Consider the following 91,633-nt stretch of genomic DNA (forward strand, 5'->3'; position numbering starts at 1 on the left):
GGCGCTTGCGGCCGTTGATCTTCTTGCCGCCGTCGTACCCACGCGGTCCGCCCATCTCAGAGGTTTTCACTGATTGGCTGTCGATGATCGCTGCACTCGGCTGAGGATTGCGGCCGGTCTGACAGCGATAACTCTCGCGCAGAACCTGGGTCACGTACTCCCAGGTGCCATCCTCGCGCCACTGGGCATAGTGGTAGAAGACAGCACCGCGCGGCGGATACTCGTGCGGCAGCAGCCGCCACTGCGCTCCGGTGCGCAGCAGATAGAAGATCGCATCGCCAATGCGGCGTAAGGGATAGGTCTGCCGCCGCCCTGCTGGATGGCTCCGTTGCAGCAGCGGGGCCAGCACCCTCCATTCCCCGTCGCTCAGATCGCTGACATAAAGGCAAGTATCCATGGCTGACCCTCCAAGCTGTCGCAACAGCCCGCTTCCGCATCGGCGGCCCAGCACAAAACCTATTCTGAATCAGTCACTTACCTCGAGCAATAAAATTGCTCACCAGCCTCTAGTGGACAAACTCATGCGGAAGAGTCCGACTTTGGCTCATCTGGAGACCGCTCAGGCCAGCGGGCTAGGGTGTTGGCAAGGATGGCAGCCAGTTGGTCCTGAATGCCGAAAAGCTCGACGTTGTAGGCAAGCTTCACCCCGTCCTCTGGGTTGCGCTTCGCCGCAGCCATCCAGTCACAGACCATCTCAACGAGATCGAACAGGTCCATGCCCGCGATGCCTTGTGGGCCATAGTGCTCGGGATGATGAGAATTGCAGCGGTAGTGATGGTCGAAAGCCGGTGCGAGACGCTCTAACACCTTGGCGTATTCGGTCGAGCCATAGGAGACGCCTTGCAGCAGGGGGATGGCTTCGTCGAAGGCCGGCTTTTCTGCCGGGTCGAACTTGCTAGCGTCATGGATACGCCCGCGCCTCAGCATCTCGGTGACAAAGACATCGACATAGGCACGGACCTGAAGGATGTGGTCCAAGATGTCGGCGCGGCTATCGAAGGTATCAGCCATAGCGATGCCCTCACAACAAGAGGCAGCGCCATCGTAGTGGATGTCTAACAAGGGTACCAAATGTCAGATTCGATCCACCAGGTCGGACCGGCCGAGATGTGACGAACCCGGCCAGAGCCTATCCGAAGGAGGCGGCGCCGCCGGGTCGAAGACGTGCGCCGAGAGCGAGATCGTTGAAGCCCGGACCGAGACCGAATATTAGGTTCTGTTCGCAACCAAAGAACGGGACGGAACGGTAGCCAGTAAAGCTGCGTTGGAGAGCAGAGCTTAACCTAGGTTAAGGGAGGCTACTCATGCGCCTCGTATCAAGAGAGCTTCTGCTGACCGCGATTGTCATGGCTGGCGGGACCGCCGGCACGATGCCCCTGGCCCAAGCACAGGGCCAGCCTCAGACCTCCGAGACGCTAAAATCCGAGAGCACCGGACCCCAGGATCCCCGCTCCACCGGCTCGGTGGGCAGTTCCAGTGCACCGCTCAGCGAGAAGCTGAATCGCACCGATGGCGTAATCCGCCCGCCCGCCAACCTCGCCCCCGATATGAGCGTCCGCCCACCGGTTCCTGATCCCGGCACCACGCCCGTCATTCCGCCCCCAGGATCGCCAGGTGGCGACCAAAGTATCGAGCCAAAGTGACAGCAGCCCCAGGAGCCACTTGGAGGCACCATGCCGTTAGCGGCTGACGCTGCCCCGCTCGACCAGATTGTCGAACTGGCTCACAAGATCATCGACGAGTGCCCCTCCTGTGCGGGCACGGCCTCGGAGATCGCGATGTGGGCCAGTGAAATCCGGGAACGCCGGCCCGGCCGTGAGGAACTGGCAGCTCTGGTCGATGCCACCTGCCCGGGTCTGCCCGCGGATCAGCGGACGCAGCTGATCGACAGCTTGCGGGCCTTTGTCCGTTTTGCCGAGAGCTGAACCGTCGTCACGGGGCCGGGGAGCCGCGGGCGGCGTGGAGAGAACAGTCAATCGGATTCCTCAGTAGCAGAGTTACCGCATCCATTCCCTCGATGGCAGGAGCCATTTCATGCTCGACCTGGGCTCATGGTACGACATCATCCTCCTCGGGGGCGCGGTGCTCATCATGGTGGTGATCTGCAGCCTTGAGGGATGGATGCGATAGCTGAAGCTACGGGTGTCTGATCCTCCGCGCTGCGGAGACACGCGCCTAGGGAAGCTCTGCGACGTAGAGTCGGTCGAACTCAGCCGGGACATGCTGCAGCCCATCGGCATCGGTGATGAGGATGTCGGTGACACCGTCGATATCCAGCTGATGAGCCTTCTCCGAGGCTGTGGCGGGGCTGTCGCAGGTGACGGCCACCACCCCGTTCTGTCCGTTTCCGGTCACGACAAAGAACATGCTGCCTCCACTCGATTGCCGTTTGACTTGGGATGACTGGCGCCGATTGAGCACGATGCTATCGCTTACCGCAGCCGTAGGGTCGTTTGGAGGAGGCAGGCTCGCCCCGCCTCCCTGCCCCACCCGGTTAGGCTGCCGCGTGGAACAGATAGAAGCCATTGGCTCCCGTGGAGGTTTCCGCTGCCGCGGCATCAAACCCTGACAGGGTCTCAAGGTCGAGTGAACAGGCGTACTCCCACGCCTCCGGAGTAACAAAATTTGGCACGGGAACATCCTCGGGCACGGCGCAGAATAGGTCGGCCGCATCCTTCCGCCGGAACAGATTGTAAGCGCGCATTGATCGGTCTCCTCGCTCTTACCCGGGTTGCTGGCCCTCATAGCGGCTCAGTGCGGCGGGAGTGTGGATCTGAGAGGAAGCTAAGCCCCCTGGGCGTTTGAACCCGGAACGGGCCAGACCTCAACGCGTTGATCGGGAAAAGGTTTTCACAGGAGCGACGTGATGGACAGAGATCGGATTGAGGGCGGCGCCAAGACCTTGGGCGGCCGGGTCAAGGAGTTCTTCGGGCGCATATTGGGCGACACCAAGCTGCGAACCGAGGGCAGGATGGATCAGGTTGAGGGCAAAATCCAGAATACCGTCGGCGGCATCAAGGATAGTCTCCGCGACGACGGCAGACGCGGTCCATGATGGCTTGGGGCCGAGTTGTCCTTATCGCGACCCTCGGATAGCGTCGCATCCTGTCACTGACCGCTTCCTTTGTTCTCGTTGGATGACAGGCCGCATGCGACGGCGACCGCTTGAGCGAAATCCCCTTGGCTGAACGGCTTTTGGAGTGTCTGACAGTCCCGGAAGCCGTCCCGCAGACCATGCGGGCCATAGCCGGTTGCAAACACGACCGGGATCCCGCGTTGCCGAACGACCTCGGCGATGGGGTAACTGAGTGTCCCGCCCAGGTTGAGGTCGAGAACGGCGAGATCGAACTCTCCCTCGCGGGCGAATGCCAGGGCGGGATCGAATTGTGCCATTGGCCCGATGATCTCGCATCCACAATCCAGCACCATGTCCTCGAGAAGCATGCTGACCATTGCCTCGTCCTCGACCACGAGAATACGATGTTTCAACTCGTCGGCTGACATGGAAGCGTCTCCAGGGCTGGGTCGCGCTGTTCCCGCAGGGTCCTGAGCACAAGGCGAGGCGAATAAGGTTAATATTGTCTTAACATTTCCCTAAACAGGCAGCCTTGCATTCACATAGGTTGGCCAACGGCCCAGATGGCGAATGCCCTTCCGGGCCGGGTCGAGCTTCGGGACGAACGTCCCGTCTTCAGGACCACACCTTGCCGCTGTCCGGATCTGTCATCATTTCGCACTGCACAAATTTGTCGCGGCCTTCCTGGGTCGAACGCGGCACCAGATGCGTTAGCTTTGTGCCGACCAATCGCAATCGCTGGAGAAAGGAAGAGCCAAATGGGTCAGAGGGTCTGTCCACAATGTTCCTGCGATGCAGCATCGGTACTGAGCTTCGCCATGGATGATGGGGGCTTCGCGGCCGCGGTTCAGTGCCACGTCTGCGGCTTCGAGCAGCCCACCGAGCGTGGTTTTGATGACGAGCGGACCGCCCGCGAGGCCGCCATCCATGCTTGGCTGGATGGAACGGAGCCCTTCCCCTCATCCCCTCGTCTCGCGCGGGCGTGACAAGATCCGCTCCTTATTGCTCCTCTCTTAAGCCACTGTGAATGCCTCTCGGGCAGCCGGCAGTCTCCCAAGGCGGGAACAAGATCTGCTGCTCTTGTTCTGACCGCATAGGACGATGGTGCGCCCTCTTTACGGAGCGGGGTCAGTCACAGGTTGCTCCTTCTCCTGGTCGAGGATCAGGGTTCTGATGTCGGTGAGCACCAGGTCTGGGTCGAGGAAATCCAGACTGTAGATGTTGCGGATCCGACCCGAGGCATCGATCAGGAAGGCGCGGAAGATGTGGTACAGCGGTCCGCCTGCCGCGCCGGGATCGGGCTTCGCACTGATCATCTGGCCATATGCGGCAAGAACAGGCGCGAGGGCATTGCGGTCGCGGGCCGTCAGGAAGACCCAGTCGGGTGCGCCGGGTTCATCTGAGCGCCAGTCCGCCGCATACTCGGCAAGAACCGCCGGTGTGTCATGCTCCGGATCAAAGCTCAGCGAAACCAGATGCGTGCGCCGAGCCACCTGCTCGTCCTTAGCTGCGAGATCCTGCAGCAGCGACAGCTGCAATGTCGCAGTCGGGCAGATATCTCCGCAGCGCGTGTACATGAAGGCCAGGACGGTGATCCGACCCTGAAGGATATCAGTCAGATCATGTCCTTGCCCATGCTCATCCAGGACACGCCCTCCGGCGGCGGGGCGGATGGCCGGAAGCCGATAGCTGCCGGGCTCCGGCAGAGCAAAGGCGTAGCCGGTGCTCGGGCTGGTCGCCTGCCCCGTGTTCGGTTTGCGCTCGTGCAGATCATGGGCCGATGCTGCCAACGATACCCCACAGAGCACGGTGGCCAGAACCAGACGGGCGACGGCAAGGCTCGGCATGGGACCCCTCCCCTGGCAAGGGCAGGGCGGGAGCCCAAGGGCTCCCGCTCGCAGTGCGTCAGCTCGCGTAGAGCTTCGAGGAGCCAAACGACATCATGTGCGGACGCCCGAGCCCCTCGCGCATGAAATCCACCTCGAACCGTGGCGCCAACTCCATTCCGTCCCAGGTATAGGCTTTCAGGAACTGCGCGCCGTCGGTACCCGCCTTGTCCCAGTTCGAGAGCAGAGAGCTGGTGTAGTAGAGCCGCTTTCCGTCCCAGCTCTGCGAGACCATGTTGACCTGACCGCCAACCTTCCTCTCGTAGATCTGCTTCGGCCTGTGCGGGTCGGAGACGTCGAAGACCCGGGTCATGCCGTCCATGAAGCTGTCGACGAACAGCGTCCGGTCGTCGGCGCTCAGGCTGATGTCGACCGGAACCGGCAGCTTGGCCGGATCGCCCACGTCCGCCACGGCCTCAGCCTTCCAGTCGTCGTCCGCATCCTCGTACACAAGCCACAGCTTCGAGGTGAGAGCCGTCGAGGTGAAGGCGTAGTTGTTGTAGGGTCCCCAGGCCCAGCGGATCTCCAATGGCGCGCCCGGAACGTTGAACACCTTCTTCGGCGTGCGCGCATGGAAGTCCCATAGGACCATGGTCTGGCCGAAGTGCTTCATCGCCTCTTCGTCCTTTATGACCTCGCCGAGTGGGCGCATGTAGTTGCTGAAGCCCGTGAAGGACGAGGTGAGCATGACGTTCTTGCGCGGCAAGACGCGAGCATCGTAGCCGTAGCCGTCGGCAACCTTCTCGACGGCCGCGCCTTGGGTATTTTCGGCGGTCGGCAGCCAGTGCGTGGTGATGTACTGCCCGTCATTGGTGTACTCGACCAGGCCGGTGCGCCCGTCGTGGTTTTTGTTCGACAGCCCTGGGATCAGCATGCGGCCCGGCAGGGCATAGGCGCCATGCGCGCCGACCACGCCGCCGCTCTTTTCGACGAAATCGTCGATCGTCTTGACCAGCTTCGGATTGGCCGGATTCGTCGCCACGTCGAAGATGTGAATCTTGCTGTCGGCCAGGCCTGCGACCCAGAAGTAGCGGCGGTCGTCCGTCAGGCCGCCGTGGTGGGCCTCGCCGCGCCCGCCAACCGAGTCCGCGTCGATCACCTTACCGAAGGTCGGCGAGTCCTTGCGGACATCGATGGTGACCACCTTGTCCTGCCCGTCGCCGATCCCCTCGACCCCGAGGGTCCAGACATAGACGAACTCCTCCTCGCCGGTAATCTTGGCCATGTAGGGAGACTGGCAGGTCTCGTCGGCTTGAACCGGCTGCCCGGCGAGCCCTGCATAAACGAGGGCGGCCGTACTCAGCAGAACCCGACGCATCCGGTTTCGCCGGATGGATAATGGTAACGACAGAACCGAGATTCTCGTCATCGCTCCCTCCTCTGTAGCGTCAGTTGCACGCACAGGGTCGTGTGGCCCCCGGCGCGAAGGCCGGCGAGCAGGCCGTATCGTGCCGCTCATTAGAATATTGCGCGTGAAATGGTCGAACATTGAGGCGGGCCGCGACGTGCCCCGGCATTCGGACCCGCAGGGCCCTGACGGGACATCCTGATGGGCGGAAGCGACACAGCCAACTGAACCGCGCCGGGATTCCCGGAGGCTGATTGGCTTTGATTTTACGCGGCCATCGGCGTGACCTCAAGCTGAGCGTAGTAAGCGGCTTCCGCCTCGGCGGGCGGAATGCTGCCGATGGACCCGAGCAGGCGCCGGTTGTTGTACCAGTCGACCCATTCGAGCGTGGCGAACTCGACGGCCTCAAACGAGCGCCACGGACCACGCCGATGGATCACCTCGGTCTTGAACAGCCCGATGACGGTTTCCGCCAGAGCATTGTCGTACGCGTCGCCAACACTGCCGACCGATGGCTCAATCCCAGCCTCGGCGAGGCGTTCAGTGTATTTAATCGCCACGTATTGAACTCCCCTGTCCGAATGATGAATGAGGCTGGATCGCCGCAGAGGCTGCCGCTCGTGGAGAGCCTGCTCCAGAGCATCGAGCACGAACTCGGCCCGGGCCGAGCATGACACCCGCCAGCCCACGATCCGGCGGGCGAAGGCATCGATCACGAAGGCCACATAGACGAAGCCCGACCAGGTCGCCACAGAGGTGAAGTCGCTCACCCACAAGGCGTTCGGCCGCGGCGCCTTGAACTGCCGGTTGACCCGGTCGCGCGGGCATGGGGCTGCGGCGTCACTGACGGTCGTCCGGATGCTCTTGCCGCGCACCACGCCTTTGAGGCCCATCTGCCGCATCAGCCGGGCGACCGTGCAGCGCGCCACCGCGATCCCCTCGCGCTGCATCTGGCGCCAGACCTTGCGCACCCCATAGACGCCGAAGTTGGCCGCGAAGACCCGGCGGATCTCCCGGCTCAGGTCGGCATCCCGACGCTCGCGGGCCGGTCTGCGCTCCGGATCGGCCTTGCGAGCGGCGTGCTCGTAGTAGGTCGACGGGGCGATCGGCAGCACGCGGCAGATCGGCTCGACCCCGTAGACCTCACGATGCTCGTCGATGAACGCCTTCATGGCTTGAAGCGGCGGTCGAGCTCCGCCTGGGCAAAATAGGCGCTGGCCTTGCGCAGGATCTCGTTGGCCTGGCGCAGTTCCCGCACCTCCCGCTCGAGGGCCTTGATCGTCTCCTGCTCCTGGCTCGTCGGGCCGGGGCGAAGGCCCTGGTCGCGCTCGGCCTGCCGCACCCAGTGGCGCAGGGTCTCACGCGAGCAGCCGATCTTGGCCGCAATCGACAGGATCGCCTCATCCTGGGAGGCGTACTCGTTGCGGTGCTCGAAAACCATCCGGACCGCCCGCTCGCGGACCTCTGGTGAATAGGGGGGTGTTCGCTTTGTCATGGCTCCATCCTGTCAGGAGTTGGAGCCTCCGGGAATCCCGGTGCGGTTCAAACCATGCTCACGGTTGGGCCAAGACTGGACACCCTGCCCGGCTCACCGCAGAATCCAATCCGGAGTGGCATCGAGGATCTCATGGGGTCGCAGAAGCACAGGGTCGAGCGGCGACTGGCGGCGATCTTCGCTGCCGACGTGGCAGGCTACTCGCGCTTGACGGAGCAGGATGAGGTCGGGACCCTCCACACCTTAGCCGCCTGCCGTGCGATCATGGACCGGCTCATTGGTGAGCACGGAGGGCGGATCGCCAACACGGCTGGGGACAGCGTCCTAGCCGAGTTCCCAAGTGCGGTCGAGGCCGTCGCGTGCGCCGTTGAGGTCCAACAGGCGCTGTCCCAAGCGACCCAAGACACGCCTCCGGACTAGCGTCTACTGTTCAGGATCGGGGTGCATGTAGGCGACGTCATCGTCCAAGGCGGCGACCTGCTGGGCGACGGCGTAAACATCGCCGCGCGACTGGAGAGCCTGGCGAGCCAGGCGGCGTCTCCATTTCTGCCGCCACCCACGCATCGGTTCACCGGGTGCTCGCCCTCGGCTTCGATAATTTCGGACCTCAGAAGGTCAAGAACATCGCCGAGTAGTTGCCAGGCATGGCAGTAACGGAGCGTCGGTGATTGTAACGTCTACTTGATCAACTTTCCCGCCCGAGGGTAGGGCGAGGCTTCTCGACTGAGGAACCCTCAGCGACGCTGGAGCGGCTGTACTGGGTTACGCGCCAGATTGCCAAACTCTTCGGAAGGTATGACCTGCCATCGACACCTGCCTTGGCCAGTCTTCCGGTGACGCATGGAGAATTTCACTCCTGACGATTGGAGGTCAATCTATAGGTTCTGGCAGCCCGCCTCGGTGTTGGCCGCTACCTGCGATATAGCCCTCTCCTGCGGCCAGCCGGCCCTTGCATTGGAGATCCGACGTGACTCCTGTTGGCGTACAGGCGGGCGACCGGTTCGGGCAGGAGGCGACCCTCGTCCCGTTTTCCGTTCAGATGGAGCAAGCTTGCTCTTGGAACCATAGCCTGCCAGAAACGGTCGCTCAGCCTGGCTGACACCTGATTCCTCAAGGGCTAAGGTCACGTGATCTCTTCCAAGACCTTTGGGACGGCGGCCAAGGGCAACCCGAAGTGCTTCGCCACTTGACCGGGAGCTACACCAGCCAGAAGAGCCGCTCGTGCTGCCTTGCGCTGCCCCTCCTGCAGCGGAGCTGACGTCTTACCAGATCTGAGAGGCTTGTTCTGGCGTATAGAGCCGGAAATGAGGCGATTGAGGATCACGCTGGCTTCTCGTGCCGCAGCCTCCAACTCCGGCCGTCTTCCCCTCCTCTTCAGTCGACGCTGCATCTCCTCAAGATGTTGGCCGAGGTCCTGGGCCAGCTGAATGTCAGACAAACTTGCAAGCGCCGCCGGCTTGGCCGGAGCGAAAGCCGGCTCAGACTGAGGCGTCGGGATGGTGAGCGTAACCTCGAACAGATCGAGGGTGTGGGGCGGAGATCCCTTGTGCGACATGGACTTTATATGGGCATTCCGCCGCTCTGATCCAAGTAGATCTGGTATCCTTGGGATACACAGGAGGCACGCGATGACACGTGCCCAAGCTTTGGAAGCCCTGGTCCTGCTTGCCCGGAGCGAGCGACAGGTCTGCATGGCCACGGCAGATTGCCTGATCGCCGCCGGCCTCAAGGTCATTGAGGTTGCCAGGACCGACGAGGCTCTCAGCTATCTTGAATGCCGCGCCGACATTCACCTCGTGATCACGGAGATCGATATGCCCGGCGGCCTCGGCGGGCTCGACCTCGCACGCTTCGTCATACGACGCTGGCCGCACATCGGCATCATTGTTTTGGGATGGCCCACCCATCCCACACCGAGCCTGCCACAGGCTGTGACCTTCCTAGCTCAGCCGTGTCCAAGCAATTCGCTGGCAGAGCAAGCACGTGCCCAGTTGGCAGCGTTCCCTCGACCAGCCGGGGAGACGCAGCTGCGTTAGAGGCCTGCGATCAACTTGGCTTGTCGAAGACCATCACCTTGGACACGTAGGCCAGCACGTCGTGGGTGTGGGTCAGACCACACGCTCTGGACATTGCCCCAAAGTCTTCCTCGATGTACCCGGCATAGTACGGCTCATGATAGTTCTGCGGGAACAGTTCAAGGAGGCCGTCATACTCCGGCCTATCGCCACGCTGCAGCGAGTCCACCAGAACCAAGCGGCCGCCCGGCTTCAGAACCCGGGCAAACTCACGTAGGACGGCTCGACGGACGTGAGGCGGCAGCTCATGGAACATGAAAATGCTCGTCACCGCATCCTGGCTGGCGTCCGGCAGCGGAATGGCCTCCCCGTTGGCTACGGCGAGGCTCAGCCAGGACCAGCGCTTCAGGTGATGCTTGGCCTCCCGGACGTAAGCCTCCGACAGATCGATCCCGAGACTGGGGAGGCGCGGCCAAGCCTGCTTGGCGCAATCGAGAAAACGGCCGGTGCCGCAGCCGACATCGAGCAAGCGCAGCTGGCGCTGATCTCGGGGGGCGAAAACCTGATGCAGCGGCGGCAGCGCCTGCCGCCGCATGGCATTGGCAGTGCCGCTGAAGAGCACCTCAACTTGGGTGTCGTAGCGCTGAGCCGAGTCCTCGGACATCCAGCCGCCGGTCTGGAAGTGGAAGTTCTGGAGATAATAGCGCGGCCGCTTGCCTCGGTTTTCCTCGGTGAGAACCTCGCTGTGCCCGCCGCTCTCGCGCCGGCGATGAACGTTTGGCAGATCTTCGAAGAACAGGTTAGAGCGGCGAAGACGCGTCAGCAGGGAGCCATCATGATCGGCCGGAAGAGGGTAAATCCCCGCCTCGACATTGGCGAGATCCTGCCGAAACAAAGCCGCCATATCCTCATAGAGGCGGTTGCGGTCCGGCACGGGCGCTGCGGTGTGGGCTCGAGGACGCTTGCTCTCCCCCTCCTCGTCCCGGGCTTTCTCCGCCAGGCGGCTGACGGCAGCCGCATGGGCTGCATACCAGGCAAACCGGGGCAACTGTCTGGCATGGTATGCGGCACGGGTGGCAAAGCGGGTAAGGGGACCGGTCATTCTTCCCTCCGCGTGAGAGCTGGAAAGGGTGATCTCCTCAACCCGGATCCGCAAGAGGCCATCCGGGGTGCGCACTTCATTCGTGTCATTCGGCGATGCCTGTTCTCGCTGACTTGCCTCCGAAGGGCAAGTATCAGGCGAGACACCAGCTAGCTCACCAGGGGCGGTAGAGGTAAGTCTCGGGCAGGCCGAGGCGGCGGCAGGATTGGATGGCTGGGGATGACCGCAGGATGAGGCGGTCACTCGCTAGCGCCAAGGCACACACCAGAATTCGCTCTGTTGAGCGTAGGGTCCACTGAGATCTTAGCCCGAGACGTTCCCGCAGCCAGTTGGGCAGGATCTCGGCCGCTGCCTTGAGAAGCACCCGCTGAACCGATCCTGCCGGTACCGGCAGGATCGGGACGTGCTCCATAATCTCAAGAAACTCGAAAATGATTGGCGAAGCGACGAGCTTGGGCCGCATCACCTCAAACAAGGCGTCGAGTTCATCTTGTGAGGCGGGCGCGCCGGTGGCGCCGTAAAGCCGCGCGCTTGGCAGTCCTTCGGCGAAAAGGGCCAATCTCTCGTCGGCTGTCAAGCTGCGCACATAGGCGTGGTAGGCCTCCGTGAAGCCGAAGCTCGCCGTCGCCTGCACCCAGTCAAGCAGCACTGGGTCGTTGGCGCGATAAGGCTCGCCCGCGCTGGTCCAACCCGTCACTCGCTCATGCCGCCTGACCACCCCCGCAATCATCGCTTCAGCCTGACTGCGGGGGCCGTAGACGCTAACCATGACGGCCAGACCCGTTCGCCGCAGGCGCGTGAGTGGATCAGTCCTAAAGCGGCTGTGCTGCCAGACACCATCGCGCACGCGCGGCTCGGCAAATTCGAGCAGAACAGCCGCTACGCCGCCAATGAACACGGCAACGGGGTTCTTGAACATGCGCCAGGAGATGGAATCGGGCGGGATCAGCGCCGGTTCTTCCTTTGGCCTAGAAAAGTCGATGGTCTGCTGCGGCTGCAGGAAGGCTTGCGCCAGCTGATCAATCTGGCGCTGGAGCGGGCGAGGCACGATGATCGCGCCCGAACTGGCAATCACGGCGCTATCTCCGATCCTTAAATGGCGCTTGAGCGTAAATGGTTGCACCGATTTCGCCAACCTCTGGGGCTGAGCGTCGCCTTAGGGTCAACCTGAGCTCTCGAGCGGGATCACGTGAAGGTCGCTTCGCAGTCCCATTGCAGAAACACGGCTAAGGTCCGCCCGCGTTAGAAGCCAAACCTCCCGGCTTGCAGGTTCATTTCGCGGGAGCGCCTTTTTACAACAGGCGGTGCTCCATCCGATGACCACTTGATCCTGAGCCGCCAAAAGTGGCTCAAATGCCGCTCAGGTCAGAGCTGGGCAATGGTCAGCGCGACCGGTGCCGTGGGCAGGTGTTCGACGCCGCCGAACCCCGCTCCGTGCAGCGCCGCCTCCAGCGCGCTGTCGGTCCATGGGTGCCCACCACTGAGCACGGTGCGCAAGGCACCGACCGCTGCCGGCAGGTGCTCCGCAGGGGCGGCGTAGCGCGCGAGGGCCAGCCAGCCGCCCAGCACCAAGGCCGCGCGGTTGCGCTCAAGCGCCGCCAGCGCCACTGGCTCAGGCAGGAAGGGCAAGGGCAGCCACGCCACGGTGAAGACTTGCATATCTTCCAGCATGGTGACGTCCTGCCGCCGGAGCTCCACGCGCGCCTCGAGGCCGAGTTCGGCGACGTTCTTCCGGGCCAGCGCCAGCGCAGGCTCGTGGATGTCGATGCCGACGACGCGCAACGCCGGCCACACCCGAGCCGCTTCGATCGCCAGCCAGGCTGCGCCGGTTCCGACATCGAGAAAAGCGCCATTCTCCCGCCGCAAGGCAGTCCTCAGCTCGAGCCGGTCAGCGGATGCCGCCTCCAGGTCATGTACGATCTTGCGCGAGGCCCGGCCGATGGAGTCGATCAACACCGGATCCTCGTGCCGCCATCCGGGTGTCTGGGCCGGGTCGGCGAAGAGGGCCGCGGCCTCGCTCAACCCGTAGCCGATCGCAGCCACCATCGCCTCCTCCTGGGCCGACCCAAGCCCGTCTGGAAGCACGGGATGGATCGCCCGCGCCGCCTCCTGAAGCCGCGGGCGAAGCACCGGGTCGCCCGCGCGTCGCTCCTGCCGGAGCCGGAGTTCCGCGCCGAGCGCGGCAATCGCCTGGATGGAGAGAAGATGCCGCCAGATCTCGGCGATTGGATCATCCTGGCTCATGGTGCGCGTCCTCCACCAAGATCTTTCGCACGGTCGCTCGTCCGAGGCCCGGCCGCCAATCAACTTACACCGAAGGGTTGGGCGATTGGCCGAGAGCTACCCGTCCTTCGGATCTTGGCCGCAGTTTTTCAGACGAGCCTCTATGGAATCAGATCGAACGTTATTCCAAAGATCACTCAGGTCGGAATACGCCCGATCGTGACAACAAAGGCCTCGCGGGAGCAAAAGTCAGGGTCATCGAGCACGCCGTCCGGATCGGCCGCGGCAGCCCGCAGCGCCTCACGGTCTGCCGGAGGCACGTCGAGCTCGGCTGCAAGCCCGGCCCCATAGCGCAGCCCCATCGCGACGAACTCGCGGGTGGCGGGCGACGGTGGCGCCCAGCGCTCCACCAGCCAGCCCTTGCGCACAATATCGGTCAGCCCCGCTTGGCGGAAGAACCGGGCGAGCGAGGATCCGCACCAGGAGCCCAGCAGCCCGGTACCCGCCGCCTTGGCCCGGCGGGCCGCAACCCGCCGGGCGAAGATGGCTGGATCCAGCGGCAGAACTTGCAGGAGCGTCCCATCAGAGTCCTTCACGGCGACAAGCCCGCCCGGTTTGGCCACGCGGCGGAACCCGCCCATGACCTGGGTGAATTCCGCCTCCGTCAGGTACTGGGCGACATTGGCGCACCAGACACAATCGAAGGTGGCATCAGCAAAGGGCAGGTCCAGCACGCTGCCGACTCGGACCTCCGTTGGGGCGGCGCAGTGTCCCTCCTGGACGAGGCGCTCGACGTCGGCGACGTTCTCAGGCGCGAGATCAAGGGCGTGAACCTGACCCGCAGGCCCGACAAGCTCGCCTAGGAGCGGGATGTACCCGCCCGAGCCGCAGCCGGCATCGAGCACCGTCCATCCCGGTGCGATGCCGACGAACCGGAGCGCCTCCTCATATTCGGCACGGCAGGCCTGGAAGTGGAGATCCAGCCATGGTGCATCGCTCACCGCATGGCCTGTCGATGTCATCCTCGCATCGTTCACGGGACACCTCCCGGCTGACTGGCATGACCTCGGCCGCAACATTGCCGACCCATGGTTTGGGTTCCGCATGTGTCATGGCTGCCTATCCATATTGCCGCGACAAGCGATACTTTACCCGAACCCTACCTGGACGCGAACCACAAACATCCGATCCGGGTCCAGACAGGCCTAAAAGCCCATCTGCCGGAAGATTGGCTTCGCCTGGAAGTTCAGATGCTCGCTCTCATGAGGCCGCGGGTCGGCTCCGACTTTGGCGGTGCGTCGAGACGCGGCCCCTCGATTGAGGCTACCGAAGGTCTCTGCGGTTGCGGATGTCTGATGGTGTCACGTTGTAGAGCCGTCTGAACGCCCGATTGAAGTACGACAGGTCGCCAAATCCCGCATCGTAGGCGATGGAGGTAATGCTGCGCCTGACGAGCCGCGCATCAGAGAGCATGCGGTAGGCCCGCTCGAGACGATGTCGAAGGACGAACTGCGAAAAGGTCGTTCCCTCGCTCTCGAACAGCTTGTGCACATAGCGGGTTGTCACCCCCTGGCGAGCCGCTACCCCAATGAGGCTCAATGAGGCATCTCCGAGGCTGGCCATGACCTCGGCCTTGATCGCCTGTAGCCGCGCCGCGCGCACGCTGCTGTCGGCCCTGACAGCCGCCTCCCGATCCGCTTCGACGCTCAGTCCGATCAGATCATACATATGGTTGACCACGGCGTGACACATCTGGGGTGAGTTCTCGACCTCAATCGTCCCAAGGGCATTCAGGTACGCAGTCAAAAGCCTGACGGCGCCCGCTCCCTTCCGGATCAGTTCGCCTACGCGATCGTCGAGGCCGTTCACGAGTGGCGCGATGGCTGTTCGGGGCACCCGCACACCCAGGAACTGGGCTGGCGTTGGACGGACGATCGCAAAGCGACCTTCGGCACAGCCCAGGAGGATCGCGTCACCCTGCCTCAACACCATCTCCCGCTCTTTCTGGAATGCGACGCTGCACCCTGAAAGGTTCACCCCCAAGAAAAGATCGTCGTTGTAGCCGATTCCTGGTGGACGTCCCTCCTGGCGCAGCCCGTTCAACCTCCCGGAGAGGACACCCATCCCTGGTACGGCGAATTTGGTGATCTGAAGGGATGGCAGGGCATCCGGCAACGGCTCGATCGGAAGAACGCCACGCTCACGCAGCCGGAGGATGGCATCGCGGCGGTCGCAGGCCGGGATCTCCGCGGTGGAAAAGCGGAATGACATAGGCTTCGCCAGCGTCTGGAGCATTTCCATTGCTCCTCGGTCAAGCCCTCCGGGGTGGCAGAGGGACGATAGCATGAGTTCGCTTCTGTCCCAACGCAGGTTCTGTCCTGTCCAAGCGCCGCATCAGGTTCGCGGCGAGAATGTCCGGCGCTGGCGTATCCTCTCCGGTGAGGGGATGCCGCCAGAGGATCAGGCTTCGCCAGTGGAGACACAACATGTCGGGACGTGCACGTATCCTGATCGTCGGCGGCGGGATTGCCGGTCTTGGTTTGCGGGTTGCCCTGCGACAGCGCGGGTTTCGGCCCGATCTCATCGAGCGTGAGACGCACTGGCAGCCGCCCGGTACGGGCATCGCGGTACAGCCCAATGCCATGCGGGTGCTTGTGGGGCTCGGGCTTAACACGGCCATGGAGCGTGCAGGGACCACGATCCGCCGTTGGCAATTCCGTGACCAGACCGGCGCGGTGCTTTGCGACATTCCGCTGGAACCATTGTGGAGCAGGGTCGGCCCGTTTATCGGCATCGAACGTGCCAAACTGCACGCGATCCTCCGCTCAGACGGCGCCCGGTGGCGGCTCGGAACCTGGATCGTTGCCATGGACCAGGACAGCAGGCGGGTTCAGGTCACTTTCAACGATGGCTCAACTGGCGACTATGATCTTGTCGTGGGCGCCGACGGGCTCTACTCGGGAACACGCCGGCTGGCGCTTGGCCCGTCCGAGCCGATCTATGGTGGACAGATGGTGTGGCGCAGCCTGTCTCCGCTCCCTCTTCCGGAGCCTGACAGTGTGCAGTTCTGGCTCGGTGACGGATGTTTCTTCGGCTTGTGCCCCGTGGGCAGCGGTACGTACGGCTTTGCCAATATCACAGGGCCACGAGGGTACGATCAGGTTGAGGGACGCCTTGAACGGCTCCGTGCCCGGTTTGACGGCTTTGGTGCAGCCGTTCAAGACTTCCTGACCTCGTTAGAGCGCGACGACCAGATCCATTGCGGGCCAATCGAGTGGGTGGAAGCTGAGCAGTGGTGCCGCGGCCGGGTGGCCCTCATCGGCGACGCCGCTCATGCAGGTTCGCCGATGATGGGGCAAGGAGGCTCGATGGCGCTGGAAGATGCGCTGGTGCTCGCCGAGTGCTTGCAGGCCGCGCCCGAGGTCGAGGTGGCTCTGTCCACGTTCGTCGCCCGGCGCAAGCCTCGGGTCGGCTGGGTGCGGCAGCAGAGATTGGCTGTAGGGGAAACGCTTCGGCTGCCACCCGCGGTGCGCAACGCGTCCCTTCGCGAACGGGGTTGGAGCACCTTCTATGATCGGTTCAAGCTGCTGACGGCACCGCCGTAGCCTTAGCTCTTCTGGGATCCCAACACCCGAAAGGTCCGTTGCGGGTAAACCAGAGCCATTGAGCCCTTGTCCACGAAGGTCAGCTCACCCCGCCAATGCGGAACTTCGGCTACGGTTCGTCGGTGTTACGAGGCGACATTCTTACCGGATGCAGTGGCCTACACTGTGATTCAGCGGCGAATATGTACCCTCGAGCCGACTGGCGTTACGGGCATGACATTAATGGAGAATTCGTCGCGCCAGCGGGGTCATCATCAGCGCCGACCGTGACCCCACCGGATTTCCATTTTGCGTCGGTAATCCCAGGCTTTGCGCTCCTCGAGAGAGGGGTCAGTTGTTCAATGCTGATTCACACTCACACCTTGTTCACTTGCGTGGAAGCTCAGTGATCTGAGAAGTCCGGATCGCGCGACGAGAGCCTTCGGACCGGGAGATCCGCTACCGGTTCCCTGGTCTGCTCGCCTGTGGTCACAGAAGCCCAAGCGCGCGGGTTGGCTGGCGACTGGCGCGACAGATACGTGTGGCCCGTCTGCGACGTAGTTCGCAAAGTATCCGTCAGGCTGTTGAGAACATAGTCGCCCTGGTCGGTGATCGCAGTCAGGACCAGATGCCACTCGCCCTGTGGCGTGAGCGCTGCCGTCAACAGCAGCGCCGAGGACGGCCAGCCGCGCTCGATCAACAGCTTGCGCTTCACGAGCGCATAATCCTCGCAGTCCCCGCGGCCTGTCGCAGGCAAGCTCCAGACGTCTTCCTGTCCCCATTGCTCGTGGTCGGACATTTCTTCGACCGACCTATTGACGGTAAGGTTGATCTGCTGAAGTTCGCTCATGCGCGGGGCCGTCACAGCAACCTGCCTGACGGAGGGACCGGTCAGCCTGCATTCGGATGGGTGGCGGCGGCAGAAATCATGAAAGCCATGGAGCGGTTCCTGGCCGTTTTTGGCGAGCGTTGCACTTGCTAACGAGCACAACGAGAGAGCGGCAAAGACCGAGAACATGCGGCCACGCAACATCGCCAAGTTCCCTGAACCATTCATCGAAAAAGCTAACCCGCACGCATGCGGCCTGGCGTTCCCTTCCTGACAGGAAGGCGGGCGGAGGCCCCTCTCTCCGCCCGCGCGTCTCTACCTGGCGTGAGGACCATCCGGCTCATGAGACTGCACAGAGCCGTCCTATCCGCCTCGTCGCGATCGGGAGACGCAAGTCCATCAGCGGGTTTCCTTCAAGGCTTTGTTGGCACCGGAGTGAAGCTTGCCGTTCGTCCCGGTCGCGGCACCGCTTGCGCCAAGAGTCGAGTTGGTCGTGCCGGTGGCACTCCTGTTGGCGGGCGGAAGCACTGTACCGGTCGTATCCGACTTGGCCCCGTTCAGAGCCTTGTTGGCGCCAGAATGCAGGGCGCCATTGGTCCCAGTCGCGGCTCCGCTCGATCCAAGGGTGGAGTTGGTTGTCCCATGAGCACTCTGGGCTAACGCGGCGGAGACTATCCCGCAGGCGAAACCAGCGGCAATCACACCGACACCGATCTGCTTCTTCAACACTAGCGGTCTCCTTATCTCGGTCTCTACTCACGACTTGCGATCGCTTTCACGACCACGTTAACAGCGAGCCTCCCCTCAAGGATGTCGAGCGAGAGGTTCCAATCCGGAGGCACAGCCAGATGCGCCGCACCTCGGAGGGATTAACTCATCAGAGGTAGGAGAGGTTTCAGCTTTGCTGGGGGAAAGGGACAAGATGGACATTGTAGGAATGACCAGGTCCAACTGGCGATGCCGGTAGGCCGCAAAGATGCGGATCACGACGCAGGCGATACTGATCCAAGGAAGGCAGGAGCGAGTGCTCGCAGGCAACACAGCAGAATGGACGTGCCGGCCGTCAACCACTCAAGGCTTGCGGAACGGCACCACATTGGCGGGCTCGCAGGCTGGCGTGACGAGGGACGCAATCGCATGTTCCAACTCATCGCGCCGGAAGGGCTTGGTCAGTCGCGGGAGAGCAAGCCCGGCCCGTTCCGGCAGCTCCGCATGGCCGCTGGCCAGCAGGATCGGCATAGAGGGCCACTCCGCCCGGATCCGCTCCGCCAGCTCCAACCCTGTCATGCCCGGCATGGCATGATCGGTCACCACCAGATCAATGGACGTGTTTTCCCGGAGGACCCTCAGGGCTGCCTCGGCGGAAGAGGCCTCCACCACCGTATGGCCGAGATCGTCCAACGTGGCAGCCGTCCCAGTCATGACCAGCGGATCGTCCTCGACCAGCAGCACCGTGCAGGTGCGATGCTCCGGAGGCGCTTGCTGGTCGCCAGCAGACGCCTCCGTCACCGCCTCGCCCTGAGGCAGCCAGATCTCGGCCGTCGTGCCCTTGCCCACCTGACTGATCAGGGTCAGGGTGCCGCCGGACTGGACGGCGAGCCCATGGATCATCGACAGACCCAGCCCCGTTCCCTTGCCAACCCCCTTGGTCGTGAAGAAGGGCTCAATAGCGCGGGCCAGGGTAGCCGCATCCATGCCCATGCCGGTGTCACTCACCGACACGCAGACATAGGCTCCCGGCTGAAGGCCGTGCCCGTTGCCTCCAGCGACCTCTTCTGCGTGCGCCGAGATGGTGATCGTGCCGCTGGCCGGCATGGCGTCGCGGGCGTTCACCGCCAGGTTGAGCAGCGCCATCTCCAGTTGGTTCGGATCGACCTTGACCGGCGGCAGGCCAGCCGGGAAGCGGGTCACGATCTCGATGCTCGGGCCCAAGGCACGCGCCAGCAGGTCGGTCATGCCGGCGACGAGTTGCGGCACGTCGACGGCCTGTGGCGTGAGATCCTGACGGCGCGAGAAGGCCAGCAGCCGCTGGGTCAGGGCAGCCCCACGCTGGGCGCCCTGGATGGCGCCCTCCAGCAGCCGCCTGGCCCGGTCTTCGTCCTTGATGCGCTTGCGGAGCAGATCGAGGTTGCCGAGGATCACCGCCAGCAGGTTGTTGAAGTCATGGGCGATGCCGCCCGTGAGCTGGCCGATGCTCTCCATCTTCTGCGCCTGCAACAGCCGCTGCTCGGCCGCATGACGCTGCTCGCTCTCATGCCGAAGCTGGATGAGGGCCTCCTGCTCGGCCTGGGCGCGCCGCAGGGCCAGCCAGGAGACCAGCCACAGGATCAGGGCGGACAGAGCCGCCACCCCGCCATAGACCGCCAGATTGCGGTGCCAGTGTCCCAGCACGACCGCGGCATCGATGCCGAAGGCGACATAAACCGGATAGGCACCCACATGGCGGAAGGCATAGTACCGCTCGCGCTGGTCGGTCGAAGAGGTTCCAAACAACACGCCTCCATCGGACTGCGCCGCGATGCTGCGCATGAGGATATTGTCCGGCCCGAGGCGGCTGTAGGCCACCTGCGCGGGCGACCGGGCCAGGAGCGAACCGTCTTCCCGTATCAGGGCAGCCGCATGGGGTCCGGGCGGAGCCGCCTCTCGGAAGAAGCGGCTGAAGTACTCAGGGCTGAGCGCCACATGGATGATGCCGTCGAAGTGACCATCAGGGCTCGAGCGACGGCGGCTGACCGCGAACGACGCCCTGCCGGTGGCCTTGCCCTGGAACACCGCGCTGATGTAGGTGCCGGCATCGCGGCCGCGCTGGGCCTGAAAGAACTCGCGCTCGTCAATGGTGACATTGGGGTCCCACGGCTGGCTGCCCGCCCGGACATGTCCGGTGGCATCCGTGATCCAGATCGAGACCGCCTGCTCCAGGGGAGCCTTGAGCCTTTGGAGGAAGACGCTGGTCTCAGGGGCTGCGATCTCGTCCCAGGACATGCCATGGGTGCGGTCCTCGACCCGTCCGATCACGAGCTCGACCGTGTCGAACACCTTGCGGGCGTGCTCGTGCAGGATCGCTGTCGTGCGGGTGATGGTTTCCCCGTTGTCGCGCAGAACCTCGGCCCGGTTCCAGGCTGCGGCAGCCGCGAACACGACGGCCGGCACGAGCAGCGCGGCGACCAGCAGCAGCCGGTGCAGGCGGAGAGAGGGCATCGACACAGCGGGTTCCGAGCTGAGTTCAGGCGGGAAGCGATAAGGCATCGGTAGATCCTGCTGATGCCAGGTAGAGGCATTGCACGGGTTCTGGGCAGAGGCAAGGCAACTCTCGGAGCCCTCTGCTCCTTTCATGAGACCCTTGGGTGAAGTGCACCGGGACACCTTCAGATGCAGCGCAACGCGGCCTCAGGCGGCGCTGTAGCCGTCGCGTGTCGAATCCCAGATAATCGTGCGGCCCCGTCCCGGCTCGTCGACCAGCACCTGGACCCTCCGGCCGTAAGCTGCCGTGCGCGAGGCGACCTGGACAGCGGCCTTGATGGCCTCGGGAACGGTCGGGCACCGGGCCACGATGATCTCGCTGCTGACGACCGCCCACAGGCCGCCGATTGGCTGAATTACGAAGTAGTCGTCCACTGCCCTGCCCCAGCAAGACGAGCTGAGATATCGCGGCCGTCTGACTGATCAAGACCTGCTGAAGCGGGCCACAGTGGCATGCGACCCGATGGCCAATGTATTGCGGCCTTAAGTCGAAGATTTCCGCAGGTGGCGCGACCCAGACGCTCAGGCTTCTTGCGCGTTTGACAGGAGCCGATGAAAGCAGTTGCCCTACCATGCATGAATCGGCTTGTTGGGCGTTTCCGTGAGGACGCCTTCGGAGGAATCGGCATCCGTGTAGTAGTAGGTGTCGAAATCGACCACAGCGTTGGCATTGATCCTGCGCACGGCGCGGCGGGCCTGCTCCAAAGATTGGCCATGGGGCGGCCGTAACTTGATGGCCCGTGGGCTAAGGCTCCCCTCGTCTGAGCCTGGACGCGGAAACCCCGTGCTTTCAGCTTCGTAAGATCGGCATCGGTCAGCCCTGAGGCAACAAGGGTGTACTTCGCCCGCTGTGGGTTGACCCGCATGTCGCGTGCCTTCGCCGAGGCTGTCGGGCGAGCCCCTGCACCGGTCGGTGAGGAACCCGCGCGGCGAGCGGTCCCATGACCCTGAGCAGAGCCTGTGCCCTTGTGGCTGATGTCTCCTCCGCCAGGGTTGGCGTTCTTATCCGCATTGCCTGCATTACGCCCGGAAGGACCATGTCCGCTGCGGCTGGCACCTCCACCATTACCGTTGCTGTTTCCTCCGCCGTGATCGCCGGCGCTGCCCCTGGCACTTTCGCCACGGCCGTTTGCACCACCGCCATGGTTGCCAGCCCCGCGCCCTCCGGCGTTTCCGTCATTGCCGGATTTCGCGACAGCGAAAGAACCCTCAAGATGAGGCAGGAAGGCGTGACTGACATGAAAATGGACGACTGTCGGACAAAACACGGCGCCCACGGCAGCCGCGACCAGAACGGCCGTCTGTCGGCGCGACAAGGTCGCTATCTCACTTTGGCGCTAATACGACTCCGCCACTGATCCGCGCCAACAGGAAGGATGGCGCCCCGCCACATAGGTGGGCACTGCTGTATCTGTTGTGGTTCGCACATGTCCTGCCCCGTCCAATTCAACGTCTTTGAGCTTAGGATGAAGAACGAACGGGGTGTGAGTTTATTCCCTCAGGAGGTGACACCCCTCTGGTTTTCTGCGCACTGAAGCATCCTGTCGGGAGGGCCGCATCACGCGGCCCTTCACGATGCCTATGCGGCTCCGGGCCTAGCGAGGGCCATGTGCCGGCGCACCGGCCCCTGTGAGAACCAGCTTGTTCAGTTGAACCGGGTCCATGCCCAGGCGCCCCGCCCACTCCTCCAGGGCTGAGGCGTACAGGTGGGAGAGGAACGGAGTTGGCCTTTCTGCCGCGCCCTTGAGCCGGGCGAGCTCGGACACGGCCTCCTTCAGCAGGGTCAGATCACGATTGCCGATCATGGCGTCTCCCATGGCTGTTCCAGGAAGCTGGATCGCCCAGAACGAGTGGCAAGAGGCATAAACGCCGGCCGACATGGCACCGCGGGACGGATCCGGCCGTGGCCCATCACCTGTCATCCAGCGGTCAAACCTGAGACAATGTCTTCGTGTTCACCGCAGTTTTGCGGGACTTGCGTGAGCTTGCTCCAAACCGTGCCTCGAGAATGCACCGGATGCGCTCGAGTTCCTCTTGGACGGTGTCAAGCCGGTTCAACAACTCAGCGTCTGCGATTGCAGGCGAGGCGTCCTCGCGCTGACACGGCTCAGGACGAAGGATGCTGTGGATCGTCTCCAGAGTGGAGGGACCGATGTCAGGCATTGCCAACCACTGTCGATCGGAGATTTCGGAGACCTCCTGAACCGTGGGCCAGCGCCCTTGGAATTCCCTCAAAAGTGCTCGGCGTACTCGGAGCGGAACGGCGTCCAGAGGAAAAAACTCATTCTGCTGCATCTGACATCACTCGAACTCAAGATGTCAGACCAACACAAGAGACCAATCTCGGCCGTGCAGTGGCGAGATGGAGACATTTTTTAGCTTTTCACGCGAATATACCTTTGATAACTCCGCCCAAGACCAACCCGTCACAGTGCAAGAGCAACTGGGCAAGCCTCCGGCGCAGGAAACCACATGGGTTGACTAGGCCTATATTGAACAGAGAACGACAATATGCCTAAAGCGAGAAGCCGCTGGGATGCAGTCAGCTTTGCGATGTACGGCGGATTGCTTGGCATGCTCCTGGCGATGATGGAGCAGTTCTGTCATGCCTTCTGCCCCGCGTCATGGTCCTACACCCCGGAAGGCGACTTGCTCGCGCACGTCCTCGTCGAAGTGGTTGCCTCTGCGGCGGCTGGGGCAGCCTTGCTGGCAGGCATTGCGACGATCCGGAACTGGCTCAACCGCGGGACCTGAGCCCAGATGACACCTTCAAGGAATGCAACATGGGTATGATCGCGGCCTGCCTCAACATCGCTGAGCGGTCGCCGACCTGCCAAAGCGTGCTGCCTGCGCGCACCCATAAAGCAGTGCTCACAGCAGCACAGGGGCCGAACCCGGCGTCGGATCGAGGCCGGATTATTGACTGCTGTTACGGCTGCCTCCTCCGGCCTCAATCGAGCAGACCAGGATAAAGAGGCTGAGCACCGCCGCCTGGGAAGCCAGAGTTTCAACAAAGGCCGGCATGCTGTCGCGGAACGGGCCGCTGGCAAGAACCGAGAGTACCAGGATGGGAATGGCCGCCCAGATCACCATGCGCACCTCCACTAACCAAGACGGTTCTGTCTAGTGAAGGCTTCCTGAACCGCACCTGTATGGCTCAAGTGGCGTCCTGCGAACGCTGGTTAGCCACGGGCGCTGATCCTTAATACACCGAGGACCGCCGACACTGAGTTCTTCGTGCAGGCCATCCGATGCCGCCCGGGACCAGAGACCTGCCACCTCCACAGGTGCCGCGCCTGCTAGAGATCGAACGGCAGAAGGTCATCGCATTCCTTGTGCCGCAGCTCTGAACGGCCATGGCGCAATCGTGCAACTGTGCCGAGCCACGATGGCCCTGCTCCAGGTGCCCGAGCTAATGGAGCGGCGTGGTCAACGAGATGGACAGCAGCACCCGCCCGGAAGCATCGACTATGCTGAGTTGCCAGCCTGCCCACAGGTCGTCGGGATCGCCATCCTCCTGGCGGAGTTCCTGGATCGCCTTGCGGGCTTCCGCCTCGGCACTGTCCAAATTGTCCACCTCAACCCCGGTGTCGTCGAGGATCACATCGTGACAGTTCACGAGATGAAAGTAGCAGCGCATCCGCAGCCTGTTCACGCAAGACAACGGCAGCGCTTCTTACTCTACCTCTTAGGAAGTAGCCAGATCCTAACCAGGGACAAGCTTCGGCTCAAGCAAATTAGGCGCAAAGCTGCGTCATCAGCGCAAGCCCAAGCTCAGGGCTGCGCGGCCCCGAGGTCGATCAGCACATTCACCGCTCCAACGAGTTGGTCCTCGGCATCGTGCAAAGGTGTTGGGAACGGCATGAAGTGAACCCGGGTGCCTTCGGGCCGCTCGGCCTCGGCCAGCACCCGGAGGTGGCCTTCTTGGTGCTGTCCGACGGGGCTTGCCATGAGCTGCGCACCTTATGATCTGTATGATGACAATCGGTGGTGAGCCGGAGCCTTTCCATTGTGCTGACGTGAGCGGATCGTACAGGCAAAGAAAAGCGCCCCCGTCAGGGGCGCTGAAGGAACGGCCCGTGGGGGCAGATCAAGGCCGGACCGCAAACTTGGTCATGGTTGAATTGATTTGCCAACCCGGTCCCAAAGCTCTCCAGATGTACCTCTTAAGGGATAGGGAGTTGCCGATTGCGGCGGTCACGGCAAATCGGATACCGCTAAGCCTCCCGTGGGGGCACGGCGGACCGAGGCCGCGACCAGGAACCAGCACACGAGTTCAGGCGCGGCCCTTCCTTGCATCAAGAGGGCCGGTGACCCTTGGGAGACAGGCCATGGCTGAGTGGGAAGAGAAGGTTCGGGTGCGTGCCTACGAGATCTGGGAGCGCCAGGGCCGCATGGGTAATCCGTTCGACCATTGGCACCAGGCCGAGCGGGAGATCAAGGACGAGGAGGCAGCGGGAACCTCCACGGATCGCCCTGAGGCGACGGTCGAGGAGGCTACGCCCGTTGAAGCCGTCAAAGCGGAACAAGCCGCCACACCCGCCTCCTCAGACAACAAGGATTCGTCCAGCTCATAGCGCCCACACCCGGCTGAATCGCTGCGCCGTGTGATCAATCGCGATGGCAACAGCGTCCGGGGCGAGGTGATGGATCATGTGGCCGAGCCCGGGAAGCGCAATGTACTCGCTGTGCGGTAACTCCCGGCGCAGGCGTGCGGACTCTGAACAGTGTTCCTGATACCGCTTCCGTCGGTGGAGCACGATTGGCATGTCGTTCACCGTTATCCCTGGCTGAGCCACCGGTCCGCTGCGTTGCGGCCTGCATCGCGGAGCGCCAGCAGGAAGTTCCAGTCCAGGTTGAGCGCGCTGGCCTCACCTAAGGCCGGGTACTCCGCCTCCGCCGCAATGTGATGAAGCCGCAGCTTTTGCAGCTTGCGGGCCAGACGGGAGCCCTGATCATGATGACCGGCAAGCTGCTTCATGGCGGCCAACGCATCGATGTCCCGCGCCAGCGAGCTGGCAAAGGTGATCTGCTCGATGCGTTTCCTGATCTCCGACGCGGTCGTCGGCATCTCTGCCCCAACGGACGGCATGATCTGCACCACCAGTGCCTCCTCGACCCGTGAAGCGGAGACGAGCGGGAGCACGGGCGGATTGGCCGAGTACCCGCCATCCCAGTACGCCTCGCCCTCGATGGACACCGCATGATGCAGGACAGGCAGGCAGGTCGAGGCCAGGATCACATCGAGCGTCACGGCCTTCTCGCGGAAGACTCGCAGGCGTCCATCGCGCACCCGCGTTGTCGCGATCAGCAGCTTGAGCTTTGGATGCCGCCGCAAGGCCTCGAAGTCGATCTCCTCGTCCAGGAGCGTCTTCAGCGGATGCAGGTTGAACGGGTTGAACTGGTACGGCGACAGATGGCGGGCCGCAACCTCGACGGCGAGGCCAGCGTGGGCTCGAGGAGCCGCTTCGCTGGCGCGCTTCCAGAAACGCTTGAGGCCTGCTCTCGCGGCGCTTGGCCCGCCCTGCGCCAGCCCGGAGGCAAGCAGAACCGCGTTCACGGCACCGGCGCTGGCTCCGCTCACGGCATCGAACGTGATGGTCTCGTCCTCGAGCAGGCGGTCGAGCACGCCCCACGTGAAGGCTCCGAACGATCCGCCGCCTTGCAGTGCGAGGGACACCTGTCTCTTCCTTGTGACAGCCCTGCGCCGGGATGGCTGGCGGGCTGGAGAATGAACCTCGACCTCGTGATGAAGAGGAAAGAAGGCAAGGTAGTCGTCGGGGGCAAACTTCATGGATCCTCATTGTGCAGCGCACCATTCCGGTGTCGGGCATCAACGAAGGCGCGCTCTGGTTGTTGCAAAGCTCAGAGCAGAGCAGGTCTGTCCTCATGGAAACCCCTGCCCAGGAACCATTCAGAATGAGCAGTCCGCAGGCGTTTCGCCTTTGTCCAAGCTGGACTACACGTCCTTTCCACGCGTCCGGAGGATCTCGGCCACGAGCGGGCCCGGGAGAGCCGGCTTCCGGAGCACCACCAGTTCGGGATGCCAGGCTCTGACCTTCTCCGGCAAATCGCCGCCGCCGACCACGGTGGGGGCTTGGCGCGCATGAAGCGCCTTCAGAACCGGCGTGACGTCGCCGTCGGGCAGATGAAGATCCAGCACCGCCGCGTAGAAGGTGAGCCGCCTGATCAGCTCGCGGTTTCATTGACGGTGCGGGCCACGCTCACAACCTCGCCTCCGGCATTCTCTACTGCGTCTGACAGCGCCGCGGCGACTAAGGCTTCATCCTCGACAATCAGGACCCGAATGCCGCTGAGCATGATGAAGGCCCCTCGTGATGTTTCCCGAGTCAAACGCACCGGCTATGCGCGCTTGCACGCCTGAGACCCAGCGGAACTCTTTCTCAGGTGAGCGCTTCACACCGCATGGCAAGCGGTAATGGCAAGGCTGTCCTGCGACGGGCATTCAGGCAGCTGGAACACGAGGTGCCCGGCAAGGTGGCGCGTGTGCTTCGAAACCTACGGCATCCAGACGCCCGCTGGATCCGCATTCCGGCCGGGGTGCTCCTTGTGTTGGGCGGTATCTTCTCGATCCTGCCCTTTCTGGGCATCTGGATGCTGCCGCTCGGGCTCCTGCTGATCGCCTATGACGTGGCCTTCCTGCGGGAGCCGGTCGGCCAGTTTACGATCTGGGGAATCAAGAAATGGCGGTTGCTCCGTCAGCGGTTCTTTCCGAGGCGATCAAGGGAATGAGGGCCGTCCAGGGACACTGACTTCAACCTACGACTGCGGTTGGGGCTGTCGCCGGCGACCAAGCGAGCGGCATTGCCGCATCCGCGGTGATGCCGCTCGCTTGGTCAGTGCCCGGTTGCGGCGTGCGGACGGCGACGGGCTTCGACTCCGGCGAGCCGCGCTCGCGCAGATAGATCCCGAGCACCAGGAGCACGGCGATGGACAGGAACTCGCTCTGCCAGTTCTGGAAGCTCTCGTACCAGAACTGCGGATCCGCGAGTGTCTCGATCATGGTCTGGGAGGGCTGGTGGTGCTGGAGCGCCTCCTCATTCATCCGACGCGTGCTGCCCGCCAGATGCAGCCAGAAGGAGGCGAGAAAGAGGGTCACGAGTGCGAGGCTGAGCGAGTGCGAGTAGAGCTTCAGCAGCAAGCCGCCGCGGTGGACCGGACCCGGTGCCTCCGGGTCGCGGCGCCTCGTTGCCGGAGCTTCATCCTCGGGATTGGCCTCGTCCGGGTTCTTGGACTCGGGCGATCCCTTCTGGAACAGGAACACCGTCAGCAGCACGTACGTCGCCATCTGGAGGAACTCGCTTTCCCAGTTCTAAGGTGGCCGAGATGAAGTGACCGCTGGTCAGGTAGGTGAGAAAGCCGATCTCGGGCAATTCATGTAGGCGGAGTTCCTCGGCATTGGCCTTCCAGCCCGTCAGCGCCTGGCCGATGAAGGAGATCAGGAACAAGGCGAACAAGGTGAGTGACAACCCATTGTTACGCAGGAACCGACGCATACACTGACCTCACGCTCATGAACCGCTACGGTTCGTCAACGCGGAGGCGGATTGTCGGTTTCAGGCTCTGCCTCATCGTCGACCGCCGCGCCATCCGAAGGCTCACGCTCGACGATGGCGCGCTGCTTGCGCAAGGTGACCGGCATCTCGACGGTCTCGGTTTCGATGCTGCGCCGGATATGCAGTTCCTCCTTGAGGACGAGTTGCTTCGTGACAACGAGCACCTCCTCGAGCACCGGCACGATCGTGACGTCGCCGTCGGTCCGGATCTCAGGAGCGGTGTCGACCACCCTGCCGATGGGCACACGGGTGACCTCAACGTCCTCGCGCTGCACGGACGCGTGCGCCAACTCCTCGACGGTATCGGTGACCGTCCGCACCCGCACATGCTCGGTCACGACCTCGCGCTTGCCGATGGTGGCACTTTCCTCGACGACAGGGATGACCTCCTCCGCGATGGTTCGAGGATCGCTCCTCAGGGCGTCATCAAGGACAGGCACCGGCTCCTGGTTGTCCAGACGCGTGCTCGGGTTTGGGATTAGGTCGGCCATCGATCCTCTCACGGTAAGCGACAACCAACGGGCGCTGGCAAGGGCAGTTCCCCGCTCCCCCGCAGGAATAGCCTCCTGCCCGCAAGCTTGGCAGTCGGAACCGTCGCCGTAGTCGCACATTGAGCCCCTACGTGTTTGACATAGAGGAGAAGCACCTTGAGACGCCTCGGCTTTGCAACTCTGGCCGTCCTGTCGGCCTTGACCACGGCGGCGATGGCCCAAACCTCGGCGACCCAGCCGACGAACAACAGTGGCTCGTCGAATCCCGCCGTCACCCACAAGCCGGCCGACAGCCCGCAGACGACGGGCGCGGTCGAGCCGGGCGCCAACAGCTTCACCGAAGCGCAGGCGCGCTCCCGTCTTGAGGCGCAGGGCTTCAGCAACGTCACCGAGCTGCGCAAGGACGATCAGGGCATCTGGCGCGGCAAGGCCCAGCGCGAGGGCAAGTCCGTCAGCGTGGGCATCGACTACAAGGGCACGGTGCAGATCCAGTAAGCCCGATCTCCATCATTCAATCCATCAAGCAATCAGGGTGCCGGCGCACGGCCGCACCCTTTCTCACGAAGTGGAACAGACATGATCAGCAAGACCATCACAGCGTTCTTTGACAGCTACGAGGATGCCTCCGAGGCCGTCCGCCGCCTGGAGGCCGCCGGCGTTTCCCGCGGCGACATCAGCCTGATCGCCAACAATGAGGGTGACCGCTACTCGTCGCACGCCAGCCGCACCTTCGACGGCACCAACCATCATGACGACGATGTCAGCGACGGCGCCGGAACGGGCGCTACCGTGGGCACGCTGGCCGGCGGCGGGGCTGGCCTTCTCGCCGGCCTCGGCATGCTCGCGATCCCGGGGCTTGGTCCTGTGGTGGCGGCCGGATGGCTCGTGTCCACGCTTGTGGGTGCGGGTGCCGGCGCGGCCATTGGCGGACTGACGGGTGCGCTCGTTGACGCCGGCGTCGACGAGAACGATGCCCATGCCTATGCCGAGGGCGTCCGCCGCGGCGGCGCCTTGGTGACGGTGCGTGCCTCCGACACGGAGGTGGACCGGATTGTCGATATCCTCGATGACGAGGGCACGGTGGACTTCGACGAGCGCGAGAACACCTGGCGCTCCGAGGGCTGGACGGGCGCCGGCGCCACGACGGCGAGCACCACCGCGACAGGCGCGACCGGGCTGACGGACCGTGCGTCGTCCACGGCGCGCGACACCGATGAGGTGATCCCAGTCGCCGAGGAAGAGTTGCACGTCGGCAAGCGCGAGGTGAACCGCGGGCGCGTGCGTCTGCACTCGCGGGTGATCGAGCGTCCCGTGCAGGAGCAGGTCACCCTGCGCGAGGAGCGCGTCGCCGTGGAGCGCCGCCCGGTCTCCGGCTCGACGCAGGCTGGCGCGATCAGCGGTGATCCGTTCCAGGAGCGCACGATCGAGGTCGAGGAGCGCGGCGAGGAGGCAGTGGTCTCCAAGGAAGCCCGCGTGGTCGAGGAAGTGGTCGTGCGCAAGGAAGCCGACCAGCGCACCGAGACGATCTCGGACACCGTGCGCAAGACCGAGGTCGATGTCGAGGACGACCGCAACATCCGCAGCACCGGCACCACGGGCAACCCGAGCGACCGCACCCGCTGACGGTAATGGGAAGCCCAGCTCAGCCGGGCTTCCCTCTCCATTCCGGGCCTCCGGTCCGGGGTCATCACATTAGGCCGTGACACGGCGCGAAACAGGAGATTGCGATGGGACTGCTCGACTCGATCCTGGGTAACATGATGGGAGCCGGAGGCACCTCGATGCAGGGGCGCGGCGGCGCGACCTCGCCGATCGTGAAGGCGCTCATGATGCTGCTGGCAGCCAAGGCCTTTCAGCACTACCGCTCCGGTTCGCAGGGTGGCTCGTCGGGCGGAGGACTCGGGGACATCCTGGGGGGCCAGGGGGGCCTTGGCGGCATGCTCGGCGGTCAGGGCGGAGGACTCGGCGGCGGACTGGCGGGTGGTCTCGGTGGCCTGCTGGGTGGTCTGCTCGGTGGGGGCGGTGTGGCTGGCGGCGGCTTGGGCGGCCTGTTCGACCAGTTCCGCCAGAACGGCTACGGCGACCACGTCGACTCCTGGGTGAGCCCGGGCCAGAACCGACGGATTGCGCCGGACGAGCTTTTGCACGCGCTCGGGCCGGACACGCTCGACGAGTTGGAGCAGCAGACCGGGCTACCGCGCCAGCAGCTCCTGTCCGAACTCTCGCAGGAGCTGCCCGACGCGGTCGACCATTTCACCCCGGACGGTCGCCTGCCGACGGAGGAAGAGGCCTCCTCCCGCTGGGTCTGAGCGGCCCGATCCCGCAAGGGCTGAAGTGTCCCGGCCCTTGCGGTGAGCGGAACGTGGGCTTGGCACCAACGTTGATCCGTAGCCCCTGTGGCTGGGATAGGAACATGATGCTCAACAGGCTCCACGCTTCGACGATCGTGACACTCGCTGCGGTGAACGAGGCCCTCGCCCAGGCCACGCCGCCTGCGACGTCCGGCTCGCCTGCCGCGCCCGCAACAACCGATGGCGGCGGCACCTCCTGGCTGTGGATCATCCTTGTCCTGGCGATCATTGCCGGCCTTGTCTGGTACTTCATGCGTGGGCAGTCACGGACCACCACGGCAGGCACGACTGGTACCTCGGCCAGCTCTGGGACGACCACGGGCCGGACCAACGTGTACGACACCGACAGGCGCAAGTAGGTACCCAGCAACTGACCTCACCTCACGCCGTCAACTGTTACGGGTGACGGACGTGGGATCTGGACGTTGGTTTCACGAGGGTCATGTCCCCTGATCTAGCGCTGTCGCAAGGGTGCGGTTCCGTGCGCTGGCGATCCGGTAGCGGTGGCTTGCCTGTCAAAGCATGGCAGCGATCACAGGTTGGCCCTGCCGCTCCAGCTCGGCGGCGAGCAATGCCAGTTCGGACGTGAGGACCTCCTCCTTGCGGGCGAAGTCCTTCAAGGCTTGCTCGGGGATCGACCATCCATCCCCACGTCGGCCGAATTCCCTACCTCGTGCCTCCTTGGGCAAATTGGGCAATAGTGACCTGGGGCAACCACAACGGTCGCAGCATAGGCCCGGCAATGATGGCGCCAATGAGGGCGAAGCAGGCCACGATGAGAGCGATGCAGCCGTAACGCGCAACCCAATTCTCAGGGGCCATCACGAACCCTCCAAGCCAAGCATCACGCACGATAGTGCAACGAACGAACCAAAGACCAGTTTCCACGAACTGAAGATCCCGAATGAGGGGGCTATCGCGAGAGTCCGTCTGATTTGGTCCAGCGGCAATAATTATGGGGTGCGGTTCATGGACTAACCGCCACCCGCTTCGGGAGATGGGACTTCTCAGGCCTGCATTGGCTGATGATGTCCTGGGAGATGCAGTAAGCGTGCTGCTGCATTCCTACAAGATTTTGGACAATCTTGTGCTTCAGAGGCTCAGGAGCACCTGAGGCGATAATCTGGTGGGCGATATCGCTGAGTTCACGAACCAGGGCATTGAGACGCTGAGTAACTTCAAGCACAGAAGCGGCATCGTCAGTAACCTGGATTGCAGGATGCGATGACAATTGTACCAAGTTCGACATCGATAGCCCCACGAGTGGTAGCCGTAGCCAAGAAGAGTTTGGTCCAATGGTAGGAACTAAATCAGATGGCTTGCGTAGGGCTGTTGTGTCGCTTGGGTTGGGCGGTCCACTCGTGAACTCGTCTGATCGGGTATCAGTGCTTAGTTTGAAGGCAGCCTATGGATTGCTCAGGAAGTCTTCGAAGGACTAAATGAAACTTAAAAATCGGGATCTAAGTGAACGAGAGCGCAGGTTAAGGACCGCTGACGCTCGGTTCACTCAAGAAGACAACAAACTTGTACAGGTCGTCTTGCTCGCAACCGTCCTCTTCGGGGTGGGGGTGCTTGCCTGGGTGACCTTGTATCTTCTTGACCTGAGCTGGACGCCGGGGGAACTCAATTGGCAACTCAAGGGTTCGCGTTTCTGGCCGGGCTGAAGGTAGCCATCGTGTCATTGAGACCTATGAGCGGATGCTGCGGTTCTATGAGCGCTAGAGTGACACGCCCAAGCGGCGAAGCTCAGGTCTCAATCTCCATCTCTTGGCCAAGCTGAAACATGTCTCGGCCGGATAAGTTGGACTTGGGAAGGCTGTTCCTGAACTCCAGCCTTCGGCTCCAGAGACGGGCCTCCTTGCCCCCTCCAACCTCCCCGGCAAGGAGGCCTTTCCTTGCCTTTCGTGAAGGTCGCACCCAACCTGTTTCCTAATGAGGTCTATGCAAGATCCGTCGGCGATAGATGCTCGTGCCGCGTGAAGAGGAGTCGGCTCTCGCCTGGCCCATAGACTGTGAGACTGCATCGATTCAATTCGGCCAGCCTGGCTGCCGCAGCGCGGCGCTCCTCAGGAGGCCTGTAGGAGTGAAACGCCTCCTCGACCTCGGCTATTGGCAGCAACAGCATATCTCCAGGGATTAAGCGGGCTAATCTGCTTTGCAGGTCTGTTGCGTTCATCGCGATTGAGAGTCGATTGCCCTTCGAAAAGGCCGTATCAAGTCTGTTCCGTAGCGGGCGCCATGAGCCTGCACTTCCATCTTCACGGCATCAGGACTAGGCCTCGACGAACCTGGCCGCGCTAGCCTGAGATTTTACATGTTGGATGAAGCTCTCAAGCCTCATGCCGTGTACATCGTGATATAGCTGCCAGATTGCCTCGCCCCGCAGGCCAAGGCTCTCAAGGTCCATGAGGATCATGAGCCCACCAAACGGATCTTTCATGATCCGCTCGAGGACGCTGACAGCGCCTACATTGCCGGCCGCTCCGGCTAGTGTGTCAGAGGATTTGAGCATTTTCCGTCAAGCTAATCGTGATTTCGGGGGATGGCGCCTTTCACACTGAGCATTAGACCAAATTGAAGTTGGATCCTTGCTGAATTGAGGATCGTTTACACTGGCATTTGCGAAAGAAATTCTTGCAACGTTGCAAGGACAAGCTCCGTGTAATCTTTTACACACGATTAAATGAGTGACGTAGATCGTGAGATGCGTGAGAAGCTGCAAAAGCTGGAGAGCATTGAGGCCCGGCTGTCGCAGCACGAAAAGGCCACGCGCCTAGGCCTGATTTGGCTCACAATCCTGGCATTCGCCGTGCTCATCCTCTTCGGCTATCACATCACCTATCTGTGACGTCGGGCTCTCAAAGCCGTTTCAGATCCTCTGGCCTCTCGTCCCATACTGCCTTAAACTGGGTTAAGAGTATGTTTGTCTGACTTTGCCGGAGATGTCTCATCTGGAATGGACATCGATGGTTGACGGACACAACGAGGCAGAGGTGAAGCTCAATCATCAGAGACAGGATGCGGCAGACCGCTTGGCTCGGGAGACCCGAGTTGGCCGGCCCACCTTGGCTGCAATTCTCATCCTCATCCTCGCCGGGACAGCGATAGTCTCTTATGTATTAATCGGTACAAGTGGCACCCACTGACGGCTCGTGAGCTAGGACAAGCTCTCGGACGGACCCCAGGCTGAGAGCCAAGTCTCGTCCGGGGAGCCATCTCAATAAAGCCATGTTCCCGAAAGGTTTTAGCGGCTGGATTGGTGGCGATATCCGCGCCGGATTCTTGGCCGTCCAGAGCCTTCAAGGCGGTAAGCCCTACTAAGCGCAGAAGCGAAAGTCACTGAACAGGAAGGCGAGCGGGCCATCGGGACTGTCCGAGTCACGAGTTGGACCCCGACGCAGATCATGCGGGTACTCGGACAGGAAAAAGCCCCGCCGGAATCCCTCTGAACGGGGCTGAGTTTACGGAGGTCATGGGTCTGATCACGCACAGGAGAGTGCAATGGCCCTCCGCGCTATCCCAACTCCCCATTCCTCGGATCGTTGCATCATGGTGCTGTAGCGGTATCGCGCATGGGCGAGAAAAAGCCCCGCTGGGATTGGTCTGAGCGAGGCTCTAGGCGGTGGAGGCTGTGCAGGTGGGGGATTGCACAGGGAATGCGGGAACGCCTCCACATCGGGATAACGGCCGCCCCGATAGAAGGTTGCATTAGAGTGCTGGAGCGTCCGAGCCGATGATCTGCTTGGTAGTTACTATTCTGGTCGAGAAACTGCCCGCAGTGTCCACCGCCCGCTGCCACGTTTTGAGCGAGCCGTCTGCTGTAAGGCAGGGATCTGGGCAGGTCCGCCGAAGGAATGAGTGAGTGGGCGCGACTCGGCGGGGCTCGGGAAACACCAGAGGACAGGGTCACAGCTCCACAGTCCCGCCAGGCGCTTGCGGCGCTCGTAGAGCGGCCGTCGACGCAGATTATCAGAAACGGGGAGGCTCAAAGCCTCCCCGTCGGTACGCATCGATCAAATGATGATGATGTCGCTCAGGCGGAGGCTCGCCTCGTTGTCCAGGTCGGCGAACTTGACCTGTGCTGCACCGCCCGTCCCGTCGCGGTCGTAGTAGAGTGACCCGGTAGCCTGGTCATAGATGATGCGGTCCTCTGCATCTTGCGCGGCCTTTCCGCGGAAGAACGCGTCCGAGTCGATTCGTCCTTGCGGCCCAACACGTGGAACGTTCCGGAAGATCGCACTGTCGAGCTGGATCGTGTCGTCAGCCGAGCGGAAGCCGACGATGACGTCTGCCTCGGCCCCGACGACCCGCGCATCGAAGAGATAGGTGTCGCGGCCAGCCTCACCCCTCAGCACGTCCCTGCCGCGGCCGCCGCTCAGCACGTCATCGCCGTCCCCGCCGCGCAGGTTGTCACGGCCTCCGAGCCCGAAAAGCGTGTCGTCCCCTCCGAGGCCTTCGAGGACGTTGCGTCCGTTGTTGCCAGTAATCGTGTTGCCGATCGAAGAACCAGTTAGGTTGAGGTCCGTGGTCCCGGCAGCATTGGAGGTCGACAGAAACTCGACGTCCGCGGTGGCACCGAGCGCAAAGGTGACGCTGCTCGCCACCGAGTCGGTGCCGCCGCCGCTCGCCTCGGTGACGATGTCGCCGAGGTTCTGGACGAGGTAGCTGTCGTCGCCAAGCCCGCCGGCCAGAGTGTCGACCCCGGTGCCGCCGTTGAGGGTGTCGTTGCCGGTCCCGCCCTCGGCCGAAACCGGGGTTGACGAGCCCGAGGCATCGAAACGGTCGTTGCCGCCGCCGCCGTCGAAGGTCACCAAGGTCACCGCAGTCCCGGTGAGGTTGCCGACCGTGCTCTGGTCGTCGCCCTCGCCGGGGCTCAGGTCGAGTCTCTCGATGTTGGTCATGTTGACGCTGAACGGCACCAGGTTCGTTCGCGTGAACACCGCCACGCCACCGGTCGCCGTGACGTTCGCGATGTCGGCGGCGGCCGCCCCGTTGATCAACTGCCTGTCGTTGCCGGCCTCGCCGTTGTTGGTGTCGGTGTTGTCGCCGTTGTTCCAGATGAAGAGGTCGTCCTCCGTGCCGCCGTTCATGGTGTCGTTGCCGACCCCGCCCACGATGGTGTCATTGCCTGCAAGCCCGTTGAGCGTGTCGATACCGGCCCCGCCCGTGATGACGTTGCCGAGGTTGTTCCCGGTTCCGACAAAGTTGTCCGATCCCGTGCGGGTCAGATTCTCGACCTCTGCGGCCAGAATCAGAGTGGGCGCTCGCGTGAGCACGAGATCTGTTCCGCCGCCGGGTGCCTCGCCAATAGTGTCGAGTGCGTCGACATCGGAGTAGATGTCGTCGCCAGCCTCTCCGAACAAATTATCACCGCCGAACCCGCCGTCGAGTGAGTCCTGGCCGATACCGCCGAACAGAAAGTCTCCGCCATCGCCGCCCAACAGCGTGTCATCGCCAGCACCGCCAGAGATGAAATTGATCGCGTTATCGCCAATGATCAGGTCACGATCATTCAGGCCGGTAAGGTCCGGGGCCGTCCGAACTACAATGGTACCTCTTGCGTCCTGGGATAGAAAAACAGCCATCGAATTTCCCCTTAATTCACTGAATTCTCTAGGAAAACTGACCCGGTACTTGGTTGTGATCACCCGCCCCGCCACGTGTCTGAACAATGGGACCGCGCCGGGCTAGGGAGGTCATGGCCGAGGAATGAGGCTGCGCTTCCTCCAGGCCGCTGTCGACTCACCCGTTGGGATGAGCTTGGGACGGGCCACAAAAGAACTCCCTTCCGGCGAGTCGGGAGGGAGATAGTACAGGGATGAGTTTCAATCCTACGCCGCTCGAGGAGCCGCTGCTTCACCCAAGTCTAACTTGGCCGCAGATGTCAGGCTAATCGCCGACAAAGGCTGTGCCAGTATTCGCGTGTGGGAGGCGAAGAGAGATCGACTTTAGAGCGTGGCGCAATGCCGATAGATGACGCTCAACGGCAAAAGGTGGTGACTGAGACCCGCGCTCAGTTCATCCTCTACATGGCAATCGAGATGATCTACAGGGGCGCTATGGAGGTCTAGCCAAGATTTCGGCAAGTTGATCGAGTGGCGGAAAAGGAGCAGCACTTCCTTGGTAATAAGCGCTAAGGACCGCTCTTGATGCTGTGGACGGCTCCCACCCAGCGGTGAGGTAGAGCATGGTTGCTTCGAGCAGCCAGCGACACAGGAGCATCCCATGAGCACGGTCACCACCATTGGCCTGGACATCGCCAAGTCCGTCTTTCAGGTGCATGGCATCGATCCCGAAGGGGGAGTGATCATCCGACGCCAGGTCAGGCGCGGGCAGGTGCTCAAGTTCTTTGCCAGCCTGCCGCCGTGCCTGATAGGCATTGAGGCGTGTGCCTCGGCTCATCACTGGTCGCGCGAACTCCAGAGCCTTGGCCATGAGGTCAAGCTCATGCCGCCGGCTTACGTCAAGCCGTTTGGATCACAGCCAAACCCGGCAGAGGACGCACGCGCAAAATCCACGATTGCGGCGTGAGCCGCGCCCGTCGCACCGGTCAGCCGGCTCCTGCTACTGCAAGATCCCCTTGGCAGGGAGATCCATGGTGCATTGCAGCCCGCCGGGCTTGAACGACAGCGTCGTGGTGCCCCTGAGCTGGTAGGGCAAGGTCTGCGTCAGCAGCTCGGTCCCGAAGCCGCTGCGCCGGGGCGCGAGCGAGACAACGGGCACCCCCGTCTCCACCCAGTCGATCCTCAGGCGCTGATCCCCATTCCGGTCCTCCAGGCGCCAGGCCACCGCCACGTGCCCCTTCCGGCTCGCCAGCGCCCCATACTTGACCGCATTGGTCGCCAGTTCATGGATTGCCAGCACCAAGGTCTCAGCCGCCTTGGGCGTCAGGCCCACGTCAGGGCCCGACATGCTGAACTGCTCGCCTTCCTTGGTCGCGCAGGTGAGCAGTTCCTCAGCGATCAGGGAGGGCAGATCGATTCCGGCGCTGGGATCGCGCGTTACCGCCGCCTGCACGCGGGCAAAGGCATCGATGCGCCCTTCCAGATGCATGGCGTAGTCTTCCACCGTCTCGCTCGTCTCCGCCGTCTGGCGCGCAATCGAGCGGATCACCGCGAGCGTGTTCCGCACCCGGTGCTGCAATTCGGCCAGCAGCAGCCGCGCCTGGCCCTCGCTCTCGCGCAAGGCCACCTCGGCCCGGACCTGTGCGATGGCCTCCGCCGCCAGACGCGCATAGACGTCGGTGAGCTTGGCATCGAGGTCGGACAGGTGGTGCGGCTGGCGGAAGTGGGTCGAGAGCATGCCGAGCGTCTCGCCCGAGGGGGTGAACAGCGGCGTCGACTGCACCGCCCGGTAGCCGGCCTCCCGCGCCACCTCCAGGCTTGGCGCATAGGCCGGCTCCTGCTCGACATCCTCGATCATCACCCGCTCGCGGCGCGCCAGAGCCATGCCGCAGGCCGAGGCCTCCGCGGCGTCGACCTCGGCAAAGTGGTCGAGGAACGGCGGCTGGAAGCCGCGTTGGGCGGCGATGCGCAGGGTTTGGGTGGCCTCATCGTAAAGCTGGATGTTGCCGAAGTCGGCGCCGTGCAGGTCGATGGTGGCCTCCAGGATCGCATCGAGTACCGCCGGGAGCCCGGCCCCGTTGACCACCTGCCGGCTCACGTCGTGCAGCCGGGTCATTGCCTTCAGCTCACCCGCGAGCGCCTGCTCGGCCTGCTTGCGGGCGGTGATGTCGAGCACGAACTCGAAGAGGATGCCGTCCGGCAGCAGCTTGCCGGCGAACAGCACGCACCAGCGCGAGCCGTCCTTGCGGAAGTACTCCTTCTCGTAGGGTGGGATCTGCCCGGTTGCTGTGAGCTCCGCGAAAGCGTGCTCGGAGACCTCCATCCATTCCGGCGGGGTGAGCGCCTGCCAGGTGAGACGGCCCGCCTCCAGATCGTCGCGGCTGTAGCCGCCCAGGGCCAGGAAGGTATCGTTGGCGTCAATGATCCGCCCGTCCCGGTCGAGGAAGATGGCGCCGACGGTCTCGATCTCCAGCGCCGTACGCAGACGCGCCTCGCTCTCGCCCAACGCCTGCTCGGCCTGCCTGCGCTCGGCTTCGGCCTTGACCTGGTGCGTGGTCTCGCATCCGGCCAAGAGCATGCCGGCCACCGCCCCGCTCTCATCGCGCACGGGGGTGACGTAGGTGGTGAAGAAGGCCCCCTCCGGAGCGCCGTCGCGGGCAGAGGCCCAGGGGCTGTTCGGCAACACGACTGCCTCGCCGGCCCGCACCCGTTCGTAAATCGGCTCGGTCACGTCCCGAACCTCGGCCCAACACGCATGGGTGGGCTGGCCCAGGCTGGCCGGGTGCCTCGCCCCGAAGATCGGGCGGTAGCGGTCATTGTAGATCTGGACGAGGTCCGGCCCCCACAGCAGGTTCATCGGCATCGGCGCGGCGAGCACGAGATCGACCGTGGCCTTCACGCGCTGCGGCCAAGCCTGCAGAGGACCGAGCGAGGTTTGGGTCCAGTCGAAGGCGCGGATCCGCTCGCCCATCTCGCCGCCACCGACGGGCCAGGAAGCCTGATGGAACTCGCCTGTCTGAAGCACGGCGCCCGCCTCCTCGTCCACGTCATGCTCCGCGAGACCATTGGCCCGCAGAGCCGGCTTCGCCGTTACGCGCATCCAGGGCGCGGCCCTCGTGGTCCGCGTGCAGGTAGCTCAGGTTGAACACGGACGCGGTCTCCAACGCCTCCAGGTCGGGAACGGTCAAGTGCTTGCCGTGGAGCTTGATCAGTCCCTTGCCCCGCAACTCCTGGAGGGTGCGATTGACATGAACCGTTGTCAGCCCGGTGGCGTCGGCGAGCTCGGTCTGGGTCACCGGCAACTCGCAGGCGTTGCCCTGCGTCAGGCCCACCGCTTGCAGGCGGATGAACAGCTCGCACAGGAGATGGCCCAGGCGCTCGAAGGCCGAGCGCTGGCCGAGATTGACGGTCCACTCGCGCTGGATCGCCGCTGTCACCAGCGTGTCCCACCAGAGCGCTTCGGTGATCCGTGGGTGGTTGGACATGATGTCCCGCAGCGTCTCGCGGGAGATCTCGGCGAAGGTGATCGGGGTCAGGGCGCCGATGGAGTGGTCCATCGCGCGCAGCACGAACACGTGCAGGTCACACAGGTCGCCCGGGACGAAGAAGGAGATGATCTGGCGCCGCCCGTCCGGCAGAATCTTGTAGCGGCAGGCCCAGCCCTCCAGGATCAGGTTCACGTCCGTGGGCTTGTCGCCCTCCCGGATGAGATCCTCGCGGGCGCCCCGCACCCGTACCCGCCCCTGCGCGACATCGGCCAGCACCTGCTTGTCCTCGGCGGAGAGCCTGGTGAACTGCTCCAGTTTGTTGATGAGGAGGTTGTGCATGGGTCCCTCCTTGGGTCGGCGCCCTTCGGATCCTCTCCGGCAGCACGGCGGCAGAACCTGTGCTACTCTGGTGCGACCGAGACCAGTTTACTCCTGCTGGAAGCCCCTGACGAGGCATAGGTAAGGAGAGAGGAATGATCGCTCCACCGCGTGGCGCTCTGGCGAACCGTCGGGTGCTGGTTGCCGAGGACGAGTACTTCATCGCCCGCGACATCGCCCGGGCGCTGCACGCGCTCGGTGCCGAGGTGGTCGGGCCAGTTCCGACCCTGGATGAGGTGCAGGCACTCTTGGCTACGGGCGAGCGCCTCGATGCCGCCATTCTCGACATCAACCTGAACGGCGAAATGGTATTCCCGATCATGGAGGCCCTCACGGCCCGGGAGATCCCGGTCGTGTTCGCCACCGGGTATGACCGCACCACTGTACCGGCGCAGTACGAGGACATCCCACGCTGGCAGAAGCCGTTTGACCCTCGGGCCGTCGTGAAGGCCCTGCCGGACCTCGTGCGAGACCTGTAGGCCCAAAGCAACACTAACCCCTGAATGTCCGCACCGGGTCAACCCAGGGAATTCCCTGCCCCTCAGGAACGTCCGAGGTTTCCCTCTTGAGGAGACATTCGGTCTGCTTCCGGGCCGTGCCGGATGCTGCTGTCCCCCTAGGACCAGAGCTCGAGGGGTACATCGCCGTCCACCTACTCACTTCGCACCGGATCATCAGATCGCGCCAATCTTCGCGTCTTCTCATAACCTCTCCCGGAGCGAACCTTCGGCATACCGCGGCTTCGTGCTAACGTCAGAGCGGACCTCACGATGAACAGCGATCGGTACGTCGCGGGATGGCTTCGAGTGACGTGCGCCGCAATCAAGGCAGGTGGCCATGAAGGTATCGGGGATGTTTGCGCGCGGCGTGGCCATGATCGGCGGCACAATGGCCCAGGCTCGAGGGAGGCGGGAAGGCTCGCACGAGCCTGCGTTCGGCCGCACTCCCGTGATCCCCGCAGCAAAGCCGCAGGGCAGCCTGATGACGCTCAAGATGCCCGCGGCAAAGGGGTGGGCGGCCGGGCAGACGCCGATCGCGGCCCCGGGCCTCCAGGTCAACGCCTTCGCGACCGACCTCGAGCATCCCAGGTGGATCGACGTCCTGTCGAATGGCGATGTACTCGTCGCCGAGGCGCGAGGCGCGAATGAAACCGTCAAGTCGCTGATCGCCATCGTCATGCACCCGCTCAAGTCGATCTTTACCTACGCGGCACTCAGCACGATGAGACGCGCCGGCGCCGTGGGCGTCAGTGCGAACCGCATCACGCGGCTGCGCGATACGGACGGCGATGGAGTGGCCGACGTCAGGGACGTGTTCCTGGACGGCTTGAACCAGCCCTTCGGAATGGCACTGGTGGCCGGGACGTTCTACGCCGGCAACACCGACGGAGTCGTCGCCTTTCCTTATGGCGCAGGCACGGGGCGCGTCACCGGGCCGGGTCGCAAGCTGGTTGGGTTCAAGACCGGCGGACATTGGACCCGCAGTCTGCTGGCGAGCCCCGATGGCTCGAAGCTCTATGTGGGCGTGGGTTCGCGCGGCAACATCGACGAGGAGGGCATGGCCGCAGAGGAAGGCCGCGCGGCAATATACGAGATCGATCTCGCCAGCAGCACGACCCGCATCTTCGCGACAGGGCTGCGCAACCCCGTTGGCCTCGCCTGGGAGCCCCACTCGGAGTCACTTTGGACGGTGGTCAACGAGCGCGATGGCTTGGGCGACGAGACGCCGCCGGACTACCTGACATCCGTGCGCGACGGGGGCTTCTATGGCTGGCCTTACTGCTATTGGGGGCAGACGGTGGACGATCGCGTGCCGCAGGACCCGACTGCGGTCGGGAGGGCCTTGACCCCTGACTATGCTCTGGGCGGGCACACTGCGTCGCTCGGCCTCTGTTGGCTGCCGGCCGGCACGCTCCCCGGATTCCCCGACGGAATGGTGATCGGCCAACACGGCTCCTGGAACCGCAGCAAGCTCAGCGGCTACAAGGTGATCTTCGTTCCGTTCGAGAACGGCCGCCCGTCCGGCGGCCCACGTGACATCCTGACGGGTTTTCTTGCGCCGGACGAGCAGGAGTCCTATGGGCGACCCGTAGGGGTGGCGATCGGGCGGGATGGCGCTCTGCTGGTAGCAGACGATGTGGGAGACGTGATCTGGCGCGTGACAGGGGTGTGATAGATCGCGGTGAGCCGCTCCCCACGGGACGCCATAGGCGAACTTCGCGATCAGACAGCAATCCATCATTCCGGGAGAGGTCGGACGCCTCCTTGGAGCATCGGGAGTGGGTAGAGTCCGCGCTGGTGGTGGAAATTTGCTGACGCGCCGGGTGTTGGGATGAGGTGGTCATTGGGAGGACCGGCTATGGTGGAGTTGCTCGACTGCACCCCAGCTGAAGGAACCCCAATGACCGACGACAGACTACCACTGGCCGAGCTGATGGCGAAGGCCGATGACGGCGACTTTCTGCGCAGTGTCGCCGAAAGCGTGCTCCAGATCCTGATGGAAGCCGATGTCGAGGGCGTGATCGGCGCCGCCCGCTACGAGCGCAGCGGCGAGCGGGCCACCTACCGCAACGGCTATCGCGAGCGGGCGCTCGACACGCGCCTAGGCACCCTCAACCTCAAGATCCCCAAGCTGCGCACCGGAGCCTACTTCCCGGGCTTCCTCGAGCCGCGGCGCACGGTCGAGAAGGCGCTCGTGGCGGTGATCCAGGAGGCCTGGATTGCCGGCGTCAGCACCCGCCGGGTCGACGATCTGGTCCAAGCCATGGGCCTGAGCGGCATCTCCAAGTCCTCGGTGTCCAAGCTCTGCAAGGACATCGACGAGCGGGTGATGAGCTTCCTGCAGCGCCCGCTCACCGGAGAATGGCCGTATCTCTGGCTCGATGCCACGTACCTCAAAGTGCGGGAGGGCGGCCGCGTCGTCTCGGTGGCCGTCATAGTGGCGGTTGCGGTCACGACCGAGGGCCGGCGCGAGATCATCGGGCTGCACATCGGGCCAAGCGAGGCGGAGATCTTCTGGACCGACTTTCTGCGCGATCTGGTCAAGCGCGGGCTCACCGGCGTGAAGCTGGTGATCTCGGACGCGCATGAAGGCCTCAAGGCCGCCATCCGGCGGGTGCTGGGCGCCACCTGGCAGAGGTGCCGGGTGCATTGGACCCGGAATGCGCTCGCCTATGTGCCGAAGGCGCACCAGACCATGGTGGCGGCTGGGCTGCGCCAGGCCTTCCAGCAGCCCGATCAGGCAGCGGCCCGGGCCAGCCTCTCGCATTTTGCCGACCAGCTCCACAACCGCTGGCCCAAGCTGAAGGTCTTCGTCGACGACAGCCTGGATGACGTGCTGGCCTATATGAGCTTCCCGGCCCAGCATCGGACGAAGCTGCATAGCACGAACCCGCTGGAGCGCCTGAACAAGGAGATCAAACGGCGGGCCGATGTGGTGGGCATCTTCCCGAATGAGGACAGCATCAGGCGTCTGATCGGCGCGGTGCTGCTGGAGGCCAATGACGACTGGCAGCTCCAGCACCGTTACATGCCGATCGAAGGGATGACTGAGCTCGCAACACCGATGATCAACCCGCAGGCACTGGCAATCACCCCACAGGCGAGCTGACCAATGGCCACCTCAAACCGCACCCGAATTTACACTCATTGACGGACGTGACCTCGGAGGTGAAAAGCAGGTCCACGTTTCACGTCCGATGCTCTGGTGCCCATACCTACTGTCAGAGGCGGCTGTCATTCCGGGTCATCGGCATCCTGTGCGACGCTCGAGACCTCGACCAAGAGGACGCCACTCGCGTCGGTGGAGCGTGGTCAGGAGTTCCGATGCCGTCGAATGAGGATAATGGCCATCCCCACCAGCAATGCCAGGAAGAGGCCGACCCCGACAATCTCGAACAGGTGCGCTACCCGCTCAGCTCCGGGAGGAGAGGGTCCGAGATTGTCTTCCCCAATTGCTGCGAACAAGACTGGTGGGCTCTCTGCGAGCACTTCCATTATGTTAACCGCCTCTCCGCCGGAACAAGCGCGACAGCCTCATAGGGTGGCGTGCAGAAACAGGCTGGCCCTCACCAGCCGGTCGGGTCCGAGGTCCTCCAATGAGAGCTCCATCAACTCGGCCAGACGGGTCCGGGCGCGATTGACCCGGCTCTTGATGGTTCCGATATTGGTGCCGCAGATCTGCGCCGCCTCCTCGTACGACACGCCCTCAGCCGCCACCAGCAGGAGTGCCTCCCGCTGCTCGACGCTCAGCTTGGCCAGGGCAGCCTGCATGTCGGCGAAGTCCAGGTGCGCGCCCTGGCCCGGCAGGACGGCCAGGTTCCCGGCCATCAATCCATCCGGATCCTCGACCTCGCGACGTTTCCGGCGACGCTCGGTGTAGAACAGGTTGCGCAGGATGGTGAAGAGCCACGCCTGCATGTTCGTGCCCGGCTGGTACTTGTCGATGTACTCCAGCCCGCGGAGAAGCGCTGTTTGGACGAGATCGTCGGCCTGGGTGACATTGCCGGTGAGCGAGATGGCAAAGGCGCGCAGGTGCGGAATGGCCCCCAGCATCTCCTGCCGCAGGGATCCGTCAATGGCCATCGCCTGCCCTTCCCGTCGGACCCAGGGCTTCAAGGATCCGCAGCAGATCGTCAGGAACGGGTTCATTCATGAGTTGGGCGTAGTGCGCGCGCAGCCGCTCGCCGAGGCAGGCGGCGACACCTGTAAACAGGGTCGGCTCGGGAGGGGGTTCACCTTGAGCTCCTTCGAGCTGGTGCCGCTCACCAGCGGTTGCCTTGCGGACTTCAGGCCATGGGGTCAGCACGTGGGAGTTCCTCCGGGACCATGGGCGATCATCCATGCGTAGAGGACCGGGGCATACCTGCCATTAACCTATGTTCAGCTTGGCGGCACCGGCTTCCGGCGCGCAGGAACCAAACGAGACAACTTCGGCCCGGCTTCATCCCGCTGAAAGGCCGTTGGCCTGCTGAAGCGGGCGGCGGTAGCACGCAACCCAATGGTGTGGCGGCGAGACCGCTGCTAGAAGAACTTGGACGAAAGGACCTGCTGCCGGGGATCAGAAAAGGATCAGCAGATCTGGTGCTCACCCCGGACGGGTGGCTTCAGAACCGCTTGGTTGCGAGGTCGGATGGCAGGGTCGGATCGAAAACCGTGGGCCGCTGATCCCGCGTCTGCTCCATCTTGGCCGTTTGCGGCGATGGGGATGTGAGACAGCAGAAAGCGAGCAAGAGGCTGCTCCTCACCCTTATGATAGGTCAGAACTTCATTTTCGATCTCCCGATCAACCATCGTCATGCGCTCGTGCATCCGCAGGTAGTCGAGCCAGGTCGGGGTCTCGTATCGCTCGATCCAGATCTCCGGATCGGCGGCATCATGGAGAAGCGCCCACCGGCGGGCACCGTTGCGGCGGCGCATGCGTCGCACGCGGCTCGCGGCAGCGAGAAATACGCGAACGTCCTGTTCAGCAATCCGGTACTCCCTACTGGCCACCACCGGACCGCTGTTCGGGTCCAGCAAAGGCAGGCTGCCTTCACCTCTATGCTCCACCGGGACCGGCTCCAAGTTGATCTGGTCTGTCGTGGGCATCGGCAGGAGGCGTCCCAGGAGGGCTGTCGCGACAAGAGCAAGGCTGGCTGCGATCAGGCTCGTTGGCACGCCATAGTTTTCTGCCACGACACCCCAGAGCCAGCCTCCCAGCGACAGGCCGCCGAAGACCCCAGCCTGGTAGATCGCCAGCGCGCGACCGACCACCCAGCGGGGCGTGCGCAATTGGACCGTCACGTTGAACGTGGACAGAACGAGAAGCCACGCCGCGCCCGCGAGGACAGTTGCCACAAGCGTGATCACCAGGAACGGACTGAATGCTGCAATCAGCCCCGCAAGCCCAAAGGCGGCACTGCCGCCTGCGACAATCATCTCATTCGTGAAGCGTTCCCGTATCACCCCTCCGCCCAAGGCCCCGGCCACTGCTCCTCCGCCAAAAGCCGCCAAGAGGAGGCCGTAGGTGATGGCGCCGCCGCTGAGCAGATCCTTCGCGATGAGAGGAATAAGCGCCCACAGTGCGGAGGCAAAGAACCCGAAAGTGGCGCCTCGAACAAGTACGGTCTGGAGGGAGTGCGACAGACGTGCAAACCGGAGACCAGCCACCATGGCCGCCATCATCGTTTCCGGGGGCAATCTCGCTTCCGATGACGGCCGCTTCCACGCGAGCAGGACAGCGATGAGACCGAGATAGGAGATCGCATTGATCCCGAACGCGACCTTGGCGCCAGCCCAGGCCACGATGGCTCCGCCAAGTGCGGGTCCGACCGCGCGGGCGAGGTTGAACGCAACGCTGTTGAGGGCGACTGCTGCCGGCAAGTCACGCAGCGGCACCTGCTCGCGCACGGACGATTGCCACGGCGGCCCATAGAGCGCGGCGCCGGTCCCGAGCAGGAACGTCAGGACGATGAGGAACCAGGACGTGACTTGGCCGAACCAGGCGAGAATGGCAAGAGCGGCCGAAACGATGAGCATACCGCTTTGCGCGGTTAACATGAGGACCCGCCTGTCCCACACGTCTGCTGCGGCCCCCGCTGGCAGCGAAAACAGGACGATCGGCAAGACGGTGGACACTTGGACGAGGGTGACCATGTCGGCCGAGGGCGCGAGGGAGGTCATCAGCCAGGTTGCGCCCACGTTCTGGATCAAACTGCCGAAATTCGACAGCAGGCTTGCCACCCACATGGCCAGGAAGATGCGGGAGCGGAAAGGCGAGAAGGCGGATGGCGCAGTGGTCGCCTGGATCTCGCCTGTGGCAGGATGCCCCGCCTTGAAACCTGACATCGATGAGCCTCGCTGGAAGGTGAGGGTTTGCCGGGTCCGCCGTTGCTGCAGAAGGGCCAGGGCGGCGGTCTTTTCAACGCCGAAGCTCCGTGACCTGTTCAGGCGGATTCACAGACAAGGCGAGGGGCTCAGGATTAAGGTCAATGGTGCACTGCTCGAAGGTGGGCGGACCATCGAACAACTTGAGCAGATCGGTCTGTCCGGCGGCGCCGGTATGCTCCAGGCCGGGAGCGGGCCAAAATGCGCCCATCGGAGCTCGCGCAATGCCGGGCCGCAGGGCCACACGTCAGATCAGCCGATCCAAAGATGGTGTTGCCCAGATGGGGCGTGTTAGGCTTGGCGAAACACTCTCTGCGGTCCAGCGGTTCGCATCGTTGCCCCGGACGCATGAGTTTGCTCCGAACGTCAGTGTGCACGCTTCTTGGGCTTGCGCTGGGATTGCTGATCACTCTCTTCCGAACGGAATGTCCGAGCACGCTTGAGGGCCGCGCTCTTACTGCCGTGCTTGCCCGTAAGCCCGAGGCGATGAGCCTTCCCGATCACGGCATTGCGCGTCACGCCTCCGCCCAGTTTCTCCGCAATCAGACGGGCTGTCTCACCGGACAGCCAAAGGCGCGTCAGCACCGCCATGCGCCGGTCGTCCCAGGATGCCGTCATACTGGCTCCTAACCTTCCCGGTCTCCGGTTCTCACTCGTCGAGCGGGCAACCCGCCGATGCAGTCTCCTTCGCGCCGAACCAGGTCTTGATCTTCGCAAAGAGAGGTGTGTCGGGGACTGAGGTGAGAAGGGTGGCTCTGGTCTGGACAGCTTCCATCCTGGCCTTCACCTCATCCGGTGCAGACCCATCAGCTTGTCGCCCAATCGCCAGCGCTCCCTCAAGGATCTCGATGCCCGCTGGGAACGGCCGCCGCCAGCGCAGGCGGGCGCTGATATAAGCTTCCCGCTCCCGCTCCACCATCGGCGTGTCGGCACAGGCGAGGCGGGCCACGAATGGCAGGAGATGCTGCCGCTCCGCGTCCGAGGCCTCGTCGTTCAGCTGCATGGCCAGCCGGCAGATCGGCCGTGAGAAGCAGGCCGGCATGTCCTCGACTGAACGCACGGGCTGGTAGGGGAAGCCCGCTGCCACAATGGCCGCTTCGTTGATGCAGGTGCCACCGTCTTGGCCAGGAAACGGGTGTGAGCCTTGCTTCAGCTTCCAGTTCAGGATGTGATCGAAGTTATCCATGGTAGCCATCCGTACGGCACACCCCCACTCGGGCATGGTGATCCTCCAGGATCATCTCTGTCAATGGTAGGCCCGCGAGGTCTATGCCAACACGGATCGTGTCGATCACACGCCTTGTCGGAATGGTGGCGCCTTCCGACGCTGCTGCCGTGCCCTGTTGTTGCGGGATGCCTCCCTTCGTGTTCCATCGCTGGAATATCGCCAGCGACCTTGGCGGTTTGCATTCGCGGTTGAGCCGATGCCCACCCGCCCAGCCGCAACAGTTTCGTGCAGGGTCACAGTGTCGGGATGCTCAGCGGCCCCTTAGCATTGCAGAGAATGGCACGCTGCTCAGCAGCGGTCACAAATCCTCTTGGTTGCCTTGTCACTCTGCTCCTGAGCCCGCTGCTCCTTCTCGGTTTCCGGCCCGATGTTGCCGAGGCCGGTCTGATTTCCAGCCGAGCCGGCAGCTCCCGGGCCTTGCCGGGGAGCACTGGAACTGGAGCTGGCTGGATTGCCGCCCGAACCGGTCGTGCTTGGTGGGACAATCGGGGGTGTCACCGCCCCACTGGCCGCTCCGCTTGAGGGCATCCCACCGGTCGACGGCTGGGGTGAGCCAGTAGCCCCCGTTGCAGTATTCGATGGATTGCCGGTTGGTCCACCGGTACCTGCACTTGGCGCACCGCCGCTCGCAGATCCGCCACCACTCGTGCCAGATCCGCTGGCGCCGCTACCGGATCCCCCGCCAGAGCCGCCACCTCCGCCCCCAGACTGAGCAACCGCGAGAGACGCCGAGGCAAACCCCAGGGCCACCACAAGCGCCAAAGATTGCCAGGAACGGGAGATCATCGTGCCCTCCACAGCCTGCTGACATCAGACAGTCTGATCCAACGCTGAGTAACGCGTGAGGTTTCCGCTGGAAGCACGGGTTTGCCGCCGCTTCTCGTCACAGGTCCCTTTTCGCGATGACAAGAGCGTTGGGCCGATCCTAACAAAATCGGCTCTGCAGCGTTGGTATGATCGAGCAATCCCAGAGCCCTTTGCCTGGGTTGGATGCCGCAATCCGAGCAGGAGACATCCCATGGACCGCCGCATTGTCTTGGCAGGCTTGGCTGCCGCAGTCACTGCCCCTGCGCTGGCGCAGACCAGCGGATCCTCCACCCGACAACCAACTGCGGCTTCCGGTGCCACTGGTGCAGCTTCTGGCGCATCCCGCATGAGCAGCCAGCCAATGACACAGGCGGACATGCAACACATGCAGCAGACGATGCAGCTGGGCATGGTGGCCCTTGAGACCAGCCGGATTGCGCAGCAGAAGGCGCAGAATGCTGACCTGAAGCGGTTTGCTACCTTCGAGGTGCAGGAGCAGACCACGCTCTCCGAGGTCCTTCATTCCATGATGGAGCCTGCTGCGACATCCGGCACGGGATCGGCGGCTCAGCCGAGTGCTGGATCAGGGGCCAGCGCCCCAGCCATGCAAATGGATGCTCAAAGCAGGGAGATGATCCAGAAGCTCCAGAATGCGCAACCTGGCGAGGCCTTCGACCGTCAGTACCTTCAGGGGCAAATGGAAGGGCACAGCGGCCTGCTGCAGGTGCAGACGCAGTACCTGCAAAGCAACCCACAGAACCGGGAGCACGCGAACGTCGCGAAACTCGCCCGTGGCATGATCACCGAACACATTGCCTTGCTGGAGGATATTCAGACCAAGATGAAGTGATCCTTCTGGCCCGCGCGGTGAGTGAAGTGCATCCACCGCGCACTGGTCAACTCACTTGACCAGCCTTCGGCAAAGTTCGTCGCGCACGGATTCGCTGACTCCCTGCGCGTGGAGATTAAGCATAACGGGCTTGAGACGGCACCGTTGCAGTAACTTGGAACGGCAGACGAACCCCGTCGATAAGGTCATTCAGGCTGCTAGATCGAAGAGCTGATTAATGAGACGGACTTCCTGATGGTGGCGTTTTCGACCGGCCCTGCCCTCGTGAGCCTGCCCCGGCGCGATGCCGATCTCGCGGTCCGCATCGGCCGTCCGGGCGAGGATGAGCTTCTGGCCCGCAAGGTCGGCGAGATCGCTTCCGAGCCTACGCACCGCGCGAGGCCCGACTGTCGATCAATGACATAGCTGATCTGAAGATGGTGCCGTGGATCGGGTGGGGAGAGGACTTCGCGGCGTTGCCGATTGCCCGGTCCACCCAAGGGCTGTTCGCGCCGGAGCACCAGGTTGCGGCCGCCAGCGCGATGCACCTGCAGGTGATCCTGGCTAAGCAGCTCGGAGTTGCCCTGCTCGCCCCGGACTTCGTCGGAGCCGCCGATCCCGACCTGATCGAACTCCTCGGTGACGTGATCCTGACCCAGCCCTTGTGGCTCGTCACGAGCGCCGAGGTCAGGGGGGCCGCACGCACTGAAGCCCTGACGGCATGGGTGCAGGAGGCGGTGGGGACCTCGTAAACGTGGTTGGCCCATTGGCTTCCGTGCAGCGCTGCGGCTCGGTGCTATGATCCTTTGTGCCCGCGGGTGATGCGCGGCGGGATTTGCCACGTTCCGACCCTCTCAGGCTCTCAGTGTGCACGGCCGAGAACACCTGCCCCACAAGATGCGTTGACGGAGCTTGGAGAAAGGCAGGATGGACCATGGCCACCCGCAAGTGGACGGCAGCCGACGTCCCATCACTGACTGGTCGACTTGCCGTCGTGACCGGATCCACCAGCGGCCTTGGTTACGAGGCGGCCTTGGCTCTGGCCCGTGCGGGCGCACAGGTCGTACTGGCCGCGCGCGACGAAGCCAAGGCGCAGCGTACCATGGCCTCGATACAGCAAGTCCATGCCGGAGCCCAGGTGGAGTTTCGCCAACTTGATACCGCCAGCCTCGCATCGGTTCAGGAATTCGCCGCTTCCTGGCGCGACGGGGGGCCGCCCATCGACATTCTTTTGCTGAACGCCGGCATCTCCGCCGTCCCGCAGCGGGAGGAAACCGAGGATGGCTTCGAGCGGCAGTTCGCAACGAACTATCTGGGTCATTTCGCCCTGACGGGATTGCTTCTTCCAAACGTCAGGCGAGACGCATCCTCGCGCATTGTTGAGGTCGCCAGCATTGCCCATCGGCGGGCTTGGCTCCACCTTGATGATCTGCAGCTCAAAAGCTCCTACCGGCCGATGGCCGCCTACGGGCTGACGAAGCTTGCCATGCTGATGTTCGGCCTGGAGCTCGACCGCAGGCTGAAGGCTGCGGGCTCGCCGGTTCGCTCCATTCCGGCGCATCCCGGGGTGGCGAGCACCGACATCACCCGCCGCGGCGACCGGGCCGGCCCAATCCAATGGTTCCTCGGACAGGCGCTCTTCAACGTCATCGGCCAATCCGCCGCCCAGGGCGCGTTGCCGCTGCTGTTTGCGGCGACAGCTCCGGATGCGAAGGGCGGTGCCTACTACGGTCCGAATGGGTTCCGGGAAATCCACGGCTACCCAGAGGAGGCGGAGATCGCCCCGCACGCCCTGGACCGACTGGCCGCCGAGCGGCTCTGGTCGGCGTCAGAGGAGCTGACGGGCGTGACATACCGGTTCTGACCGGCTTGGGCGTTGCACAGGTGGCGCTCAGGCGACGGCGGTCGGGCGGAGGACGATTTCGTTCACGTCCACTTCGGCAGGTTGGCTGATCGCGAAGGCAATCGCCTGAGCGACCGAGAGCGCCGGGATAGCCATCTCATGCTGCACCCGCGTAGCCGCCGCCGCAGCCTCGTCGGTCACGCTGTCCGGCAGGTCAGTCGCGGTGGGCCCCGGCGAGATGATGGTGCTGCGGATGTTGTAGGCCGTCGCCTCCTGCCGCAGTCCCTCGGAGATGGCCCGCACGGCAAGCTTGGTCGCGGAATACACCGCCATGGTCGGGCGGACCCGCAGGCCTGCGGTCGAGGCGATGTTGATGATGTGGCCGCTCCGCTGGCGCTGCATAATCGGGAGTGCGGCCGCGATGCCATAGAGGACGCCCTTCAGGTTGATGTCGATCATACGCTCCCAGTCCTCGACCCTGGTTTGATCGAGCCGGGACAGGGGCATCAGCCCGGCATTGTTGATCATCACGTCGAGCCGTCCGAACGCAGTTTCGGCGGTCCGGACCAGCGCATCTACCTGCTCGCGCCGGGCGACATCGGCCGCGGTAATCTCAACCCTGCCCCCCTCGGCCCGGATCTCGGCGGCAAGGGCCGCAAGCCGCTCCTGGCGCCGTGCCCCGAGCACCACCTGCGCGCCCATGCCGGCCAGCAGCCTTGCCGTGGCCTCGCCGATGCCGCTGCTGGCCCCTGTGATGACAACAACCTTGCCTGCGATGTTCTGGCTCATGGGCCCTGCTCCAGCCGGTGTCGGCTCGCCTCCCGTCTCACGCGCCCTGCCCCCAGTTCATCTCAAGGCCGCCATCGATGGTGAAGCTCTGGCCGGTCACGTAGTCCGCGTCCTCCGAAACTAGATAAAGGGCAAGCTTGGCAAGCTCCCATGGCTCGCCGGGCCGGTTCCAGGGAATATTCGGCATCTCCTCGCGCCGCTTCTCGGGGTCGTCTGTGCGCTTCATCGTCATGGGCGTCCTGATCAATCCCGGAGCAATGGCATTCACGTTGATCCGCTCCGGCGCCAATTCGAGCGCAAGGCTGCGGGTGAAGGTGAGCAGGCCACCTTTCGCTGCTCCGTAGGCCGCGTTCATCGGGCTGGGGATCGCCTCGTGCACGGACGTGATGTTGAGGATCTTTCCGCCCGGACCCGCAGCCTTGCGGCGGCGGATGAACTCCCGGCAGCAGAAGAACGGACCATAGAGGTCCGTCTTGATCACCTTGTCGAATTCTTCCGTCTTCGTCTCGGCTACCGGCGCGCCGCTGGATCCCATACCGGCATTGTTGACGAGGATGTCCGGGGTTCCGAGTTCCCGCTCCACCGCCTCGAAGAGAGCCGCGACACTGGCCTCGTCACGCACATCGACCTGCTGCACGAGGGCGCGCCGCCCAGCGGCTTCAACCCGCCTGCGGGTCTCTTGAGCTCCGCCCTCGTCCGTGTGGAAGGTGATGGCGACATGGGCCCCCTCCCTGGCGAACTCCTCGGCCATGGCTTGTCCCATGCCTGAGTCGGACCCGGTGATGACCGCGATCTTGTCTTGGAGCCTAGGCATGAAACCCTCGCGTGCGGTTGGTTGAGTTCACCGGAGAAGCAGCCCGAGCCAGAGTTGTTCCCGCTCAGTGCAATCCGGCGCGATGCATGGGGAACATTGGCGATTGCGTGAGCTCAGGTCTGATGTTGCGGTCCTGGCGCCACAGGCAGTCGGCGGTCCTTCTCGACATTCTGGGTCAACAATGCGGCTCATGCGGTGACCGGCGGCAAGCCGATCATATGTAGTAGCTGGAACTTGATCTGACATTTGGCGTCCGAGAGTTGGTCGGGCTCATCTGTCCGATAGTGCGTTCAAGCTGCGATCATCTTCTCCTTCGCTAATGGAATTGCATCCAAGAAGGTTTGCATCGGCGTCTTGCCAAAGCACCACCGGCCCTGGTGCGGCCGCTCCTCATGATAACTCCGAACCCAAGCATCGAGATCAGTCTGGAGTTCGACGATCGAGCCATAGATCTTCTTGCGGAAGGCCACACGGTAGAACTCATCCAGCACCGTTTTGTGGAAGCGCTCGGCGATGCCGTTCGTCTGCGGGCTCTTGGTCTTGGTGCGGGTGTGATCCACGTCCTCGACCGCCAGATAGAGCTCGTACTCATGGTGTTCGGGATTGCCGCAGTACTCGGTGCCGCGGTCAGTGAGCACGCGACACAGCTTCACGTCATGGGCATCGAAGAACGGGAGAACCCGATCGTTGAGCAGGTCGGCGGCCGTGATCGGCGTCTTGCGGTCGTACAGCTTGGCGAACACCACCTTGGTGTAGGTGTCGATGAAGGTCTGCTGGTAGATCCGCCCCACTCCTTTCATGGTGCCAACGTAAAAGGTGTCCTGCGCCCCACAGTAGCCGGGACACTCGCTCTCGAACTCGCCGTGCGCGTCCTTCTCGGCCTTGGCCTTCTCCAGGGCTGCCACCTGGCTCTCGGTCAGGATCAGGCCTTCTTGCGCCACCTTCGCTTCCAGGGCTTTGAGCCGCTTCTTCATCGTCTCGAGATCATGTCGCTGCCACACCCCACGCACGCCGGCCGGCGAGATCGAATGGCCGCGCTTGCGCATCTCGTTGGCAATTCGGATCTGGCCGAAAGCGGGTTGCTCCAGGGACAGCTCAACGATGACGGCCTCCACCTCCGGTGGCGTGCGGTTGGCCAGCAGCGGCTTGCGCCGGGTCAGCTCCTGCAGGGCCAGTTCGCCGCCGGTCTCATAAAGCTCCTTGAAGCGGTAGAAGCTGTCGCGGGAATAGCCCATCATGTGGCAGGCTTGGCTGACATTGCCGAGCTGCTTGGCCAGCTCCAAAAGGCCGAGCTTGGCGCGGATGATCTTCTGCTCGTTGGTCATGGCGGTGCTCCTTGGGAACGCCGAGGCCGGGCGCTGCGCACCCCGACCGCTCCGCGCCCGGCCTCGGCTCACGCCTCAGCCTAACGACACCGTCTGTCAGATTAAGTCCAAACTACTTCAGATAAGTGATAGCTTTGGGCTGCACGGTGGTGTCGACGCTGATCCGCTCCAGACTGGAGGGCCGCACCGCGCCGCTTTCCAGCCCGGCCTGGATCGTGGCGGACAGCAGCTTCTCCAGCCCGTCGGGGCCGAGCCGCTTGCGCCAGCGCGTCAGCGAGCTGGGATCGCACGGCAGCTGATGCTGGAAGTAATCACAGCCACAGAACCACTGGTAATACGGGTTCTCGATCCAGCGCTGCACCACCGCCTCATCGGACAGGTTGAAGGTATGCTGGAGATACGACAGCCCAACCATCAGCCGGGTGGGTTTGGCAGGCCGGCCGAGCGGCCGATAGAAGCGGCCGAACTCCTGATCGAAGCTGTCCCAGTCGATCAAAGCAGCCAGGCGGAACAACGCGTGGCGGGGATCGAGGATCTGGTCGAGGCGGCTGCGGTAGAGATCGCCGGAGCTCGGCATCGTCGGCTTGGGTCCCATGGAAATACACCAGGTTTGAGCGGGTCCGTCCCCAGATGCTGGCATTCTACAATGCTTCGTGACGACGAAGAATCCTTCTGCCTCAATCAGTTGTGGGTTATTCAGGGCCGACTAACTTAGTCAGCTGTGAGGCACAGGAAGCCCATAGCGGACCTGTCCTTGCTGATGAGCGATTGATCATCCTCAAGCCGCAAGTAGCGATAAGACGGTGGCTGCAACGTTGATTGACCCAATGACCAATAGGAGGGCAAAGGACGCAGAAAAGGGCTGCCCTTCAAGCCCGTGAACGTTCTGAAACTGGTGCTCAGGTGCCTTCATGTCATCATCCTCGCATCCGAGAGCGCTATCGATGGCGTATGCTGGCTCAGAGTTCTGTGAAGCGTGTCACACCATCACCGATTATCTGCGGCACATAGCGGACTCGCAGGACACCCAGGATGTCATTGGTATCACGGGAGCCTGTATGACGGGCATAGGCGACCGTGAGGGTATCGCTTAGGTCAACTCACCTGCCACGACTGACGCCTACACAGCGAGAACCAAGCGGGCACCGGGGGGCGTCCTTTGTTGGAGCCCAGGCAGGTCCTGGCACTTCACCGAGCCCACAGTATGCACCCGATGACACGTAGCGTTCGTAGGCTGTGGCGCTTGTGTTGAGAACAATGGAGCCTTGGGACGCGACAAGGCCTTGGGCCTGATTACAAGACATCGCAGTGGTCAGCGGACGGCTTTGCGCAAGTGCCGCTGAACTGATGCTAATGAAGCCGATGGCAGCGCACACCAGTTTCATGTGTTTCATGAACATCTCCATGGATCAGACTGGGCTTACGGTGACGCAATCTGACGATGGATGATGTGAAATGCTTCACACCCACACGCCTTTTGTGAAGCACGGCACCTCATGGAGCCGCCTCTAGACGTTCAGGATCATCGGTAGCTGGGGGAGCCGCACAGTGGGTATGGGTTACAGAGGAGAATACAGGCTGGAGCAACTCAAGGGTTGAGCTTGCAAGAGCCTAAACCGACCAGGGCTTCTGTGAATAACACTGATAAAGCCATTAAAGCGCTTTCGGTCCGGGCCTGGGTGTTCAAGCGCAAGATCTCTGGCGGCACGATGAGCGCCGATGGCCGCCTGGCACGGGATGTGATGCTGGGGCTGTCGAAGACGTGCCGCAAGCTCGGCCTGTTGTTCTTCACCTGTCTCGGGGACCGGCTCGGACTGGACACAGGTCAGCCTAAGGTCCCGCCGCTGGCCGTCCTCGTGGCCCGAGGAGCCTGAGGACGGCCACCCCCAAACTGCCCCGCTTACCATTCATGGCGGGCGGCGGTCGGAAGCGCGACGGAGCGGGGCTGAGGCTGCCATGGTGCATCGGCTCCATCATCAGACTGGGAAGGTTGCTGCCGGTCCGAGTGGGAACTGATGAAGCAGTGGAGGGACAGCTCAAGGCTGGAGAGCCAACCTGCCCAGGCCACGCTCCAAGGCTAAGCCCGGCACCGCATGGCCTGACGGATGAGGCGTTCCAAGGCACCACTCGAACTCTTTTCAAGCGGCACCGTTGATTCTGAGACAGCGCGGGAGTGTGGCATGTCGATCATCGGCTGGCTGGTTCTCGGCCTCATCGCAGGCTTCATCGCAAGCAAAATCGTGAACAAATCGGGCGAGGGCGTTCTCCTCGACATTGTTCTCGGCATCGTCGGAGCCGTGGTTGGCGGCTTCATCTTCAATGCCATCGGGCATGTCGGCGTGACTGGCTTCAATCTCTGGAGCATGGTGGTTGCCATCATCGGAGCGATCGTTGTCCTTGTGATCTACCATGCCGTAGCAGGTCGCAGCCGCTCTTCCGTGTAGGTGTTCGGAGACTAACCGCCTAGCTTCGAGCCGACCTGCTGCATGAAAGCACGATGGGCTTGGACCAGATCGCTGCAACCCGGCCAAGTCGATGCCCAAGCGGCATCTTGGGCTGAGGTAACCGCTGCCGCCATGGGCTTCTGATCGAACAGCCGAGGGAAGGGGAGGCGAACTTGTCGTCCCGCGTGAAGTTGAGGAGTCCCTTTGCCTCGAACCAAGCCTTGGCCGCAGGAATGTGAGCCTCGGATGGTTTGGTCATCAACGAGGAGGAAACAGATCGATGACGTCCAGCATACCCACAGGTTCTTCATTATCCCGAAAAATGGTCACAGCCTTCTTCGACAGCCGCAGCGATGCCGAGGATGCGATCGAGCGTCTGGTGGATGCCGGGGTATCCCGTGACATCATTCGCTTCATGCCTGGTGACGAGCGGGATCCACCGGACGATCCCGCCGCAGCCCGACGCCCCGAGCCAGGAGGGTTCTGGGGCGCTTTGGGCGGGTGGTTTCTGCCGGACGAAGACCGGCACACCTATGCGGAGGGCCTCAGCCGCGGCGGCTATCTGATCTCGGTCGATGCCAGCGATGAGCAGTATGAGCGCGTGCTCGACATCCTCGATGACGAAGGCACCATCGACATGGACGAGCGCGCCGACTCCTGGCGGGCGGCGGGATGGTCGGGTGTGTCGGCCGAGGGTGTCGTCTCCGGATCAGCCACCAACCCGACCACCGGCGAGCGTTCGGCTTCCGGCGGCGAAGAGGGGGCTGCCGGAGTTCCGGAGCAATCTGATGCCGGCCGACGGGATCTCAGCCACGGACGGACCCGGATCCGCTCCTATGTGGTGGAGGCCCCATCGACGAGACGGTGATGCCGCTCCCGCAGCATGCCGGCCAAGCCTGCTCTCAAGGATGCTCCGGGCGACCTCGTCACTCACGAGGTCGCCCGGAAAGGCAATCGCCTCGACTATATGCCGATACAGAACCATGGCATGTTCTTCTGTCACGAGTCTCAGGTCTTGGGATCCCTGACTGGGTTGATCAGGTTGAAGTGTTCGATCCTACGCTGATTGCGCGCCGGCCGAAGGTCATTCCATTCTGAAGGCCGGGACGGCGCCTCTTTCCAACCAACCGCACTGCTTTGTGAGCTTCTCGTGAGCGCGCGGTTTTGGATAGACGAGTTGTCCAACGTCGCTTGAGCAGAGAGCCTCTGACTTTTAAACAGATGATCCTGGGTTCGAGCCCCCTGGGGGCGCCAAAGGTTTCAGGCACTTAGCCCCGCCCGTACGGGGCATTCGCTTTTTCGTTGCCAAAATCGTTGCTTCGAACCTTCATCGCGGCTTGCACAGGTTCGAAGGGTTTTGCTTCAATCCAGGCCATGCGCTGGATCCTAACCCGCCTCAACAAACTCGCTACCCGCTTGCCTGGACGAAAGCCTCGCTCCACAGGCCTCACGGCTGTCGAATACGAGGCGGTGTGCCTTATTGCCTACGAGGGCCGAGAGGCATACGCCCGGGCTTGCGAGCAAGCCGATTATTGCCGCTCGATGGGAAGCACAAGTGGTATGGTGTTCTGGAGCAAGGTAGCGGTTGAGGTCTCACGGCGGACAGGCAAGCTCGCTGGGTCGAGAGCAAACGCGCCACGAAGTTGAACTCGCCCCCATTGTGTCTGTTGTAATGTAGCTGGATCTTCTCTTGGTGGAACCTAACTCTCGGCGTCTGGTTCACCCGAGCGCCCTTATCCAAAGCTATAGACGCCAGACAAAGGAATGTTCGCGCGCGTTCGCAATGGCGTCGCTGTAATGGAGATCCCCATGCGGAAAGCCCTCATACTAGCAGCCGGCCTGGCTCTCCTCGGAACTTCAGCTTGGAGCCAGAACTCCTCGCGAGACCACGATGACTGGCGCGGACGGTGGCATGACAGCCGCGACCGATGGGACAGAGACAGGGGCCGAGACGACGGTGATAGGAGCGATCGCCGCGGGGGAGCGGTGCGTGATGAAGACGATGATGACCGTCCAGCACGTGGTGCCCGCTTCTTCCTGCGCAGTGGCGACACGCAGCTTCGGGCTATCTGTGGCGAGGAGGAGTCCACACAAGCCTGCGTCGATGCGGCTCTGAGAATGTTCGACCGGCTTCAGTCGCAGCCGCGCGGAACAACGAGTTCGACTACTCCTGCGCCAGCATCCCCTACGCCTCAGTAAATCACCCTGGTCGGCGGTAGCCGCACTACCGCCGACCAGCTAGGGTTAATCTTCGCAAACTCGATATCGCCTCACAACTACTTCACCGTAACGGTTCCTTGTTCGGCGGGTCTCGTAATAGCAATCTCGGTCGCGGCCGCGCCATCGAGGACCCCGATCCCAGTCTCTATCGCGGCCCCAGTCTCTATCTTGATCCCGCCAATCGCGGCCATTGTCCCAGTCTCGATCCATGCGCGGTTGCGCGGAAGCACCCCCGGCGAAGCTGCCGGCGAGAATGCATCCTGCAAGGACAATCGTTAAGCGCCTAAGCTTACTCACGGGAACCTCCTATTGCGGCTTTGGGGATGGGCCAACGCTCATGAGACAGCAGCCGTTCCTATGTGGCGCAATGTACAGGTTCAGTTGGAAAAACAAGCTTGTCTCCTAACGGTGGCGGAGTAGCCACAAAGACGGTTCAAAGGGTCGCGAACAAGGTCACAAGACCGGGCGCGACCCTTTTTCATTGCCGCTTCGGTTCCAAGCCTAGACTTGCGCAGAGAGCCAGAGCGATGGTGACCTGTCTCAAATCAGCGAGACGCCGCGGACGCAGTCCTCAAGTGCCAGCGACCGTGGCCCTAACGGCCGCGTCCTGCTAGGCGTCCTACCCACGCCCGGCATTCCAGAACTGCCGTGAAGAGGATTGGGCCGAGAGGCAGCTCCTGGGCACAAACCGAACGTCCGTATCAGACAGGGGACCGGACGCTCCTGAAGGCCAGGGAATTTCGTGGCGTGACCCAAAGCGGCCCTTGGCCTTCTGGCAAGGCTCGGCAGACCCGAGTGCCCGCGGCCAATGTGGGCCCTGAACCTTGATGTCTCCGGACTGGCTTTTCGGCCTCTGGATCATATTTCAGGCTCAAGGACTGCAAGGAGGCATGATCCATGGACGCCAAAACCTTCGTGCTGGTCCATGGCGCCTGCCACGGCGCTTGGTGCTGGAAGGATGTGACTGCACGCCTGCGCTCTGGGGCACCTGGCCTACGCGCCGACGCTGACAGGGCTTGGCGAGCGGTCGCACCTGGTGTCGATCGGCCCGACGCTAGAAACCTTCATTGAAGATGTCGCGCAGGTGATCCGGTATGAGGATCTGGCGGATGTGATCCTGGTCGGCCATAGCTTCGCGGGGTCCGTGCTCTCTGGCGTGGCCGACCGCATGCCCGAGCGGTTGCGGCACCTGGTGTACCTTGATGCGCTCGTTCTGCGGCCCGGGGAGTCGCTGGCCGACAGGGCGCCGGAACGCGTCGAGACCGCCAGGCTTCGAGCCATGGAGACCAGCAACGGCTTGACCTTTCCGCCAGGCCCTCCGGAGTATTTCGGCATCACCGACCCCGCTATGGCGGCTTGGATGGTGGCGAAGCTGACCCCACATCCCCTGCAAACCAACTATGACAAGTTGCAGTTGCAGCACCCCTTGGGCAATGGGGTACCGGCAACCTACATCGCCTGCTCGGATCCCTACTTCGCTAACACAGCGGATTCACGGGAACTGGCGAGGAGCATGCCAGGCTGGAGCTACCGAGAGATCCCCACTGGACACGACGCTATGCTGCTCATGCCGGGCGAACTCACCCAGATCCTGACGTCCATTAGTTGAACTGAACTCCAACTCCCGTTTCATCACGCTGCTCCTTGGAGTGGCCTAGGGATGGGAACCTCTCATGGATTGTTTCTGACCCTCTGAGCTGACCTTCGCCACACTTGCTCTGATACGAGAGGGCTTCTACCATTCCTCTGGAGGGGAGCCTTGTGGGAATGGGCAATGGTGGACCTCAGCACGCTAACACCGGCCGAGCGCGCCCAACAGCTCGGTCATCCCGACGGCGAGATCGGGTTAGCCATCACCGAGCGCCTGAACACGGTCAATCGTAGGGTCAATGAGGCGGTCTTTTTCACCGACTTGACCTCAAGCCAGGGTACCACGTTCTTGAAGTCGGGTTTGGCAATGGCCGCCTGGTGCCGGTTCTGATTGGCCATGACGAGACCATCCGTTACATCGGTATCGACATCTCGGCTGCCATGGTGGAAGAGGCGTTGCGGTTCAACCAAGCCCTCGTGGCAAGCGGCCGAGCCGAGTTTCTTCACGGTTCGGCCGAGGCACTTCCTTTTCCGGAGGGCAGCTTCGACCGAGTCTTCGCCGTGGCTGTGGCGTATTTCTGGCCCGAGCCGGTCAGAGCTCTTACGGAGATCCATCGGGTGCTGCGGCCCAGTGGCATCAGCATCCTCGCCAGCATGTATCCCGAGACGGCCACATCGTTTGAGTTCGCCCGCGCGGAGTTCGGATTCCGTGTCTACGACGCCGATACTCTGGTTACAATGCATCGCGAGGCAGGATTCAGGCATGTTGTCGTGGAGACTTATGATGAGGTGACGACGCAATCGAATGAAAACAACGGACCATTGCGGGTTTACCTCATCGCGGCCGAGGCATGAGACCCCGACCCTCAAGGCGACACCCGGTATCTCAACTGAAGACGAACGGTTTCTGAATGGCCGCTCCTGCCGTTTTTCGGCCGATTGGCATACAGGATGCTGGGCCTGATCTGACAGGCTGGCGCCATTAGTAGATCGACTCAGCACCGCTCGGGAGTTTTTCAACAAAATCTGCCAGGAACGGACCTTTCTCGATCTTAGTCACGACAAGTACCACTGTTACCACTGTGGTTCTGGCGGAGACGGTCAAGAGATTGATGAATTTGCCTGGGGTCACCCCGCTGAACCGTGCCTCATCGAACGTTCATGCCGTGTCTCGGTAACTCCTAGCAGGAGCGATCCCGGCCGCGAGGGCATCGCCGATGGCACCAATCAGGGTTTTCCCCGATCAGTTCTAGGACTGACCCTGATAGCGCGGCGGTCGGGCCTCAAGCGATAATAGAGGCCAGCCAGGACGGCGCTGTGACCATGCCGCGGGCGTACCTGTATGGCACAGGGCTGCATTCCGTTCGCAACTCGTCAGGGGTGCGTCGGCGCTCTCGAAGGGATCATGCCATGAAAGCGATCTCCCTAGCCCTTTCCCTCGTCTCTGCCAGCATCCTGGCCATCTCCGCGGCCCAGGCCCAGCAGATCACCGGCACGCCGGGATCGCCCGACGCCACGACGACGGTCGACGGCCGCTACCTGCCCAATCCGCCACAACCGTTCGGCGGCCAGATCAACCTCAACGCCGCTCAATCGAGACCGTACTGGCCGGCCCGGGTGGCGCCTCCCCAGGGCGCTCCGAACGTCCTGCTGATCATGACCGACGACTGCGGCTTCGGCGCGCCCTCGACCTTCGGCGGCGTCATCCCGACCCCGGCACTCGACCGCATCGCCAATCAGGGCCTGCGCTACACCCAGTTCCATTCCACCGCCCTGTGCTCGCCCACCCGCGCCGCGCTCATCACCGGGCGCAACCACCATGCGGTCGGCTTCGGCGTGATTGCGGAGCAGGCCACGGGCTACCCGGGCTACGACAGCATCATCGACAGGAACTCGGCCACGATCGGTCGGATCCTGAAGGATAATGGATACGCCACCTCCTGGTTCGGCAAGGACCACAACACCCCTGCCTTCCAAGCGAGCCAGGCCGGCCCCTTCGATCAGTGGCCGATCGGCATGGGCTTCGAGTATTTCTATGGCTTCGTCGGCGGCGACACGAGCCAGTGGCAGCCCAATCTGTTCCGCAACACGACGGCGATCTATCCCTATGTCGGGCAGCCAAACTGGAACCTGACCACCGCGATGGCGGATGACGCCATCAGCCACATGAGGATGCTCAACGAGGTCGACCCGGCGAAGCCCTTCTTCGTCTACTACGTTCCGGGCGGGACCCACGCACCGCACCACGCGACACCGGAGTGGATCCAGAAGATCAGCGAAATGCACCTGTTCGACAAGGGCTGGAACGCGTTGCGCGACCAGATCTTCGACAATCAGAAGCGGCTCGGGGTGATCCCGCAGGACGCCAAGCTCACGCCCTGGCCGGACAACCTGCTGAAGACCTGGGACAAGCTGACGGATGACGAGAAGAAGCTCTTCATCCGCCAGGCAAACGTCTACGCTGCGTATCTTGCATACACCGACCACGAGATCGGCCGCGTAATCCAGGAGGTCGAGCGCCAGGGCAAGCTCGACAACACCCTGATCGTCTACATCTCGGGCGACAACGGTTCGAGCGCCGAGGGCTCACCGATCGGCACCCCGAACGAGGTTGCCCAGTTCAACGGCGTCGAAGTGCCGGTGGCGGACCAGTTGAAGTATTTCTACGACGCCTGGGGGTCGGACCGGACCTACAACCACATGGCGGTCGGCTGGACGTGGGCGTTCGACACCCCCTTCCAATGGACCAAGCAGGTCGCCTCGCATTTCGGCGGCACGCGCCAGGGCATGGCGATCTCCTGGCCGGCGAAGATCAAGGACCTCGGCGGCATCCGAAGCCAGTTCCATCATGTGATCGACATCGTCCCGACGCTCCTGGAGGCCACCGGCCTTCCGGCCCCCACCATGGTCGATGGCATCGCCCAGAGACCAATCGAAGGCGTGAGCCTGGCCTATACCTTCGACAAGGCCAACGCGACGGCGCCGACGCGGCACCGGACCCAGTACTTCGAGATGTTCGGAAACCGCGGCATCTACAACGACGGCTGGTACGCCAACACGAAGCCGATTCAGGCGCCCTGGATGCTGGCCTCCACGCCGCCGCAGGACGTGATGAACGGCTACGTGTGGGAGCTCTACGACCTGACCAAGGACTGGACCCAATCCACCGACGTGGCTGCCGCCAATCCCGACAAGCTGAAGGAGATGCAGCAATTGTTCGTGGCCGAGGCCAGCAAGTACCAGGTCTTCCCGCTCGACAACACACTGGCGACGCGGCTGGTGACACCGCGCCCCAGCGTGACAGCGGGCCGCAATGAGTTCACCTATGCTGGTCCACTCACCGGCATCCCGATGGGAGATGCCCCACAGCTCCTCGGCACGTCCTACACGGTGACGGCCGAGGTCGAGGTGCCGCAGGGCGGCGGGGATGGTGTCTTGGCGACGCAGGGCGGCCGCTTCGGCGGCTGGGGCTTCTACCTGCTCAAGGGCAAGCCGGTGTACACCTGGAACCTGCTCGATTTCCAGCGGGTGCGCTGGGAAGGAGCGGATGCCCTCACGCCGGGCAAGCACACACTGACGTTCGACTTCAAGTATGACGGGCTCGGCTTCTCGACCCTGGCCTTTAACAACATGAGCGGTCTCGGCCGCAAGGCGACGGGCGAACTCAAGGTCGACGGCAGGGTAGTCGCGACCCAGACGATGGACCGGACGATCCCGTTGATCCTGCAATGGGACGAGAGCTTCGACATCGCGTCCGACACCGGCACCCCGGTTGATGACCGTGACTACCAGGTGCCGTTCGCTTTTAATGGCAAGCTCGACAAGCTGACGATCAAGATCGACCGGCCGGAGCTGACGGCCGAGGATGAACGCAAGCTCAGGGAAGCGGCGGCTCTCGCCCGCGACAGCATCACTCCGACGACTGGAGCTATCGAAACACGGAGTCCAGCCACCAAGTAGACCTGTGTTGTGTCAGCCAATGCATTCAGCCCGCGCACTGTCTGACGCCCGAGCCGATCAGGCCCCGATCCGTTGAAGGGCATGCCTGAGGTTGGCCGCTCCTGATTGAGCGGCCAACCTCTTGCGTCCCATCGGGAAGACCTGCTTGCTCCGGCAATTGCTTCTACCCGACGCTTGAGCATGCTCCCAGGCCGGGTCACCTTTCAGCGTCAAGGTCTGGAACGGATCAACCTGTGCCATTGAGCTCTTGGCTGTGAAAGTCAGCTCACGCCCCCAATGCGGAATTATGGCTAAGGTCAGCCCAGTGCCATCAACCGACATTCGCAGCATCGTCGCCCTGGATGTGGACGCCATAAGTTCCCCGGTATTGCATCGAAGTCGCGTTGCTCCCTTAGCTGCGGTCCATCTACGCTGGCAGCCCGGCCAAGCGCAGCCCTTCCCGCAGGAGCTCCTCGTCCTCCGCGCGCCGAAGATAGGAGGTGTCGATGAACCAATCGACGTACTCCGGGGCTCCCGCGTTCTGATCGCCGCACCACACGTCCCTGACGCTATCCAGGAACCACCCGGCGCATCGCTGAGCCGGCTCCGCTTGACTCAGCAGGCCAAACGCCGCACTCAGCAGCAACATGTCCCGGCGGTGCCAAGTGGGCTCGCCCGTTATGCGGTATCGAAGCCGAGAAACGACGTCCTCGTAGCGCCGCAGCAAGAACAGCGTCCTGGCCTCATAGAAGTTGTACCACTGCGGATAGCGCGGGTTCAGACGCCGTGCGAGCTCGGCAGCCATCAGGCCCTTCGCCGGGTTCCCCAAGCACGCTTGCGCCCAAGCCCAGAAGATCTGAATCGTCGCGTCGTTCGGGTTCATGGACTGCGCAAGATCGAGGTGACGCTCGGCCCGGTCGAACTCCCGCCAGGTCAGGAACACGTAACCTGCGGTCGATTGCACCCGCGGTTCGGTTGGATCGACCGTCAGGGCCTGCTCGGCCAGCCGGCGTGCCTCGATCCGGTTCGGATCCCGCTCTCGCGGAAGCCCGATGCCCTCCTCGGCGGCCTGGTTGAGATAACTGAACGCAAGCCCGGTGTACGCCCTGGCGAAGGTAGGGTCGAGGTCGCGGGCGCGCTCGAAGAACGCCCGCGCCCGAGCCTGCCCGTCGTCCGTGAAGACGTCGGTGAGGCGATGCCCTTGCAGGAAGAGATCGTAGGCGCGCATGTCCTGCGGCGGCCGGCGGCGCGCCACCGCCTCAGCCTCCTCCTCGATGCGCCGGGCCACGGTTGCGACCACCCTGCGTGCGATCTCGTCCTGGATGGCGAACACGTCCTCGAATGAGCGGTCATACCGTTCGGCCCAGAGATGGGCGCCTGAGGCGGCGTTGATCAACTGTCCGGTGATCCGGACCCGGTCGCCGATCCGGCGCACGCTGCCCTCGACGACGTAGTCTGCATTGAGCACCCGCCCGACCTCCCGCACGTCGACGTCCTTGCCCCGGAACGAGAAGGAGGAGTTCCGGGCAATGACGAGAAGCTCCCGGAAGCGGGCGAGCTCGGTGATGATGTCCTCGGTGATGCCATCGCTGAAGTAGACTTGGTCCGGGTCGCCGCCCATGTTCGTGAACGGCAGCACCGCCACGGCTGGCCGGTCGGCGCGGAGGATTTCCTTGGCGGATAGGGTGCGGATCGGCGTTCCCTGCCCATAGGTTGCTTTGACGGCGAAAGCCCGGACAGGCTCGTCGATGTTTTTGACGGGTTGCGGGCCGAGATCCTCGAAGGTAACGGGCAGGGCCTTGCGCACGTATTCCTGGGCTGTCGCCGACAGGCAGATGCCCCCGGGCCGGGACAGCGCCTGAAGTCGGGCGGCGATGTTGACGCCGTCCCCGAAGAGATCGCCGCCCTTCACCATCACGTCCCCCACATGCACCCCGATCCGGAATTGCAGGCGCCGGGTCTCCGGCAGCTCGTCATTGGCGGACGCGAGCGCCTCCTGGGCTCTCAGCGCACACGTCACCGCATCGACCACGCTGGGGAACTCGGCCAGCACGCTGTCGCCCGCCGTGTTGGCGATCCGCCCCCGGTGTTCGGCAATGAAGCCGTCGAGGATGGCGCGATGGGAGGTCAGCGTCTCAAAGGTCGCAGTCTCATCCATTCCCATGAGGCGGGAGAAGGCTTCCACGTCGGCCGCAAAGAGGGCGGCTAGCCGGCGCTCCATAACCGAGACCTCCGGTCCAATGGCTCACTTTGCTGCTATTGCCCCACGAGGCCGGTCGGGTTCCCTTCTAGCCGCATGTGACTGGGCCGCATGAGCACAACCATTGTGCACCCAAGACCACGAACAGGCCATCCCCTCGTGGGACTACGACGCTTGACCGGATGATCATGGCACGGATATGTGCGCTGTGACGAGATCCGCGGCTTGCCTCCCACATGCGTAACCAACTGGATTGCAATGTCGCCTCAGGGTCAACCTTTCAGGTTCCGGACGCCCAACTTACGTTGGCTCATGACCGCCGAAGCAGACCAAGTGATTTCGTCTCACGACTGCCAAGAGCCGACATTGCAGTCTAAATGCATCGTCGTCCCCTGCCGTCTGCAAGCGGGGCTTGAGGATAGCTGAAGCCTCCCATCTCAAGCCCATACCTCTTGTTGGACCTATAGGGGCAACAAAGTAGCGGATTTCATCATCCCCGCCGACGCTCTCTCGCCTTCCACCCTCTGGACCCAGGGCATGCAACGTACCAAGATGGAGGTGCGCCCCAGGAGTGCACCATGGGCTCGCAGCATCGGGTCGAGCGAAAGCTGGCCGCTATCCTCGCCGCGGACGTCGAGGGCTACTCACGGCTCATGCAGGCCGACGAGGCCGGCACGCTCGAGGCCCTGACGGCCTGCCGCGAGATCATGGATCGGCTGATCGCCGGCCAAAGCGGCCGGATCGCCAACACGGCGGGTGACAGCGTTCTGGCCGAGTTCCCCAGCGTGGTCGACGCGGTGCGGTGCGCCGTCGCCATCCAGGAAGCCCTGGCCGATGCTGAAAGAAGCCTTCCCGAGGGCCGCCGGGTCCGGTTCCGCATCGGGGTGCACATGGGCGACGTGATCGTCCGTGCCGGGGACCTATTTGGGGACGGCGTCAACATCGCGGCACGACTTCAGGCGCTTGCCAGTCCAGGTGGCGTGTGCATTTCCGGTGAGGCGCATCGCTGCGTCCGCCGGATCCTCCCCTTGGCCTACACCGACCTCGGGGATCGAACCGTCAGGAACATCGAGGATCCGATCAGGATCTTCGCAGTCGGGCCAGCGACGGGCGCGAGCATGTTGGTCGATACCTCGCCGCTGTTACTGCCAGACAAGCCCTCGATTGCCGTCCTGCCGTTTGCCGCCATGGGTGGCGGACCCGACCAGGATTACCTTTCGGACGGCATCTGCGAAGAAATCACCACGACCTTGTCCCGGCTGCACGGCTTCTTCGTCATCGCCCGCTCATCAGCGTTCACGTATAAGGGCAAGCCATCCAACGTGCAGCAGGTCAGCCGCGAACTCGGCGTGCGATACGTGCTTGAGGGAAGCGTTCGCAGAGCTGGCGACCGCGTGCGGATTGGCGTCCATCTCGCCGATGCTGTTGTGGGTACTGAAGTCTGGGCTGAGCGATACGAGCGCGCCCTGGTCGATCTCTTCGCACTCCAGGACGAGATCGCGGCCAGCGTTGTGACTGCTGTCGAGCCCCAGCTCTACGCGGCAGAAAGCGCGCGCCTCCAGCAGAAGCCGCCAGGCAGCCTCGATGCTTGGGGCTGCTTCATTCGGGCCCTCCCACACATGTGGCGGTTGCGCCGTGAGGATAACCGCGCTGCCCTCGATCTGTTGGAGGACGCGCTCCGGCTCGATCCGAGCTATGCCCGAGCGCTTGGCCTGTATGCTTGGCTCAGCCTCTGGAATGCTCACACGGGCTGGAGCGCGGGCGGGCTGCAAGGCGTTCTCGCCCCGGCCGCAGAGGCGGCCCTCACAGCAGTGTCCCTGGCCCCCGACGATCCCTGGGCCCGGCTTGCGCTGGGATTTGCTTATATGTTCCAGCGAGCGCATGAGGATGCGGTCGAGGAACTTCACCTATCGCTCGACTTGAACCCGAACTTCTCGCTGGCGCACGCCTGCCTCGGCCTCACGCTTGCCTATGGCGGCAAGGGCACCGCCGCAGTAGCGCATCTCGACACGGCCACGCGCATTAGCCCACGAGATCCTTTCTTCTCGGTCTACGCTGGCGTGTATGCCTTCGCCCACTTTATGGCAGGGAGCTACGGTGCCGGATTGGAGTGGGCGCGCCGCTCCGTCCGGCTCAGTCCTGACTTCCCCGGCCATTGGCGGGCCGTCGCCCTCACAGCAGCAGCCCTAAAGCATCGGACCCAAAAGTGGACTTGCACTTTTGGAATACATTCCGATGCTTTCTTCTTGAATGAGAGCATCGGTCAGAACGGAAAACCGGACCCACTTTTCCGTCCGATGCTCTAGAGCATTGGGAGGAGGCACAATCGGCAGTGGCGGCGGCGCGGCGGCTGCAACCAGGCTATTCAGTCGCGTGGGTCGAGAAAGCTTCTCCGCTCGTGCATGCGTCGGATCGGGAACATTATTGCGCCATACTTCGACCCGTTGGCTTGCCTGAAGAGTGACCGAAGTGGCTGTGGCGCATTGATTAAAGGTCCTCCGCATGCTGTTTAATAGTTGCCAATGTCGGCATCGGGTCTTGGTCGTGTCAAAATGCTTTTGCCGAAGACGGATCACGGCTTTTCCTGCTCCAGAGCCCTTCACCATCACCGGAGCGCGGATTGGCTGATCGTCGATGGAATGGAGCTTCCATTGTCACTGACGCGAGGATCCGGCGTGTCACAGGCTTGATGACACGAGCATAGCCCGGCCCCTAGGCCCTGAGGGCGGCCAGCAGCGGCTGGATGCCCAGGATGTTCAGCACCCGGGTGAGATTGTAGGCCAGCACGTGCAGGGCCATCTCGCTGGCCACCTTCGGCAAGGTCTTCAGCAGGAAGTGGGTGGCGCCCATGCGCAGCTTGATTGTGCCAAAGGGATGCTCGACCACCTCCCGCCGCTGGCGCATGGCCTGCGGGTTCAGATCGAGCCTACGCTGCACCGCCTCCAGCACGTCCTCGTGCTCCCAGCGCACGATCCGCCGCTGTGGAGCTGTGGTGCAGCGGCTCTTGAGCGGGCAGGTGTGACAGGCGGTGGTCCAGTAGCGCCGCAGCGTCAGCCCCCGCTCGACATTGCTGTAGTAGTACTTGAGCTTCTCGCCCGCCGGGCAGCGGTAGGCGTCCTCCTCGGGCAGGTAGACGAAGTCCTGCTTGCCGAACCGGCCATCCGCTTTCGAGCCGGAGGTCATCGGCTTAGGCAAGGTGACCGTCACTCCCGTCTGCTCGCAGGCCAGGATCTCCTCACTGTCCCAGTACCCTCGGTCAGCGACCGCCTCGAGCGTCTGCACCTCCAGGACAGCCTTGGCTTCCTTGCCCATGACGGAGAGTTGAGCGCGGTCGCAACCGTCGTTGGTCACCTCATGCGCCACGATCAGGTGGTGCTGTGTCTCGACCGCCACCTGCACATTGTAGCCCACCACCCCGGAGCCGGGCCCGCTGGTCGCCATCGAGCGGGCATCCGGGTCCGTCAGCGAGATCTGCTGATCGGGAGAGGCCAGCATCTGCTGCTCCAACTCAGCCAGACGCTGCATCTCCTGCTCGAGCCGGGCGATCTTCTCTTTCAGCCGGGTGGTCCTGGCCGCCAGCGCTTCTGTTGGGTCATGCCGGTCAGCGGTGTCGAGCTGCCGGAGATAGCGCGCCACACTCTCCTCGATCTGGGCGCGGCGGCGCTCCACCTTCGCCCGCGTGAAGTTGCGATCCCGGTTGTTCACGGCTTTGAACTTGGAGCCGTCGATGGCCACGCTGGCAGTGTTGAGCAGCCCCAGCGTACGGCAGAGGGTGACGAACTGGGCGCAGACCTGCCGGATGGCCCGGCCGCTGTCCTTGCGGAAATTGGCAATGGTCTTGTGGTCCGGCATCAGGCGGCCGGTGAGCCACATCAGCTCGACATTGCGGCTGGCCTCGCGTTCCAAGCGCCGGCTTGACTGCACCCGATTGAGATAGCCGTAGATGGACAGCTTGAGCAGGATCGCGGGATGGTAGGACGGGCGTCCGGTGGCTTCGGGCACCACCCCGTCAAAGCCCAGCGCCCGCAGATCGAGCGCCTCGACAAAGGCATCGATGACGCGCACAGGGTTGTTCTCATCAACCCAGTCGTCCAGGCTTTCGGGAAACAGCGTGGTCTGGCTGCGATCCACGCCTTCGACAAAGCGTCTCATCGGATCCCCCAAACATGGCAGGGAGATCATACCATCAGCCGCGTTTTGACACAGCCAGGGTCAATCTGAGTAGTAGCGGATGCTGGTGCGAAGGTCGGCTCATCTCAGCAGTGCGGAACTACGGCTAAGGTCAGTCCGGTGCCAATTTCCGACATTCGTCTAGGCTGGAGCAATCCTCGCTTTCGTAGGCTGACGCTTGACGGCGAGAGATACATAGTTGCACGTCACTTGACTGTCGGGATGTTGTTCATGCTGCACAAGTATGCCGATCGCGCGACCCTCTGAGACCCCCGCCTCAGGGCCCGGCAAGCGGGGAGGCTATTCTTGTGCGACTGTCCCGCCCCTTGCGCTAGATGCCGCCTGAGTGTGCAATGCGATGGATTCGAAAGTAAATCTTGAACATCGTTGGGTCTGGATTCCTCAATCAATGAGGAGGCGTGGGGGCTAATGCTTTTCAACTCCTTTGCATTCCTGCTTGTGTTTCTGCCTATCTCGCTGACGCTGCACTGGCTGGTCGAGCGCTTTCGCCCAGAATGGCGCCTGCCTCTCCTGCTCGCTCTGTCATTCCTGTTCTATGGCTATTGGGACTGGCGCTTCGCTCCACTGCTCGCGGTCTCAATCCTGGCGAACTGGCTGATTGCGCAGGCATTCCTCCAAACCCGCAAGGAAGTTTTGATTACGCTGGCGCTCGCCGCGAACCTCCTGGTCCTAGGGCTTTTCAAGTATTTCGACTTTTTCGCAGGCCTCGCCAATTTGATCCCCGCCATCACGGCGCCGAAGTGGAACCTCGCCTTGCCGCTCGGGATCTCGTTCTTCACGTTCCATCACGTGATGTACCTCACGGATCTAAAGGCCGGGCGCGCCGCGTTCCGGTCTGATCCGCTACGGTCTTTACATCGCCTTCTTCCCTCAGGTGCTCGCAGGCCCCCTCGTCCGCTGGAGCGAGGTGATGCACCAGTTCGACGAGCGGCCCTACACGCGGCCAGACGCGGCGGAGCGCTTCGCCCGCGGGCTGATGCTGCTGACCCTCGGTCTCGTCAAGAATGTATTCATCAGCGATCCTCTGGCGCAATACGTGAACCCGATCTTCAGCCAGGCCGCAGACGGACATATGGTCACGTTCGCCGAGGCATGGCAGGCGACCCTCGGCTTCACGTTCCAGATCTATTTCGACTTCTCGGGCTACACCGACATGGCGCTCGGCATAGCGCTCATGCTCGGGATCGTCCTGCCGCAGAACTTCGACAAGCCCTATACCGCGGTATCCCTGCAGGACTTCTGGCGCCGGTGGCACATGACCCTGTCCCGCTTCCTGCGTGATTATCTCTACATTCCGCTTGGCGGCAGCCGAAACGGTCTCGCCGTTCAGGTGGGTGCCCTCTTCGCAACGATGGCGCTCGGAGGCCTATGGCATGGCGCCGGCCTCACCTTCGTAGCCTGGGGCGTGATGCACCGCGTGGAACTTGGCGCGGGTGTCCTGTGGCGTCGCGCGGGCCTGCGCATGCCGGCCGCGGCAGGCTGGGCGCTGACGATGCTGTTCGTCATCTTCGCATGGGTTCTGTTCCGTGCCCCGAGCTTCGATGCCGCGCTGCGCATCTACGAAGGTCTCGTCGGCCTCACCCCACTCGGCGCGGCCTTCAAGTGGCGTTCGATCGTGCTTGCGGCGGCCGTCGCGTGTCTTGGGCCGACGGCCTGGGCCGTCATGCAGGCTGTTCCGCCCCGGCGCGGGGTCGCCTTGGGATTTGCAGCCGTGCTGGTCGCAATCCAGTTCCGGATCGGCGATGCCGCCAATTTCGAGTTCATCTACTTCCAGTTCTGAAGGATCGCGAAGCCCACGACGGCACCTGCCCAGTCTCACGAATGGACCCGCTTTGCACGCTGGGCGGTGTGCTCTGCCTTCGGGTTGTTCTCGGTGCTCGTGGCGGCTCTCTATCTCGTCGATCCCTATGACACGGGCCGCTCACCCCTCTCGGGCGGGTCGCACCTCCGGGGCCAGAAGGACGTCAACGCGACGGCAAGCGTCGGCCGCAACTCCAGATTCACGGCGGCCGTCATCGGCAACTCGACGATTGCTCTCGTGAGGCCTTCGCGGCTGACGGAGCTCACCGGAATCTCGTTTGCACAGCTGTCGGTGCCAGGAACTCAGATCCCGGAACAGATGACCGTCCTGGACTGGTTCATGCGCCACCACGCCGACAGCGCCGAGGCACTGGTCATTTCGCTCAACCGGGACACCTGGTGCACGCAAGACCCGAAGCGGATAGGCCAGAGTCCGTTCCCGTTCTGGCGATTCAGCACCTCTCATCTGGAATATCTGGGAGGGCTGGTCAGCGTGAGCAGCCTGGAGCAGGCAGGCCGACGCCTCGGGATCATTCGCAACACCAAGGCCCAGTCCGCGGCAGACGGCTATTGGGATTATGAGCCGTTCTATGCAGGGAAGATGGCGGATCCCCGGAGGCTCGAAGACCTCTACACCAGAGGAAGCGATCAGTCCGGCAATCTCAACGCGACGTACCCGGCGGCCGATCTGCTAGGGCAGAAGCTCCAGGCGCTGCCTGCCGACCTATCCGTCGTTCTGGTGTTCCCGCCCGTGTTCACGGCAAAACAGCCGCAGCCGAGCACGCCGCGATACGCCGCGGAGCAGGCTTGCCGGAAGCGTTTCTCCGATCTTGCCTTGCAACGGCCCAATACGGCCATCGTCGATTGGTGGCTCGACCGGCCGGGGATGACGGGTCCCGAGCTTTTCATCGACCAGATTCACTATCGTCACCCGGTTGCCCGTGTGCTTGAAGAGGAGATTGCCACGGCTTTGCAGACCTTGCGCGGAAACGCACCCGCGGTGCGACCAGTTCATGAGGTCAGTTCCGAAGGTGCTTCAAGGACTCGTTGAAAGCCATGACGCAGTTTTGCAAGTTCAGGTCTTGGAGGTCGTTCAACACTCTTCAAGGCCCTCATCTTGAGTTCATAAATGGGCGTAATGCAGGACTCTGAGGAACAGTCCGTGTGCATGGACCAGAAGTCTCGATGTGCTCCACCTCTGGATTTGCGGTTGGAACGGGTAGGTTGATGAAGGTTAAACTTCCGAGATGGGCCATCCAGGCAAATTACAGATCGTCCAGGAAAGTTTGCATTTCCTTCCTCGACCCGACGTTCAACCTCCTTCGCAAATGTGCCGTTTCCCGACGATCCCACGAAGCGAACAGCATTGGAGGCCGGTCTCATCCGAAGAGTGTGCGGGCAAGCTGGCGCAGGTCGACGGGCTTGTCGCAGCGGGGCACATCCTTGTAGGCCTCGGGCAGTGACCATGTCTCATATCCGGTCGCAAGCACGAACGGCACAGCCCGCTCGCGCAGGGCGTCGGCGACCGGATACGCCTTCTCGCCCCTTAGGTTCACATCCAGGATGGCCCCGTCGAGAGCCCCCTCCGCCGCGATCAGCTTCAGCGCATCGGCCACGCTTGGTACCGGACCGACCACCTCAACACCCGCTTGTTCCAAATCGTGCTGCACGTCGTCGGCCATCATGTACTCGTCCTCGACCACCAGGATGCGGCGGCCTCGCAGTGCGAAGGCAGAGATCGGGTCAATCATGCTGAGCTTTCCCGTGGGTCCTGGAAATCGGCAGAGTAATCGTGCAGTGCACACCATGGGGCGTCAGTTCGTACGACATCTCAGCCCCGAATTGAAAATGCGCGGCCAGCTCCGAATCTAAACACCAGAAAGAGCAAGTAAAAGCCGTAAGCTGATGTCGTGGCGCGACAGCTTCTGGGCGGCGCGCATAACCTGGGAGGGCATTGTCAACTTGAGCAAATCAGGACTGGTTGAGAGCGTCCCGACCAGACCTGAGGTATTGAAAGTACGTCCTGGACCTTAAGTCAGGATCCCTCAAAACAGGGCAAATCTAGTCAAGTTGACCCCCTACGCCCGATCAGTGCATGTGGTAGGTGTTCCTGACAGCGGCCAATGGGATGGCCGTGGTTCGTGGGGCAGCAGGTGCTGGGGTGACATGAACAACCCTGAATCCGCGGAGGCGCAACTCGCGGAGAAGGTCGGGGAGCATCGCGGCCGTCTGCGCACGAGTATCGTGAAGCAGAAGAATACCGCCTCTGCTCTGCTCGAGCCGGTGCAGCACGAGTTGCAATTCAGATGCCGGGCTCATCGGCAGCCAATCCGAAGCCCAAAGGTCGGCGCCGAACACCGCAATATGTCGGCTGGCGAGGAACGCGAGCAGCGACTGGGTATCGGCAAAGCCTGGGAAGCGGAAAAACGGGACATGCGGAAGCCCGCCCGGTATCTCACCTCCCCAGCCTGCAGCATCGACCGCCTGCATGCCCCTGGTGATCTCGGCAACGGCCGCTGCGGTGGGCAGGCCGCGCAGGGTCGCCGCCGGATGGGACCAGCTGTGGTGCGCCACCGTGTGCCCCTCCGCGATTTCACGGCGGACCAAGTCCGAATGCATGAGAGCATTACGGCCGATGAGAAAAAAGGTCGCCTGGACGCACTCGCGGCGGAGCGCGTCGAGGACCCGAACTGTTGTCTGGGAGGCAGGGCCATCATCAAACGTCAGAACCACCTCGTGGTCGGCTAACGGAAGGGTTTGGGGATAGTTCTTGCGACCGACCTTCACCTCTCCGTTCACCTCCAAAGGAAGCACGCGCGACACTCCAAGTGCGTCTGCTCTTGGGCAGGTGGCGGAGCGCATCGGAGAGCCAGAACCAGTCACAGGCAGAACTAGAGGTGAGCGGTCCAAGGGGCGTCCGGACTGCTGCTGCATGGCAGGCGGGCTCCTGAGCGGTTCAGCGAGGGATGGAGTACAGTCGACCGCTAACTGGAGCACTCCTGCCATAAGGGCGGCGAGACCTTGGAAATCCCAGCATCTCCATGTCATCGCTACCTCCGTGAAGCTGGAAAGAGGCCCGCAGGGCAAAATCGACACTGATGATTGCCCCCGCCCGAGGGGAGCGCAACGGGGATGTCACATTAACTGACTATAGCCGCTGGGCTGGCCGGAAAGGTTAGTTTCTGCACAGCCCATTCCGTTGGAATCTTCTCAGTGTGAGAATTTTTCCTTAACGAGTACAGGGTAGTATTCGCTGTTAATGTGACATCCCCCACCGGCACTATCAACCGAAGGCAGCCTTCCCTTCGCAGCTTAGCTTCTGTGTGACAGTCCGATCTCCTCATGGAGGGTTGGATGAGAAGGTCAATACAGATCTCTTTGTCCGGGGGTGCTGGCCGGGATGTTGGGCGAATTTTGTTTTAAGGGCGGGAGCGACCGAGGGTGGATGCCGGGTGTGTGTTCTGGGACGCGGCATTTCTCCAGCGCCGCCAATCTGGCCTGGTCCTAGATCTTTCGGATAGTCCGGCACGGCAAACGCTTCCGCACGACATCATTGCCATATTTTGACCATACCGCCTCTTGATCCGAGAGGCTGTGCCTTCGCGTGGCGTCCTCAACCAATCCAAGGACTCCTTTCCGCCCTGCTACATGGGTCGAGGCGGGTCATGTGCGGCCTGAGTTGTTGTTTTGAGATCATTGATGCTGTTGATGCCTTATTCCTCAGGCCGCCGAGCCCAGCGCCATCTCGTTCTGACAGTTGCCCTGGTCGCAACTCTCATGAGTTCTGCGGCGTATTTGGCCGACCTTGCTCTCTTCGGCGACGCACCGGTGGTCGCCTCTTCAGGGCCAGACAACCCTCCAAGGCCCGCGCAGGAGTTCACCACGGGTACCTTCGCGTCAGCAGACAGCCGACCGCTCATCAGCTTTGCTCCCGCGATGAGCCTCGAGACGTTTGACTTGGTGCATAACACTCCGCTCGCACCGAAATTCAGCCAGTTGATCGCGCAATACGACGCGGATCTTAAGCCGCAGCCCGCCTTGGCCGCGGCCGCCTCATCCGGGAGCTCCGTTGAGCCCGATCGGCTGCCGTCGAATCTCGCGGCGATGGCGGATCCCATCGAACCGACGCCGGAACCCATTCCTCTCCCGGTGCCGCGCCCTCCCGAACTGCGTGCTCCCGCACCTCGCCTGCCCGAGGCTCCAAGAAGCTCGCGCGGGGCTGCCCCTGTACCCAGGACCAGTGCCACTGTGGCAGGCGAGCCGGACGACCGCACGTTCCTGGAGAAGCTTTTTGGTGCTAAGCCTGCCGCCCCATCGGCGTCCGCTCTCGGCTATGCATCGCTCGGCAGCGGAACGGGCAATATCGCCCCGGGTGCCCCCCTCACCCCACCTCCGAATTCGACTGAGAGCGCAGCGACCGCCGTCTATGACATCAGCGCGAAAGTCGTCAGCATGCCGAATGGCGAGAGGCTGGAGGCGCATTCCGGGCTCGGAGACAAACTGGACGATCCCCGCTATGTGCATGTGTCAATGCGTGGAGCAACGCCGCCCGGCACCTACGAACTCACCGAACGCGAAAAGCTCTTCCACGGGGTACGCGCTCTGCGCATGAACCCGGTTGGAGGCAACGCAGCGATCTATGGCCGGGTCGGCCTGCTGGCTCATACCTATATGCTTGGCCCAAAGGGAGATTCGAACGGCTGCGTATCCTTTAAGGATTACGATCGCTTTCTTCAGGCTTACCTGAGGGGAGAGGTCAAGCGACTGGTCGTCGTGCTCGGCCGCGGACAGGACGTCCTTCCCCGCGTCGCCAATGCCGATATCGGCAAGTAGAAGATCTGAGATGGACCATTGATGCTCGCAGGGGCTCCGTTGCATTAACCTTGGCCGTATAACGAGGGGCGGCAATCTAAGGAGCCGCTCTGTTGTCTCTTTTCAAGCATCGCCGCTTTCGCGTTGAGATCATCCTGCTGTGCGTGCGCTGGTAGTGCAAATACGGGATCAGTTACCGCGATCTCGCCGAGATAATGCGGGAGCGGGGTGTCGAGGTCGACTCATCCGCCATCCTCGATTACGACCGACAAACTGACACCGTATCCAACGGCGATCCAGCGCCTGCAGGAGGAGGGCCTGCTGTCGAAGGATGTCAAGCATCGGACCTCAAAATACCTCAACAATATCATCGAGGCCGACCACGGTGCGCTCAAGCGCTTGATCCTGCCGACCCGCGGTTTCCAAAAGATGAAAACAGCCTAGACGACGATCAAAGGCTTTGAGGTCATGCGGATGAATCGTCGTGACCACTGCAGCCTAGCGCGACAGGCGAAATCCGTCTTGTGAACCAGTTCTTCCTTGTGAACCAGCTCTTCGGTCTTGCCGCCTGAGCCATCCATTTCGGCTAGGTTCGTCCTGCCCTTTCCAAGTTGATGCAACATAGGCGCATCCGGCGCCCAGGCCAACCGGAGCATGGCCGAGTGACGTGATCATCAACCTACTCGATGCCTCACTTGCAGCCATTTCCAGGAGCAAGACTGTCGCTTGGAGGACACCGTTGTGTTCGGAGACTTGCCTTCATCAGGCTGGCGGTACTGGGCCACTTGGGCCCTAACCATCCTGATTGGTTTGCTGGGCTTGCTCTTCTACGAGACCCTGCGCTTCAAATGATCATATATCTTGCGAAAGCCTGAGCTCGCTGGCCAAGACTTATTGCGAGCACATTGGAGGACCATCGTTCCCCGCTCAGGGAGGCAACGATGCGCTTTTGCAAGCTACCAAGGCCAGGCTGACCCACATGGGCGGCATGGGCTTTGATAACCGCAATAGAGCTGATCGGGTTATGACTACTCGTGATCTTGCTGTTCTAGGGTGTTCCCCATCTCACCAGCTTCAGTTGAACGCCAACCTCCTGGATTGACGAATTGGCTTTCCTGAGGTTCACTTGATCTACCTGACTAAGAGTGTGCCATGCCAGCCACCTGTCCGAAGTGCGAAGAACCTCTGTTGAGCGTGAAGTGCTACAGCGTAGATATCGAAAGCTCAGGCGCCCTACAGAGTGGTACGGTCTATGCTTGCCCGATATGCTCTTCGGCCATCACCATCACGCTAGGAGCGCCGCCAATTGTAGCCGGAACAGTTGTCGAAACTGTCACGGATGTAGCAGTGAACCCGAACGACACGCTTCCAAACTAGCCTCAGCGAACGAGTCAATCGTTTACCCTCTCTATGATGATCCAGAGGTGCCGATCGTCTTACCAGTTCAAGCCTCTCAGCAATGCTTTCTTCAACGCAGAGATTGGGACTGACTCGATCAGCAACCGATACAGATACTCCGCGTAGCCCTTTTTAGCTTCTCGTCCCGAGCGCGTTGTAGCACCTCCGCCTTCTGCCGGATTACCTCAATTCTTGCGGCACTCTCTTCAGGGCTAAGTGTCTTTTCTGAGGCCGCTGCTTGAGCTGCTGCTTCCGCGGCAGGCGATTGGGCGTGGGCAGTCTGAGAGACAATTGCGAGAGCAATGAAGGAGACGGCTGTGGCAATGGCGTCCACGCAAGATCACAAAGGCCGTTGTCGATGCTCTGCAACCGGGTGATTTGGCCTGGGATGCTGACGTGAAAGGACTTGGCATCCACTGCCAGCGGCGCGATCGGGTCTACATGGTCAAGTACCGCTCGCAGGGAAGACAGCGCTGGTACACCATAGGTCAGCACGGCTCCCCCTGGACGCCGGAGCTCGCCCGGCGGGAGGCCAAGCGCATCTTAGGCTTGGTGGCCGAGGGGAAAGACCCGGCTGACAAAAAGAGGAAGGACCGGTCGGCTCCGACCGTCAGTGCCCTGGCAGAGCGCTTTCTGGAGGAGCATGTCGCTACCAAAGCCAAGGATCGGACATATATCGAATACAAGCGCCTGATTGAGCGGGTGGTAATGCAAGAGCTTGGATGGCTGAAGGTAGACGAGGTGCGCTCGTCTGATATCGAGAAGCTGCACCTGAAGTTTAGGGCTACCCCTTATCAACCCAATCGACTGGTGGCGCTGCTCTGCAAGATCTTCAACTGGTCCGGCAGGCGCGGCGAGCGCAACCCCTGCATCGGAGTGGAGCGGTTCGCAGAGCAGAAGCGGCGGCGCTATCTCTCCTCAGCCGAACTCGCCCGGCTTGGGGCCGCCCTCATCCAGGCTGAAGAGGAGAAGCTAACCTCCCCTTACGTGGTGGCTGCCATTCGTCTGCTGGTGTTCACCGGAGCGCGCTTAACCGAGATCCTGACGCTACGGCGGAATCATGTCGATCTTGAGCGGGGGCTCCTGAACCTGTCCGACAGCAAGACCGGTGCGAAGACGGTCTACCTCAACTCGGCGGCTCAAGAGGTTCTGACCACCCTCCCCCGCCCACAGGACAATCCATTTGTCATACCCGGCGAGCGCATGGGGCGGCACCTCGTCAATCTGGAAAAGCCATGGCGCAGGATGCGTGAGCTTGCACAGCTGCATGACCTACGCCTTCACGATCTGCGGCATTCCTTCGCGTCCATCGGGGCCGGTGCTGGTCTGGGACTGCCCGTCATTGGGGCCCTTCTCGGCCACGCGCAAGCCGCAACAACAGCCCGCTATGCCCACCTTGCAGCCGACCCGTTACAGCAGGTGGCTGACCTGATCGGGCAGAGACTTGCTGCCGCCATGAATGGCTAACGGCTTGGCAGTAAGGGTGACATCGAATGTTTTAACTTATGGAACAGACACAAATGAACCTACGGTTCGAAGCTCCAACGGCCTGCTCACTGTTGCAAGCGGCGCTCTGGATCACCAGAGCGCAGCAGCCGATACCAGATGAGGTCTTTGACGCAGCTCCTCTTGCGCCCCTCGATGCCTCTGAGACCGAAACGTATGGGCCGCTGAGGCAACTCCTGCTGGCTCTCAGAAGTGGAGAACTTCCTTCAAAGGGTCAGTTCGAGCTTCGTGTAGCTGATGATCATGATAATCCGCATTGGATGCCCAATTGTCTCACTCCCACCATCAGGATACCCGAGTGGCTCCGGCGTTGGTCGGATATCTATTGGCAGGTTTCTGAGATCTCAGGAGTAGAACTGGACCGTTTCGGCGTGTGAGTGGAGGCCGGTCCGAACGATGGCGAAGCATCCTAGTCGTCGCCAGCACAGGTAACTGGTAGGCCGTTCCAAGACCGGACAGACCCAGCCAACGTCTCCTTCCGGCCTGTAAGCTGACGAAAGCATAGTGTCCGAGAAGTGCCATTACCGGACCTTTCTTTTTCAAAGATTCATCTCAGGGAAATCCGTCGCGATCTGGTCGGCTCGTCATGCGTTCGATCAAGCGGTCCTCGCCGCACTCGGTTGCTTGCGGGATCGCTCCGCGCGCATAATAAGCTCACGCGGCTTGTCCCGGCGCCTGGGGCGTGGTATTTGATCCCAATGTCTTTGATGCAGAACATTGTTGCAGCTAATGTTCCGTCTGCCGGTTGCCCGGCGGGCGCAGGCCCTATGTGCGTCTCCGGATAGCAGCGGGCCTCGGCCAGGCCGTCCTCTCTCGCCCGGAGACGATGCGACAAGCGGCCTTCCAGAACTTAAAAATGGCTTCAATCATGCTCGCATCTCCTTGAGATCGGCGAGAGGGTCCCATCACGGGCTTCCGTCGTAGTGTCGTCTTCGCCCTGCTGATGCTCTGCGCAGTCCTGTCCCTGGCAGGTATCGACCTCATCCTGCCGGCCGTGCCGGCGCTGTCAGCGATCTTTGTGACAACCCAAGCCACCGCTCAGCTCGTGCTGGCCTCCTACGTCGCCGGCACGGCCGTAGGCCTCCTGCTCTTCGGGGCCTTGGCAGATCGCGTATCCCTGCGAACCCTGGTTGCATCCTCGCTCTCGGTCTTTGCAGTCGCATCGCTGGCTTGCGCCCTCTCACCGGACATCTGGACCTTGGTCGTGCTGCGCTTCGTTCAGGGCACCGCATCGGCGGCCGCACCTGTCTTCGGACCCACCATCATCAGGCGGATCTTCAGCGAGACGGCCGGGGTTCATGCCATTGGCTTAATCGGCAGCGTCGGATCCCTCGTGCCTGCCCTCGCGCCCATCCTCGGCGTCTTTCTCCTCGCCAAGTTTGGTTGGCAACGCTCGTTCGCGCTTGTTGGAGTTATAGCGATCGTCGCGGCAGCGCTGATCTTCGTACTGGGGCTGCCGCAACAGCCGAAGGCGGCTGGTGCGCAGGGCAGTTACGGGGCGCTCCTTCTGGACCCTATATTCATGCGGTCTGCACTGTCACAGGCCATGACATTGGCCGGCTTGGTTGTCTTCGTCTTAGGCGCCCCGGCCGTGATCGTCGGGACCATGGACGGCACGCTCGATCACTTCATTGCCATGCAGGTGTGCGGCGTCCTCGGCTTCATCGCTGCGGCCAATCTGACGTCGCGCTTCGCCGAGTGGTGGGGCACCGAGCGTATCATCTTCGTCGGGACCCCCATGGCCCTGGCAAGCGCCATCATGATCCTGGCCTATGCTCTCGCTGGCGGGAACGACAGAACACTGCTTCCCGCCTTGTTCCTGCCGATGAACGTGGGTCTGGGACTTCGTGGCCCACTTGGGTTCTATCGCGGGATCGTCGCGTCCGGCACCAACAGCGCTCGCGGCTCGGCTCTGATCGCTTTCTTCATCCTGGCCATACCCGTTTGGGCGCGATCATCGCCGCGCCTTTTGTTCACCAGGTCTGTGGGCCCTCGGTCTAGTGACCGGCGCGATCCATGCCTTGTCCGTCGGCTTGGTTCGGCTGCTGCCCAGAATGCCTGAGACGAGCTGACAGCCTTATGATGCAAGATGGATCTGACACGGGAGATTGGTTTGAAGCAGAGCATCGCGCATATTGCCCTCGTGGTCCGCGACTACGATGAGGCCATCGATTTTTATGTCAACAAGCTCGGGTTCGCGCTGGTCGAAGACACATACCAGCCGGAGCAGGACAAGCGTTGGGTTGTCGTTCGCCCCCAAGGCGACGGAACGACGTCCCTGCTTCTGGCCCGTGCCTCCACTCCCCACCAGGAGACATTCATCGGCAACCAGGCCGGCGGCCGCGTTTTCCTGTTCCTTCGGACCGATGACTTTCAGAGGGACTATGCTGCGATGGTTGGGCAGGGCATCAAGTTCGTTCGCGAGCCAAAGCAGGCTCCCTATGGCACTGTCGCTGTGTTCGAGGATCTGTACGGCAACCTTTGGGATCTTGTTCAGTTCACGCACGGTCGGGACTGAGGGGCCAGAAGACCGGATCTCTCCGAACAGAAACTATGGAATGTGGCGTCGACTCGACGGGCTCTTCTGCGCAATGGCCCTTGCTGCCATGTCGTCGTCGTTTCCGCCATCAGCTCATCTCATTCGAGCGTCCGCGCCTCGTCCAACCGGGAGAGCCCGTCGGGATTGCGCATGATGTAGATCCGGGTAACGGCGCCCCACTCGTCATAGGCAAGGGAGATCGAGGCCTGTGCCGCTGTCCTGCCGCGACCATTGGGCGATGCGCTCCACAGAGTCGAGCGCATCGACCTCGGCGAAGATCCACCCGACCGCGACACCTGGGTTGGCTATCACCGGGACATGAGACGGTTAGCTCGGCTCCGGGCCCTTCTCGATCTCGTAATCGAAAAGCTGGCGGACAAGAGCGCCAGACGCTAGTGCCCCGAACATATCCGCTCAGTGCAGCCGGCTTGAAACAGGTCTGTTTTAGCATAGACAGCTGTAATGCAGCAGTACAACCAATGAGCCGAACGTGCGGCGACGGCTTCCTTCAGATTGCTACCCTTGTTAGTACATGCTTACGATCCCGAATTGATCTAAGATGAAGTATAGGACACATCTAGACCTTTGGCCAATTGGACACAATATTCTCAACCGGCCCATGCCTGTGACGTTTAGATCGTTCGTGAGTGCTTTGGGACTTAAGCCTCATGTGCTGCTCGGATTGCCGAAGTCCGCACCGGGTCAATCTCTCACGGGCCGGTTGTCCAACGAACGTCCGCACATGAGTGTGAGCCTTTGTGAAAACTCGACCCGCGTCGATGGTGGCGAACTATAAGTACAATTTCGTGCCGGTGCACCGTGATTTCCTCGGTCTGCCAAGGGTTGCGGGACACAAAAGTGCGCCAAAGCAGCGCCTGTCAGCGTTTTCACAGAGGCTCTAGTGTCGAAACGGACTAAACGCTTACGTCTTAGGGCAGGTTCGGGGAACGACCTTGCAACCGTAGAGCGACCACAATGGGCACATTTCTGATCGGCCGCTCCGGGGCCGCAAGCGATCTGTCCGCGTTCGGAAAGGCGAGGCACACGCGCGGACGAACGTGAAGCTCCTCCGGATAGGCTGACGTCCGGCGCGGTCGATCCGTCACGACAGCCTTCGCGGCTGCGCATTCGTCGAACCTTCCGACAGCGTGAGCATCGCCGCGACTTAATTGATGCCGGTCCCTTTTCCCGCCCTGCTCAGTCCTCGTCCTGCCACCTGCGCAGATCCGTCTGGTCATGATAGGCCATGGGGTCCGGCGTGGTGATGAATTCCATCGTCGTGCCCCAGGGCATCCGGCAGTAGCAGACTTTGTTTCCAAGACCTTTCTCGGTTGCATACGGGATGGCCCGCGGCGCGGTGAGAGGGGTGCCTCCAGCCTTTTCGAAGCGCTCGACCGATGCGTCGATGTCGTCCGTGTAAAGAGCGAAATGCGTGATACCAAAGTCGCTCGCCCGGATCGGCTGGGCTTGCTCAGGGCCGTGCATTTCGAAGAGCTCGATATCTGGTCCGGTTCCGATCTTGACCATCGCCTGCGCGCGCACGACCGTCCCCGGGGAAGCGCCGACGGCCCGCTCGAATTCGGTTCCCTGCCGCGGCGGATCCTGCGGTCCGAATGACTGGTAGATCACTTGGCCGCCGAAGGCTTCCGTCAGGAACAATTTTGCTGCATCGATGTCGGGTACCGTGATGCCGATATGATTGATGCCACGAATGACTGGTGCGGTCATGACAGTGTTTCCTTTCCTATTTAGTCGATCCGCCCGGCCCACGAAGGCGCGGGCGCAGAGTCTCAATTGGCCTTGAGGAAATCGCTCAGAGCGGCCGCGACTTCATCCGGACGCTCGTCCGCGACATAGTGGCTGCACCGCGCGATCGAGCCGCCCGTCACATTGGTGGCAAACTCATTGAGCATCGGCACCATCTGCGCGCCGAAGCGCTGGTCCCCACCCAGGCCAAGCACCGGAATGTCGAGCGGCTGCTTCTTATACTCGAGCGCAGCTGCATGATCGGCGGCGAGGGTGCGATACCATTCCATGCCGCCACGCGTGCGGCCAGGAAGAGCCATCGCCTTGGCGTAGATCTCTATGTCCGCCGGATTGAAGGTGCTGTGATCGTAGAACCGCTCTGCCATGAAGGTCGAAACATAGTCATATTCACGGCCATGGATAAGGCGCTCGGGTAGATCCCGGTTCATATGGAAGCTGAAATGCCAGAGCCTCGCGATCGTCGCCTCCCACTCGGTCCAGCCGGGAAGCGGAACGTCGAGGACGGCGAGATGCGTGACAGCCTCTCGATAAAGCGCCGCCTGCGGCAGCGCCACCATGCCGCCGACGTCGTGTCCGCACACGGCATAGCGTTCGTGCCCGAGCGCAACCATGACTTCATGCGCGTCGCGCGCCATCGTCGCCTTGTCGTAGCCGTCGAGCGGACAGTCGGAAAAGCCCGCGCCGCGCAGATCGATGGCCACCACGCTGAAATGCTCGGCCAGCAGCGGCATCACATGGTGCCATTCCCACCATGTTTCGGGCCAGCCGTGAAGCAGAAGGATCGGCGGGCCTGAGCCTCCCGCGACGGCGTTGATCTTGATGCCATTCACCGGCACCAGCTGCTGGGTAAACCCGCTCAAAGCTGCGATCATCTTTGCTTTCCAATCGATGTTAACGATCAAACAGGGCGCGTGGCCAGCTCTCAGGGCCGGTCGAAATCGGTGGCCATCGTGATGTCGCGCCAGGCATCGATATCGCTGCGAAAGGCAGCCAGCTTTCGCTCTGCGATCGCGTGCGCGGCCGGGCCGAGCGGCAGGTGAAGCGGGGCGTCATCGGCATCGACGGCCCGCAGAATCACCGCGACCGCCTTGTCGGGATCGCCCGCCTGATTGCCGTCATTGGTTTCGCGATAGGGCTTGCGCGAGCTTGCGGCGTATTCCGGCATCTCATTGGCCGCCATCGTGATCGAGCGGCCAAGAAAATCGGTACGAAAGGGCCCTGGTTGGACGATCAGAACGCGAATGCCCAACGGTTTCAGCTCGCCGGCGAGCGCTTCGGAAATCCCCTCCACGGCAAACTTGGCGGCGTGGTAGTAACCGCCGCCGCCGCGACCCTCGATGCCCGCACCGGACGACATGTTGATGATCGTCCCGCGGGAACGTCGAAGGATGGGAAGGGCGGCTTTGGTGGTTTCGATCAGACCGAAAACGTTCACCTCGAACATAGGCCGATATTCTTCGGGAGTACCTTCCTCGATTGCGCCGAACAGTCCATAACCGGCATTGTTCACGAGCACGTCAAACCCGCCGAATGTCTCGACTGCCTTGCTGACCGCTGATCTGGCAGCCGCCGCATCCGTCACGTCGAGCGGCAACGTGATCATGCGGCTGGCGAAGGGTGCCGCCATCTCTTTGATGGATTCGACATTGCGAGCGGTCGCGATGACCTGGTCGCCGCGCTGTGCCGCGGCTAGGGCAAGGCGCCGTCCGAAGCCGCTCGAGCAGCCAGTAATGAGCCAAGTCTTCATTGCTTCTTCTCCGAATTGCTTCCAGACGACGCCAGAGTCCGTCCTCTCCACGGACAGTGAGGTCGGACATGATCGACCAATCCATTTCCTCAAGCCCGGCCGAGACAGCCTTGCTCAGCCGCTCGCGAACGGCCTCGAGTCCCAATGGGCAGTGTCCTCGAAATCAGTCATCTTCCGCGCTCCCGACCGGCTTCAAGTCAAGCAGTGCCGTCGGAACAAGCTCCGACACGGTCGGATGGATGGGGACCGCCCAGCGCAGCTTGTCGATCGACTGATCGGCATTCATCATGTCGAGGATGCCGTGGATCGCCTCGTCGCCGCCAGTCCCGAGGATCGCGGCACCTAGGATGCGGCGCGCGTCCGCGTCGGCCACAATTTTCATGAAGCCCTGGCTTTCGCCCTTCTCAACCGCGCGCCCAACACGGACCATGGCGCGCTTGGAGTGAAACAGCCGCCGGCCGCTCTTCGCCGCCTCGGTCTCGGTCATTCCGACCCTGCCGAGCGGGGGATCGATGTAGAGGGCATAGCCCGTCAACCGCTGGCTGACGCGACGATCCTCGCCATCGAGTAGATTGGCGGCGACGATCTCGAAGTCGTTATAGGCAGTGTGGGTGAAGGCCCCGCGGCCGTTGCAGTCGCCGAGCGCGTAGACATCCGGAAGATTGGTCTGCAAGTGGTCGTCGACGGTGATGTAGCCGCGGACATCCGTCACAATGCCGGCCGCTTCAAGCCCAAGATCATCGGTATTGGGCCTGCGGCCGACAGCCATCAGGACATGGCTGCCGATCGCAGGCGCATTATTTCTCTCGCAGTCGACCGAAACGGCGATGTCGCCGTCATGGCGCTTGAAGCCAATGCAGTCGGCTCCAGTCCGGACGGTGATGCCTTCGCGTTCGAGGATCGCCCGAACTTCTTCGGAGATGTCCGGATCCTCTCGCGCGATCAGCCGATCCATACGTTCGATGATCGTGACCTGGGCGCCGAAACGCCGGTACATTTGTGCGAATTCGAGGCCGATATAGCTGCCGCCGACTACGATTAGGTGGCGCGGGAGGGTGTCGAGCGCTACCACGTCCGTGTTGGTCATTACGGGCACGTCCCTCACCCCTGGCATGTTGGGCACGACGGCTCGCCCGCCGACGTTGATGAAGATGCGGGGCGCCGTCAACGCTTGCCCATCCACCATGACGGTGTGTGCGCTCACGAAGCGGGCATGGCCGCGGATCAGCTCGACATTGGCCATGCCTGCGAGCCATGTCTCGTTGTCCGCTCGTGAGTCGAGGATCACCTTCCTGGCGCGTGCCGCGACGGCGGGCATGTCGACTGAGACCGGTCCCTTTACGGTGAAGCCATAGTCCAAGCCGCGACGCGCGGTGTGCGCGGCGTAGGCGCTCGCGATCAGCGTCTTGGTCGGCTTGCAGCCCGTGTTGACACAGGTGCCGCCAACGAGGTGGCGCTCGATGATTGCCACCCTCATGCCGGCACCGTTCAGCCTACCGGCGAGCGACGGCCCTGCCTGACCGGCGCCGATGATGATCGCGTCGAATTCGCGTATGCTCATAACCACTACTCCCAAGTGGTCGCGCCCAAGGGTTGCAAGATGGTGGCATCGAGGCTTCGATGTTCTCAGGTGTCCGGATGGCGCGTTGGCAGCTCGGGGGTTCGGATGTGCGCTGTCGCTCGGGGCTTAGAAGCAGCGCACGTGGGCCGGGACCGGAGCTGCGGTTCGAAGGCGTGGCTGGCGCCGCGCCTTAGCTCGCGGTGCGAAGCCCGCCTTTTCGGGCATCGCTGATGGTGAGCCATATGGCCGAGACGGCGAAATAAAAGGCGCCGAACGCTGCATAGGGGGCTATGTTGGCGATGCCGACCGGGTCTGGTCCGTAAGCCATGAAGATCATGAAGACGCCTGCAAGGGCGGACTGGGCGCCGCTCAGGATCATCGCCCACTGGGCGCCGAAGGATTTCCAGCGGCCAACGGCGGTTGCAAGCTGGAAGATGCCGGAGAAGCCGGCCCAGATGCCAATGACGACCAGCACGCTGTTCAAGCTGCTGCCGAGTGCGACGGCGACGGCGACGGCGATTGCTGTGAGAATGCTGAAGATGAAGTTGAGCAACTGCGACTTGTTGCGGCGGAGGCCCCCGCTGCGCTGGGCATCGATAAAGTTGGCGATGGCATCCCAAGCGGGATAGGCGACGAGCATGACCGCAGCGAGCGAGGGATTGCTCTTGGCGACTGAAATGGCGATCAGGACCCAGGCTGCCGAGAAAGCGAATCGGGTGAAATAGTAACGCTTGAGCCAGCCTGAGGCGGACGGGGCGGGTTGGTGTTCGACCGTCTGCGTAACCATGTCGGGTCTCCTACAATTGTCTGTCAGTCAGATAGGGGACGGATCGTTGGCGCGGAAATCGTTTGTTTAAATACCAGCAATTCAGCTCAGACATTCCTCACAGGGTCACGTGATCATCAGCCCTTGCCGCGAGGGCTCCGAGTCCATTTGTCGTTCGCCAACGCCCCCACGATGTCTGCAGACAGGGCTCACTGTTTGAATTGAGAGATCGTCGTTCTCAAGCGCCCAAATCCTTTCGTGCACGTGCGACCCACCCGTTATTCAGGTTCATCGGCACCGCCCTATCCGCTGACAATCTGGCATGCCGTAACAACTTATCGTTACAATGACGAGGCCGGCACCGTGCAAACCAGGTAGCTTATTTGCATTAGCGCTCGAAAGGACCTAAAAACCGGAAACCCTCGCTCATACGGGCGCATATTGGGGGAGCGGATGCATCTTCGAGGGCTCGATCTCAATCTTCTGGTTGCACTCGATGCGCTCCTCACAGAAAGGAATGTCACCCGCGCCGCGGAGCGCATTCACATCTCTCAGCCCGGGATGAGCGCAGCGCTGCGGAAGTTGCGCCACCATTTTGCCGATCCGCTGCTAGAGCAAATCGGCCGCAATCTCGAGTTGACCGCAAGGGGCCGCGCTCTCGCCGACCCTGTCAAGACTATTCTCTCTCAGGTCGGCGAGCTTAGTGATCGATCGACCAGCTTCGATGCGTCGGCGGCGCGACGTGTTTTTCGGATTTCTGCGACAACGTACTGCTGCGAGCTTCTGGCCACGCATTTGATATCTCGGCTGCGGGAGATCGCTCCGCTGGTCAGCGTGCAATTCGAGGAGTTGTTGGCAGATACCCCCGACCGCATTCTGGATGGTCAGATCGACTTCGTGATCACAATCTCAGCCAGACTGCTCGACAAAATGCAGGCCTATGATGAGTTCATGCGGTCGGAGAAACTATTCACCGACAGGTTCGTTGTGGCGATCTCCAAAGATACTGCGCACAGCGCGGAGACCATCACCTTCGACGAGCTATGTGGGATGGGATATATCGAGACTCGGTTCGGCGGCGTCATCGCTGGCGTCGCTGAGCAGCTTTGGCGGCAGCAGCCTAAGCAGCCGCACACATGCGGTTGGCTGCCGAACTTCCACCTCACTTTGAATACGGTCGGCAGGACTGATATGGTGACGATCCTGCCATCGCTGCTGGTTGCCATGCAGGGCGACCGCTACAATGTGAGAGCGCTTCCCGTGCCCTTCGAGATGCCAATCATCGAGGAACGGCTCTACTGGCACCGGCGGAACGACAGTGATCCCGGCCACCTATGGATGAAACGGACGCTCGAAGAGGTCGCTGCCAGTTTCATAACCTGAGACTGACGATCACGCGACGCCGCAGCGCAATCTTCCAGAAATCATCGCGCCGAGCGAAAGCTATGCACAGGACGGTCTTACGGTTCTACCTGGGATGTATTTCGCCATCCTGGACTTCGGCTCGACTCGAAAATCTGAGATAATTTTGGCAGTCTCCGACGAGCTCCGCGTTGGCGAACACATCGTTGAACGCTCACTGGGCTTCGGCCGCCTCATGTGTGCCGTCCGAAAATAGCTTGGCGTATCGGTTGGCGTGGTCTCCTTATGACCGCTTCTAAGTTACAATCAGTTGAACTGGAACGATCGAAACGGGGGCGCAAAACGGCCATTCGCCATACGAAAGGCAAAGGGCGACTTTGGGTCAAAGGACTAAACCGCTGCCGCGGTAGGCTCTGCCGGCTCTGTCGGCGTCTGGAACGATCATAGAGGTCACGCCGGGACGTGTCCGGCCTGAGAATGGAGAGGTTTCCTCCCCCCTCAGGACAGGAGCCTCCCATGACCCACGCGTCCGTCAGCCCTCTCCGTCAGCGCCTGATCGACGACATGACGATCCGCCATTTCGCCCCACGCACCCAGGATGCTTACATCCGCGCCATCCGCCGCTTCAGCGCCTTCCTTGGCG

The 91,633-nt window shown here is 62.6% G+C and carries 85 protein-coding genes, 6 pseudogenes and 1 other annotated feature; of the genes and pseudogenes, 42 read left to right on the forward strand and 49 right to left on the reverse strand.

The window, feature by feature from the left end:
• Both NF876_RS12285 and NF876_RS12290 read right to left on the reverse strand, forming a co-directional pair.
• On the reverse strand, nt 1-397 hold a 397-nt coding region (locus tag NF876_RS12285; RefSeq protein ID WP_262269080.1), incomplete at its 3' end, for a transposase.
• Between the two features lie 122 nt (nt 398-519).
• Nucleotides 520-1,011, reverse strand: a complete 492-nt coding sequence (locus NF876_RS12290; protein ID WP_262269081.1) for a DUF5662 family protein — start codon at nt 1,009-1,011, stop codon at nt 520-522.
• 293 nt (nt 1,012-1,304) lie between these two features.
• Here NF876_RS12290 and NF876_RS12295 point away from each other — a divergent pair, with 293 nt between their 5' ends.
• Nucleotides 1,305-1,643: a hypothetical protein gene (locus NF876_RS12295; RefSeq protein ID WP_262269082.1), complete on the forward strand. Its 339-nt coding sequence runs from the start codon at nt 1,305-1,307 to the stop codon at nt 1,641-1,643.
• A 30-nt stretch (nt 1,644-1,673) separates the two neighbouring features.
• Nucleotides 1,674-1,925 carry a hypothetical protein gene (locus tag NF876_RS12300; RefSeq protein WP_262269083.1) on the forward strand — a complete coding sequence of 84 codons (252 nt, stop codon included), beginning with the start codon at nt 1,674-1,676 and terminating at the stop codon, nt 1,923-1,925.
• Between the two features lie 250 nt (nt 1,926-2,175).
• Here NF876_RS12300 and NF876_RS12305 read toward each other — a convergent pair whose 3' ends face one another.
• Both NF876_RS12305 and NF876_RS12310 read right to left on the reverse strand, forming a co-directional pair.
• The gene (locus NF876_RS12305; protein ID WP_262269084.1) at nt 2,176-2,367 is read right to left on the reverse strand and encodes a hypothetical protein; all 192 of its coding nucleotides are present in this window, start codon (nt 2,365-2,367) and stop codon (nt 2,176-2,178) included.
• Nucleotides 2,368-2,494: 127 nt separating this feature from the next.
• Nucleotides 2,495-2,704 carry a hypothetical protein gene (locus NF876_RS12310; RefSeq protein ID WP_262269085.1) on the reverse strand — a complete coding sequence of 70 codons (210 nt, stop codon included), beginning with the start codon at nt 2,702-2,704 and terminating at the stop codon, nt 2,495-2,497.
• Between the two features lie 162 nt (nt 2,705-2,866).
• On the opposite strand from NF876_RS12310, the gene NF876_RS12315 reads away from it, so the two are divergent.
• On the forward strand, nt 2,867-3,055 hold the full coding sequence (locus NF876_RS12315; protein ID WP_262269086.1) for a CsbD family protein: 189 nt from the start codon (nt 2,867-2,869) through the stop codon (nt 3,053-3,055).
• A gap of 53 nt (nt 3,056-3,108) precedes the next feature.
• Here NF876_RS12315 and NF876_RS12320 read toward each other — a convergent pair whose 3' ends face one another.
• The gene (locus NF876_RS12320; RefSeq protein WP_262269087.1) at nt 3,109-3,504 is read right to left on the reverse strand and encodes a response regulator; all 396 of its coding nucleotides are present in this window, start codon (nt 3,502-3,504) and stop codon (nt 3,109-3,111) included.
• A gap of 390 nt (nt 3,505-3,894) precedes the next feature.
• On the opposite strand from NF876_RS12320, the gene NF876_RS12325 reads away from it, so the two are divergent.
• Nucleotides 3,895-4,062: a hypothetical protein gene (locus tag NF876_RS12325; RefSeq protein ID WP_262269088.1), complete on the forward strand. Its 168-nt coding sequence runs from the start codon at nt 3,895-3,897 to the stop codon at nt 4,060-4,062.
• Between the two features lie 129 nt (nt 4,063-4,191).
• Here the strand turns inward: NF876_RS12325 and NF876_RS12330 are convergent, their stop codons facing one another.
• The 3 genes from NF876_RS12330 to NF876_RS12340 form a co-directional block, all read right to left on the reverse strand.
• A complete protein-coding gene (locus tag NF876_RS12330) occupies nt 4,192-4,923 on the reverse strand; it encodes an SCO family protein (protein ID WP_262269089.1) in 732 nt (243 codons plus the stop codon).
• 58 nt (nt 4,924-4,981) lie between these two features.
• Nucleotides 4,982-6,280, reverse strand: coding sequence for a methanethiol oxidase (gene mtoX / locus NF876_RS12335; RefSeq protein WP_262269090.1), 1,299 nt, complete (start codon nt 6,278-6,280; stop codon nt 4,982-4,984).
• 296 nt (nt 6,281-6,576) lie between these two features.
• A protein-coding gene (locus NF876_RS12340; RefSeq protein ID WP_262269091.1) for an IS3 family transposase occupies nt 6,577-7,805 on the reverse strand; the annotation gives its coding sequence in 2 pieces (ribosomal slippage) (nt 6,577-7,517 and nt 7,517-7,805; 1,230 coding nt in all).
• Nucleotides 7,408-7,524, reverse strand: a sequence feature (AL1L pseudoknot). (Overlaps the previous gene by 117 nt.)
• A gap of 132 nt (nt 7,806-7,937) precedes the next feature.
• Between NF876_RS12340 and NF876_RS12345 the strand changes: the two genes are divergently transcribed.
• Both NF876_RS12345 and NF876_RS12350 read left to right on the forward strand, forming a co-directional pair.
• Nucleotides 7,938-8,225, forward strand: coding sequence for a nucleotidyl cyclase domain-containing protein (locus NF876_RS12345; RefSeq protein WP_262269092.1), 288 nt, complete (start codon nt 7,938-7,940; stop codon nt 8,223-8,225).
• A 1,208-nt stretch (nt 8,226-9,433) separates the two neighbouring features.
• The gene (locus tag NF876_RS12350) at nt 9,434-9,841 is read left to right on the forward strand and encodes a response regulator (RefSeq protein WP_262269093.1); all 408 of its coding nucleotides are present in this window, start codon (nt 9,434-9,436) and stop codon (nt 9,839-9,841) included.
• Between the two features lie 10 nt (nt 9,842-9,851).
• Here NF876_RS12350 and NF876_RS12355 read toward each other — a convergent pair whose 3' ends face one another.
• The 5 genes from NF876_RS12355 to NF876_RS12375 all read right to left on the reverse strand — a co-directional run bounded on the left by NF876_RS12355 (nt 9,852) and on the right by NF876_RS12375 (nt 15,440).
• On the reverse strand, nt 9,852-10,922 hold the full coding sequence (locus tag NF876_RS12355) for a class I SAM-dependent methyltransferase (protein WP_262269094.1): 1,071 nt from the start codon (nt 10,920-10,922) through the stop codon (nt 9,852-9,854).
• A 154-nt stretch (nt 10,923-11,076) separates the two neighbouring features.
• Nucleotides 11,077-12,057, reverse strand: a complete 981-nt coding sequence (locus NF876_RS12360) for an oxygenase MpaB family protein (protein ID WP_262269095.1) — start codon at nt 12,055-12,057, stop codon at nt 11,077-11,079.
• Nucleotides 12,058-12,287: 230 nt separating this feature from the next.
• Complete coding sequence (locus NF876_RS12365) at nt 12,288-13,166, reverse strand: class I SAM-dependent methyltransferase (protein ID WP_262269096.1); 879 nt, start codon at nt 13,164-13,166, stop codon at nt 12,288-12,290.
• A 176-nt stretch (nt 13,167-13,342) separates the two neighbouring features.
• A complete protein-coding gene (locus tag NF876_RS12370; protein ID WP_262269097.1) occupies nt 13,343-14,182 on the reverse strand; it encodes a class I SAM-dependent methyltransferase in 840 nt (279 codons plus the stop codon).
• A 286-nt stretch (nt 14,183-14,468) separates the two neighbouring features.
• Nucleotides 14,469-15,440 carry an AraC family transcriptional regulator gene (locus NF876_RS12375; RefSeq protein ID WP_262269098.1) on the reverse strand — a complete coding sequence of 324 codons (972 nt, stop codon included), beginning with the start codon at nt 15,438-15,440 and terminating at the stop codon, nt 14,469-14,471.
• 191 nt (nt 15,441-15,631) lie between these two features.
• Between NF876_RS12375 and NF876_RS12380 the strand changes: the two genes are divergently transcribed.
• A complete protein-coding gene (locus NF876_RS12380; protein ID WP_262269099.1) occupies nt 15,632-16,750 on the forward strand; it encodes an FAD-dependent monooxygenase in 1,119 nt (372 codons plus the stop codon).
• A 382-nt stretch (nt 16,751-17,132) separates the two neighbouring features.
• On the opposite strand, the gene NF876_RS12385 is transcribed toward NF876_RS12380, so the two are convergent.
• The 4 genes from NF876_RS12385 to NF876_RS12400 form a co-directional block, all read right to left on the reverse strand.
• Nucleotides 17,133-17,786, reverse strand: coding sequence for a transglutaminase-like cysteine peptidase (locus tag NF876_RS12385; protein ID WP_315975030.1), 654 nt, complete (start codon nt 17,784-17,786; stop codon nt 17,133-17,135).
• 171 nt (nt 17,787-17,957) lie between these two features.
• Nucleotides 17,958-18,284, reverse strand: a complete 327-nt coding sequence (locus NF876_RS12390; RefSeq protein WP_262269100.1) for a hypothetical protein — start codon at nt 18,282-18,284, stop codon at nt 17,958-17,960.
• 345 nt (nt 18,285-18,629) lie between these two features.
• Nucleotides 18,630-20,804, reverse strand: a complete 2,175-nt coding sequence (locus tag NF876_RS12395; RefSeq protein WP_262269101.1) for a hybrid sensor histidine kinase/response regulator — start codon at nt 20,802-20,804, stop codon at nt 18,630-18,632.
• 141 nt (nt 20,805-20,945) lie between these two features.
• Nucleotides 20,946-21,173, reverse strand: coding sequence for a hypothetical protein (locus NF876_RS12400; protein WP_262269102.1), 228 nt, complete (start codon nt 21,171-21,173; stop codon nt 20,946-20,948).
• A 566-nt stretch (nt 21,174-21,739) separates the two neighbouring features.
• Between NF876_RS12400 and NF876_RS12405 the strand changes: the two genes are divergently transcribed.
• Complete coding sequence (locus NF876_RS12405; protein WP_262269103.1) at nt 21,740-22,156, forward strand: hypothetical protein; 417 nt, start codon at nt 21,740-21,742, stop codon at nt 22,154-22,156.
• Between the two features lie 237 nt (nt 22,157-22,393).
• Here the strand turns inward: NF876_RS12405 and NF876_RS12410 are convergent, their stop codons facing one another.
• The gene (locus tag NF876_RS12410; RefSeq protein WP_262269104.1) at nt 22,394-22,603 is read right to left on the reverse strand and encodes a hypothetical protein; all 210 of its coding nucleotides are present in this window, start codon (nt 22,601-22,603) and stop codon (nt 22,394-22,396) included.
• Between the two features lie 706 nt (nt 22,604-23,309).
• On the opposite strand from NF876_RS12410, the gene NF876_RS12415 reads away from it, so the two are divergent.
• Entirely contained in the window at nt 23,310-23,552 is a 243-nt protein-coding gene (locus NF876_RS12415) for a hypothetical protein (protein ID WP_262269105.1), read from the forward strand.
• Nucleotides 23,553-23,714: 162 nt separating this feature from the next.
• Here NF876_RS12415 and NF876_RS12420 read toward each other — a convergent pair whose 3' ends face one another.
• The 3 genes from NF876_RS12420 to NF876_RS12430 form a co-directional block, all read right to left on the reverse strand.
• Nucleotides 23,715-23,891 carry a hypothetical protein gene (locus tag NF876_RS12420; protein ID WP_262269106.1) on the reverse strand — a complete coding sequence of 59 codons (177 nt, stop codon included), beginning with the start codon at nt 23,889-23,891 and terminating at the stop codon, nt 23,715-23,717.
• Nucleotides 23,892-24,210: 319 nt separating this feature from the next.
• Nucleotides 24,211-24,438 (reverse strand): DUF6894 family protein, encoded by a 228-nt coding sequence (locus NF876_RS12425; protein ID WP_262269107.1) that lies wholly within the window; start codon nt 24,436-24,438, stop codon nt 24,211-24,213.
• Nucleotides 24,439-24,572: 134 nt separating this feature from the next.
• Nucleotides 24,573-24,749 (reverse strand): hypothetical protein, encoded by a 177-nt coding sequence (locus NF876_RS12430; RefSeq protein ID WP_262269108.1) that lies wholly within the window; start codon nt 24,747-24,749, stop codon nt 24,573-24,575.
• A 380-nt stretch (nt 24,750-25,129) separates the two neighbouring features.
• Here NF876_RS12430 and NF876_RS12435 point away from each other — a divergent pair, with 380 nt between their 5' ends.
• Complete coding sequence (locus NF876_RS12435) at nt 25,130-25,375, forward strand: DUF2934 domain-containing protein (protein ID WP_262269109.1); 246 nt, start codon at nt 25,130-25,132, stop codon at nt 25,373-25,375.
• A 203-nt stretch (nt 25,376-25,578) separates the two neighbouring features.
• On the opposite strand, the gene NF876_RS12440 is transcribed toward NF876_RS12435, so the two are convergent.
• The 3 genes from NF876_RS12440 to NF876_RS12450 form a co-directional block, all read right to left on the reverse strand.
• Nucleotides 25,579-26,478 carry a patatin-like phospholipase family protein gene (locus tag NF876_RS12440; RefSeq protein ID WP_262269110.1) on the reverse strand — a complete coding sequence of 300 codons (900 nt, stop codon included), beginning with the start codon at nt 26,476-26,478 and terminating at the stop codon, nt 25,579-25,581.
• A 279-nt stretch (nt 26,479-26,757) separates the two neighbouring features.
• The gene (locus tag NF876_RS12445; RefSeq protein WP_262269111.1) at nt 26,758-26,961 is read right to left on the reverse strand and encodes a hypothetical protein; all 204 of its coding nucleotides are present in this window, start codon (nt 26,959-26,961) and stop codon (nt 26,758-26,760) included.
• Nucleotides 26,962-26,987: 26 nt separating this feature from the next.
• The gene (locus tag NF876_RS12450) at nt 26,988-27,119 is read right to left on the reverse strand and encodes a response regulator (RefSeq protein ID WP_262269112.1); all 132 of its coding nucleotides are present in this window, start codon (nt 27,117-27,119) and stop codon (nt 26,988-26,990) included.
• 186 nt (nt 27,120-27,305) lie between these two features.
• On the opposite strand from NF876_RS12450, the gene NF876_RS12455 reads away from it, so the two are divergent.
• Entirely contained in the window at nt 27,306-27,551 is a 246-nt protein-coding gene (locus tag NF876_RS12455) for a hypothetical protein (RefSeq protein WP_315975031.1), read from the forward strand.
• 22 nt (nt 27,552-27,573) lie between these two features.
• Here NF876_RS12455 and NF876_RS12460 read toward each other — a convergent pair.
• A pseudogene (locus tag NF876_RS12460) lies at nt 27,574-28,315 on the reverse strand (DUF6766 family protein).
• Between the two features lie 35 nt (nt 28,316-28,350).
• The gene (locus NF876_RS12465; protein WP_262269114.1) at nt 28,351-28,866 is read right to left on the reverse strand and encodes a YsnF/AvaK domain-containing protein; all 516 of its coding nucleotides are present in this window, start codon (nt 28,864-28,866) and stop codon (nt 28,351-28,353) included.
• A 156-nt stretch (nt 28,867-29,022) separates the two neighbouring features.
• On the opposite strand from NF876_RS12465, the gene NF876_RS12470 reads away from it, so the two are divergent.
• From NF876_RS12470 to NF876_RS12485, 4 genes are all read left to right on the forward strand, one after another.
• Nucleotides 29,023-29,361 (forward strand): PepSY domain-containing protein, encoded by a 339-nt coding sequence (locus NF876_RS12470; protein WP_262269115.1) that lies wholly within the window; start codon nt 29,023-29,025, stop codon nt 29,359-29,361.
• A gap of 81 nt (nt 29,362-29,442) precedes the next feature.
• Nucleotides 29,443-30,489 (forward strand): YsnF/AvaK domain-containing protein, encoded by a 1,047-nt coding sequence (locus NF876_RS12475; RefSeq protein WP_262269116.1) that lies wholly within the window; start codon nt 29,443-29,445, stop codon nt 30,487-30,489.
• Between the two features lie 104 nt (nt 30,490-30,593).
• Nucleotides 30,594-31,175, forward strand: coding sequence for a YidB family protein (locus NF876_RS12480; protein ID WP_262269117.1), 582 nt, complete (start codon nt 30,594-30,596; stop codon nt 31,173-31,175).
• 104 nt (nt 31,176-31,279) lie between these two features.
• The gene (locus NF876_RS12485; protein ID WP_262269118.1) at nt 31,280-31,576 is read left to right on the forward strand and encodes a hypothetical protein; all 297 of its coding nucleotides are present in this window, start codon (nt 31,280-31,282) and stop codon (nt 31,574-31,576) included.
• 608 nt (nt 31,577-32,184) lie between these two features.
• On the opposite strand, the gene NF876_RS12490 is transcribed toward NF876_RS12485, so the two are convergent.
• Entirely contained in the window at nt 32,185-32,466 is a 282-nt protein-coding gene (locus NF876_RS12490; protein WP_262269119.1) for a hypothetical protein, read from the reverse strand.
• A 1,455-nt stretch (nt 32,467-33,921) separates the two neighbouring features.
• Here NF876_RS12490 and NF876_RS12495 point away from each other — a divergent pair.
• On the forward strand, nt 33,922-34,065 hold the full coding sequence (locus tag NF876_RS12495; protein ID WP_262269120.1) for a hypothetical protein: 144 nt from the start codon (nt 33,922-33,924) through the stop codon (nt 34,063-34,065).
• Nucleotides 34,066-35,230: 1,165 nt separating this feature from the next.
• On the opposite strand, the gene NF876_RS12500 is transcribed toward NF876_RS12495, so the two are convergent.
• Complete coding sequence (locus NF876_RS12500) at nt 35,231-36,802, reverse strand: calcium-binding protein (RefSeq protein WP_262269121.1); 1,572 nt, start codon at nt 36,800-36,802, stop codon at nt 35,231-35,233.
• Nucleotides 36,803-37,442: 640 nt separating this feature from the next.
• Between NF876_RS12500 and NF876_RS12505 the strand changes: the two are divergent.
• Nucleotides 37,443-37,691: pseudogene (locus NF876_RS12505) on the forward strand (IS110 family transposase); the annotation flags it as partial.
• Nucleotides 37,692-37,781: 90 nt separating this feature from the next.
• Here the strand turns inward: NF876_RS12505 and NF876_RS12510 are convergent.
• On the reverse strand, nt 37,782-39,881 hold the full coding sequence (locus tag NF876_RS12510) for a sensor histidine kinase (protein ID WP_262269122.1): 2,100 nt from the start codon (nt 39,879-39,881) through the stop codon (nt 37,782-37,784).
• Complete coding sequence (locus NF876_RS12515) at nt 39,829-40,608, reverse strand: Crp/Fnr family transcriptional regulator (protein WP_262269123.1); 780 nt, start codon at nt 40,606-40,608, stop codon at nt 39,829-39,831. The genes NF876_RS12510 and NF876_RS12515 overlap by 53 nt, the downstream gene beginning before the upstream one ends.
• A gap of 134 nt (nt 40,609-40,742) precedes the next feature.
• Here NF876_RS12515 and NF876_RS12520 point away from each other — a divergent pair, with 134 nt between their 5' ends.
• From NF876_RS12520 to NF876_RS12530, 3 genes are all read left to right on the forward strand, one after another.
• A complete protein-coding gene (locus tag NF876_RS12520; protein ID WP_262269124.1) occupies nt 40,743-41,126 on the forward strand; it encodes a response regulator in 384 nt (127 codons plus the stop codon).
• Between the two features lie 358 nt (nt 41,127-41,484).
• Entirely contained in the window at nt 41,485-42,819 is a 1,335-nt protein-coding gene (locus NF876_RS12525) for a PQQ-dependent sugar dehydrogenase (RefSeq protein WP_262269125.1), read from the forward strand.
• Between the two features lie 228 nt (nt 42,820-43,047).
• Nucleotides 43,048-44,256: an IS256 family transposase gene (locus tag NF876_RS12530; RefSeq protein WP_262269126.1), complete on the forward strand. Its 1,209-nt coding sequence runs from the start codon at nt 43,048-43,050 to the stop codon at nt 44,254-44,256.
• Nucleotides 44,257-44,681: 425 nt separating this feature from the next.
• Here the strand turns inward: NF876_RS12530 and NF876_RS12535 are convergent, their stop codons facing one another.
• The 5 genes from NF876_RS12535 to NF876_RS12555 all read right to left on the reverse strand — a co-directional run bounded on the left by NF876_RS12535 (nt 44,682) and on the right by NF876_RS12555 (nt 48,699).
• Nucleotides 44,682-45,230 (reverse strand): sigma-70 family RNA polymerase sigma factor, encoded by a 549-nt coding sequence (locus NF876_RS12535; protein ID WP_262269127.1) that lies wholly within the window; start codon nt 45,228-45,230, stop codon nt 44,682-44,684.
• Nucleotides 45,220-45,453 (reverse strand): NepR family anti-sigma factor, encoded by a 234-nt coding sequence (locus NF876_RS12540; protein WP_262269128.1) that lies wholly within the window; start codon nt 45,451-45,453, stop codon nt 45,220-45,222. The genes NF876_RS12535 and NF876_RS12540 overlap by 11 nt, the downstream gene beginning before the upstream one ends.
• Nucleotides 45,454-45,716: 263 nt before the next feature.
• Nucleotides 45,717-47,474, reverse strand: a complete 1,758-nt coding sequence (locus tag NF876_RS12545; RefSeq protein ID WP_262269129.1) for an MFS transporter — start codon at nt 47,472-47,474, stop codon at nt 45,717-45,719.
• A gap of 405 nt (nt 47,475-47,879) precedes the next feature.
• Nucleotides 47,880-48,131, reverse strand: coding sequence for a GcrA family cell cycle regulator (locus NF876_RS12550; RefSeq protein ID WP_262269130.1), 252 nt, complete (start codon nt 48,129-48,131; stop codon nt 47,880-47,882).
• A 31-nt stretch (nt 48,132-48,162) separates the two neighbouring features.
• Nucleotides 48,163-48,699 carry a hypothetical protein gene (locus tag NF876_RS12555; protein WP_262269131.1) on the reverse strand — a complete coding sequence of 179 codons (537 nt, stop codon included), beginning with the start codon at nt 48,697-48,699 and terminating at the stop codon, nt 48,163-48,165.
• A 1,060-nt stretch (nt 48,700-49,759) separates the two neighbouring features.
• Between NF876_RS12555 and NF876_RS12560 the strand changes: the two genes are divergently transcribed.
• The 4 genes from NF876_RS12560 (at nt 49,760) to NF876_RS12575 (ending at nt 52,241) form a co-directional block, all read left to right on the forward strand.
• Nucleotides 49,760-50,398 carry a DUF4142 domain-containing protein gene (locus tag NF876_RS12560; protein WP_262269132.1) on the forward strand — a complete coding sequence of 213 codons (639 nt, stop codon included), beginning with the start codon at nt 49,760-49,762 and terminating at the stop codon, nt 50,396-50,398.
• Between the two features lie 234 nt (nt 50,399-50,632).
• A complete protein-coding gene (locus NF876_RS12565) occupies nt 50,633-50,803 on the forward strand; it encodes a hypothetical protein (protein ID WP_262269133.1) in 171 nt (56 codons plus the stop codon).
• Nucleotides 50,804-50,814: 11 nt separating this feature from the next.
• The gene (locus NF876_RS12570) at nt 50,815-51,129 is read left to right on the forward strand and encodes a hypothetical protein (protein ID WP_262269134.1); all 315 of its coding nucleotides are present in this window, start codon (nt 50,815-50,817) and stop codon (nt 51,127-51,129) included.
• Nucleotides 51,130-51,311: 182 nt separating this feature from the next.
• Entirely contained in the window at nt 51,312-52,241 is a 930-nt protein-coding gene (locus tag NF876_RS12575) for an oxidoreductase (RefSeq protein WP_262269135.1), read from the forward strand.
• Between the two features lie 27 nt (nt 52,242-52,268).
• Here NF876_RS12575 and NF876_RS12580 read toward each other — a convergent pair whose 3' ends face one another.
• From NF876_RS12580 to NF876_RS12595, 4 genes and pseudogenes are all read right to left on the reverse strand, one after another.
• Nucleotides 52,269-53,009: an SDR family oxidoreductase gene (locus NF876_RS12580; protein WP_262269136.1), complete on the reverse strand. Its 741-nt coding sequence runs from the start codon at nt 53,007-53,009 to the stop codon at nt 52,269-52,271.
• Between the two features lie 37 nt (nt 53,010-53,046).
• Nucleotides 53,047-53,823 (reverse strand): SDR family NAD(P)-dependent oxidoreductase, encoded by a 777-nt coding sequence (locus tag NF876_RS12585; protein WP_262269137.1) that lies wholly within the window; start codon nt 53,821-53,823, stop codon nt 53,047-53,049.
• Between the two features lie 290 nt (nt 53,824-54,113).
• Nucleotides 54,114-55,148 (reverse strand): IS481 family transposase, encoded by a 1,035-nt coding sequence (locus tag NF876_RS12590; protein WP_262269138.1) that lies wholly within the window; start codon nt 55,146-55,148, stop codon nt 54,114-54,116.
• A 121-nt stretch (nt 55,149-55,269) separates the two neighbouring features.
• Nucleotides 55,270-55,743: pseudogene (locus NF876_RS12595) on the reverse strand (transposase); the annotation flags it as partial.
• Nucleotides 55,744-56,779: 1,036 nt separating this feature from the next.
• Between NF876_RS12595 and NF876_RS12600 the strand changes: the two are divergent.
• The 7 genes from NF876_RS12600 (at nt 56,780) to NF876_RS12630 (ending at nt 65,362) form a co-directional block, all read left to right on the forward strand.
• The gene (locus NF876_RS12600) at nt 56,780-57,022 is read left to right on the forward strand and encodes a hypothetical protein (protein ID WP_262269139.1); all 243 of its coding nucleotides are present in this window, start codon (nt 56,780-56,782) and stop codon (nt 57,020-57,022) included.
• Nucleotides 57,023-57,328: 306 nt separating this feature from the next.
• Nucleotides 57,329-57,592, forward strand: coding sequence for a GlsB/YeaQ/YmgE family stress response membrane protein (locus NF876_RS12605; RefSeq protein WP_262269140.1), 264 nt, complete (start codon nt 57,329-57,331; stop codon nt 57,590-57,592).
• A 280-nt stretch (nt 57,593-57,872) separates the two neighbouring features.
• Nucleotides 57,873-58,460, forward strand: a complete 588-nt coding sequence (locus NF876_RS12610) for a hypothetical protein (protein WP_262269141.1) — start codon at nt 57,873-57,875, stop codon at nt 58,458-58,460.
• A gap of 2,388 nt (nt 58,461-60,848) precedes the next feature.
• Nucleotides 60,849-61,421 (forward strand): alpha/beta fold hydrolase, encoded by a 573-nt coding sequence (locus tag NF876_RS12615; protein ID WP_262269142.1) that lies wholly within the window; start codon nt 60,849-60,851, stop codon nt 61,419-61,421.
• 165 nt (nt 61,422-61,586) lie between these two features.
• The gene (locus NF876_RS12620; RefSeq protein ID WP_262269143.1) at nt 61,587-61,793 is read left to right on the forward strand and encodes a hypothetical protein; all 207 of its coding nucleotides are present in this window, start codon (nt 61,587-61,589) and stop codon (nt 61,791-61,793) included.
• Nucleotides 61,781-62,257, forward strand: a complete 477-nt coding sequence (locus tag NF876_RS12625; protein ID WP_262269144.1) for a class I SAM-dependent methyltransferase — start codon at nt 61,781-61,783, stop codon at nt 62,255-62,257. Before NF876_RS12620 ends, NF876_RS12625 begins: the two co-directional genes overlap by 13 nt.
• Nucleotides 62,258-62,812: 555 nt before the next feature.
• A complete protein-coding gene (locus tag NF876_RS12630; RefSeq protein WP_262269145.1) occupies nt 62,813-65,362 on the forward strand; it encodes an arylsulfatase in 2,550 nt (849 codons plus the stop codon).
• Nucleotides 65,363-65,768: 406 nt separating this feature from the next.
• Here the strand turns inward: NF876_RS12630 and NF876_RS12635 are convergent, their stop codons facing one another.
• Nucleotides 65,769-67,562, reverse strand: a complete 1,794-nt coding sequence (locus NF876_RS12635) for an adenylate/guanylate cyclase domain-containing protein (protein ID WP_262269146.1) — start codon at nt 67,560-67,562, stop codon at nt 65,769-65,771.
• A gap of 557 nt (nt 67,563-68,119) precedes the next feature.
• Here NF876_RS12635 and NF876_RS12640 point away from each other — a divergent pair.
• Nucleotides 68,120-69,847: an adenylate/guanylate cyclase domain-containing protein gene (locus NF876_RS12640; RefSeq protein WP_262269147.1), complete on the forward strand. Its 1,728-nt coding sequence runs from the start codon at nt 68,120-68,122 to the stop codon at nt 69,845-69,847.
• 406 nt (nt 69,848-70,253) lie between these two features.
• On the opposite strand, the gene NF876_RS12645 is transcribed toward NF876_RS12640, so the two are convergent.
• Entirely contained in the window at nt 70,254-71,693 is a 1,440-nt protein-coding gene (locus tag NF876_RS12645; protein ID WP_262269148.1) for an IS1182 family transposase, read from the reverse strand.
• 447 nt (nt 71,694-72,140) lie between these two features.
• Here NF876_RS12645 and NF876_RS12650 point away from each other — a divergent pair.
• Both NF876_RS12650 and NF876_RS12655 read left to right on the forward strand, forming a co-directional pair.
• Nucleotides 72,141-73,512 (forward strand): annotated as a pseudogene (locus tag NF876_RS12650) (MBOAT family O-acyltransferase).
• A 339-nt stretch (nt 73,513-73,851) separates the two neighbouring features.
• Nucleotides 73,852-74,583, forward strand: a complete 732-nt coding sequence (locus NF876_RS12655) for a hypothetical protein (RefSeq protein ID WP_262269149.1) — start codon at nt 73,852-73,854, stop codon at nt 74,581-74,583.
• A gap of 328 nt (nt 74,584-74,911) precedes the next feature.
• Here the strand turns inward: NF876_RS12655 and NF876_RS12660 are convergent, their stop codons facing one another.
• Nucleotides 74,912-75,283 (reverse strand): response regulator, encoded by a 372-nt coding sequence (locus tag NF876_RS12660; RefSeq protein WP_262269150.1) that lies wholly within the window; start codon nt 75,281-75,283, stop codon nt 74,912-74,914.
• 337 nt (nt 75,284-75,620) lie between these two features.
• Nucleotides 75,621-76,346 carry a polysaccharide deacetylase family protein gene (locus tag NF876_RS12665; protein WP_262269151.1) on the reverse strand — a complete coding sequence of 242 codons (726 nt, stop codon included), beginning with the start codon at nt 76,344-76,346 and terminating at the stop codon, nt 75,621-75,623.
• An 885-nt stretch (nt 76,347-77,231) separates the two neighbouring features.
• Here NF876_RS12665 and NF876_RS12670 point away from each other — a divergent pair.
• The 5 genes and pseudogenes from NF876_RS12670 to NF876_RS12690 all read left to right on the forward strand — a co-directional run bounded on the left by NF876_RS12670 (nt 77,232) and on the right by NF876_RS12690 (nt 83,766).
• Nucleotides 77,232-78,365, forward strand: coding sequence for a DUF2778 domain-containing protein (locus NF876_RS12670; protein ID WP_262269152.1), 1,134 nt, complete (start codon nt 77,232-77,234; stop codon nt 78,363-78,365).
• Nucleotides 78,366-78,457: 92 nt separating this feature from the next.
• Nucleotides 78,458-78,872, forward strand: a pseudogene (locus tag NF876_RS43430) (IS6 family transposase).
• Between the two features lie 1,209 nt (nt 78,873-80,081).
• The gene (locus NF876_RS12680) at nt 80,082-81,209 is read left to right on the forward strand and encodes a site-specific integrase (protein ID WP_262269164.1); all 1,128 of its coding nucleotides are present in this window, start codon (nt 80,082-80,084) and stop codon (nt 81,207-81,209) included.
• Between the two features lie 982 nt (nt 81,210-82,191).
• Entirely contained in the window at nt 82,192-83,310 is a 1,119-nt protein-coding gene (locus NF876_RS12685; protein WP_262269154.1) for an MFS transporter, read from the forward strand.
• Nucleotides 83,311-83,361: 51 nt separating this feature from the next.
• A complete protein-coding gene (locus tag NF876_RS12690; protein WP_262269155.1) occupies nt 83,362-83,766 on the forward strand; it encodes a VOC family protein in 405 nt (134 codons plus the stop codon).
• 119 nt (nt 83,767-83,885) lie between these two features.
• Here NF876_RS12690 and NF876_RS12695 read toward each other — a convergent pair whose 3' ends face one another.
• The gene (locus NF876_RS12695) at nt 83,886-84,050 is read right to left on the reverse strand and encodes a hypothetical protein (RefSeq protein WP_262269156.1); all 165 of its coding nucleotides are present in this window, start codon (nt 84,048-84,050) and stop codon (nt 83,886-83,888) included.
• Between NF876_RS12695 and NF876_RS12700 the strand changes: the two are divergent.
• A pseudogene (locus NF876_RS12700) lies at nt 83,998-84,183 on the forward strand (LysR family transcriptional regulator); the annotation flags it as partial. The gene NF876_RS12695 and the pseudogene NF876_RS12700 overlap by 53 nt on opposite strands.
• Nucleotides 84,184-84,984: 801 nt before the next feature.
• On the opposite strand, the gene NF876_RS12705 reads toward NF876_RS12700, so the two are convergent.
• The 5 genes from NF876_RS12705 to NF876_RS12725 form a co-directional block, all read right to left on the reverse strand.
• Complete coding sequence (locus tag NF876_RS12705) at nt 84,985-85,515, reverse strand: VOC family protein (protein ID WP_262269157.1); 531 nt, start codon at nt 85,513-85,515, stop codon at nt 84,985-84,987.
• Between the two features lie 62 nt (nt 85,516-85,577).
• Nucleotides 85,578-86,426 carry an alpha/beta fold hydrolase gene (locus NF876_RS12710; RefSeq protein ID WP_262269158.1) on the reverse strand — a complete coding sequence of 283 codons (849 nt, stop codon included), beginning with the start codon at nt 86,424-86,426 and terminating at the stop codon, nt 85,578-85,580.
• Nucleotides 86,427-86,476: 50 nt separating this feature from the next.
• Nucleotides 86,477-87,301: an oxidoreductase gene (locus NF876_RS12715; RefSeq protein ID WP_262269159.1), complete on the reverse strand. Its 825-nt coding sequence runs from the start codon at nt 87,299-87,301 to the stop codon at nt 86,477-86,479.
• A gap of 163 nt (nt 87,302-87,464) precedes the next feature.
• Nucleotides 87,465-88,862 (reverse strand): FAD-containing oxidoreductase, encoded by a 1,398-nt coding sequence (locus NF876_RS12720; protein WP_262269160.1) that lies wholly within the window; start codon nt 88,860-88,862, stop codon nt 87,465-87,467.
• A gap of 190 nt (nt 88,863-89,052) precedes the next feature.
• The gene (locus tag NF876_RS12725; protein WP_262269161.1) at nt 89,053-89,649 is read right to left on the reverse strand and encodes a DUF308 domain-containing protein; all 597 of its coding nucleotides are present in this window, start codon (nt 89,647-89,649) and stop codon (nt 89,053-89,055) included.
• Nucleotides 89,650-90,081: 432 nt separating this feature from the next.
• On the opposite strand from NF876_RS12725, the gene NF876_RS12730 reads away from it, so the two are divergent.
• Nucleotides 90,082-91,011: a LysR substrate-binding domain-containing protein gene (locus NF876_RS12730; RefSeq protein ID WP_262269162.1), complete on the forward strand. Its 930-nt coding sequence runs from the start codon at nt 90,082-90,084 to the stop codon at nt 91,009-91,011.
• A 495-nt stretch (nt 91,012-91,506) separates the two neighbouring features.
• The coding region (locus tag NF876_RS12735) for a phage integrase N-terminal SAM-like domain-containing protein (RefSeq protein ID WP_262269165.1) at nt 91,507-91,633 on the forward strand (127 nt) is incomplete at its 3' end.

The sequence above is a fragment of the Microvirga yunnanensis genome (assembly GCF_025460875.1).

Excerpts from the sequence above, each read along its gene's own strand:
- NF876_RS12290 (WP_262269081.1), bottom strand. The coding sequence starts at position 1,011 with ATGGCTGATACCTTCGATAGCCGCGCCGACATCTTGGACCACATCCTT.
- NF876_RS12295 (WP_262269082.1), top strand. The coding sequence starts at position 1,305 with ATGCGCCTCGTATCAAGAGAGCTTCTGCTGACCGCGATTGTCATGGCT.
- NF876_RS12300 (WP_262269083.1), top strand. The coding sequence starts at position 1,674 with ATGCCGTTAGCGGCTGACGCTGCCCCGCTCGACCAGATTGTCGAACTG.
- NF876_RS12305 (WP_262269084.1), bottom strand. The coding sequence starts at position 2,367 with ATGTTCTTTGTCGTGACCGGAAACGGACAGAACGGGGTGGTGGCCGTC.
- NF876_RS12310 (WP_262269085.1), bottom strand. The coding sequence starts at position 2,704 with ATGCGCGCTTACAATCTGTTCCGGCGGAAGGATGCGGCCGACCTATTC.
- NF876_RS12315 (WP_262269086.1), top strand. The coding sequence starts at position 2,867 with ATGGACAGAGATCGGATTGAGGGCGGCGCCAAGACCTTGGGCGGCCGG.
- NF876_RS12320 (WP_262269087.1), bottom strand. The coding sequence starts at position 3,504 with ATGTCAGCCGACGAGTTGAAACATCGTATTCTCGTGGTCGAGGACGAG.
- NF876_RS12325 (WP_262269088.1), top strand. The coding sequence starts at position 3,895 with ATGGATGATGGGGGCTTCGCGGCCGCGGTTCAGTGCCACGTCTGCGGC.
- NF876_RS12330 (WP_262269089.1), bottom strand. The coding sequence starts at position 4,923 with ATGCCGAGCCTTGCCGTCGCCCGTCTGGTTCTGGCCACCGTGCTCTGT.
- mtoX (WP_262269090.1), bottom strand. The coding sequence starts at position 6,280 with ATGCGTCGGGTTCTGCTGAGTACGGCCGCCCTCGTTTATGCAGGGCTC.
- NF876_RS12345 (WP_262269092.1), top strand. The coding sequence starts at position 7,938 with ATGGGGTCGCAGAAGCACAGGGTCGAGCGGCGACTGGCGGCGATCTTC.
- NF876_RS12350 (WP_262269093.1), top strand. The coding sequence starts at position 9,434 with ATGACACGTGCCCAAGCTTTGGAAGCCCTGGTCCTGCTTGCCCGGAGC.
- NF876_RS12355 (WP_262269094.1), bottom strand. The coding sequence starts at position 10,922 with ATGACCGGTCCCCTTACCCGCTTTGCCACCCGTGCCGCATACCATGCC.
- NF876_RS12365 (WP_262269096.1), bottom strand. The coding sequence starts at position 13,166 with ATGAGCCAGGATGATCCAATCGCCGAGATCTGGCGGCATCTTCTCTCC.
- NF876_RS12375 (WP_262269098.1), bottom strand. The coding sequence starts at position 15,440 with ATGCTCCAGACGCTGGCGAAGCCTATGTCATTCCGCTTTTCCACCGCG.
- NF876_RS12380 (WP_262269099.1), top strand. The coding sequence starts at position 15,632 with ATGTCGGGACGTGCACGTATCCTGATCGTCGGCGGCGGGATTGCCGGT.
- NF876_RS12385 (WP_315975030.1), bottom strand. The coding sequence starts at position 17,786 with ATGAATGGTTCAGGGAACTTGGCGATGTTGCGTGGCCGCATGTTCTCG.
- NF876_RS12395 (WP_262269101.1), bottom strand. The coding sequence starts at position 20,804 with ATGCCTTATCGCTTCCCGCCTGAACTCAGCTCGGAACCCGCTGTGTCG.
- NF876_RS12405 (WP_262269103.1), top strand. The coding sequence starts at position 21,740 with ATGACCCTGAGCAGAGCCTGTGCCCTTGTGGCTGATGTCTCCTCCGCC.
- NF876_RS12410 (WP_262269104.1), bottom strand. The coding sequence starts at position 22,603 with ATGATCGGCAATCGTGATCTGACCCTGCTGAAGGAGGCCGTGTCCGAG.
- NF876_RS12415 (WP_262269105.1), top strand. The coding sequence starts at position 23,310 with ATGCCTAAAGCGAGAAGCCGCTGGGATGCAGTCAGCTTTGCGATGTAC.
- NF876_RS12420 (WP_262269106.1), bottom strand. The coding sequence starts at position 23,891 with ATGGTGATCTGGGCGGCCATTCCCATCCTGGTACTCTCGGTTCTTGCC.
- NF876_RS12425 (WP_262269107.1), bottom strand. The coding sequence starts at position 24,438 with ATGCGCTGCTACTTTCATCTCGTGAACTGTCACGATGTGATCCTCGAC.
- NF876_RS12430 (WP_262269108.1), bottom strand. The coding sequence starts at position 24,749 with ATGGCAAGCCCCGTCGGACAGCACCAAGAAGGCCACCTCCGGGTGCTG.
- NF876_RS12435 (WP_262269109.1), top strand. The coding sequence starts at position 25,130 with ATGGCTGAGTGGGAAGAGAAGGTTCGGGTGCGTGCCTACGAGATCTGG.
- NF876_RS12450 (WP_262269112.1), bottom strand. The coding sequence starts at position 27,119 with ATGCTCAGCGGCATTCGGGTCCTGATTGTCGAGGATGAAGCCTTAGTC.
- NF876_RS12465 (WP_262269114.1), bottom strand. The coding sequence starts at position 28,866 with ATGGCCGACCTAATCCCAAACCCGAGCACGCGTCTGGACAACCAGGAG.
- NF876_RS12475 (WP_262269116.1), top strand. The coding sequence starts at position 29,443 with ATGATCAGCAAGACCATCACAGCGTTCTTTGACAGCTACGAGGATGCC.
- NF876_RS12480 (WP_262269117.1), top strand. The coding sequence starts at position 30,594 with ATGGGACTGCTCGACTCGATCCTGGGTAACATGATGGGAGCCGGAGGC.
- NF876_RS12485 (WP_262269118.1), top strand. The coding sequence starts at position 31,280 with ATGATGCTCAACAGGCTCCACGCTTCGACGATCGTGACACTCGCTGCG.
- NF876_RS12490 (WP_262269119.1), bottom strand. The coding sequence starts at position 32,466 with ATGTCGAACTTGGTACAATTGTCATCGCATCCTGCAATCCAGGTTACT.
- NF876_RS12495 (WP_262269120.1), top strand. The coding sequence starts at position 33,922 with ATGCGTGAGAAGCTGCAAAAGCTGGAGAGCATTGAGGCCCGGCTGTCG.
- NF876_RS12500 (WP_262269121.1), bottom strand. The coding sequence starts at position 36,802 with ATGGCTGTTTTTCTATCCCAGGACGCAAGAGGTACCATTGTAGTTCGG.
- NF876_RS12510 (WP_262269122.1), bottom strand. The coding sequence starts at position 39,881 with ATGCGCGTAACGGCGAAGCCGGCTCTGCGGGCCAATGGTCTCGCGGAG.
- NF876_RS12515 (WP_262269123.1), bottom strand. The coding sequence starts at position 40,608 with ATGCACAACCTCCTCATCAACAAACTGGAGCAGTTCACCAGGCTCTCC.
- NF876_RS12520 (WP_262269124.1), top strand. The coding sequence starts at position 40,743 with ATGATCGCTCCACCGCGTGGCGCTCTGGCGAACCGTCGGGTGCTGGTT.
- NF876_RS12525 (WP_262269125.1), top strand. The coding sequence starts at position 41,485 with ATGAAGGTATCGGGGATGTTTGCGCGCGGCGTGGCCATGATCGGCGGC.
- NF876_RS12530 (WP_262269126.1), top strand. The coding sequence starts at position 43,048 with ATGACCGACGACAGACTACCACTGGCCGAGCTGATGGCGAAGGCCGAT.
- NF876_RS12535 (WP_262269127.1), bottom strand. The coding sequence starts at position 45,230 with ATGGCCATTGACGGATCCCTGCGGCAGGAGATGCTGGGGGCCATTCCG.
- NF876_RS12545 (WP_262269129.1), bottom strand. The coding sequence starts at position 47,474 with ATGTCAGGTTTCAAGGCGGGGCATCCTGCCACAGGCGAGATCCAGGCG.
- NF876_RS12550 (WP_262269130.1), bottom strand. The coding sequence starts at position 48,131 with ATGACGGCATCCTGGGACGACCGGCGCATGGCGGTGCTGACGCGCCTT.
- NF876_RS12555 (WP_262269131.1), bottom strand. The coding sequence starts at position 48,699 with ATGGATAACTTCGATCACATCCTGAACTGGAAGCTGAAGCAAGGCTCA.
- NF876_RS12560 (WP_262269132.1), top strand. The coding sequence starts at position 49,760 with ATGGACCGCCGCATTGTCTTGGCAGGCTTGGCTGCCGCAGTCACTGCC.
- NF876_RS12565 (WP_262269133.1), top strand. The coding sequence starts at position 50,633 with ATGGTGGCGTTTTCGACCGGCCCTGCCCTCGTGAGCCTGCCCCGGCGC.
- NF876_RS12570 (WP_262269134.1), top strand. The coding sequence starts at position 50,815 with ATGGTGCCGTGGATCGGGTGGGGAGAGGACTTCGCGGCGTTGCCGATT.
- NF876_RS12575 (WP_262269135.1), top strand. The coding sequence starts at position 51,312 with ATGGCCACCCGCAAGTGGACGGCAGCCGACGTCCCATCACTGACTGGT.
- NF876_RS12580 (WP_262269136.1), bottom strand. The coding sequence starts at position 53,009 with ATGAGCCAGAACATCGCAGGCAAGGTTGTTGTCATCACAGGGGCCAGC.
- NF876_RS12585 (WP_262269137.1), bottom strand. The coding sequence starts at position 53,823 with ATGCCTAGGCTCCAAGACAAGATCGCGGTCATCACCGGGTCCGACTCA.
- NF876_RS12590 (WP_262269138.1), bottom strand. The coding sequence starts at position 55,148 with ATGACCAACGAGCAGAAGATCATCCGCGCCAAGCTCGGCCTTTTGGAG.
- NF876_RS12605 (WP_262269140.1), top strand. The coding sequence starts at position 57,329 with ATGTCGATCATCGGCTGGCTGGTTCTCGGCCTCATCGCAGGCTTCATC.
- NF876_RS12610 (WP_262269141.1), top strand. The coding sequence starts at position 57,873 with ATGACGTCCAGCATACCCACAGGTTCTTCATTATCCCGAAAAATGGTC.
- NF876_RS12620 (WP_262269143.1), top strand. The coding sequence starts at position 61,587 with ATGGTGGACCTCAGCACGCTAACACCGGCCGAGCGCGCCCAACAGCTC.
- NF876_RS12630 (WP_262269145.1), top strand. The coding sequence starts at position 62,813 with ATGAAAGCGATCTCCCTAGCCCTTTCCCTCGTCTCTGCCAGCATCCTG.
- NF876_RS12635 (WP_262269146.1), bottom strand. The coding sequence starts at position 67,562 with ATGGAGCGCCGGCTAGCCGCCCTCTTTGCGGCCGACGTGGAAGCCTTC.
- NF876_RS12640 (WP_262269147.1), top strand. The coding sequence starts at position 68,120 with ATGGGCTCGCAGCATCGGGTCGAGCGAAAGCTGGCCGCTATCCTCGCC.
- NF876_RS12645 (WP_262269148.1), bottom strand. The coding sequence starts at position 71,693 with ATGAGACGCTTTGTCGAAGGCGTGGATCGCAGCCAGACCACGCTGTTT.
- NF876_RS12655 (WP_262269149.1), top strand. The coding sequence starts at position 73,852 with ATGACCGTCCTGGACTGGTTCATGCGCCACCACGCCGACAGCGCCGAG.
- NF876_RS12660 (WP_262269150.1), bottom strand. The coding sequence starts at position 75,283 with ATGATTGACCCGATCTCTGCCTTCGCACTGCGAGGCCGCCGCATCCTG.
- NF876_RS12670 (WP_262269152.1), top strand. The coding sequence starts at position 77,232 with ATGCTGTTGATGCCTTATTCCTCAGGCCGCCGAGCCCAGCGCCATCTC.
- NF876_RS12685 (WP_262269154.1), top strand. The coding sequence starts at position 82,192 with ATGCTCTGCGCAGTCCTGTCCCTGGCAGGTATCGACCTCATCCTGCCG.
- NF876_RS12695 (WP_262269156.1), bottom strand. The coding sequence starts at position 84,050 with ATGCGCTCGACTCTGTGGAGCGCATCGCCCAATGGTCGCGGCAGGACA.
- NF876_RS12705 (WP_262269157.1), bottom strand. The coding sequence starts at position 85,515 with ATGACCGCACCAGTCATTCGTGGCATCAATCATATCGGCATCACGGTA.
- NF876_RS12710 (WP_262269158.1), bottom strand. The coding sequence starts at position 86,426 with ATGATCGCAGCTTTGAGCGGGTTTACCCAGCAGCTGGTGCCGGTGAAT.
- NF876_RS12715 (WP_262269159.1), bottom strand. The coding sequence starts at position 87,301 with ATGAAGACTTGGCTCATTACTGGCTGCTCGAGCGGCTTCGGACGGCGC.
- NF876_RS12720 (WP_262269160.1), bottom strand. The coding sequence starts at position 88,862 with ATGAGCATACGCGAATTCGACGCGATCATCATCGGCGCCGGTCAGGCA.
- NF876_RS12725 (WP_262269161.1), bottom strand. The coding sequence starts at position 89,649 with ATGGTTACGCAGACGGTCGAACACCAACCCGCCCCGTCCGCCTCAGGC.
- NF876_RS12730 (WP_262269162.1), top strand. The coding sequence starts at position 90,082 with ATGCATCTTCGAGGGCTCGATCTCAATCTTCTGGTTGCACTCGATGCG.